The 113204-nt window shown below is 55.1% G+C and carries 116 protein-coding genes and 1 riboswitch (2 of these 117 running past the window's edge); of the genes, 67 read left to right on the forward strand and 49 right to left on the reverse strand.

What is annotated here, in order from left to right:
- The 6 genes from QZQ97_RS03440 to QZQ97_RS03465 all read left to right on the forward strand — a co-directional run.
- Window positions 1-842, forward strand: the 3' portion of a protein-coding gene (locus QZQ97_RS03440; RefSeq protein WP_311992271.1) for an aminotransferase-like domain-containing protein. It extends 577 nt beyond the left edge of the window; only the last 842 of its 1419 coding nucleotides appear in the window; its start codon lies off the left edge, out of view; it ends in the stop codon at window positions 840-842.
- Window positions 843-996: 154 nt separating this feature from the next.
- On the forward strand, window positions 997-2685 hold the full coding sequence (locus tag QZQ97_RS03445) for an ABC transporter substrate-binding protein (RefSeq protein ID WP_311992272.1): 1689 nt from the start codon (window positions 997-999) through the stop codon (window positions 2683-2685).
- Window positions 2686-2733: 48 nt separating this feature from the next.
- Entirely contained in the window at window positions 2734-3690 is a 957-nt protein-coding gene (locus QZQ97_RS03450; RefSeq protein ID WP_122289242.1) for an ABC transporter permease, read from the forward strand.
- 2 nt (window positions 3691-3692) lie between these two features.
- Window positions 3693-4643: an oligopeptide ABC transporter permease gene (gene opp4C / locus QZQ97_RS03455; protein ID WP_311992273.1), complete on the forward strand. Its 951-nt coding sequence runs from the start codon at window positions 3693-3695 to the stop codon at window positions 4641-4643.
- Entirely contained in the window at window positions 4640-5626 is a 987-nt protein-coding gene (locus tag QZQ97_RS03460) for an ABC transporter ATP-binding protein (RefSeq protein WP_311992274.1), read from the forward strand. The genes opp4C and QZQ97_RS03460 overlap by 4 nt, the downstream gene beginning before the upstream one ends.
- Window positions 5616-6584: an ABC transporter ATP-binding protein gene (locus QZQ97_RS03465; protein ID WP_311992275.1), complete on the forward strand. Its 969-nt coding sequence runs from the start codon at window positions 5616-5618 to the stop codon at window positions 6582-6584. Before QZQ97_RS03460 ends, QZQ97_RS03465 begins: the two co-directional genes overlap by 11 nt.
- Here QZQ97_RS03465 and QZQ97_RS03470 read toward each other — a convergent pair.
- The gene (locus QZQ97_RS03470; protein ID WP_311992276.1) at window positions 6581-7555 is read right to left on the reverse strand and encodes an alpha/beta hydrolase; all 975 of its coding nucleotides are present in this window, start codon (window positions 7553-7555) and stop codon (window positions 6581-6583) included. The genes QZQ97_RS03465 and QZQ97_RS03470 overlap by 4 nt on opposite strands.
- Before the next feature lie 661 nt (window positions 7556-8216).
- Between QZQ97_RS03470 and QZQ97_RS03475 the strand changes: the two genes are divergently transcribed.
- The 6 genes from QZQ97_RS03475 (at window position 8217) to ompC (ending at window position 16344) form a co-directional block, all read left to right on the forward strand.
- Window positions 8217-9431 (forward strand): aspartate aminotransferase family protein, encoded by a 1215-nt coding sequence (locus QZQ97_RS03475; protein WP_311992277.1) that lies wholly within the window; start codon window positions 8217-8219, stop codon window positions 9429-9431.
- A gap of 52 nt (window positions 9432-9483) precedes the next feature.
- Window positions 9484-10518, forward strand: a complete 1035-nt coding sequence (astA, locus tag QZQ97_RS03480) for an arginine N-succinyltransferase (protein WP_311992278.1) — start codon at window positions 9484-9486, stop codon at window positions 10516-10518.
- On the forward strand, window positions 10518-12002 hold the full coding sequence (astD, locus tag QZQ97_RS03485) for a succinylglutamate-semialdehyde dehydrogenase (protein ID WP_311992279.1): 1485 nt from the start codon (window positions 10518-10520) through the stop codon (window positions 12000-12002). The genes astA and astD overlap by 1 nt, the downstream gene beginning before the upstream one ends.
- A gap of 272 nt (window positions 12003-12274) precedes the next feature.
- Window positions 12275-13615, forward strand: a complete 1341-nt coding sequence (gene astB / locus QZQ97_RS03490) for an N-succinylarginine dihydrolase (protein ID WP_311992280.1) — start codon at window positions 12275-12277, stop codon at window positions 13613-13615.
- An 11-nt stretch (window positions 13616-13626) separates the two neighbouring features.
- Complete coding sequence (gene astE, locus QZQ97_RS03495) at window positions 13627-14610, forward strand: succinylglutamate desuccinylase (RefSeq protein ID WP_311992281.1); 984 nt, start codon at window positions 13627-13629, stop codon at window positions 14608-14610.
- 651 nt (window positions 14611-15261) lie between these two features.
- Window positions 15262-16344, forward strand: coding sequence for a porin OmpC (ompC, locus tag QZQ97_RS03500; protein WP_311992282.1), 1083 nt, complete (start codon window positions 15262-15264; stop codon window positions 16342-16344).
- A gap of 81 nt (window positions 16345-16425) precedes the next feature.
- Here the strand turns inward: ompC and QZQ97_RS03505 are convergent, their stop codons facing one another.
- Both QZQ97_RS03505 and QZQ97_RS03510 read right to left on the reverse strand, forming a co-directional pair.
- Window positions 16426-16650 (reverse strand): biofilm development regulator YmgB/AriR family protein, encoded by a 225-nt coding sequence (locus tag QZQ97_RS03505; protein WP_006321579.1) that lies wholly within the window; start codon window positions 16648-16650, stop codon window positions 16426-16428.
- 130 nt (window positions 16651-16780) lie between these two features.
- Window positions 16781-16972 (reverse strand): YebW family protein, encoded by a 192-nt coding sequence (locus QZQ97_RS03510; RefSeq protein WP_311992283.1) that lies wholly within the window; start codon window positions 16970-16972, stop codon window positions 16781-16783.
- Between the two features lie 229 nt (window positions 16973-17201).
- On the opposite strand from QZQ97_RS03510, the gene lysM reads away from it, so the two are divergent.
- The 5 genes from lysM to QZQ97_RS03535 all read left to right on the forward strand — a co-directional run bounded on the left by lysM (window position 17202) and on the right by QZQ97_RS03535 (window position 20089).
- Window positions 17202-17648, forward strand: coding sequence for a peptidoglycan-binding protein LysM (lysM, locus tag QZQ97_RS03515; protein ID WP_311992284.1), 447 nt, complete (start codon window positions 17202-17204; stop codon window positions 17646-17648).
- Window positions 17649-17937: 289 nt separating this feature from the next.
- A complete protein-coding gene (locus QZQ97_RS03520) occupies window positions 17938-18078 on the forward strand; it encodes a hypothetical protein (RefSeq protein ID WP_004945701.1) in 141 nt (46 codons plus the stop codon).
- A gap of 23 nt (window positions 18079-18101) precedes the next feature.
- Complete coding sequence (locus tag QZQ97_RS03525; protein ID WP_311992285.1) at window positions 18102-18266, forward strand: hypothetical protein; 165 nt, start codon at window positions 18102-18104, stop codon at window positions 18264-18266.
- A 96-nt stretch (window positions 18267-18362) separates the two neighbouring features.
- Window positions 18363-19304 carry a pirin family protein gene (locus QZQ97_RS03530; protein WP_311992286.1) on the forward strand — a complete coding sequence of 314 codons (942 nt, stop codon included), beginning with the start codon at window positions 18363-18365 and terminating at the stop codon, window positions 19302-19304.
- Window positions 19305-19732: 428 nt separating this feature from the next.
- On the forward strand, window positions 19733-20089 hold the full coding sequence (locus tag QZQ97_RS03535) for a DUF1304 domain-containing protein (RefSeq protein ID WP_442994925.1): 357 nt from the start codon (window positions 19733-19735) through the stop codon (window positions 20087-20089).
- Window positions 20090-20118: 29 nt separating this feature from the next.
- Here QZQ97_RS03535 and QZQ97_RS03540 read toward each other — a convergent pair whose 3' ends face one another.
- On the reverse strand, window positions 20119-20505 hold the full coding sequence (locus tag QZQ97_RS03540) for a helix-turn-helix domain-containing protein (protein ID WP_006321585.1): 387 nt from the start codon (window positions 20503-20505) through the stop codon (window positions 20119-20121).
- Between the two features lie 514 nt (window positions 20506-21019).
- Complete coding sequence (locus tag QZQ97_RS03545) at window positions 21020-21232, reverse strand: YccJ family protein (protein ID WP_006321586.1); 213 nt, start codon at window positions 21230-21232, stop codon at window positions 21020-21022.
- Between the two features lie 200 nt (window positions 21233-21432).
- Between QZQ97_RS03545 and QZQ97_RS03550 the strand changes: the two genes are divergently transcribed.
- Window positions 21433-21672, forward strand: a complete 240-nt coding sequence (locus QZQ97_RS03550) for a DUF2766 family protein (protein WP_311992287.1) — start codon at window positions 21433-21435, stop codon at window positions 21670-21672.
- 40 nt (window positions 21673-21712) lie between these two features.
- On the opposite strand, the gene QZQ97_RS03555 is transcribed toward QZQ97_RS03550, so the two are convergent.
- On the reverse strand, window positions 21713-21946 hold the full coding sequence (locus tag QZQ97_RS03555) for a YobH family protein (protein WP_311992288.1): 234 nt from the start codon (window positions 21944-21946) through the stop codon (window positions 21713-21715).
- Between the two features lie 162 nt (window positions 21947-22108).
- Here QZQ97_RS03555 and QZQ97_RS03560 point away from each other — a divergent pair, with 162 nt between their 5' ends.
- A complete protein-coding gene (locus QZQ97_RS03560; RefSeq protein ID WP_071919913.1) occupies window positions 22109-22267 on the forward strand; it encodes a PhoP/PhoQ regulator MgrB in 159 nt (52 codons plus the stop codon).
- Window positions 22268-22366: 99 nt separating this feature from the next.
- Window positions 22367-22639, forward strand: a complete 273-nt coding sequence (locus tag QZQ97_RS03565; RefSeq protein ID WP_311992289.1) for a YebO family protein — start codon at window positions 22367-22369, stop codon at window positions 22637-22639.
- A 47-nt stretch (window positions 22640-22686) separates the two neighbouring features.
- Here the strand turns inward: QZQ97_RS03565 and fos are convergent, their stop codons facing one another.
- Complete coding sequence (fos, locus tag QZQ97_RS03570; RefSeq protein WP_311992290.1) at window positions 22687-23094, reverse strand: fosfomycin resistance glutathione transferase; 408 nt, start codon at window positions 23092-23094, stop codon at window positions 22687-22689.
- Between the two features lie 170 nt (window positions 23095-23264).
- Between fos and QZQ97_RS03575 the strand changes: the two genes are divergently transcribed.
- The 3 genes from QZQ97_RS03575 to QZQ97_RS03585 all read left to right on the forward strand — a co-directional run bounded on the left by QZQ97_RS03575 (window position 23265) and on the right by QZQ97_RS03585 (window position 25426).
- On the forward strand, window positions 23265-23579 hold the full coding sequence (locus QZQ97_RS03575) for a phage protein NinX family protein (protein ID WP_311992291.1): 315 nt from the start codon (window positions 23265-23267) through the stop codon (window positions 23577-23579).
- 67 nt (window positions 23580-23646) lie between these two features.
- Window positions 23647-23883 carry a DUF4060 family protein gene (locus tag QZQ97_RS03580; RefSeq protein ID WP_006321600.1) on the forward strand — a complete coding sequence of 79 codons (237 nt, stop codon included), beginning with the start codon at window positions 23647-23649 and terminating at the stop codon, window positions 23881-23883.
- 175 nt (window positions 23884-24058) lie between these two features.
- Entirely contained in the window at window positions 24059-25426 is a 1368-nt protein-coding gene (locus QZQ97_RS03585) for an amino acid permease (RefSeq protein ID WP_311992292.1), read from the forward strand.
- Between the two features lie 39 nt (window positions 25427-25465).
- Here the strand turns inward: QZQ97_RS03585 and QZQ97_RS03590 are convergent, their stop codons facing one another.
- The gene (locus QZQ97_RS03590) at window positions 25466-25756 is read right to left on the reverse strand and encodes a hypothetical protein (RefSeq protein WP_311992293.1); all 291 of its coding nucleotides are present in this window, start codon (window positions 25754-25756) and stop codon (window positions 25466-25468) included.
- Window positions 25757-25981: 225 nt separating this feature from the next.
- Between QZQ97_RS03590 and QZQ97_RS03595 the strand changes: the two genes are divergently transcribed.
- The 3 genes from QZQ97_RS03595 to cspE all read left to right on the forward strand — a co-directional run bounded on the left by QZQ97_RS03595 (window position 25982) and on the right by cspE (window position 28217).
- Window positions 25982-26980, forward strand: coding sequence for an MBL fold metallo-hydrolase (locus QZQ97_RS03595; RefSeq protein ID WP_311992294.1), 999 nt, complete (start codon window positions 25982-25984; stop codon window positions 26978-26980).
- Window positions 26981-27849: 869 nt separating this feature from the next.
- A complete protein-coding gene (locus tag QZQ97_RS03600; RefSeq protein ID WP_002211058.1) occupies window positions 27850-27966 on the forward strand; it encodes a DUF2627 domain-containing protein in 117 nt (38 codons plus the stop codon).
- A gap of 41 nt (window positions 27967-28007) precedes the next feature.
- A complete protein-coding gene (cspE, locus tag QZQ97_RS03605) occupies window positions 28008-28217 on the forward strand; it encodes a transcription antiterminator/RNA stability regulator CspE (RefSeq protein ID WP_002221949.1) in 210 nt (69 codons plus the stop codon).
- 55 nt (window positions 28218-28272) lie between these two features.
- On the opposite strand, the gene QZQ97_RS03610 is transcribed toward cspE, so the two are convergent.
- Entirely contained in the window at window positions 28273-28986 is a 714-nt protein-coding gene (locus tag QZQ97_RS03610) for a polyphenol oxidase family protein (protein WP_311992295.1), read from the reverse strand.
- A gap of 132 nt (window positions 28987-29118) precedes the next feature.
- On the opposite strand from QZQ97_RS03610, the gene rlmA reads away from it, so the two are divergent.
- Window positions 29119-29937, forward strand: coding sequence for a 23S rRNA (guanine(745)-N(1))-methyltransferase (rlmA, locus tag QZQ97_RS03615; RefSeq protein WP_311992296.1), 819 nt, complete (start codon window positions 29119-29121; stop codon window positions 29935-29937).
- Here rlmA and QZQ97_RS03620 read toward each other — a convergent pair.
- Window positions 29934-30671: an ArsR/SmtB family transcription factor gene (locus QZQ97_RS03620; protein ID WP_311992297.1), complete on the reverse strand. Its 738-nt coding sequence runs from the start codon at window positions 30669-30671 to the stop codon at window positions 29934-29936. The genes rlmA and QZQ97_RS03620 overlap by 4 nt on opposite strands.
- 129 nt (window positions 30672-30800) lie before the next feature.
- Here QZQ97_RS03620 and QZQ97_RS03625 point away from each other — a divergent pair, with 129 nt between their 5' ends.
- Entirely contained in the window at window positions 30801-32186 is a 1386-nt protein-coding gene (locus QZQ97_RS03625; protein WP_311992298.1) for an MFS transporter, read from the forward strand.
- A gap of 67 nt (window positions 32187-32253) precedes the next feature.
- Here QZQ97_RS03625 and mntP read toward each other — a convergent pair whose 3' ends face one another.
- The 5 genes from mntP to manX all read right to left on the reverse strand — a co-directional run bounded on the left by mntP (window position 32254) and on the right by manX (window position 36437).
- Window positions 32254-32823: a manganese efflux pump MntP gene (gene mntP / locus QZQ97_RS03630; protein ID WP_311992299.1), complete on the reverse strand. Its 570-nt coding sequence runs from the start codon at window positions 32821-32823 to the stop codon at window positions 32254-32256.
- Between the two features lie 11 nt (window positions 32824-32834).
- Window positions 32835-33018: riboswitch (yybP-ykoY riboswitch) on the reverse strand.
- Window positions 33019-33238: 220 nt separating this feature from the next.
- Window positions 33239-33697: a DUF986 family protein gene (locus tag QZQ97_RS03635; RefSeq protein ID WP_311992300.1), complete on the reverse strand. Its 459-nt coding sequence runs from the start codon at window positions 33695-33697 to the stop codon at window positions 33239-33241.
- Between the two features lie 54 nt (window positions 33698-33751).
- The gene (locus tag QZQ97_RS03640; protein ID WP_004945644.1) at window positions 33752-34594 is read right to left on the reverse strand and encodes a PTS mannose transporter subunit IID; all 843 of its coding nucleotides are present in this window, start codon (window positions 34592-34594) and stop codon (window positions 33752-33754) included.
- A gap of 15 nt (window positions 34595-34609) precedes the next feature.
- Window positions 34610-35410 (reverse strand): PTS mannose/fructose/sorbose transporter subunit IIC, encoded by an 801-nt coding sequence (locus QZQ97_RS03645; RefSeq protein ID WP_004945641.1) that lies wholly within the window; start codon window positions 35408-35410, stop codon window positions 34610-34612.
- 55 nt (window positions 35411-35465) lie between these two features.
- Window positions 35466-36437 carry a PTS mannose transporter subunit IIAB gene (manX, locus tag QZQ97_RS03650; protein ID WP_311992301.1) on the reverse strand — a complete coding sequence of 324 codons (972 nt, stop codon included), beginning with the start codon at window positions 36435-36437 and terminating at the stop codon, window positions 35466-35468.
- Window positions 36438-37066: 629 nt separating this feature from the next.
- On the opposite strand from manX, the gene QZQ97_RS03655 reads away from it, so the two are divergent.
- Window positions 37067-38611, forward strand: a complete 1545-nt coding sequence (locus QZQ97_RS03655; RefSeq protein ID WP_311992302.1) for a TerC family protein — start codon at window positions 37067-37069, stop codon at window positions 38609-38611.
- An 18-nt stretch (window positions 38612-38629) separates the two neighbouring features.
- On the opposite strand, the gene QZQ97_RS03660 is transcribed toward QZQ97_RS03655, so the two are convergent.
- From QZQ97_RS03660 to pabB, 4 genes are all read right to left on the reverse strand, one after another.
- The gene (locus QZQ97_RS03660; RefSeq protein ID WP_311992303.1) at window positions 38630-40246 is read right to left on the reverse strand and encodes an EAL domain-containing protein; all 1617 of its coding nucleotides are present in this window, start codon (window positions 40244-40246) and stop codon (window positions 38630-38632) included.
- Between the two features lie 281 nt (window positions 40247-40527).
- Entirely contained in the window at window positions 40528-41892 is a 1365-nt protein-coding gene (sdaA, locus tag QZQ97_RS03665; protein ID WP_311992304.1) for an L-serine ammonia-lyase, read from the reverse strand.
- 446 nt (window positions 41893-42338) lie between these two features.
- The gene (locus QZQ97_RS03670) at window positions 42339-42917 is read right to left on the reverse strand and encodes a CoA pyrophosphatase (protein ID WP_311992305.1); all 579 of its coding nucleotides are present in this window, start codon (window positions 42915-42917) and stop codon (window positions 42339-42341) included.
- Complete coding sequence (gene pabB / locus QZQ97_RS03675; protein WP_311992306.1) at window positions 42914-44287, reverse strand: aminodeoxychorismate synthase component 1; 1374 nt, start codon at window positions 44285-44287, stop codon at window positions 42914-42916. The genes QZQ97_RS03670 and pabB overlap by 4 nt, the downstream gene beginning before the upstream one ends.
- 497 nt (window positions 44288-44784) lie before the next feature.
- Here pabB and QZQ97_RS03680 point away from each other — a divergent pair, with 497 nt between their 5' ends.
- Window positions 44785-45792: a glycosyltransferase gene (locus tag QZQ97_RS03680; RefSeq protein WP_311992307.1), complete on the forward strand. Its 1008-nt coding sequence runs from the start codon at window positions 44785-44787 to the stop codon at window positions 45790-45792.
- Between the two features lie 63 nt (window positions 45793-45855).
- Entirely contained in the window at window positions 45856-46101 is a 246-nt protein-coding gene (locus tag QZQ97_RS03685) for a YoaH family protein (protein WP_311992308.1), read from the forward strand.
- A 32-nt stretch (window positions 46102-46133) separates the two neighbouring features.
- On the opposite strand, the gene purT is transcribed toward QZQ97_RS03685, so the two are convergent.
- Window positions 46134-47312 (reverse strand): formate-dependent phosphoribosylglycinamide formyltransferase, encoded by a 1179-nt coding sequence (gene purT / locus QZQ97_RS03690; protein WP_311992309.1) that lies wholly within the window; start codon window positions 47310-47312, stop codon window positions 46134-46136.
- Window positions 47313-47553: 241 nt separating this feature from the next.
- Here purT and dbpA point away from each other — a divergent pair, with 241 nt between their 5' ends.
- The 4 genes from dbpA to yebF all read left to right on the forward strand — a co-directional run bounded on the left by dbpA (window position 47554) and on the right by yebF (window position 50127).
- Window positions 47554-48936, forward strand: coding sequence for an ATP-dependent RNA helicase DbpA (dbpA, locus tag QZQ97_RS03695; RefSeq protein WP_311992310.1), 1383 nt, complete (start codon window positions 47554-47556; stop codon window positions 48934-48936).
- An 88-nt stretch (window positions 48937-49024) separates the two neighbouring features.
- A complete protein-coding gene (locus QZQ97_RS03700; RefSeq protein WP_311992311.1) occupies window positions 49025-49348 on the forward strand; it encodes a YebG family protein in 324 nt (107 codons plus the stop codon).
- Between the two features lie 39 nt (window positions 49349-49387).
- Complete coding sequence (yqfB, locus tag QZQ97_RS03705; protein WP_013813352.1) at window positions 49388-49696, forward strand: N(4)-acetylcytidine aminohydrolase; 309 nt, start codon at window positions 49388-49390, stop codon at window positions 49694-49696.
- 71 nt (window positions 49697-49767) lie between these two features.
- A complete protein-coding gene (yebF, locus tag QZQ97_RS03710; protein ID WP_311992312.1) occupies window positions 49768-50127 on the forward strand; it encodes a protein YebF in 360 nt (119 codons plus the stop codon).
- 81 nt (window positions 50128-50208) lie between these two features.
- Here yebF and QZQ97_RS03715 read toward each other — a convergent pair whose 3' ends face one another.
- The 5 genes from QZQ97_RS03715 to mdtH form a co-directional block, all read right to left on the reverse strand.
- Window positions 50209-50772: a lipoprotein gene (locus QZQ97_RS03715; protein WP_004945593.1), complete on the reverse strand. Its 564-nt coding sequence runs from the start codon at window positions 50770-50772 to the stop codon at window positions 50209-50211.
- Between the two features lie 153 nt (window positions 50773-50925).
- A complete protein-coding gene (locus QZQ97_RS03720) occupies window positions 50926-52566 on the reverse strand; it encodes an ABC1 kinase family protein (RefSeq protein ID WP_311992313.1) in 1641 nt (546 codons plus the stop codon).
- Between the two features lie 30 nt (window positions 52567-52596).
- Window positions 52597-53244 carry a glutaredoxin 2 gene (gene grxB, locus QZQ97_RS03725; protein ID WP_311992314.1) on the reverse strand — a complete coding sequence of 216 codons (648 nt, stop codon included), beginning with the start codon at window positions 53242-53244 and terminating at the stop codon, window positions 52597-52599.
- A gap of 128 nt (window positions 53245-53372) precedes the next feature.
- Window positions 53373-53621: a hypothetical protein gene (locus QZQ97_RS03730; RefSeq protein WP_311992315.1), complete on the reverse strand. Its 249-nt coding sequence runs from the start codon at window positions 53619-53621 to the stop codon at window positions 53373-53375.
- 84 nt (window positions 53622-53705) lie between these two features.
- Window positions 53706-54911: a multidrug efflux MFS transporter MdtH gene (mdtH, locus tag QZQ97_RS03735; RefSeq protein ID WP_311992316.1), complete on the reverse strand. Its 1206-nt coding sequence runs from the start codon at window positions 54909-54911 to the stop codon at window positions 53706-53708.
- 345 nt (window positions 54912-55256) lie between these two features.
- On the opposite strand from mdtH, the gene rimJ reads away from it, so the two are divergent.
- From rimJ to murJ, 4 genes are all read left to right on the forward strand, one after another.
- Window positions 55257-55841, forward strand: a complete 585-nt coding sequence (gene rimJ / locus QZQ97_RS03740; protein WP_126486396.1) for a ribosomal protein S5-alanine N-acetyltransferase — start codon at window positions 55257-55259, stop codon at window positions 55839-55841.
- A gap of 8 nt (window positions 55842-55849) precedes the next feature.
- The gene (locus QZQ97_RS03745) at window positions 55850-56494 is read left to right on the forward strand and encodes a YceH family protein (protein WP_311992317.1); all 645 of its coding nucleotides are present in this window, start codon (window positions 55850-55852) and stop codon (window positions 56492-56494) included.
- Window positions 56487-57407 carry a Gfo/Idh/MocA family protein gene (locus QZQ97_RS03750; protein ID WP_311992318.1) on the forward strand — a complete coding sequence of 307 codons (921 nt, stop codon included), beginning with the start codon at window positions 56487-56489 and terminating at the stop codon, window positions 57405-57407. The genes QZQ97_RS03745 and QZQ97_RS03750 overlap by 8 nt, the downstream gene beginning before the upstream one ends.
- Before the next feature lie 121 nt (window positions 57408-57528).
- The gene (gene murJ / locus QZQ97_RS03755; RefSeq protein ID WP_311992319.1) at window positions 57529-59064 is read left to right on the forward strand and encodes a murein biosynthesis integral membrane protein MurJ; all 1536 of its coding nucleotides are present in this window, start codon (window positions 57529-57531) and stop codon (window positions 59062-59064) included.
- A gap of 72 nt (window positions 59065-59136) precedes the next feature.
- Here the strand turns inward: murJ and argS are convergent, their stop codons facing one another.
- On the reverse strand, window positions 59137-60867 hold the full coding sequence (argS, locus tag QZQ97_RS03760; RefSeq protein ID WP_311992320.1) for an arginine--tRNA ligase: 1731 nt from the start codon (window positions 60865-60867) through the stop codon (window positions 59137-59139).
- A 920-nt stretch (window positions 60868-61787) separates the two neighbouring features.
- On the opposite strand from argS, the gene QZQ97_RS03765 reads away from it, so the two are divergent.
- Window positions 61788-62351 carry a VOC family protein gene (locus QZQ97_RS03765; protein ID WP_311992321.1) on the forward strand — a complete coding sequence of 188 codons (564 nt, stop codon included), beginning with the start codon at window positions 61788-61790 and terminating at the stop codon, window positions 62349-62351.
- Here the strand turns inward: QZQ97_RS03765 and QZQ97_RS03770 are convergent.
- Complete coding sequence (locus QZQ97_RS03770) at window positions 62348-63499, reverse strand: MalY/PatB family protein (protein ID WP_311992322.1); 1152 nt, start codon at window positions 63497-63499, stop codon at window positions 62348-62350. The genes QZQ97_RS03765 and QZQ97_RS03770 overlap by 4 nt on opposite strands.
- 102 nt (window positions 63500-63601) lie before the next feature.
- On the opposite strand from QZQ97_RS03770, the gene cutC reads away from it, so the two are divergent.
- Entirely contained in the window at window positions 63602-64360 is a 759-nt protein-coding gene (gene cutC / locus QZQ97_RS03775) for a copper homeostasis protein CutC (protein ID WP_311992323.1), read from the forward strand.
- 133 nt (window positions 64361-64493) lie between these two features.
- Here cutC and QZQ97_RS03780 read toward each other — a convergent pair whose 3' ends face one another.
- The 6 genes from QZQ97_RS03780 to QZQ97_RS03805 form a co-directional block, all read right to left on the reverse strand.
- A complete protein-coding gene (locus QZQ97_RS03780; RefSeq protein ID WP_311992324.1) occupies window positions 64494-66311 on the reverse strand; it encodes an exopolysaccharide biosynthesis protein in 1818 nt (605 codons plus the stop codon).
- Between the two features lie 583 nt (window positions 66312-66894).
- Window positions 66895-67866, reverse strand: coding sequence for a tRNA 5-methoxyuridine(34)/uridine 5-oxyacetic acid(34) synthase CmoB (cmoB, locus tag QZQ97_RS03785; RefSeq protein WP_311992325.1), 972 nt, complete (start codon window positions 67864-67866; stop codon window positions 66895-66897).
- Window positions 67863-68606, reverse strand: coding sequence for a carboxy-S-adenosyl-L-methionine synthase CmoA (cmoA, locus tag QZQ97_RS03790; RefSeq protein ID WP_311992326.1), 744 nt, complete (start codon window positions 68604-68606; stop codon window positions 67863-67865). The genes cmoB and cmoA overlap by 4 nt, the downstream gene beginning before the upstream one ends.
- Window positions 68607-68709: 103 nt before the next feature.
- Window positions 68710-69105 carry an MAPEG family protein gene (locus QZQ97_RS03795; protein ID WP_004945554.1) on the reverse strand — a complete coding sequence of 132 codons (396 nt, stop codon included), beginning with the start codon at window positions 69103-69105 and terminating at the stop codon, window positions 68710-68712.
- Window positions 69106-69207: 102 nt separating this feature from the next.
- Entirely contained in the window at window positions 69208-70023 is an 816-nt protein-coding gene (locus QZQ97_RS03800; RefSeq protein WP_311993866.1) for a DUF72 domain-containing protein, read from the reverse strand.
- A gap of 68 nt (window positions 70024-70091) precedes the next feature.
- Window positions 70092-70670, reverse strand: a complete 579-nt coding sequence (locus QZQ97_RS03805; RefSeq protein ID WP_311992327.1) for a hydrolase — start codon at window positions 70668-70670, stop codon at window positions 70092-70094.
- A gap of 241 nt (window positions 70671-70911) precedes the next feature.
- On the opposite strand from QZQ97_RS03805, the gene QZQ97_RS03810 reads away from it, so the two are divergent.
- The 7 genes from QZQ97_RS03810 (at window position 70912) to ruvB (ending at window position 76516) form a co-directional block, all read left to right on the forward strand.
- A complete protein-coding gene (locus QZQ97_RS03810) occupies window positions 70912-71103 on the forward strand; it encodes an FmdB family zinc ribbon protein (protein ID WP_006316937.1) in 192 nt (63 codons plus the stop codon).
- A 73-nt stretch (window positions 71104-71176) separates the two neighbouring features.
- Window positions 71177-72961, forward strand: a complete 1785-nt coding sequence (gene aspS / locus QZQ97_RS03815) for an aspartate--tRNA ligase (RefSeq protein ID WP_311992328.1) — start codon at window positions 71177-71179, stop codon at window positions 72959-72961.
- Window positions 72961-73407, forward strand: coding sequence for a dihydroneopterin triphosphate diphosphatase (gene nudB, locus QZQ97_RS03820; protein WP_311992329.1), 447 nt, complete (start codon window positions 72961-72963; stop codon window positions 73405-73407). The genes aspS and nudB overlap by 1 nt, the downstream gene beginning before the upstream one ends.
- 19 nt (window positions 73408-73426) lie before the next feature.
- Window positions 73427-74170 (forward strand): YebC/PmpR family DNA-binding transcriptional regulator, encoded by a 744-nt coding sequence (locus QZQ97_RS03825; protein WP_182822024.1) that lies wholly within the window; start codon window positions 73427-73429, stop codon window positions 74168-74170.
- Window positions 74171-74243: 73 nt separating this feature from the next.
- On the forward strand, window positions 74244-74765 hold the full coding sequence (gene ruvC, locus QZQ97_RS03830) for a crossover junction endodeoxyribonuclease RuvC (RefSeq protein ID WP_004945529.1): 522 nt from the start codon (window positions 74244-74246) through the stop codon (window positions 74763-74765).
- 112 nt (window positions 74766-74877) lie between these two features.
- Window positions 74878-75492, forward strand: coding sequence for a Holliday junction branch migration protein RuvA (gene ruvA, locus QZQ97_RS03835; RefSeq protein ID WP_006316691.1), 615 nt, complete (start codon window positions 74878-74880; stop codon window positions 75490-75492).
- A 19-nt stretch (window positions 75493-75511) separates the two neighbouring features.
- Window positions 75512-76516, forward strand: coding sequence for a Holliday junction branch migration DNA helicase RuvB (ruvB, locus tag QZQ97_RS03840; protein WP_006316692.1), 1005 nt, complete (start codon window positions 75512-75514; stop codon window positions 76514-76516).
- A 54-nt stretch (window positions 76517-76570) separates the two neighbouring features.
- On the opposite strand, the gene znuB is transcribed toward ruvB, so the two are convergent.
- Together znuB and znuC are read right to left on the reverse strand one after the other, a co-directional pair.
- The gene (znuB, locus tag QZQ97_RS03845) at window positions 76571-77356 is read right to left on the reverse strand and encodes a zinc ABC transporter permease subunit ZnuB (protein WP_311992330.1); all 786 of its coding nucleotides are present in this window, start codon (window positions 77354-77356) and stop codon (window positions 76571-76573) included.
- Window positions 77353-78111, reverse strand: a complete 759-nt coding sequence (gene znuC / locus QZQ97_RS03850) for a zinc ABC transporter ATP-binding protein ZnuC (protein ID WP_004945518.1) — start codon at window positions 78109-78111, stop codon at window positions 77353-77355. Before znuC ends, znuB begins: the two co-directional genes overlap by 4 nt.
- 78 nt (window positions 78112-78189) lie before the next feature.
- On the opposite strand from znuC, the gene znuA reads away from it, so the two are divergent.
- The 3 genes from znuA (at window position 78190) to lpxM (ending at window position 81608) form a co-directional block, all read left to right on the forward strand.
- Window positions 78190-79146, forward strand: a complete 957-nt coding sequence (gene znuA, locus QZQ97_RS03855; protein ID WP_311992331.1) for a zinc ABC transporter substrate-binding protein ZnuA — start codon at window positions 78190-78192, stop codon at window positions 79144-79146.
- A gap of 21 nt (window positions 79147-79167) precedes the next feature.
- Entirely contained in the window at window positions 79168-80490 is a 1323-nt protein-coding gene (gene mepM / locus QZQ97_RS03860; RefSeq protein ID WP_311992332.1) for a murein DD-endopeptidase MepM, read from the forward strand.
- 149 nt (window positions 80491-80639) lie between these two features.
- On the forward strand, window positions 80640-81608 hold the full coding sequence (gene lpxM / locus QZQ97_RS03865) for a lauroyl-Kdo(2)-lipid IV(A) myristoyltransferase (protein WP_311992333.1): 969 nt from the start codon (window positions 80640-80642) through the stop codon (window positions 81606-81608).
- 76 nt (window positions 81609-81684) lie between these two features.
- On the opposite strand, the gene QZQ97_RS03870 is transcribed toward lpxM, so the two are convergent.
- From QZQ97_RS03870 to QZQ97_RS03880, 3 genes are all read right to left on the reverse strand, one after another.
- On the reverse strand, window positions 81685-82569 hold the full coding sequence (locus tag QZQ97_RS03870) for a leucine-rich repeat domain-containing protein (protein WP_311992334.1): 885 nt from the start codon (window positions 82567-82569) through the stop codon (window positions 81685-81687).
- A 113-nt stretch (window positions 82570-82682) separates the two neighbouring features.
- Entirely contained in the window at window positions 82683-84125 is a 1443-nt protein-coding gene (pyk, locus tag QZQ97_RS03875; RefSeq protein WP_065506321.1) for a pyruvate kinase, read from the reverse strand.
- A gap of 181 nt (window positions 84126-84306) precedes the next feature.
- On the reverse strand, window positions 84307-85179 hold the full coding sequence (locus QZQ97_RS03880) for a MurR/RpiR family transcriptional regulator (RefSeq protein ID WP_311992335.1): 873 nt from the start codon (window positions 85177-85179) through the stop codon (window positions 84307-84309).
- 395 nt (window positions 85180-85574) lie between these two features.
- Here QZQ97_RS03880 and zwf point away from each other — a divergent pair, with 395 nt between their 5' ends.
- The 4 genes from zwf (at window position 85575) to mdtI (ending at window position 89082) form a co-directional block, all read left to right on the forward strand.
- A complete protein-coding gene (zwf, locus tag QZQ97_RS03885; RefSeq protein ID WP_065506320.1) occupies window positions 85575-87050 on the forward strand; it encodes a glucose-6-phosphate dehydrogenase in 1476 nt (491 codons plus the stop codon).
- A 154-nt stretch (window positions 87051-87204) separates the two neighbouring features.
- The gene (locus QZQ97_RS03890) at window positions 87205-87846 is read left to right on the forward strand and encodes a bifunctional 4-hydroxy-2-oxoglutarate aldolase/2-dehydro-3-deoxy-phosphogluconate aldolase (protein WP_311992336.1); all 642 of its coding nucleotides are present in this window, start codon (window positions 87205-87207) and stop codon (window positions 87844-87846) included.
- Between the two features lie 551 nt (window positions 87847-88397).
- The gene (mdtJ, locus tag QZQ97_RS03895) at window positions 88398-88766 is read left to right on the forward strand and encodes a multidrug/spermidine efflux SMR transporter subunit MdtJ (RefSeq protein WP_013813319.1); all 369 of its coding nucleotides are present in this window, start codon (window positions 88398-88400) and stop codon (window positions 88764-88766) included.
- Window positions 88753-89082 carry a multidrug/spermidine efflux SMR transporter subunit MdtI gene (gene mdtI, locus QZQ97_RS03900; protein WP_006325862.1) on the forward strand — a complete coding sequence of 110 codons (330 nt, stop codon included), beginning with the start codon at window positions 88753-88755 and terminating at the stop codon, window positions 89080-89082. Before mdtJ ends, mdtI begins: the two co-directional genes overlap by 14 nt.
- 56 nt (window positions 89083-89138) lie before the next feature.
- Here mdtI and QZQ97_RS03905 read toward each other — a convergent pair whose 3' ends face one another.
- Window positions 89139-89483, reverse strand: coding sequence for a RidA family protein (locus QZQ97_RS03905; protein WP_065506316.1), 345 nt, complete (start codon window positions 89481-89483; stop codon window positions 89139-89141).
- Window positions 89484-89616: 133 nt separating this feature from the next.
- On the opposite strand from QZQ97_RS03905, the gene QZQ97_RS03910 reads away from it, so the two are divergent.
- The 5 genes from QZQ97_RS03910 to rnd all read left to right on the forward strand — a co-directional run bounded on the left by QZQ97_RS03910 (window position 89617) and on the right by rnd (window position 96089).
- Window positions 89617-91521 (forward strand): ATP-dependent DNA helicase, encoded by a 1905-nt coding sequence (locus QZQ97_RS03910; protein ID WP_311992337.1) that lies wholly within the window; start codon window positions 89617-89619, stop codon window positions 91519-91521.
- Between the two features lie 66 nt (window positions 91522-91587).
- Window positions 91588-92289 carry a tRNA (adenosine(37)-N6)-threonylcarbamoyltransferase complex dimerization subunit type 1 TsaB gene (gene tsaB / locus QZQ97_RS03915; RefSeq protein ID WP_311992338.1) on the forward strand — a complete coding sequence of 234 codons (702 nt, stop codon included), beginning with the start codon at window positions 91588-91590 and terminating at the stop codon, window positions 92287-92289.
- 101 nt (window positions 92290-92390) lie between these two features.
- Window positions 92391-92981, forward strand: coding sequence for a Slp family lipoprotein (locus QZQ97_RS03920; protein ID WP_311992339.1), 591 nt, complete (start codon window positions 92391-92393; stop codon window positions 92979-92981).
- 208 nt (window positions 92982-93189) lie between these two features.
- Window positions 93190-94878, forward strand: coding sequence for a long-chain-fatty-acid--CoA ligase FadD (gene fadD / locus QZQ97_RS03925; protein WP_311992340.1), 1689 nt, complete (start codon window positions 93190-93192; stop codon window positions 94876-94878).
- 89 nt (window positions 94879-94967) lie between these two features.
- Window positions 94968-96089, forward strand: a complete 1122-nt coding sequence (gene rnd / locus QZQ97_RS03930; protein WP_311992341.1) for a ribonuclease D — start codon at window positions 94968-94970, stop codon at window positions 96087-96089.
- 236 nt (window positions 96090-96325) lie between these two features.
- Here the strand turns inward: rnd and minE are convergent, their stop codons facing one another.
- The 3 genes from minE to minC are packed head-to-tail and all read right to left on the reverse strand — an operon-like array spanning window position 96326 to window position 98138.
- Window positions 96326-96595 carry a cell division topological specificity factor MinE gene (minE, locus tag QZQ97_RS03935; protein WP_004945472.1) on the reverse strand — a complete coding sequence of 90 codons (270 nt, stop codon included), beginning with the start codon at window positions 96593-96595 and terminating at the stop codon, window positions 96326-96328.
- Window positions 96596-96598: 3 nt separating this feature from the next.
- Window positions 96599-97411 (reverse strand): septum site-determining protein MinD, encoded by an 813-nt coding sequence (minD, locus tag QZQ97_RS03940; protein ID WP_013813311.1) that lies wholly within the window; start codon window positions 97409-97411, stop codon window positions 96599-96601.
- Between the two features lie 25 nt (window positions 97412-97436).
- Window positions 97437-98138, reverse strand: a complete 702-nt coding sequence (gene minC / locus QZQ97_RS03945) for a septum site-determining protein MinC (RefSeq protein ID WP_212556303.1) — start codon at window positions 98136-98138, stop codon at window positions 97437-97439.
- Between the two features lie 136 nt (window positions 98139-98274).
- Here minC and QZQ97_RS03950 point away from each other — a divergent pair, with 136 nt between their 5' ends.
- From QZQ97_RS03950 to QZQ97_RS03960, 3 genes are all read left to right on the forward strand, one after another.
- Window positions 98275-98547: a YcgL domain-containing protein gene (locus tag QZQ97_RS03950; RefSeq protein WP_065506311.1), complete on the forward strand. Its 273-nt coding sequence runs from the start codon at window positions 98275-98277 to the stop codon at window positions 98545-98547.
- A gap of 62 nt (window positions 98548-98609) precedes the next feature.
- Complete coding sequence (locus QZQ97_RS03955; RefSeq protein ID WP_311993867.1) at window positions 98610-99662, forward strand: lytic murein transglycosylase; 1053 nt, start codon at window positions 98610-98612, stop codon at window positions 99660-99662.
- An 82-nt stretch (window positions 99663-99744) separates the two neighbouring features.
- On the forward strand, window positions 99745-100401 hold the full coding sequence (locus QZQ97_RS03960) for a fumarylacetoacetate hydrolase family protein (RefSeq protein WP_311992342.1): 657 nt from the start codon (window positions 99745-99747) through the stop codon (window positions 100399-100401).
- Between the two features lie 73 nt (window positions 100402-100474).
- On the opposite strand, the gene QZQ97_RS03965 is transcribed toward QZQ97_RS03960, so the two are convergent.
- The gene (locus QZQ97_RS03965) at window positions 100475-100723 is read right to left on the reverse strand and encodes a CsbD family protein (protein WP_311992343.1); all 249 of its coding nucleotides are present in this window, start codon (window positions 100721-100723) and stop codon (window positions 100475-100477) included.
- A gap of 403 nt (window positions 100724-101126) precedes the next feature.
- Here QZQ97_RS03965 and QZQ97_RS03970 point away from each other — a divergent pair, with 403 nt between their 5' ends.
- Window positions 101127-101573, forward strand: coding sequence for a YcgN family cysteine cluster protein (locus QZQ97_RS03970; protein ID WP_065506309.1), 447 nt, complete (start codon window positions 101127-101129; stop codon window positions 101571-101573).
- Window positions 101574-102086: 513 nt separating this feature from the next.
- Here QZQ97_RS03970 and dsbB read toward each other — a convergent pair.
- Window positions 102087-102617: a disulfide bond formation protein DsbB gene (gene dsbB / locus QZQ97_RS03975; RefSeq protein WP_311992344.1), complete on the reverse strand. Its 531-nt coding sequence runs from the start codon at window positions 102615-102617 to the stop codon at window positions 102087-102089.
- Window positions 102618-102741: 124 nt separating this feature from the next.
- Complete coding sequence (gene nhaB / locus QZQ97_RS03980) at window positions 102742-104313, reverse strand: sodium/proton antiporter NhaB (protein WP_311992345.1); 1572 nt, start codon at window positions 104311-104313, stop codon at window positions 102742-102744.
- Window positions 104314-104556: 243 nt separating this feature from the next.
- Between nhaB and fadR the strand changes: the two genes are divergently transcribed.
- A complete protein-coding gene (fadR, locus tag QZQ97_RS03985) occupies window positions 104557-105276 on the forward strand; it encodes a fatty acid metabolism transcriptional regulator FadR (RefSeq protein WP_311992346.1) in 720 nt (239 codons plus the stop codon).
- An 88-nt stretch (window positions 105277-105364) separates the two neighbouring features.
- Here the strand turns inward: fadR and QZQ97_RS03990 are convergent, their stop codons facing one another.
- Complete coding sequence (locus QZQ97_RS03990; RefSeq protein ID WP_311992347.1) at window positions 105365-106900, reverse strand: SpoVR family protein; 1536 nt, start codon at window positions 106898-106900, stop codon at window positions 105365-105367.
- A 538-nt stretch (window positions 106901-107438) separates the two neighbouring features.
- Between QZQ97_RS03990 and QZQ97_RS03995 the strand changes: the two genes are divergently transcribed.
- Complete coding sequence (locus tag QZQ97_RS03995) at window positions 107439-108743, forward strand: D-amino acid dehydrogenase (RefSeq protein ID WP_311992348.1); 1305 nt, start codon at window positions 107439-107441, stop codon at window positions 108741-108743.
- 72 nt (window positions 108744-108815) lie between these two features.
- Window positions 108816-109889 (forward strand): catabolic alanine racemase DadX, encoded by a 1074-nt coding sequence (gene dadX / locus QZQ97_RS04000; protein WP_311992349.1) that lies wholly within the window; start codon window positions 108816-108818, stop codon window positions 109887-109889.
- Window positions 109890-109892: 3 nt separating this feature from the next.
- Here dadX and QZQ97_RS04005 read toward each other — a convergent pair whose 3' ends face one another.
- The 3 genes from QZQ97_RS04005 to QZQ97_RS04015 all read right to left on the reverse strand — a co-directional run.
- The gene (locus QZQ97_RS04005; protein WP_311992350.1) at window positions 109893-111086 is read right to left on the reverse strand and encodes a multidrug effflux MFS transporter; all 1194 of its coding nucleotides are present in this window, start codon (window positions 111084-111086) and stop codon (window positions 109893-109895) included.
- A 109-nt stretch (window positions 111087-111195) separates the two neighbouring features.
- Window positions 111196-111756, reverse strand: a complete 561-nt coding sequence (locus tag QZQ97_RS04010) for a 3'-5' exonuclease (protein WP_311992351.1) — start codon at window positions 111754-111756, stop codon at window positions 111196-111198.
- Between the two features lie 62 nt (window positions 111757-111818).
- Window positions 111819-113204, reverse strand: the 3' portion of a protein-coding gene (locus tag QZQ97_RS04015) for an ABC transporter permease subunit (protein WP_311992352.1). It continues 318 nt past the right edge of the window; the window shows 1386 of its 1704 coding nt (coding positions 319-1704); its start codon lies off the right edge, out of view — the gene reads right to left on this strand; the stop codon is at window positions 111819-111821.

A 113204-nucleotide genomic window follows, 5' to 3' on the forward strand; every position in this document is an offset into this window, starting at 1 on the left:
ATTACGTGGCGATTGAATCGCCGGCCTTTTACGGCGCGTTGCAGGCGCTCGAACGGCTGCGGCTGAAGGCGGTGGCAATCGCCACCCATCCGCAGGACGGTATCGATCTGGACGCGCTGGAGCAGGCGCTGGAGCAGTATCCGATCAAGGCCTGCTGGCTGATGACCCACTTTCAGAACCCGCTGGGTGCCACCATGCCGGACGAGAACAAGCAGCGGCTGGTGTCCTTGCTGCGCGAACGGCAGATTTCGTTGATTGAGGACGATGTTTACGGTGAGCTGTACTTCAGTGCAGAACGGCCGCTGCCGGCCAAGGCGCTGGACAACGGCGGCCAGATCCTGCACTGCTCGTCGTTTTCCAAATGCCTGGCGCCGGGGTTTCGCGTCGGCTGGGTGGCGGCGGGGCGCTACGCGCAGCAGATCCAGCGGTTGCAGCTGATGAGCACCGTATCGACCAGCGTGCCGACCCAGATGGCGATTGCCGACTACCTGCTGCACGGTGGCTACGATACCCACCTGCGGCGTTTGCGGCGGTTGCTGGCTCAGCGCCAGAGCAGGATGCGCCAGGCGATTGCCCACCATTTTCCGCCCACCGTGAAGGTCAGCCAGCCCGATGGCGGCTACTTTCTGTGGCTTGAGCTGGATCCTGCGCTGTCGTCGATGGAGCTTTACCAGCGTGCGTTGGCGCTGGGGGTGAGCATCGCGCCGGGCAGAATGTTCACCACCGGCAATCATTTCAACCACTGCTTCCGCCTGAACGCCTCTTTTGACTGGAGCGACAAACACGAGGCAGCGATCAAAACCTTAGCAAAACTTATCCGGCAGCTTGAGCCGGCAGGCTGAGTGGCGCCGCGCGGGTAAGCATCGCAATAGAAAAATTCATAATGCTTTATCCGGCAATGGAATGCCGGTTTCGTTGTTAGACAGCCCTACGGCCGCCCATTACTCTGCGATAAATTTTGTCACATTTTATCAACGGGCAGAGAAGGGGCAGTGGGTGAGTGGAATAAAAAACAAGATAAACAAACTGTTGCAAAAACGGTTGACGCCATTGGCGCTGGCCTGTGCCCTGGGCCTGACATTCAGCGCGCAGGCGGAACCCCTGGCGGAAGGCATTACCCCGGCCACCGACGCAAGCCAGGTACCGGCGGCGGCCAAGCTGCGTAAAGACACCGTGGTGGCCGGTATTCTCGAGCCGCAGGGCAATTTTAACCCTTATCTGTTTACCAACGGCTGGGACGAGAACGTTACCGACGTGATCTTCACCCGGCTGATTGGCCTGGACAGCCAGGGCAAACCGGTGGCGAAGCTGGCAGAATCCTGGCAGATCAGCCCGGACAACCTGGTGTATACCCTCAAGCTGCGCCCCAACCTGGTCTACAGCGACGGATCGCCGATAAAAGCGGAAGATATCGCCTTTACCCTGACGCTGCTGCACGATCCGGCCTATGACGGCGACACCGACATTGCCCCGGCGCACATCCAGGGCGGGGCGGAGTATAAAAACGGCACCGCGCCGAGCATCAGCGGGCTGAAGGTTGTCGACGATCGCACTATTCAAATCACCACCACCCAGCCGGGGGCCACTACCTTGCAACTGATCGGCGGGCCGGTGCTGTCGAAAGCCTATTACGGCAAGGATTACCAGCGCGGCAAGCTGGAGAGCGTGCGCGCACTGAACGGCAAGCCGTTGGGCAACGGCCCTTATATTTACGATAAATATGTACCGGGACAGGAGATCCGTTTCCATGCCAACCCGAACTTCTACCTCGGTCCGCCAGCCGTGGCGCGCTTTATTTACCGCGTGACCAACCCGGCCACCAACTTCCAGCTGTTCCAGACCGGCGAAACCGACTACGACGCCTTCACCGCCAAGCCGGACGATATTGAACAGTTGAAGCTGCTCGGCTTTGCCAACATCAATCTGTACAGCTCCAGCGACTACAGCCGTATCGATTTCAACTTTAAGCGGCCGGCGTTGCAGGATGTGCGCGTGCGGCAGGCTTTAATCTATGGGCTGGACCGCCAAAAGCTGATTACCGTGGTGTATCAGGGATACGGCACGGTGGCTAATCAGCCGATCTCTCCCGTTTCCTGGGCTTACGATCCGCAGGGTATCAACGCGTACGCCTACGACGTCAACAAAGCGAAGCAACTGCTGGATCAGGCCGGCTGGACACCGGGCGCGGACGGCATTCGCCAAAAAGACGGCAAAAAACTGGAACTGACGCTGCTGGTGACCAAAAAGTTGCTGAATGACGCGCTGGTGCCGATCGCCAAAGACAACTACCGGCAGATTGGCGTGCTGCTGAAGCCACAGGTACTGGATTTCAACGCCTTATTGGCGCAACGCAAGGCGGGCAATTATGACCTGGCGTCGCTCAGCACCAGTACCCTGAATGATCCGCATGACGGGGTGCGCGATTTTATCAGCCAGGTGAGTGAAACCGGCTATAACAACCCGCAGGTAGACAAACTGATCGGCCAGGCCAACGCTACCCTGGATATCGGGCAGCGCAAACCGCTCTATCACCAGCTGTATCAGGTCTTGGCCGAAGATCCGCCGGTGATCCTGTTGGGCAACCGCAAAATCCTCAGCGCCAGCAGCGCCCGCGTAACCGGTTTTAAACCGGACGTGTACAACGGCCTGACCGGCAGCCTGCCGGACGTAAAACGGGTTCAGTAACGGCAAGATACCGCCGCGCTATCCCGCGCGGCGGTGACGGAAAACACCATGAGAAATTTTATCCTGCGCCGCCTGCTGCAAACCATTCCGATGATGCTGCTGGCGTCATTGCTGATTTTCTTTATCTTCGCGCTGACCCCCGGCGACTTTATCGACGGCAACATCAACCTGACGCCGCAGCGTGCCGCCGAGCTGCGGGCGCTGTATGGGCTGGACCAGCCGTTGCTTATCCGCTATTGGCACTGGCTCGGCCAGTTGCTGCAAGGCAACCTCGGCTTTTCGCTGCAATACCAAATCCCGGTCAGCACGCTGTTGAACCAGTACATCTGGAACTCGTTCCTGCTGGCTTCGGTAGCCCTGGTGCTGTACTGGGGCATCGCGCTGGCGGTGGGTGTGGTTTCGGCGATGAAACCCTATTCGCTGTTCGATCATCTGGTCACCGTCGCGGTGTTCGGCGCCATGTCATTTCCGACCTTTTTCCTCTGCCTGCTGTTGATTAAATGGTTCGCCGTCGATCTGCACTGGTTGCCGGCGGGCGGCATGCTGCGCACCGGCAGCGAGGCGACCGGGCTGGCGTGGGTGTTGGAAGTGGCGGCGCACCTGCTGTTGCCGGTACTGGCTCTGGTGATGCTGCAAGCCGGTACCCTGACGCGCTATTTCCGCGCCAGCATGTTGGACGTTATCCGGATGGACTATATCCGCACCGCGCGCGCCAAAGGGCTTAAAGAAAAAACGGTGATCGTCAAACATGCGCTGCGCAATGCGTTGTTGCCGATCATCACGCTGTTGGGGTTTGAGTTGCCGGCGCTGTTTTCCGGTGCGCTGATCACCGAAAAGATCTTCAACTGGCCGGGGGCGGGACATATCCACATCGACTCGCTGGCCGCGCGCGACTATCCGGTGCTGATGGGCTTTACGCTGTTTCTGGCGGTGCTGACCATTTTGGGCAACCTGCTGGCGGACATTCTGTACGCCTATGCCGACCCACGAATTCGTTTGAGGTAAACATGTTGGCAACGCTGTTTTTTGGTCGCCGTCGCCGCTGGCGGCAGGCGCAACTTCCGGCGCTGGCACAGTTGTCGCCACCGCCGACCGCACAGGCCTGGCAACGCTTGCGGCGCCATCGGTTGGCGATGGCCTCGCTGTTGTTGCTGCTGATACTGGCAGTGCTGTGCATTTTGGGGCCGATGCTGTCGCCGTGGCAGGACGATGCCGGGGATGCGCTGAACATTAATCAGGCACCCAATGCCGCGCACTGGCTGGGTACCGATTTTCTCGGTCGCGATATTTACACCCGCCTGCTGCTGGCGGGGCGCATCTCGCTGACCATCGGCCTGGTGTCGATGCTGCTGTCGGTGACGCTCGGCTACCTGTTGGGGGCGTTATCCGGCTATCTGGGCGGCATCGTGGACAAGCTGATCATGCGCTTTGCCGATCTGCTGATGACCATCCCCAGCCTGCCGCTGCTGATCATTATGGGAGCGATGTTGTCCGAGCTGGACGTCTCGCCGGATTACCGCATTTACATGGTGATGATCATGCTCAGCCTGTTGGGTTGGCCTTCGCTGGCGCGGCTGGTGCGCGGCCAGATCCTGTCGCTGCGCGAGCGCGATTTCATGCTGGCGACCGAAGTGCTGGGGCTGTCCACCCGGCGGCGTATTTTTGGCCATCTGCTGCCGAATACCGTCCCGATCCTGGTGGTGGTGGCAACCATGGGAGTGGCCAATGCCATTCTCAGCGAATCGGCGCTCAGCTATCTGGGGCTGGGTGTGGTACCGCCGACGCCGTCGTGGGGCAATATGATGGATGCCGCCAACAGCCTGATCGATTTTCAGCGCCGCCCCTGGCTGTGGATGCCGCCGGGCCTGGCGATTTTCATCACCGTAGTGGCGATTAACATTCTGGGTGACGGCCTGCGGGACGCGCTCGATCCGAAAATGAACGGGGTAAGACGATGAGCCAACCGCTGGTAGCCTTTAATCAACTGTCGGTGGCCTTCAACGGCGAACAGGGCCGGGTGCGGGCAGTGCAGCAGGTGAGTTTCGAATTGCACGCCGGGCAGACGTTGGGCGTGGTTGGCGAGTCCGGCTGTGGCAAAAGCGTCACCGCTCTGGCGATGATGGGGTTGTTGCCGCAGCCGCTGGCGCAGATCGACGGTGGCGAGATTTATTTTGACGGCCAGGATTTGCTGAAACTGCGGCCACAGCAGATGGCCGATTTGCGCGGCAACCGCTTGGCGATGATCTTCCAGGAACCGATGAGCGCGTTGAACCCGGTGTTGACCATTGGCGAGCAACTGGTTGAGCCGCTGATCCGCCACCGGGGGGCAGCGCCGAAGGCCGCCTGGCGGGAAGCGACGGCATTGATTACGGAAGTGGGATTGGCGCGTGCAGAACAGCTGATGACCAGCTACCCGCACCAGCTTTCCGGCGGCATGTTGCAACGCATCATGATCGCCATGGCCATCAGTTGCCGCCCGGCGTTGCTGATTGCCGACGAGCCGACCACGGCACTCGACGTCACTGTACAGGCGCAAATCCTGGCGCTGCTGCGTGAACAAGCGCAAAGACACAATATGGCGATGATGCTGATCACCCACGATCTTGGGGTCATCGCTCAGATGGCCGATCGGTTGGTGGTGATGTACGCCGGGCGCATTGTCGAGCAGGGTGCCACCCGGGAGGTATTGGCCAATCCGCAGCATCCTTATACCCAGGGGCTGATGGCCTCGCGGCCGGTGGCCGGGCAGCGGCGCCGCCGACTGTATTCAATCCCCGGTCAGGTGCCCGATCTGGCCCGTTTGCCTGACCATTGCGCTTTTGCCGATCGTTGCTCGCAGGTGAGCGCACGCTGTCGTGATGGCATTCCGCCATTGTACGGCCATGGGCAGCGCCAATCCGCCTGCTTTCTGAATGCGGGAGGGCGCATGCATGTCGGCTGAACTCCTGGTTGAAGTGAAAGGGCTGAAGAAATATTTCCCGCTGCGCGATGGCCTGTTCGGCCAAACTACCGGGCAGTTGCGGGCGGTGGATGACGTCAGCTTCAGCATTCGCAGAGGCACCATTTTCGGTTTGGTGGGCGAATCCGGCAGCGGCAAAACCACCGTTGGCCGCACGTTGCTGGGGCTGCATGATAAAACCGCCGGCGAAGTGCTGTTTAACGGGCAGGCGCTGGATGCGCTCAATCCACGCCAACTGCGCGCCATGCGCCCGAAGATGCAACTGGTGTTTCAGGATCCCTACAGTTCACTGAATCCGAGAATGCGCGTTGGCGATGCTATTGGTGAAGCCCTGCTGCAACACGGGTTGGCGACTAAAAGTGAAGTGCGTGACCGGGTGATCGACACGATGGAAATCTGCGGGCTGTCGGCGCAGCATTACGGGCGTTTTCCGCATGAGTTCTCCGGCGGCCAGCGGCAACGCATCGGCATTGCGCGTGCGGTGATCCTGCAGCCGGAATTTATCGTCGCCGATGAGCCGATTTCGGCGCTCGACGTCTCGATTCAGGCGCAGATCATCAACCTGTTTTCCGATCTCCAGGAGCAGCAGGGCGTAACCTTTCTGTTTATTTCGCACGATCTCGGGGTGGTGGAGCATCTGTGTCAGGACGTGGCGGTGATGTATCTCGGCCAGATTGTCGAGAGCGCCGATCGCGACAGCCTGTTTCGCCAGCCGCGCCACCCTTATACTCAGGCGTTATTGGCGTCGGTGCCCAGCCTGGATCCGCTGCGGCAGCCGCAGTCAGTGGCACGGGGGGAACTGCCCAACCCGGCTCAACCGCCGCAGGGCTGCCGTTTTCACCCCCGTTGCCCGCAGGCTACCGTTCAGTGTCGGCAACAGGCCCCCGCGTTACGTACCCTGGCTGCCGGGCACCGGGTGGCCTGCCATTATGTCGATTAAGCCAGATAGTGTTTCAGCGCGCGCCCGGCCTGATGAATGGCCGAGTGCACCGCCGGCACGTGGGCTATCGGGTTCAGCAAACCGTAATCGTGGATCAACCCGTTATAACGGGTAGAGGTCACCTCTACCCCGGCGGCGTTCAGCAGGCGGGCGTAGGCTTCGCCTTCGTCGCGCAGTACGTCCAGCTCTGCGGTCTGCACCAGCGCCGGCGGCAAGCCTTTCAGCTGTTCCAGCGTGGCATTGAGCGGTGAAGCGTAGATCTCTTTGCGCTGTGCCTTGTCGGTGGTGTAGTTGTCCCAGAACCATTTCATCATATTGCGCGTCAGGAAGTGGCCTTCGGCGAATTGGTGATAGGAGTCGGTATCAAAGCTGGCGTGGGTTACTGGCCACAGCAGGATCTGGCTGCGCAGCGCCGGCGTGCCTTTTTCCTTGGCCATCAGGCTGACGACCGCCGCCATATTTCCGCCTACGCTGTTGCCGACTACCGCCAGCCGCGAACCGTCGACGTTGATTTTTTCGCCGTATTCGGCCACCCATTCGGTGGCGGCATAGGCCTGGTTGATGGCGGTGGGGTAATGCGCTTCCGGCGAAGGAGTGTAATTGACAAACACCGCCGCAGCGCCGGAACTGTGCACCAGATCGCGCACCAAACGTTCATGAGTAGGGAAGTCTCCCAACACCCAGCCCCCGCCGTGGAAGAACATGAATACCGGCAGCGCTTCTTTTACTTTGGCCGGCCGTACCAGATGCAGCAGGATGTCCTGCCCCTCAACGTGAATGGTTTTCTCGCTGATTTCGACTTCGTACAGCGGGACTTCAACGCTGTTTTGCGCCCCTTCCAGCACTTTACGCGCCTCCTTTGGCTTCATTTGCTCCATCGGTTTGCCGCCGCCGGCGTTTAACGCGTCCAGAAATACGCGAATATCCTTTTGTGCCGCCGGTTGGGTGGGATCAACAGTTTTTTTAGACATCATGGCTCCTCAAGCGCTGGGTGGTCGAAATCACAGTGTAGTTGCTGCTCAACAAATCGGTGATCCGGCGCGCGAATGCGTCGTCGGGGAAAAGGTTCTCCGCCCGGCAGAGCCTTGACTGATGCGGGATTGCTCGTCTCTGGTGCATTCGCTGCACTCCGGTGGGGCAAAAGTGTGATCGGGCGCAAATCGGGCCAAATTATTTTTGCGAGCGCGATCAGAAATATTGAAGTTTTTTGCAATTGAATAGGATTTCGCGACCAATGATGATTTTTAGCCTTATTTTTTCAATTATTCATTACCAATGCATAATTATTGAATAAGTATGCATTGTAAGCCGTTGTTTTAACGTAAAAAAACGCGTTATTCGCCAAAAATCCCGTTTTGGCACGATAGCTGCTCTACACTCTTTATCAAACGGCATGTATTTTAACTGCTCGTTAACATTTATTCCCCGTTCAGGGACCGGATACGCGGCAGAAATAGTGGAAAACCGATTTTATGTAACAGATTTGTTTCTGAATAGCCGGTAGATGGCAGAGTTATCACCGGGCGAAAAGCGGATTCAACGACGCGGTTTTTTTTGTTTTGTTGCGGAATATCCGGGCAGGAACGGCCCTTACAGTCAAAATTCAGCCTTTGCTGAGGTTATGAGGTCATTATGGAACAGCCAATCGCAGTTACCCGCCAGTCTTTCGACGACTGGATGGTCCCGGTTTATGCCCCCGCTGATTTTATTCTGGTTCGGGGTGAGGGTTCACAGGTCTGGGACCAACAAGGTAAGTCTTACATCGATTTTGCCGGCGGCATCGCGGTTAATGCGTTGGGGCATGCGCATCCGGCGGTGAAAGCGGCGCTGGTGGAACAGGCGGGGAAACTGTGGCATTTGGGCAACGGCTACACCAATGAACCCGTGCTGCAACTGGCGAAACAGCTGATTGACGCCACCTTTGCCGACAAGGTGTTTTTCTGCAACTCCGGGGCGGAAGCCAACGAAGCGGCGTTGAAGCTGGCGCGTAAACGTGCGCTGGACAACGGTAACGCCGGCAAGAACCAGATTGTGGCGTTCAATAACGCTTTCCATGGACGGACGCTGTTCACCGTGTCTGCCGGCGGCCAGCCGAAGTATTCAAAAGATTTCGCGCCGCTGCCGGGCGGTATCAGTCACACGGCGTTTAACGATCTGGCTGCCGCGGCTGAGCTGATCAACGACCAGACCTGCGCGGTGATTGTGGAGCCGATTCAGGGCGAAGGCGGCGTACTGCCGGCCGATGCCGCTTTCCTGCAGGGCTTGCGTGAGCTGTGCGATCGCCATGATGCGTTGCTGATTTTCGACGAAGTGCAAACCGGCGTGGGCCGCACCGGTCATCTGTATGCCTACATGCAATACGGCGTAGTGCCGGACGTGCTGACCACCGCGAAAGCACTGGGTGGCGGCTTCCCGATTGGCGCCATGCTGACCACCGACGCGTTGGCCAAAACCCTGAGCGTAGGCACCCACGGTACCACCTACGGCGGCAACCCGCTGGCGACGGCGGTGGCGGGCGCGGTGTTCTCCATCATCAATACGCCAGAGGTGCTGGAAGGGGTGAAGCAGCGCCACCAGTGGTTTATCGACGGCTTGAACGAGATTAACCGGCAATACCCGATTTTCTCTGAAATCCGCGGGGGCGGCCTGCTGATTGGCTGCCAGTTGAATAAGGATTATGCCGGCAAGGCAAAACAGATTACCCAGTTGGCCAACGACGAGGGCGTGATCGCGCTGATCGCCGGCCCGGATGTGGTGCGCTTTACCCCTTCATTGATCATTCCAGAGCAGGATGTGAAAGAGGGGCTGGCGCGATTCGCGCGTGCCGTGGCGCGGATTTGCAGCTAATACACAGGCTGCGCCTTAACCGGCGCCGCCTGATTCTGACGAGGTTCGCATTATGATGATTATTCGCCCTATAGAGCGTCGCGATTTGGCTGACTTACTGACGCTTGCCGGTAAATCCGGCATCGGTCTCACTTCCCTGCCGCAAGATGAAGATACCTTGTCGGCACGCATTGAGCGGGCGTTAAAAACCTGGCAAGGCGAACTTCCGCGTGGCGAGCAGTGTTATCTGTTTGTGCTGGAGGACAGCGAGCGCCAGCAGGCGGTAGGGGTTTGCGCGATTGAAGTGGCCGTTGGGCTGACTGAACCCTGGTACAGCTTTCGCGTCGGTACCCAGGTGCACGCGTCCAAACAGTTGAACGTCTATAAATCGGTGCCGACGCTGTTTCTCAGCAACGATCACACCGGCCATTCCGAGCTGTGTACGCTGTTCCTCGATCCGGACTACCGTCACGGCGAAAACGGCAAGCTGCTGTCGAAGGTGCGCTTCCTGTTTATCGCCGCTTTCCGTGAGCGTTTTTCCGCGCGGCTGATTGCCGAAATGCGCGGTTTCTCCGATGAAGAGGGCCGTTCGCCGTTCTGGGAGAGCGTCGGAAACCATTTCTTTTCCATCGAGTTCGCCAAGGCGGACTACCTGAGCGGTACCGGACAGAAGGCGTTTATCGCCGAGCTGATGCCGAAACACCCGCTGTATGTCGATTTCCTGGCCGAAGACGCGCAAAAGGTGATTGGCGAAGTGCATCCGCAGACCGTTCCCGCCCGCCGGGTGCTGGAATCTGAGGGCCTGCGCTATCAGGGCTATGTCGATATCTTCGACGGCGGCCCGACGCTGGAGGCGGAAATCGACCATATCCGTGCGGTCAAAGAGAGCCGCGCGGTGAAAGTGGTGCTGGACGAGACGCCAATGCGCGCCGATGCGCCGGCTCTTCTGGTGGCCAACGATCATTATCAGTCCTACCGCGCACTGCTGGTCAATGCCGATCTGTATGACGAGCGTCTGCATCTCAATGCGGAAACCGCTGCGGCGCTGGGCGTTGAGCAAGGCAGCTTGGTGCGGGTCATCCCCCTAATTTCAAAGGAGAAAGCCTAATGTCACATCCTGCACTGTTTATTAACGGCGCCTGGCAACAGGGCCGGGGCGCTGAATTCGGCAAGGCCGATCCGGTCGACAACCAGACGCTGTGGCAGGCCAATGCCGCCGATGGCAGTGATGTCGCCGCCGCTTGCGAGGCTGCTCGCGCCGCGTTCCCGGCCTGGGCCCGTACCCCGTTTGAACAGCGTGAGCAGTTGGTAAAGCGTTTTGCCGCCCTGCTGGAAGAGCATAAACAGGATTTGGCGGCGGTGATCAGCCGTGAAACCAGCAAACCCCGCTGGGAGACGCTGACCGAAGTGCAGGCGATGATCGGCAAAGTGGCGATTTCCTTGCAGGCATACCAGACGCGTACCGGCATCAGCGAAACCGCGATGGCAGACGGCGCTTCGGTGCTGCGCCACCGGCCGCATGGCGTGCTGGCGGTCTTCGGGCCTTACAACTTCCCGGGCCATTTGCCTAACGGCCACATTGTGCCTGCCTTGCTGGCGGGCAATACGGTGGTATTTAAACCCAGCGAGCTGACGCCGCTGACCGCCGAGGAAACGCTGAAGCTATGGCAGCAGGCCGGTTTGCCAAACGGGGTGATCAACCTGGTGCAGGGCGGACGTGAAACCGGCGAGGCGCTGGCCGCCAGCGCGGATATCGACGGTCTGCTGTTTACCGGCAGCGCCGGCACTGGCTATCACCTGCATCGCCAGTTGGCGGGGCAGCCTGAAAAGATGCTGGCGCTGGAAATGGGTGGCAATAATGCGCTGATTGTCGATCAGATCGACGATCGCGATGCGGCGGTCAATCTGGCGATTCAGTCGGCGTTTATCTCCGCCGGCCAACGTTGCACCTGTTCGCGCCGCATTCTGGTGAAACGCGGCAGCGAAGGCGATGCCTTTATCGAGCGTTTGGTTCAGGTGGCGGGCGCTCTGCGCGTCGGTCGCTGGGACGCCGAACCGCAGCCGTTCATGGGCGGGGTGATCTCCTCTGCGGCGGCGGAAAAAATGCTGGCGGCGCAGCATCATCTGTTGTCTTTGGGCGGCAAGGCCTTGCTGACCATGCAGCGGTTGGAAAGCGGCAGCGCGCTGCTGAGCCCAGGCATTATCGATGTGACTGGCGTGCGTGATGTGCCTGACGAAGAATATTTTGGCCCGCTGACCACCGTCATTCGCTATAACGACTTTGACGAGGCGTTACGCATCGCCAACCAGACGCGCTATGGCCTGTCTGTCGGCCTGGTGTCGCCGCAGCGTGAGCGGTTTGACCAACTGCTGTTGGAAGCGCGCGCCGGTATCGTCAACTGGAACAAACCCTTGACCGGTGCCTCCAGTGCTGCGCCGTTCGGCGGCGTGGGTGCCTCGGGCAACCACCGCCCAAGCGCCTACTACGCGGCGGATTACTGCGCCTGGCCAATGGCGTCGCTGGAAAGCGAAAGTTTGACGCTGCCGGCCAGCCTGTCGCCAGGGCTGTCGTTTAATACCGCTACACCCTAAGTTTGAGGCAGACGGGGGGATTACAGGTTAGCCGACCGTTGAGCGCAGAGATGCGCGATACGAGTCCCCGGGGTGGGTTCACGCCGTGTCGGCGCTCTGCATGACTCCCACCTGTAGCACTATCAGGCGCAGCTATTTGGCCGGGGGCCTGGCTATGCTGTACAGGGATGTACAAATGCCGCGAGTGCATGGACGCGCTAGCGCGGCCAACTCGAAATTCATAGGGTAGATTTTTTGAACAGGGCCGAGTCTGCTCGACCCAGGAGAACAACATGTCGGGATATGAAGTCAATTTCGATGGTCTGGTGGGCCTGACGCATCATTACGCCGGATTGTCGTTTGGCAATGAGGCCTCTACGCAGCACCAAAACAGCGTGTCTAACCCGAAACTGGCAGCCAAGCAGGGGTTGCTGAAGATGAAGGCGCTGGCCGATCTCGGCTTTCAGCAGGGCGTTTTGCCGCCGCAGGAGCGGCCGCATGTGCCGATGCTGCGCAAACTGGGCTTCAGCGGCAGCGATGAGGCCGTATTGGCACAGGCGATGCGTCAGTCGCCACGTTTGTTGTCGGCGCTCAGCTCGGCCTCGAGTATGTGGACCGCCAATGCGGCCACGGTTTCGCCTTCGGCGGACAGCAAAGATGGCAAGGTGCATTTCACCGCCGCCAACCTGAACAATAAATTCCACCGCGCCATTGAGGCTGAAACCACCTCCGGCGTGCTGCGCGCGATTTTCAACGATGAACGTCATTTCACCCACCACGAAGCCCTGCCGCAGGTGGCGCTGTTTGGTGACGAAGGCGCGGCCAACCACAATCGGTTGGGTGGCGACTATGGCAAACGCAGCGTGCAGATGTTTGTTTATGGCCGCCAGGAGTTCGGCGGCGAAACCGCACCGACGCGTTACCCGGCACGCCAGACGCGTGAGGCCGGCGAGGCGATTGCCCGGCTGCATCAATTGGATGAGCAGCACACCGTGTTTGTGCAGCAAAACCCGGCAGTGATCGACCAGGGCGTGTTTCATAACGACGTGATTGCGGTCAGTAACCAGAACGTGCTGTTCCATCATCAGCAGGCGTTTCATCAGCAGCAGCAAGCGCTGGACGAGGTGCGCCGCAAGATGGCGACGCTGGACAGCGAACTGACGACGATTGAGGTGCCGACGGCGCAGGTCTCAGTGGCGGATGCGGTATCGACCTATCTGTTCAACAGTCAGATTCTAACCAAACCTGACGGCAAGATGATGATTGTGGTGCCGGAAGAGTCGCGTCAGCATGGCGGCGTGTGGCGCTATCTGAGCGAGATGGTGGCCGGCGGCGGGCCGATCGATGAAATCAAGGTATTCGATCTGCGTGAGAGTATGCGTAACGGTGGCGGACCGGCCTGCCTGAGGCTGCGTGTGGCGCTGAATGAGCAGGAGCTGCGGGCGGTGAATCCGCGCGCGATGATGAACGATACGCTGTTTGTCACGCTGAATGAGTGGGTCGATCGCTATTATCGCGATCGGCTGACGCAAAACGATTTGGCCGATCCGCAATTGTTGCGTGAAGGTCGAGACGCGCTGGACGCTTTGACGTCTATCCTCGGGCTGGGTTCGGTTTATCCTTTCCAACAATAGACGGAGTTGCCATGTTTGATTTGCTGGCCCTGACGCTGGCGGGGCAAGCCCCGGCCAACCACCAGGGGGAAAACCTGAATGTGCACTGGCGCTGGCTGGGGGAAGGCCTGTTGGAAATCACTCCACGCCAGGCTTACCGGCAGGCGGTGGTGCTTTCCGCCGGGATACACGGTAATGAAACGGCACCGATTGAACTGCTGAACCAATTGGTCAATGCGCTGCTGGCGGGCGAAAGGCCGCTGGCGGTGCGGCTGCTGGTGGTGCTGGGTAACCCGGCGGCGATACGTGCAGGTAAACGTTATCTGCACAGTGACATGAACCGCATGTTCGGCGGCCGCTATCGCGAGTTTAACCACAGTGGTGAAACCGCGCGGGCGCAGCAACTGGAGCAGGTGATAACGGCGTTTTTCGACGGGGAAGAGACCGTGCGCTTCCATTATGATCTGCATACGGCGATACGTGAATCGCGGCTGCCGCGTTTTGGCATTTTGCCCTTCCAGACACGCCCCTACAGTGCGGATATGCTGGCCGTGCTGGATGCTGCCGATCTGGACGCGTTGGTGATCCACAGCGCTCCTGGCGGTACCTTCAGCCATTTTTCCAGCGAACACGCCGGCGCTGCAAGCTGCACGCTGGAGCTGGGCAAGGCGAAACCGTTCGGCAGCAACGATCTGCAACAGTTTGCCGCCATTAATCGTGCGTTGCAGGGGGTAGTGAGCGGTGAACCTTTACCTTCGCGACCAGGTGCTGAGCTGCGACTATTCCGCGTCGAGCAGTCGTTGATTAAGCGCAGCGAGGATTTCAGGCTGCACCTTAGCGACGACACCGCCAACTTTACCGAGCTTAAACAGGGTACTTTGTTGTGCGAACAACCGGGTGAGGAGTACCGGGTTCAACATGCCCGCGAGTGGATTTTGTTCCCCAATCCCGGCGTTGCGCTTGGGCTGCGTGCCGGTATGGTGCTGACCGAGGTGCCGCGCAGCACGCTGTATTAATCTGCCAGCCGCCAAGGCGGTTTTTATCTGTAGTGTGCGCCAGGCTGTAGCGTTGTCAGCTGCAGCCTTTAATTAATATGGCGTATTATCCTGTAAAATAAGTTTACTCCCCTCTCTTTATATATCCGCTGTTCACTATTGCCATCTCTTAAATTTAATTTCCCCCGGTATTACTATTTTGGCGCTTTGAATCGTATTGATTATGTGAACCTGTAAAAGATCTGATTAAAACCCGGGTAATGGCCTAAATCAGCGCAGTGACTTTGTTTAGATGAAAATGTGAAATAAGTAACGTTATTAGTAACCACGCTAAGTTTCATGTTATTTCCGTATCGTTTATAAAGTAGGCAAAAATAAAGTAAATTGCACCAATTTAGTGCGATGCACCAATTTGGTTATAAGGTATGTGACAAATATCAATATGAATCAATGATTTGTTGTCATCTTTGTTTGTAATATTTGGTTACACATAAACATGCTTTATCCACGGTATTTTATGAACTTTTTCTTTTGAAGTTTGGATTCATGATGCTAATGTCACATGGCCCCTGATTAGGGGCGCTCATAAAATACTAAATGATAAAGATCACAGCCCAAATCATAAATTGGGCGTGATGGGCAGGTTTTTAATTATAATATCTAGGAAAATAAATGATGAATCGCAGTGTATTAGCCTTAGCTGTTGCCCTTGCGGCAATCACCTCCTTTGCCAACGCGGCTGAAATTTATAATAAGGATGGCAATAAACTTGACCTGTACGGTCGCGTTTCTGCCAAACATGTTTTCAGCGATGACAAATCTGAAGATGGCGACAAGACTTATGTCCGTCTGGGTTTCAAAGGCGAAACGCAAATCAATGACCAACTGACCGGTTACGGCCAGTGGGAATATAACGTCCAGGCCAACCACGACGAAGCGCAGGGCACTACAGGCACCAAAACCCGTCTGGGCTTTGCCGGTCTGAAGTTCGCCAACTACGGTTCATTCGACTACGGCCGCAACTACGGCGTAGTGTACGACGCGGAAGCCTACACCGACATGCTGCCGGAATTCGGCGGCGATTCTTACAGCTACACCGATAACTATATGACCGCGCGTTCCAACGGCTTGGCGACTTACCGTAACCGTGATTTCTTCGGGTTGGTGGAAGGCCTGAACCTGGCGGTACAGTACCAGGGTAAAAACGACGGCGACGGTCGCAGCGTGACCAAGCAAAATGGCGACGGCTACGGTCTGTCATTGGATTACCAGGATATCGGCGGCTCAGGTATCGGCGTGGCGGCGGCGTTCTCTGACTCGAACCGCACCAGCGATCAAAAGAAACTTCAGTACGGCAAAGGCGACAGCGCGACGGCCTGGACCACTGCGGTTAAATACGACGCCAATCAGGTTTACCTGGCGGCTATGTATGCTGAAACCCGTAACATGACGCCAATCAGCGTTAACGGCGTGTCTGGTTTCGCCAACAAAACTCAGAACTTCGAAATGGTCGCTCAATACCAGTTCGAAAACGGTCTGCGTCCGTCTCTGGCCTACGTGCAGTCTAAAGGCAAGGATATCGAAGGGCTTGGCGATGTGGATCTGGTGAAATACGTGGAAGTGGGCGCGACTTACTACTTCAACAAAAACATGTACACCTATGTTGATTACAAAATCAACCAGTTGAATGACGACAACAAGCTGAAACTGAGCACTGACGATATCGTCGCGGTTAACCTGACTTATCGTTTCTAAGTTTCCACGCTATTACCTTCATCCTGTGTCGGGATAACGGTAGAGAAGGCAGAGCGCAAGCTCTGCCTTCTTTTTTTGGCGCTATCCTTTGGGGGCCAGGCCCATCAGTTCAATAGCCGAGCGCAGAGTGGCAGAGCGCTGCTGATTTTTCTCGTGTTCAATCTCGGTGACCAATTGGGCCAGAATATTATTGCCGGAGACTTTCTTATTGAGATTGATCAGTTGGATCACCGCGCCGCCGACGACCAGGCTGACATCGCGCAACAAGGTTTCATAATGTTCGTCTGAGAGAGTAGATACGGGCATGATGCCGTCTCCATATCGTTCGGGTGAAGCAATTTAGCAAAATAGCGGCATAAAACATCGTGGATAAACCTCTTTCCCGATGAATTCAGAAATTCCTCAGAGGTAAACAGCAGAAAAACCGCGTGCTGCCCTACAATGGCGCATATTCACTGGCTGGCAGCCAGAAACCATCGATAAAGTCTTCCACCGGAAAACACCCTGCGTGGCGCAGATTTTGTTCCTTCATGACGACCAGGCACTGGTGTTCGTCGCGCAGCACGTCAACCACGATATCGGCGCAGCCGCCATCCAGATAACATACAAACATAACCAGTGCGTACATAGCGTCTTGCATCCTCGAGCCAAATCTCTCCATACCCTTATTGTAGGTAAAAACGGTGCGTCTTTCAGCGTGGGTATCGGTGCAAAGTGATGGATTGGCGATAAAAGAGGGCACTTTCGGATTACTCCAACGGCTAAATGGCACAGGAGCGATGGAATATCCGTTTTGCAGTGCTAAGCTTAACAAGCCTTAAGTGAACGCAACATTGTAACCATCGAAAGGAGTGAATATGGGATTGTTTAACTTCGTCAAAGAAGCTGGCGAAAAACTGTGGGACACAGTGACCGGCAACGCGACTGCCGAAGATCAAAGCGCCAAACTGAAGGAGCATTTGAATAAAACCGGTCTGCCGGGTACCGATAAGGTCGATGTACAGGTGGTCGATGGTAAAGCCGTGGTGACCGGAGACGCCGTCAGCCAGGAGCTGAAAGAAAAAATCCTGGTGGCGATCGGTAACGTGGCGGGTATCAGCGGTGTGGAAGATAAGGTGTCGGTGGAACAATCTGCAGCAGAGAGCCGTTTCTATACCGTCAAGAAGGGCGACACGCTGAGCGCGGTATCGAAAGAGGTGTACGGTAACGCCAACCTGTACAACAAGATCTTCGAAGCGAACAAGCCCATGCTATCCAGTCCGGACAAAATTTATCCAGGACAGGTTCTGCGTATTCCGCAGTAAAGAAGAAAAGATGTTCAGAAGCCCGATGTGATGTCGGGCTTTTTTATTGCCCTGAATATAAGTTTTGCTAATTATTTTTTTGTTTTAATAAAATTTTCGAATGTTTTATACTCACGCCACCTCTGCTCCCGCGGGGATATTGACCCTGGCGAGGAAAGTTGATAGCGTCTTGCCACTATTGAGGTCTGAATGGCGTTGGACGCAGAATCTAAGAAAACCGCAGTAGCGAGTTTTTTATCGATCATCCCACCACAATAACGTTTACGCGTGATGAGTTAAGATAGATTTTGTGAAAGAACAACGTAATGCCTCACAAGACAAAAACTACCGTGAAACTCTGGGAGATGCGCAGTTTGCCATCATTGTGCTGGCGATAGCGTCTTGCTCCCTGATCATTTTTACGCTGTCAGTCACTTTATGGCTGACATGACGCCGTTCTGAACAGGAGATAAAATGGAGCATAATCTCCACGACGAAACCAAACTGCTGGCGCTTATCGGCCTGTTGGTTTCCGTGTTGTTGGTCGTATCAATACTCTTTGGTGTGACGTATTTCTCCGATCTGAAACATGCACATGACGAAGTTGATGTAAAAGGCTGCTATATCAAGACATCCTGACAGACTCCGCCTCCCTGGTTGCATTTAGGCCGCTTGCCGTGTGATAAGCTGGCTTCGTCATTAATTCAACCTGTGTGCCGTTCTGGAGGCGTTACGATGAGCAACTCCCGTCCAACCCATTCTTCTTCTTCCCGTGATTGCCCAACGGTCGGTGGAGTGCGTCAGATTCAGCGCATCACCGCACGTAATGCCGAAGTCGGCGGTATCCCGATCAACCGTGCCTTACCCACCCGAGAACGTCGTACCGTGGGTGCCTGGTGCTTTCTCGACCACGCCGGGCCTTCGGTCTTCAGCGGCTCTTCTAAAGGTATGGATGTGGGTCCACACCCGCATATTGGCTTGCAAACCTTTACCTGGATGATTGAAGGCGAGGTGCTGCATCGCGACAGTCTGGGCAGCGAGCAGGTGATTCGCCCGGGCCAGGTCAACCTGATGACGGCGGGGCGAGGTATCGCCCATACCGAGCAGTCAACGGGGGAAGAGCGGCGTTTGCATGCTGCGCAGCTGTGGATTGCTTTGCCGGCCGACAATGCCGATATGGCGCCGCGCTTCGATCATTATCCTGATTTGCCGTCCTGGGTACAAAATGGAGTGAGGCATACTTTGTTGGTGGGGGAGTTTGAGCAATACCGTTCTCCGGTGTTTACTCTTTCGCCATTAATCGCCATTGATTTGGAGTGGCAGAGCGACGGCTATTTGCCATTACCGTTGCGGGAAGACTTTGAAATAGGATTTTTGCCCCTTATTGGTGCATTCGAGGTTAATGATGAAAAATTTTCACCTGATGAGTTCGCCTATTTAGGAATGAATATTAACCAGATCGGGTTAAATGCCAAGAAGGGCTGCCGGGCATTATTAATCGGTGGGGCGCCATTAAACGAAGAGATTCTCATTTGGTGGAACTTTGTCGGCCACAGTAAGCAAGATATTACTCGGGCACAACATGACTGGGAGCAGGGGAATAGCCGTTTCCCGGATGTTAGCGGCTATAGTGGCCCGCGCTTGACCGCACCACGCCTGCCCTGGAGCGATGTTTGATGCCCTGCGGCTATAACGACGGGGTGATCTTATTCATTTCTTTCTATTAACGCTGAATTAATGTGATCGAAAGTCCATGTTTGGGATCGAATATAGTTTATCTGGCAAATAGTGATCTGGCGCAAATAATTGGTCGGAGCAGTGGATTAAGATATCTATCAAGAAGTGTTGTTACCTAACCGCTAGTCAGAAGCCTGTGAGGTCATTATGAGCCAAGTACTCTATCGTGCAAGATTATCCCATGTTGTTATTGCAACGGCGGCTTTCTGGATCTCAATCGCAGCTATGCTTGTTGTTGCGCTAAGTTAACCCTGGATGATTAGGTAATAGACCCGCTGCGGCGGGTTTTTTTATGTCTGGCTATTCGCAATTTTCTGAATGTGGTTATACTTATTAAACCTAACCCTTAATTAACCTTACGAAATACAATGATAATACTTTCTAATATTATCGTCTTATTAATAGCCGCGATTCATTTGTATATTCTGATCCTGGAAATGTTCCTTTGGCAGGCACCGACCGGTAGACGCGTATTCGCCACCACGGCGGAATTTGCGGCTGCAACACGCGTGCTGGCGGCTAACCAGGGGCTGTATAACGGTTTTCTGGCGACCGGGCTGGCATGGGGGGTTTGGCGTGCCGATCCGGCGGTGCAACTGTTTTTCCTTGGCTGCGTGCTGGTAGCGGGCGTCTTCGGTGGCCTGACGGCGAGCCGTAAAATTCTTAAGGTCCAGGCGCTACCCGCGTTGATTGCCATATTGGTGGTTATTTTTGCCCATCATTAAGCCCGCCGGCCGGTGCGGCGGGAGAGCGGTCAGGCGGTTTTCTGATGGATGATGTGCAACGGAGGGGCAATGTGCAAATCTACGCTTAAATCCTGACGAAAATCATAAGGCGTGATGTTGAACCGCTTTCTGAACATATAAGTAAAATGTGACTGCGAACCAAAACCAAAATCCAGCGCAATGTCAAAAATAGTAGCGTCGCTGCTGCGTAATTGGTAAACCGCGCCGGCCAGCCGGCGTTCGCGGATATACTTGCCCAGCGAAATCCCGGTCGCTTCTTTGAACAGCTTCTGCATGTGCCACAGGGAGTAGCCGGAGTACTCGGCCAGCTCTTCGAGATGGATCACTCTACCGAGGTGAGTTTCGACCCATTTGCTGAGGGCGCAGACTAATGAGAGGTGATGTTCTTGTATCATCAGTGCGTCTGTGTGAGATCTACATAGCGGTGAAGTATACACAACTTGCCGCCCCGGACAAAAAGCCCGCGGGCACCAGAGCGAAATTATTCGGAAAAACCATCATCAGGTGGCTTGTCAGCCGGAAGGAAAAACGGCTAATCTGAGATTGCCCGCTACCGCTGATACTGAAGTGGTTCAGGCCGCAGGAAACGAACCGCCTAGACAGAGTCAGCCGTGACAACTCAGCGTTGATGGGGTGATCGCATGTTAATGACAGTGATTATTACTCTGGTTGTAATCGTGGGGGTTGCCGCTTTTATGGTGACGCCGGTGATGAGAATGAACAATGCGGAAGGTGTGGGAGGTGAAGAGCCGTGATTTTTGGCCACAATATAACCCGCAGTGGGGTATGACAGACTACCGAAAAAGCCTGGATGCCAATACCCGTCGTGTTTCAAGCTAGCGCATTTTGGGCTGCAACCTGAAATTCACGGGTATCGTTCATCCGGGCTTTTTGTCGATAACTTCCCAATCAGACGTTTTTGCGTTCTACGGTTTCTTCACCCCAGTACAGCTGATCGGCGCTGGTTTTGGCGAAGGCCATTTGCAACGCTTCATCGCTGCCTTCTTCCCAGATTTTTTGCGCCAATATTTCGTCGTTCTTCGCCAGCTCAAAAATTGCCTCGGCAATTTCAACCGACGTTTCACGCACTGTCGCCCAGGATTTCACATTGTGGTTGGCCATCGCACTCTCCCGTTAGGTTAGGGTTTGCAATGCGCTGCCAAGCGCAGCGCTCAAGCCCCAAGTATAGGCCAATTCAGCAGGGCGTTTTGATGGCTAATGCGTATTAGCGCTGAAAATTGAGCGGTAAGCGGCCAGGGGGCGGCAAAGCGGCAGGCGGCATGGTATTCTGTGCGGCGTCTGAACTAAGAAGGAAAGTAACCATGTCCGACATGCTGAGCAACGACCAGGAATTGGCTTCCGATCTGGTCGCCTGCCAACTGGTCATCAAACAAATTCTGGATGTCATTGATGTTATCGCACCAACCGAGGTGCGGGACAAAATGGCAAGTCAGTTGAAAAACATCGATTTTTCCACCCATCCTGCCGGAGCCGACCCGGTGACGCGGCGGGCGATCGAAAAAGCGATCGCGTTGATTGAGATGAAATTTACTCGCAATTGATGCGAAACCGCCGTTTGGCGGCGGTTTCGGACGGTGGTGATCAATCCACCACCGTTTCGACCTTTTTGAACAGCGGGCAGTCGGCAACGCCAATCACGCCGTTGTCACCGTGCAGATACTGCGCAATCACCACATTACGGGCCGTCAGGTATTTACACTGTAACCCCAGCCCTCCGACGTTTTGATTGCTGCCGATCAGCACGCCGTACCCCGAAAACAGAAATACGCCATACATCACCGCCAGCGCTACGATCCACTTAATCAGCTTACCCATAGTGACTCCTTTTATTTATCGCTATAGCGATATAGCCATGAGCCCTGGCAGGGTGCAACGGTAACATTCTGAAAAGTAAACCGAGGTGAGATTTCTAAACGACGGGTTAAACTTCGTTTAACTTGGCTGTGATAGGCTGAACAACCAATTACCAAGATAACAATGAGGCTGCTAAATTTGTTGCGAAAAAAATTCCTCGTGATAATTGCGGCTCTGGCTGCCTGTCTGTTTTTCTACCTGCTGGCGCTGGATAGTTATTGCGATGAGGGGGAAACTTTTGCTTTGGGGATTTGTTCAATCACTCGCTTTGTCCCCTGGTAAGTTGCGCAGCGGGGCGCAACAATTTTCTGCGGAGATGTTCGCGCCCCTGCCCGGAGTGTTAAGATGTCCGCCTGTTTTTAGCAGTAGATAGGGTTGTCCATGTACGATTTAGGTTTTGGTCCAAATGGCCTGGTTTCGCTGGCCATCGCAGCGCTGGCGCTGCTGGTGGGATTATGGGGCTGGTTCCTGGTGAACCGCGCCAGCGTGCGGGCCAATGAACAGATTCGCCTGTTGCAGGAAATCGCCGAGCAGCAGCGCCAACAAACGGCGTTACTCAAGAGCCTGGCGCAAAGCGCCCGCGGCGGCAACGTGGCGGACGATGACGATCTCAGCCCTGCGCTGGATTTCAAAGGTTTTATCCCCGAACGTTAATCAGATGCCTGTCGGGTGGAGCTCCACTCTCTGTGCCACCCGCTTCCTCAGAAAAACGCCATCCCCCGATAAGGCTGAACGCGGCATGCTGCCAGACGGCTAGCCAGATCGCCGCTGTGAATTTCTAACCGGTGCCCATCGGGATCGAGAAAGTACAGTGATTCTCCCTCGCTGCGATTGCTTTTCCACTCTTTTACTCCCGCCTGGCGCAACCGTAATGCCACGGCCGCAAAATTCTCCGCCGCCACGCTGAAGGCGTAATGGGTGTAGTCACCTGGCGTGTCCAGCGCTCGAGAATTGTCCCATGACAGGCACAGCCACAGTTCCCCAAGAGACAGATAAGCACCCTGTTGCCAGCGCGCACGCGGAATGCATCCCAGCAGGTTGGTATAGAAATCGAAACTGCGGCTGACGTCGCTTACCGCGAGCGTCAGGTGGTTGAGGCCGCTCAACATGACGATAATTTCCGTGTAAAGAAACAGCTAAAAAGTGTAATCATCCCACCAGGGAATATAAAGTGGAAAAAACATTAGTATGGATAATATGAAAAGCCGTCGTTTTGTCATAAATCTGTCGTATTGGCATCGTAATGTAGCGCCAACCTTACGAAAGATGGATAAAGCCGATGATTAAATGGTATGAAGAAAGCGACGCCGAGGTGAACCGCAGCATTGCGTTGATCACCGGAGAAAATCCGGACAAGTGGTATCCTTATGGTGGCGTGAAAGGTAAAGACTATTGCAAGAATCCCTCCGATGCCTGGCCGATTATCTGTGCCAATAAAATCAGTTTGAATGCCGACGACCAAAGCGATAACCCGCAGTGGCAGGCGCGAATGATCACCCAGCGTGGTGAGTGGCAAGCGGACAGCAGCAGCCCATTGCGTGCCGCGATGATCTGTTTCCTGCTGAGCCAGCAAACCAGCGAAATGGTACGTTGAACCACCAGAAATACTGATGATTTTTCCCTTTTTATGACAACAGAACTGTCTCTGGCGGAGCCTGTTTATGAAGCGCATTATTAAAGGTGATAAAAACTTGTCTCATCTGGTGATTGCCCACGCGGCAATCGATCGTCACGCAGAAAGCTTTGGGCAGCGCCGACAGGGCTGGCCCTCAACCTACCTGATAAAATATCAAAACGATCGCGTGGCGGTGGAAGTGGTCACGCGCAGCCAGTCCTATGTCGCAACGCTGATGATTGGCGCACGCAATCTGACCAAGCTGTGCGGTCTGCCCAACTGAATCTCAGCCATTCTGGCACCCTTCTTTGCATAAAATAGCTCCCTGGCCTCCGTTGCCGGGGTGCTTCTCCTTGATGCTCCCGGGGTTAAGTGTTAAAAAGCCGCCCGCAGATACATTTATTGATTGGCGAAATCTTGTGCAAAAGCGACGGGGTTCAACGCCATATGAGGATAAGATGGGCGGTCAGCAACAGGATACTCCGCTAAAACGCGGTTTAAAAAACAGACATATACAACTTATCGCCCTTGGGGGCGCCATCGGTACCGGCTTGTTTCTCGGCATCGCGCAGACCATTAAAATGGCCGGCCCTTCCGTACTGCTGGGCTACGCAATCGGTGGCTTTATCGCTTTTCTCATTATGCGCCAACTGGGTGAAATGGTGGTTGAAGAGCCGGTCGCGGGTTCATTCAGCCACTTTGCCTATAAATACTGGGGCGATTTCGCCGGTTTTCTTTCCGGCTGGAATTATTGGGCGATGTTCATTCTGGTCGGCATGGCCGAATTAACTGCCGTAGGGATTTATATTCAATATTGGTGGCCGGACATCCCGACCTGGGTCTCCGCTGCGGTCTTTTTTGTGCTGATCAATCTGATCAACCTGGTCAACGTGCGCCTGTACGGCGAAACGGAGTTCTGGTTCGCCATCATCAAGGTGGTAGCGATTGTCGGCATGATCGTCTTCGGTGCCTGGCTGTTGGCCAGCGGCAACGGCGGCCCGCAAGCCAGCCTCGGTAACCTGTGGGAGCAGGGGGGCTTTATGCCGCACGGCATCGAAGGGTTGGTGATGGCGATGGCGGTGATCATGTTTTCATTCGGTGGGCTGGAGATGGTCGGCATCACTGCGGCGGAAGCCGCCGATCCGCGCCGCAGCATTCCGAAAGCCACCAACCAGGTGGTGTACCGCATCCTGATTTTTTATATCGGTTCGCTGACCGTGCTGCTTTCTCTCTACCCATGGGACAAAGTGGTGGAAGGCGGCAGCCCGTTCGTGATGATTTTCCACGCGCTGAACAGTAGTCTGGTGGCGACCCTTCTTAACGTGGTGGTGCTGACGGCGGCGTTGTCGGTGTATAACAGCGGGGTCTATGCCAACAGCCGCATGCTGTTCGGCCTGGCGACTCAGGGGAATGCGCCGAGGGCATTGACCCGGGTGAATAAGCGCGGCGTGCCGGTGCTGTCCATCGCGCTGTCGGCGTTGGTGACCTCTGTCGGCGTGCTGATCAACTACGTGATGCCTGGCAAGGCGTTTGAGCTGTTGATGGCGTTGGTAGTGTCCACACTGGTGATTAACTGGGTGATGATTTGCCTGGCGCACCTGAAGTTCCGTGCGGCGAAAAACCGCCAGGGGGTGATCCCGAGTTTCAAGGCGCTGTGGTATCCATTTGGCAACTACCTGTGCCTGGTGTTTCTCGGCCTGATTCTGGTGATCATGTATTTCAGCGAGGGGATCCGCATCTCCGTACTGCTGATGCCGATATGGATCCTGCTGCTGTGGGTTGGCTTTATGCTGACGCGCCGTAAAGGCGCCAAAGTGCGGTGTTAATCTACACCGGAGGCGCCTTGCGCGCCTCCGGCTCAGGTTTTAGCTACGCGGCATAAAGGCGTTGCCCTGATTGCCGCGGCCCAGTCCCAAGAGCTTCCTGCACAGCAGGAACAGGGTGGTGACGATATCGATGGCGACTACGCTAAGCATCAACACGCTCAGCATCAAAAAACTCACCAGCGCGCCAAACAACAGCACCAGCGGGGCAGGCACTCTTACTCGCCGGAGTTTCATCGCGGCATACATTTTCCAATACTGCACCTGTGGCCGCATCGCGCTACGGATACGGCCCAGACGAACACGTGATTTGCGTGATGTAGAACGGCTCATAACTTCTCCTTTTCTGAATGTCCTATAAGTGAATCATAAAGATCTTAAGAGATGCTTAACAGGCTCTTTACGGCCCTGGCATGCTCATAGGGACTGTGACACCACAATATTCGAAAAGGTCCCCCCTGAGGTGAGCACGGTTCACAAAGCGCACCAATCGACTATCTTGTTATGTTATCCACTCTGCCCGTGCAGGGTGTTCGCAGTGGTCGGGAGAACCGCAGGATGAAGAGAATCAATCGTTACTATGATGCCGCGAAATCGCACCATACCCCGGAAGGTTTTCGCAATCCGGAGCCGACTCAGCGTCAGGAAGGGGATCTGAGGCGCTGGCAGAATGAACGCAAGCGGCAAGGATTGCCCAAACCGCCGCAATTGGGGTATCAGCAGTTTACCCAGCGCTGGTGGCAGAGCGCCGATCTCAGCGGCAGCGATAACAGCATTTGGTGGTTGGGACACGCTTCGATGCTGTTGCGCCTGGATGGCCGCTATATCCTGATAGACCCTGTGCTTTCGCAACGCGCTTCACCGCTGAGTTTCTATGGCCCCAAACGCAAGACACCGCCGCCGTTGACGGTGCAACAACTGCCGTCGGTGGATGTGGTATTAATTTCCCACAACCATTACGATCACCTCGATCGGCGTACCGTGCGTCAACTGGCGCAACGTTTTCCCAATGCGACCTTTATTGTGCCGCTGGGGTTAAAAAGTTGGTTCCGACGTTATCGCCTCAAGCGAGTGGAAGAACTGGACTGGTGGGATAGTCTGTCATTGGGCGAGTTAACGCTCCACTGCACGCCGGCGCGCCACTGGAGCATGCGCACCCTGTGGGATCGCAATCGCTCTTTATGGTGCGGTTGGGTTATTCATCATCCGGCGCTCCGTTTCTATTTCTCCGGAGACAGCGGTTATTCCGAGCGGTTGGCGGATATTGGCGCGCGTCTGGGGCCGTTTGACGTGGCCGCGTTGCCAATAGGCGCTTATGCTCCGCGTTGGTTCATGCAGGAACAACATATGGATCCGCAGCAGTCGGTGACGCTGTATCAGCAATTAAATTCACCGCGGGTTATTCCGATTCATTGGGGCGTTTTTGAATTGGCCGATGAGTCGCTGGATGAGCCGCCGCAGCAATTAAATCTGGCGTTGAGCTCTGCCGGAATAGATCAGCATCAGTTCTTGCCAATCAAAATTGGCGAGCGCATTACGCTAGAACCTAACTCTTAAGCGTTATAGCATATCCTTTGTGAGCGGTTTATCAGGCTGAATGGCCTGTAAGGCCGCCCGGTCGCGGGCTGCCGCTGTACGGGCCAACGGCGCAGTGCGTTAGCCGGCGCTGAGCTGATAAATGGATGTGAATGGCGAGACGCAAAAAACGAAATAAATAGGCTTGTGAGCTGGCTTTACCGGCAGCGTAAATACCTACTGCCTTTTTAAGATTTAATTCCGCTATACATTCTCACAGACGCCAGGGTTATTGCCGTTATTTAATCCCACCCATGAACAGGGTATTTATCCGCTTATGCACGATGATGGTGCGTAAATTTTCCCCTTTGCATGCCTATGCACCTTAAAGCGGCAATGCCATTTGTTTTTATGCCGGGATGTCGCTGCACAGATTGTGCTCATAATAACGAATATCAATAATTAGTATCAGTATTGTTTTCTGTGACGACGGGAGCGTTATCAGACTGGGGGCGGGGCCGGCGTTGGGCCATCCAGATGGCGGCGTGGTGGTCAGATGAGTTGGCCTGAGAAGACACCCGTTCATCGATATTCAAATGTCGCATAAGAAATTCCATAAAGATTCAAATTTTTTAACGTTCTAAGCGTCCGGCAGCGATTATATGTTGTAACGCGTGAGGGCAATCGGATGAAAGAATTGTTAAAATTCAGTCAGGCTGCGGAGTGTAGCGCAGCCTGACCGGTAAGCAGAAAATAGCTAAGGCTTCAACATCTTTTAGTCTATTTAAGCTTCTATTGCTATCGACCGTTTCAAATATGTGCGACAGGTCCATCAGTGATTAAAAATGGCTTGCCATCGAATACAGAGTATGTGATAACGCATCTGGGTAAAACGAGGTACAGTTCTGTATATGTGTGGCATTTTCAGTAAAGAAGTTCTGAGTAAAGACGTTAGCGTTGAATACCGCTTCTCTGCCGATCCTTATCTTAGTGCCTCAAGCAGTAACGACTCTAGTTTGTCTATGTAACGCCTACGGGCGGTTTAAACAATCCAAAGGAAATACTCAAGATGGCAAAGATCAAAGGTCAAGTTAAGTGGTTCAACGAGTCTAAAGGTTTCGGTTTCATCACCCCAGCTGACGGCAGCAAAGACGTGTTCGTACACTTCTCTGCAATCCAGGGTAACGGCTTCAAAACCCTGGCTGAAGGCCAGAACGTTGAGTTCGAAATCCAAGATGGCCAGAAAGGCCCATCTGCAGTAAACGTTACTGCTATCTAATCAGCGTCAGCTGTACAAAAAGCCCGCCTCCGTGCGGGCTTTTTCGTGTCTGCGCTCAGCCGGCGATAATGATGCCCGCGTACTGATTGCGGCCGGTAATGCCTGGGTGCCCAGGATCTTGCTCGCGTCGGTGGCTGTTGCGGCGGTAGCTGGTGTATTTAAAGCGCTGCGGGTGCAGCGAGTCGGTATTCGGCGTGCAGATGGTGCAACTCCCGGCGCGATCAACGGCGGCAAACCCCAGCTCGCTGAGTTTGTATTCGGCGATGGCGGCCAGATCCAGGTGGCGATAGCTTGGGCTGATCAAGCTGGCAGGCAGCGGCAACTGCTGTTTAAAGCGCGTAACCAGCTCCTCGTTCACTTCATAGCAGCACGGGCCGGCAGCCGGGCCGATGGCGGCCACCCAGTTGGCCGTCGAATCATCGCGGCCGATGCGCGCCGCCAGTTGCTCAAGAATGCCATCCAGCAAGCCGCGCCAACCGGCATGCACGGCCGCAATGGCCGAGCCGTCGTTGCGGCTGAAAATGACCGGCAGGCAGTCTGCCGTCAATACGCTGAGCAGAATGCCGGGTTGGGTAGTGTAAAAACCGTCGGCTTCGCCGCAAATTTGGGCCGCCTGATGAATGTCGACGATACGCGTACCGTGTACCTGCTTTTTTTCCGGCAGCGTGGCACGGTAAGGTTGCAGGTGCCCGGGCAGCAGGGCACTTTTGTTGCCGAATCCGTGCTGAATGGCCGGAATGGCGCTGAGAAGCGGGGAGTAGTCGGTCATTTAACGTCTTTACCTGTGTCAGAAAACATTACGTCAGTGTAGCCAGCTTTTTTATCCGTTGGCCAGGCCTGCCTTGCATCGCGCAGAAGCCTTCTTTAGACTACCCGCGCCGTATCTTTCTGGAATCCAATCATGTCTTATCAGTGCCCTCTGTGCCACCAGCCGCTTCATTTTTCTCACTTGCAATGGCGTTGCGATGCCAACCATCAGTTTGACTGCGCCAAAGAAGGCTACGTCAATCTGCTGCCGGTGCAGCATAAGCGCTCGAAGCAGCCGGGAGACAGCGCGGAAATGATGCAGGCGCGGCGCGCCTTTCTCGACGCCGGGTTTTATCGGCCGTTGCAGCAACGGGTGGCGGAACTGCTGGAACAGGCGCTGGAGGGCAAGGCGCAGGCGCTGCTGGATATTGGCTGCGGCGAAGGCTATTACACCGCCGAAGTCGCTGCACGATTGGCGCCGCGTGACATTACCGTTTATGGGCTGGACGTTGCCAAGGTGGCGATCCGCTATGCGGCCAAGCGCTATCCCGCAGTATCATTCTGCGTGGCGTCCAGCCACCGTTTACCCTTTGCCGACCGTTCTTTGGACGCGATCCTGCGCATTTATGCCCCATGCAAAGCCGAAGAGCTGGCGCGGGTGGTGAAGCCCGGTGGTGTGGTAGTGACGGTATCGCCCGGTCCGCGCCACCTGTATCAATTGAAAGAACAGGTTTATCAGCAGGTGCAGCTGCATGCCGAACCGGATGAACAGTTGACCGGTTTTGACTGTGAGCGGCTTGAGGCGCTGTCGTATCCGATGACGTTGCCGGGCGAGCAGGCGGCCAATTTGCTGCAAATGACGCCGTTTGCCTGGCGGGCCTCTCCAGAGGTGCAACAGCGCCTGGGTGCCAGTGAATCGTTCGCCTGTGAAACGGATTTCGCCATAGGGCTGTACCGTCGCCAATCCGATTAAGCCATCGGATATGCCGCTTCGCCATTGGTTCTATCGTCCTCCAGATCTGCGCGCTCAACGTCGAGGTGCGTTTTCAACGCCGTCCACCCCAGAGGCGTCACTTTGAGCGCCCGGGTTGCCGGCAAGCGCTGCAACCAGCCCCAATGGCAAAAAGCGTCGAGCAGATAAGCCGCCAGCGGCCCCGCGAGGTGATATTGCCGCTCGGTCCAGTCCAGACATTGACGGCCTTTGCCCACCGTCTCTGGTGCAACTGCAGTAGCCTCTGCCCCCAATTCCTGCAGCCAATTAGCCCCGGCCGGCGTCAGCACATATTCGCATGCGCCATTTTCGACGATTAGCCCCCGTTTCAGCAGGCTGCGCGTAACGGCAACGCCAACTTTCCCCGCCAGATGGTCATAACAACAGCGCGCAAAACGCATCTCACGCGCGGAGCGGTTGGGCGTATTGCGCCATGCCGGCGTTACCGGCCCGATCGATGCGAGACTTTCCAACAGGTGCGAGACGTGCGGCCCCGATAATCGGTAGTAGCGATAACGCCCCAGCTGTTCGACGCTGAGCAGGCCACCGTCCAACAGTTTTGCCAGATGCGAGCTGGCGGTTTGCGGGGTGACGCCTGCCGCCTCTGCAAGCGCACTGGCTGATAGCGCGTTGCCGTCGGCCAGGGCGATCAACATCACCGCCCGTACCGGCTCGGCGATCAGATGTGCCACAGATGCAATATTATGTTGGCCCACGAATTTCTCCTTCATCAATAGCAGGCGATGTTTTCATCGCTCAAAGTACACTTCGATATGCCTCGAAGTATTCCGGGTGAATAGCAGCTTATAGTCAATGCCTATTTCATCAGTCTGGGTCTGCAGCCAGTGGCAAGCTTGAATCAACAACAAAAACGGGTACTGATGGCAACCAGCCTCAGCTATGTCATTGTCATCCTGGATACGTCGATCGTTAACGTCGCCTTACCGCCTATCGCGGCCGATCTGGGCACCGGGCTTACCGGCCTGCAGTGGGTGGTGAGCGCCTATACGCTGGCGTTTGCCAGCTTGTTGCTTAGCGGAGGAGCATTGGGTGACAGGTTGGGGGCCAGGCAGGTATACCTTGCCGGGTTGGCGATTTTTGCCTGTGCTTCTGCCCTTTGCGGGCTGGCAGGCGGATTACCCTTACTGGTCGTTGCCAGAGTATTGCAAGGTGTTGGGGCCGCTTTGCTGGTACCCAGTTCCTTAACGTTGATTAACGGCGCTTTCCCCGATGCCAAACAGCGGGCAGGTGCGATTGGCGTATGGGCCGGTTGCGGCGGAGTGGCGATGGCGGCGGGGCCGTTGATTGGCGGCGTGTTGATCCAATTTTGGGGCTGGCGCAGCCTGTTTTGGACCAATATTCCGGTGATTGTGCTGGGAATAGGGCTCACGCAGCGTATTGCAGCCGTTCGTCCGTTAATTTCCTTGCGCCAAATGGACTACGCCGGTCAGGGGGCGGTGATTGCGGCATTAGCCACATCGGTAGCCGTGTTGATTGAGGGCGCACGGCTGGGCTGGCACTCTGGCTGGGTGTTGGGCGGTATCGCCGTGGCCGCCGTAAGTTGGCTGATGTTTGTAATGATAGAGCGACGAGGCAGGCAGCCCATGCTACCGCCGGCACTTTTCCGCAGTGCGGTTTTTTCGGCTTCGGCTTGGGTGTCGTTGGTCTCTGCGTTGGTGTTTTACGGAGCGTTCTTTTTGCTGAGCCTCTATTTTCAAACAGTGCGCGGTTGGTCGCCGCTGCAGTCCGGTCTGGCATTTCTTCCCCTGACTATTATGGTCACCCTCGGCAGCTTTGTTTCTGGCCGTCTGGTTCAGGCGTTCGGCGCGGGGCGGGTGGTTTATGGCAGTTTGTTGCTGTATACGCTGGGTTTTGGTGGTTTGCTGGCGCTGGCCGCAAGCGTGCCTTACTGGCGTATTGCACTGTGCTTCCCTCTGCTTGGCCTGGCGGCCGGCATTATTACGCCTGCGGCCACGGCGGCGTTGTTGAATGAGGTTGCGAGTGAACGGGCGGGCATAGCTGCCGGTGTGCTCAATGCCGGCAGGCAAAGCGGTTCCGCATTTGGCGTGGCGATTTTTGGGGCGCTGATGACGGCATTTCACCCGCTGGAAAACGGGATCCGGATCGCCGTGTACGGCGCGATGGGTCTGTCGTTGCTAACGGCTATTCTATGGGGATTGGCGTTCAGGTTTGCTGTGCGTGCAGGAGCGAGGCAACCGGCAGGGCGATAGCTGGGGCGATGGGTTGCCAGAAACAAAAAGACCTGCCGTGGGCAGGTCTTTTAGCGTTCGGCGACAATCAGGCGAGATAACCCAAATGCTCCAGCAGAATGTTGATGCCGATACCAATCAGCACCACGCCGCCGATGATCTCTGCGCGTTTGCCCAGCAGCGGCCCGATAAAGCGGCCAATCATCATGCCCAGCGTCGCCATGATCATGGTGGCCATACCGATAGCCATGGCGGTGTGCACAATATTGACCTGCAGGAAGGCCAGGCCGACGCCGATGGCCATGGCATCAAGGCTGGTGGCGATAGCGGTGGCCACCAGCAGCCAGAATCCGTGACGCTTCACTTTTTCCACTTCGTCCGGCCGGTTTCTGACGCCTTCGACAATCATGCGCATGCCGAGAATAAACAGCAGCGAGAAGGCTACCCAGTGGTCCCATTCCATGATGTATTGGCTGGCGAACAGGCCAATCGCCCAGCCGATGATCGGCGTAATGGCTTCGACCACGCCGAAGATAAGTCCGGTACGCAGGGCTTCACGAAAACGGGGTTGATGCAGACTGGCACCTTTGCCGATCGACGCGGCGAACGCATCCATAGACATGGCGAAAGCGAGAACGAGTGTAGCGGAAAGATTCATGTTAACTAGCCTCGGCCGGGCGGCTCCATATACACGTAACCCACCCCCAACCATACGACGGAGTTACGTGTCTATGGTCTCGCCAACCTTACCTGGCTGCCCGCACCACGTTTCAGAGAACAAAACGAGTATGTTGATACGGGCGTTTCTGGCGTTTTATTGCCCAGAAACCGGCTACTCCCCAATGACGGCGCAACCATACCATAATATTTCTGACGAGAACAACCTTATTACGTGAGAATATTCTTGTTGAAATTGAGACTTGTTTTCATTAAAGAATTGCAAGAGGGAATATAATGTAGGCTGATGCAACAATGTTGCGTAAATAATAAACGGATAAGCGCTGGGGTTGTTGATTAATTATCCATATACAGCGCGTGTTATCGGAAGAGGTGAAACTTGAGGTGTTGTTTATTTATTGATTTTCAACGAAAAAATGATAAATCCTTTCCAGGTCATCTAATTGTGTAACCTGAATGAGCAACCGTCGCCGCTCCAGATCTATGACCAGGATGCCATCTTCGGATAAATTCATGGCTTTAATGCGGTTATATTCAATGAAGGTATTGGCATAAAAGAAACCCTGCGTTTTAAACAACATCTTTGGCCAGCGAATATAGGAAATGTAGATGGCGATCAGTGCTAAAGAAATAAGCAGGTAGGTGGTTAATATTGCGCCGTTGGTGGTGGCGTTACGGTAAATCAAAATGGCAATCAGGCCGACGAAAATCAGGCAGTCGATCCGGTTACGGCGTTTTAACTGCACCTTAAGCCGCGTTTTGCCCTTCAGCAGGTTCATGCCGAATTCGTCGTAAATCGCATACAGCAGCATCAGCGCGGTAAAAATCAGTAATACGCTATCGGTCAGCGACATCTTTCAACTCCACAAACAAAAAAACCGGGGGTTTCCCCCCGGCCGTGACCCGTTTTACAGGCCCAGCAGGCCAATCCAGTAACCGAAGATACCGATGGCGAAGAAGCCGATGATAATCCACAACGCATTCACTTTTCTGCGCAGCAGCCACATACAGCCGAAGGTCAGCAGCAGCGGCACCAGACCCGGCATCAACTGATCGAGAATGGTTTGCACCGTGGTCACTGTGGTATGCCCGGTCTGATCGGTGATCTTCGACACCACCAGCGGGATATTCACGTGCGTCCACTTGTTAACTAATGCCCCCATCACAAACAGGCCAAGAATGGACGCTCCTTCCGTCAGTTTTTGCAGGAAGCCGCCACCCATGTCATTAACGATATCCACCCCTTTGCGGTAACCGTAGGCCACGCCGTAATAGCGGGTCAGCAGGCGCACCAGGTTGAACAAGACAAAGAACAAAATAGGGCCAAGCAGGCTGCCGCTCATGGCGATGCCGGCACCGAGAGCGGCGAATACCGGCCGCACTGTGCCCCAGAAGATCGGGTCGCCCACGCCGGCCAAAGGCCCCATCAAACCGACCTTGATGCCGTTGATGGCCGCATCGTCGATCGGTGCGCCGTTGGCGCGTTGTTCTTCCATCGCCATGGTAACGCCAAGCACCGGCGCCGCCACGTAAGGGTGGGTGTTGAAGAATTCCAGGTGGCGTTTGATCGCCTGTTTGCGGTCGTCGTTATTTTCCGGGTACAGGCGACGGATCACCGGCACCATAGAGAAGCAAAAACCCAGCGCCTGCATGCGTTCGAAGTTCCATGAGCCCTGGAACAGGTTCGAGCGCAGGAACACACCGCGAATATCGGCCGGCGTGAGTTTCTTTTGAGCTGTTGTATCAACCATTTCTCTCACCTATTCCTAGTCGAGTTCGTTATCGAGATCGTTGGCATTGGCCGGGCCAGCCTGTACAACCTGAGACTTGTTGTATTTCGGACTGAGCTGGATATAAAGCACGGCCATCACCACGCCGATGACGCCGAGCGCCACAAGGTTGAAGTTGGTGAAGGCGGCGGTAACGAAGCCGAGGTAGAAGAAGGGCATCAGGTAACCGGCGCGCATCATATTGATCACCATGGCGTAGCCGACCACCACGATCATCCCGCCGGCGATATTCAGGCCACTGGTGACGACTTCCGGGATCGAGTTAAGCAGAGCGTGAACGCCTGCGGTGCCCACTGAGATAGCCACAATAACCGCCGGGATGGCGATACGCATCGCCTGCAACAGCAGGGCGGAGATGTGGATCCAGGTGATGGCGCGCAAACTGCCGCGTTCTGCCGCGCTGTCGGCCGCGTGCTGGAAGGCCACGGTCAGGGTTCGCACGATGATGGTCAGCACTTGACCGGCCGCCGCCAGCGGTATGGCCAGCGCGATACCGGCACCGACGCTCTGGCCGCCGGCAATAACCAGAATGGTGGAAATGATTGACGCCAATGCTGCATCCGGCGCAACCGCAGCACCGATATTCATCCAGCCCAGGGCAATCATCTCCAGCGTGCCGCCGATAATGATGCCGGTTTTCATATCACCGAGAATAAAGCCAATCAGGGTACAGGCGACCAGCGGACGGTGGAACTGGAACTCGTCGAGGACGGATCCCATCCCGGCGATACAGGCAACGATAAATATCAGCACAATCTGAAGAGTGGTAATCTCCATTGCACTTCTCCTATGACCAAAGAGCTCTGAGTAAAATAATTATTGGCTGTCGCCATTAATTGAGTTTGTTAATCAGGTCCATCATTTTTAACCGGCTGTCGGACGAGACTTTGCGAACTTCCAGTTCAATACCGCGCTCGTTTAATTTCTTAAACGCTTCGATATCCTTTTCGTCGACAGACACGGCGTTGTTGACCTGGGTTTTCCCCTGACGAAACGCCATGCCGCCGATATTCACCGATTTGATATCCACGCCGGCCTCGACCAGGCGCCAAACGTCGGTCGGATTCGTGAACAGCAGCATCACGCGATCACCGGCATATTTCGGGTTGTTCCATACGCGGATGGCTTTCGCCACGTCGACCACGTGCGCGGTAACGCCCGGCGGGGCTACTTGGGTCAGTAAGGTTTTGCGTACGTGATCGGCGGCCACTTCGTCGCTGATAACAATGATGCGACTGACGTTGGTTTCCTTGGTCCAACGGGTGGCAACCTGGCCGTGAATCAGGCGGTCATCGATGCGCGCCAGGCCGATCTTCATATGGTCATTGGGGCCAAGCGGTGCCTGCGGTGCGGCGGGTTTGGCGGCGGGGGAGCTTTGTGGTGCCGCGGGCTTAACACTCTCTTCTTCCGGTTTTTTCAGCGCTTTAACGCCTTCACGGCCGGTTTCCAACGCCAGCGCGACCAATTCGTCGAAGCCAGGGTTATCGTCCCGCGCCATGAACGTTTCCACCAGCATGGGAATGTTAACCCCGGTGACGACCTCATGGTTTTCTTTATCGACGGCAATGCGGCTGGCCGCGTTGAATGGGCTGCCGCCCCAGGTGTCCACCAGGAACAAGACGCCACCGCTGGTGTCTAGCTCGCTGATTTTCAGGTTATATTTATCGATTAACGTTTCGGCATTTTCACCGGGGACGAAGTCTATAAAAGCGACGTTATCTTGTTCGCCCAATAGCATTTCCGCCGTCTTCAGCAATTGTTCCGCTGCGGTCCCGTGTGTGCCGATGATAATAGCTATTGCCACTCGCTACCTCCTCATTAAACTTCATACCCGTCATCTTTCAAGCCGCAGCGTTGTTGGCTGCAACGTAAAAGCTATAGGGTATATGCACGGATTGTGTCGTTCTTGATTTCCTTTCTGGCAGTCACTTTCGCGCTTCAAATACATTATGGTAGAAAATTAAAAACGCGGGCTTAACATTTCTCGCGCAGTTTCAAAAGCCTGTGCGCGTTAATTCACGTTAACGTCATTTATTTTAGTGAGTGAAAAAATAAATTTTGTGACATTGCTCTGTTATTGAGCGCTCGGACAACGCTTAAGGCGGTGTTTGCGGAATTAAACAACAGACCTGTTACAAGACGATGCTGCAGGTAAAAAAGCTTCTTTGCCGTAAAAAAAATTCCTGCTAGAGTATTTCCTCTTTCATATTTAGGAGTGAAGGGCCTCAGCCCACCCTATGGACTGTCACCGAAGTTACTGTTTTTCAAGGTTCCACCCGCCACCTGCTGGCGTAATACAAGTCACACGGCCGTTCGGCCATCCCCCGGTACTGCAATCCCGTTATCTTGCTGTTGTTGTCTGTGTGCACTCTGCGCCGACATCGTCGCGCCTGAGCCTCGCTCGGCAATCCTGTCTTTTTTCCGGAGTCTGATATGGAATTTTTAATGGACCCCTCGATTTGGGCTGGGTTACTTACGCTGGTGGTATTGGAAATTGTACTGGGCATCGACAACCTGGTGTTTATCGCCATTCTGGCCGATAAGCTGCCGCCGAAGCAGCGCGATAAAGCGCGCATATTGGGTCTGTCGTTGGCGCTGTTTATGCGTTTGGGCCTGTTGTCGGTTATTTCCTGGATGGTTACGCTGACTACGCCGCTGTTCAGCGTGGCGGATTTCAACTTCTCCGGACGTGATCTGATCTTGCTGTTCGGCGGTGTCTTCCTGTTGTTCAAAGCCACTATGGAATTGCATGAACGGCTGGAAGGTCAGACGCACCAGGATGGCGCCAACCGCGGCTACGCCAAGTTCTGGGCGGTGGTGGTGCAGATTGTGATCCTTGACGCCGTGTTCTCGCTTGATGCGGTGATTACCGCCGTGGGGATGGTGAACGACCTGCCGGTAATGATGACTGCGGTGGTGATCGCCATGGTGGTGATGTTGGTGGCGTCAAAACCGCTGACTAACTTCGTGAACGCGCACCCTACCATTGTGGTGCTGTGCCTGAGTTTCCTGTTGATGATCGGCCTGAGCCTGATCGCCGAAGGCTTCGGCATGCATATTCCTAAAGGTTACCTGTACGCGGCGATTGGCTTCTCGATCCTGATCGAGTTGTTTAATCAGATTGCTCGTCGCAACTTTATCAAACATCAGGCACATCGCCCGATGCGCGAGCGCACCGCCGAGGCGATTATGCGCCTGATGGGTCAACAGCGTTCACAGCAGACGGATGAGGCCGTACCGCAGCCGGTGAATGAGACCTTTGCGGCGGAAGAACGCTACATGATCAGCGGCGTGTTGACGCTGGCTTCGCGCTCCCTGCGCAGCGTAATGACGCCGCGCACCGAAATTTCGTGGGTGGATTGCGATCGCTCTCGTGAAGAAGTGCGCGAACAACTGCTGGATACGCCGCACAGTCTGTTCCCTGTTTGCCGTGACTCGCTGGACGAGATTATCGGCGTGGTGCGCGCCAAGGATCTGCTGGTGGCGGTGGAACAGGGCGAGAATATCGCCGAGTTTGCCGCACGCACGCCGCCGATAGTGGTACCGGAAACCATGGACGTGATTAACCTGTTGGCGGTATTGCGCCGGGCCAAAGGGCGTCTGGTGGTGGTGACCAATGAATTTGGTGTGGTACAGGGTCTGGTAACGCCGTTGGACGTTCTGGAGGCCATTGCCGGCGAATTCCCGGATGAGGATGAAACGCCGGATATCGTAGTGGAAGACGCGGGCTGGTTGGCGAAGGGCGGAACCGATCTGCACTCGCTGGAGCAGGCGCTGAACTGCGAAGATCTGGTCAGCCCGACGGCAGATTACGCCACATTGGCGGGCTTCCTGCTTTCTCACTACGGCCAGATGCCGGCGGTGGGGGATGTCGTGGAGTTAAACCAGCTGCGCTTCGAAATTATTGACGTGTCGGAGTACCGCATCGAGCTGGTGCGTATCAGTAAAGTGACGCCTCACGACGAGGAACAGCAGTAACATGACGAACCGGGGGCATCACGCCTCCGGTTTGCTTTCCCTCTCTTTTTGGCGCTCTTCGCGCACACTCACCGCTCGCAACCGCGATTCATATTGCTGTAACCACAGCGGAAATACGTTGATTGGCATCGGTTTGGCGAAATAGAAACCCTGCAGCGCGTTCACGTCGTGTGAGCGTAGATAATCCGCCTGCTCAGCGGTTTCCACCCCTTCAGCCACCAGCTTTAGCTTCAGCCTGTGCGCCAATGTAATGATGGTATCGGTGACGGTTGCGTTGATCGCATCGGTACCGATGGCGGCGGTAAAACCACGGTCGATTTTCAACACGTCAGGGCTGAGCTTTTTCAGGTAGCTGAGCGAGCTGTGGCCGGTGCCGAAATCATCGATTGCCAGCATGATCCCCATTTCCTTCAGCGTTTTGATTTGTTCATACTGAATTTCAGACAGAGCGGTGCGTTCGGTAAGCTCCAGCATTAGCGAGGGCATCGGCTGGGCCGGCAGCCAGATACGACGAATATCGTCGATGAGGGTGACCGCATTGAAATGCTCCGCGGCGACATTAATGCTGATATAAAACGAAGGGCGTGGCGGGAACAGCTGCAGGTTTTCCACCACGGTAGTCATCAGGTAGCGGGTCAGGGCGATGATCAACCCATGTTGCTCCGCGAGAGGAATAAATACGTCCGGCGAGATCCAGCCCTGGCGTTTGTTTTTCCAGCGCAGCAGGGTTTCCACCCCGATGCAGCGGCCCGTTTCGGCGTTGATGATCGGCTGGCAGTAAACGCGGAATTCGCGGTGGGTAATGGCATGGCCAATATGATAGGACAGGCTCATGCGATTGGCGGTGAGCAGGTACACGACATAGGCCGCCAGCAGGCTTATCAGCAACGCCAACGGGATATGGCGCGGCAGCGCAGCCAGGGCGAGCAGACTGGCCTGCGGGCCAAACAGCGAGATGGAGAAAGGGTATTGCGCTGATTTTGCGGTATAGAGAAGACCGCTAGTCAGGGAATCGCTGCGCAGGATCTCCCGTCGGCCATATTCCAGGCTGTAGTCGCCGACGTTCAGCACCACCCGCTGTGCGTAAGGTTCCTGCGGTTCCAGCAGGAAATTCGCCAACAGCTCAATATTGAATACGTGCAGCACGCCGTTCAGGTTGTTGTCGGCTGCTCCCGGCGTCCACATGATCAGTGTTGGTACCCCTTTGGCGACAGAAAGAGAAGGGCGCAGCGCCAACTTCGCGCTACCGTCCGCCAGGGTGGGCAAGATAGCGCTGAAAACATAGTTACGCACGCCGAACAGGCTGGAACAGTAAATAACCCCGTCTTTGACCAACAACATGGCCCGCAGCGCCTGATTTTGCGCAGCGCGGAAGCGCAGCGTCGGCATGACGGTCTCGCAGGGTTGCTCCAGCAAGGGCATGGAGCGCACGGCCTGCTGCTCGGCCGGTTCCAGCAGATTGTTGATTTTGGTGACAGTGCGGGTAGCCAGTACCCGTTGGCTTTGCTCAATGGCACCGAGTTCCTGATAGTAGCGGGTGTACAGAGAGAGCAGCAGAATAGCCAACCCAACCGCCCCGGCCAGCAGCCAACGGTAATAGCGGTATTTAGTCACGGCAAGTTGGGTCATCAACATCGGTAAATCCTTGTTCGGTAAGCTAGCCAAGAATCCTCGTCAGGCCAAATTGCCATGGAATGATACTCGGCTAATTCTAGCTTGTCGTTATACAAGAGTGATGGTAACCCAGTAAATTATTTAAATTTGGCGAAACAAAGGGCTAAATTGCCGGTTAACCGGAGGATCGACGCGATATTGTAAAAATATTTTATCGTGACGGCGTCACGTTTTGGCAGGTGGTTTTTTGATTATCAGTAGGTTACACAAGAAAAACCCCGCCAGGAAGGCGGGGTGTGGGATCAATCGCACTGCACTTTTATCGCCAGGCCGCCGCGCGAGGTTTCGCGGTATTTGGCATTCATATCTTTACCGGTTTCATACATGGTCTCGATCACTTTATCCAGAGAAACGCGTGGCTCACTGGTACGGCGCAGCGCCATGCGCGCCGAGTTGATCGCCTTCACGGACGCAATGGCATTACGTTCGATGCAAGGTACCTGAACCTGCCCGGCAACCGGATCGCAGGTCAGACCCAGATTATGTTCCATGCCGATTTCCGCCGCGATACAAACCTGTTCCGGGCTGCCGCCCAGCAGTTCAGCCAGGCCTGCCGCAGCCATAGAGCAGGCGACGCCCACTTCCCCTTGGCAGCCAACTTCGGCGCCAGAAATGGAGGCGTTCATCTTGTACAGGGCACCGACGGCACCTGCTGCCATAAAGTAGCGAATATAAATGTCCGGGCTGACGGATTCGATAAAGTGGTCATAGTAAGCCAACACGGCAGGAACGATACCGCAGGCGCCGTTGGTCGGCGCCGTGACTACGCGGCCACCGGCGGCGTTTTCTTCGTTAACCGCCAGCGCGAACATATTGACCCAGTCAATGACGTTCATCGGGTCGCTGGACAGCTTATCGGAGGAAACCAGCAGGCGGCGCAGCGCGGAAGCGCGACGCGGCACACGCAGCGGCCCAGGCAGTACGCCCTCGGTATTCAGGCCACGATCGATACAGGCGCGCATGGTCTGCCAGATGTTGCCGAAGTAGGTTTCGATTTCCTGTTTGCTGTGCAGTGCCAGCTCGTTCTGCATCACCATGCCCGACAAGGACAGCCCGGTTTCGCGGCAGTGATCGAGCATTTCACGAGCAAAATTGAATGGATAAGGGACGGCCAACTCATGTTCGTCGACTTTGCCGAAGTTCTCTTCATCGACGATAAAACCGCCGCCAATGGAGTAGTAAGTCTTGCTGTAAACTTCTTTATCGCCGGCGAAGGCATGAACCTGCATGCCGTTTTCGTGCAGCGGCAGGTTATCGCTGCGGAAAACCATGCCTCCGTCGCGCGGGAAATCAACCTCATGCAAGCCGCCGGCCAGCATCAGGCGTTGACGTTGTTCTACATCGCGAATAAAACCCGGGATGCTATCGATATCAACGGTATCCGGCATATTACCCGCCAGGCCGAGGATGATAGCGATATCGGTATGGTGACCTTTTCCGGTCAATGAGAGTGAGCCGTAAACATCTACAGCCACACGCGTGATAGAAGGCATCAGGCCTTTACTTACCAGATCGTCGACAAACTGTTTGCCGGCTTTCATCGGTCCAACCGTATGAGAGCTGGACGGGCCGATGCCGATCTTAAACATGTCGAAAACGCTAATCACGCTAAAACTCCTTAGAGGCATATTGTTATGGTTGCATCGGTTAAAAACCGAGCAGGGAACAGCGATATTGTAAAAGGCTCGTACGGGTTCGGTTGCCTTTTTCGCATGAAATAAAATAATCCTTGGTGTTGACTTGCTTATTGATTGCCTCAGGCAGTCGGTCAGCCGTGGAACCTTCCGTTGCCCAAACTCCGTTAATGACAATCGCGCCAGCTTCCGTTGCTGGACGCTGCCGGCTTAATCCCTATTTTGATAGAGGTTTATTCCGGACGGCGGTATTTTACAGGTATTTCGTAAGGTTGAAGAGAGGGTTTACAGTTTTTTTAAAACTCTGATAGCCAGAAAGGTAGTTGAAAAAGCAGATGAATGAAGTGATGACGATCGCTTTACCCGCGGCTGTTATGCAGGTAACCGTTTGGCTTGTGATATTCATCACGAAATAAGCGTTAAATACTTACCTGTTGCGCCAGTCGCCGAATGATGGCGGCGGTCAGCCCCCAGACAAACTGACTCTGATACCAGGAAAGATAAATGCGATGCGAGTGGCCAGCGCGGTGAATATCCAGCGGGTAATAGCGCGACAGCGTCAGCGCTTCATGCAGCGGCATCTCAAAGACGTCGGCCACTTCGTCTTCGTTGGCGCTGAATTGCACATCGGGCGAGATCAGACCGACCACCGGCGTGACCTGAAACCCTGTGCTGCTGTCGAGCGGCGCCAGTTGGCCCAGCACGGTCACCGACTGGGGCGGGATCGCCACTTCTTCCTGCGCTTCACGCAGAGCGGTGATAATCGCCGATCCATCTTCAGCATCGGTTTTGCCGCCCGGGAACGCTACCTGGCCTGCATGTTTACGCAGAGAGTCGGCGCGGCGGGTGAGCAGCAGCGTGGGTTCCGGGCGGCAGATAATAGGGATCAGTACCGCCGCAGGGCGGATATTGTGCGAAATCTGCGACGCCTGCGGCAACTGCAGCTGGAAACGGCTGATAAAGGCGGTAAGCGAGGTCGGGTAGGTTGGTTGGCTCACGAGGCGGTAATCTCCCCCAGCTGCGGCAAGATGCGGCCGACTTTATCAAAGGTTTCCTGATACTCCGCCTGCTCCTGACTGTCGGCTACGATGCCGCCGCCTGCCGAACAGTAAATGCGACCGTTTTCGGTGATTAACGTGCGGATGGTGATATTGGTGTCCATGGTGCCGCAGGCGCTGATATAACCGATGCTGCCGCAGTAGGCGTTGCGCCGCTGGGGCTCAAGTTCCTCGATGATTTCCATCGCCCGCACTTTCGGCGCGCCGGTAATGGACCCCCCCGGAAAGCAAGCGCGCAGCAGATCGGTTGCCGCTGTGCGCTCCGGCAGGATGGCGGTGATGGTGCTTACCAAATGATGCACCGCCGGGAAGGCTTCGACCACGAACAATTCGGGGACGCGCACGCTGCCCGGCTCGGCGACACGGCCGATATCATTACGCAGCAGATCAACAATCATCAGATTCTCCGCACGATCTTTCGCTGAGTTTGCCAAGCGCCGTGCCTGTTGAGCATCCTGATCGGCATCGGCCAGCCTCGGCAAGGTGCCTTTGATCGGGCGGGTTTGAATATGCCGGTTCTCCAGCCACAGGAAACGCTCGGGCGAAACGCTCAGTACGGCGTTGTCCGGCAGGCGCAAAAAGGCGGAGAAGGGCGCGCGGTTGCTGGCGTTCAATTGTTGAAAAGCTTGCCATTCATCGCCCTGATAATCTGCTGAAAAGCGCTGTGCAAGATTAATTTGATAGCAATCACCGCTACGCAGGTAATGCTGAATGCGCTGGAACTTTTCGCCGTACTGTTGGCGCGTCATGTTGGCTTGCCAGCGGCTGGTCAAGGCAAATGCCCGCTGCGGTTCCGGACGTTGTCCGTTGAGCCACTGCCAGCGCTGTTCCGTGTCGCCGTAGCTGAGCAACGTCAACGTCTGCCGATGGTGATCGGCAATCAGCGCCCAGTCATAAATGCCGATCGCCATATCCGGCAGCGCGATATCCGCTTGCGCCCATTGCGGCAGCTTTTCCACTCTGCGCCCCAAGTCGTAACCGAACAACCCGAGTGCGCCGCCCTGAAACGGCAGGTTGGGATCTGCCGCAGGATGCCACGGTTGTCGTTCCAACGCTTCTTGCAGCAGGCTGAACGGATCTTCTTGCGACTGTCGGTAATCCTCACCGCGGCGAACCTCGGTGATTGGCCCTCGTGTGGTAAGGGTTGCGCAGGGGGCCGCGACCAGGATATCGAAACGGTTATGCGAGTGCTCGGCAAACCCGGAGTGCAGCAACATCGCCCACGGCTGCTGCGCAAGCGGAGCAAAGTGCTCCAGTAGGGCGGTACGGGTGTAAGGCAAAGATTTAAGATTCGGTGCGATCGCGCTCATGGGCCTCAATAAACCTGACTGACGGTAACGGCTGTTTCTGGCTGCTATTCTGCCATATTCGACCGGTGGGCGCATGCCCTGGCGTAGGAAGCTAAAGCACACTTCACATAAACGGCGATTAAATGGTTTTTCAATGAAGCATTTTTTGCGCCATTGACTAGAATCTTATGTGTTAGAAAATAATAAATTCTGCCGAGGTTAAATCAATTTGGCCTGCGGGACTGATTGAAAAATAAAACGATGAGTTAATTTTATCTTGTTATTATTTCAGGTTGTCATCAAACATGGTGAGAGCAGAGATGTTTTATTGTCAGCAGCATCACAAGCTGGGTTTCGATTGCTCGCATCCTTGTGGCGTTCACCTTTCCTTGCGGGAAATACAGGTTAAAGAAATTCATTTTAGGACAAGACGCATTCATAAAACTTGTTTGATGATTTAACTCCGTTTTTTTAGAAAAAAGAAATATTTATTCGTTACTTTTTGCGAAGAGCTGCCTATGCCCCTAATATTGAGTGTCATTGTCCCGTTACATAACGCGGGTGAACTGTTCGAGCCTTTTATGGCGTCGCTACTGGCCCAGGAGGAACAAAGGCTGGAGGTGATCATCATCAATGATGGTTCTACCGACGGCTCCGGCGCAGCCGCCCATCGCTATGCCCGGCTGCACCCGCATATTACCGTGATCGACCAGCCTAATTCCGGCGTTTCCTGCGCGCGCAATGCGGGCTTGGCTTTCGCGCGGGGGAAATATGTGGCGTTTCCGGATGCGGATGATGTATTGGCACCTGAATTGTATTCAACGTTAGTGGCGTTGGCCGAAGAAGAACAATTAGATGTCATGCAGTGTAATGGGGAACGTTATTTTAGCAGCAGAGATGAATTGCAATCTATAATTCCTCAAAAGCGACTGGGCGACACCGGCGTTATTAGCGGGGCACAGTGGCTAGAACGTGCGTTGAAAACAAGGAAATTTATTCACGTAGTTTGGTTGGCGGTGTATCGTCTTGATTTCATTAAACAGCATCAGTTGTATTTCGAACCGGGTTTGCATCACCAGGATATTCCCTGGACCACTGAGGTGATGTTTAATGCGCAGCGGGTCAAGTACCTCAGCAAAGCCTTGTATCGGCAACGGGTGCACGATCAATCCATCAGCAATCGCCGCCGCACCGGCAAGGCGAACGTGGAATACCAGCGGCACTATATGAAAATAGTGGAAATGCTGGTGGTGCTTAACCAACGTTATGCCGGCAAAATGGTGATTAAGCCAGCTTTTCACTGGCAGATTGCCCGCGAGGCGTTGGGTATTTGCCACAGTATTCGTCGGGAGCCTGAGCTGGCGGCGCAGTGCCAAATCACCGACGAGTTTTATCAGCGCGGCATTGATCGAACGATGGCGGCTAACGCCCGCGGTCTCAAGCAGGGCTGGCATGTTACGTTGTGGTTGCATCGCCTGAAGCAGTGGCAAGGCGGCGACCATTGCTCGCAGCCCGCCGCCGAATAACAGGCGTTGGGATCCGTCGGTTTAAGGCGTATAATCCCTCTCCATTTTGCCGGAGAGAAACACATGCTTGCAGGTATGCCGTCATTGAGTCACCAAGAGCAGCAGGAAGCTGCGGACCGTATCCATCTATTGATGGAACAAGGCATGAGCAGTGGTGAAGCCATCGCGCGCGTCGCGCAGGAAATCCGCGAAAAACACCAGGGCGACCAGGTTACCGTTCTGTTTGATGACGAAGACGAAGACGAAGATTATCAGGAAAGGCCGGACGAGCAGGCTGACGACGATTCGGAAGAAGACGAAAACTATTGATGTAGCAGGGGCCGGCAAGCCGGCCCCGACGTTTACCCCTCGATCACTACCGCGGCGGCAGCCTGCTTGGCTAACGCCACCGCATGCTCTACATTTTCTGCCGTTGCCAATGCCACACCCATCCTGCGTTGCCCGTTAATTTCCGGTTTGCCGAACAAACGCAGCTGATTGTGGCCGCTCAGTGCGCGATCCAAACCGCTGAAACGCAGATCGCTGCTGGTCATCTGCGGCAGGATCACCGCCGAGGCCGAAGGGCCGAACTGGCGAATCGCGCCAATGGGCAGACCAAGGAAGGCGCGAACATGCAGGGCGAATTCGGACAGGTCCTGCGAGATCAACGTCACCATGCCGGTATCGTGCGGGCGCGGCGACACCTCGCTGAAGATCACCTCATCGCCGCAGACGAACAATTCAACGCCGAACAGGCCGAATCCGCCTAACGCCTGCACCACGTTTTGCGCAATTTCCTGCGCACGGTTCAATGCCAGCTCGCTCATCCGTTGCGGTTGCCACGATTCACGATAATCCCCGTCTTCCTGGCGGTGGCCTATGGGTGCACAGAAATGGACACCGTCGATCGCACTGATGGTCAACAGGGTAATTTCAAAATCAAACTTCACCAGACCTTCGACAATCACTCGCCCGCCGCCGGCGCGGCCGCCCTGTTGGGCATAATCCCAGGCGGTTTTAAGCTGATCCGGGCTGCGGATCAGGCTCTGGCCTTTACCGGAGGAACTCATGACCGGTTTGATAATGCACGGATAGCCAATGTCGGCGACGGCCTGCCGGAAGGCTTCTTCGCCGTCGGCAAAGCGGTAGCTGGAGGTTGGCAAGCCCAGGGTTTCAGCGGCCAAACGGCGGATACCTTCACGGTTCATGGTCAGGCGAGTCGCCTCGGCACAGGGCACTACGCGGTGCCCTTGCTGCTCGAGCTCAACCAGCATGCTGGTGGCGATGGCTTCGATCTCCGGCACGATATAATCGGGACGTTCCTGTTCAATCAGGGCTTTCAGCGCGTTGCCGTCCAGCATATTGATGACGTGGCTGCGGTGCGCCACATGCATGGCCGGCGCGTCCGCATAGCGGTCTACGGCAACCACTTCCAGTCCTAAACGCTGGCATTCGATGGCAACTTCTTTACCCAACTCGCCGGAGCCGAGCAGCATGACGCGGGTGGCGGACGGGCGCAGGGCGGTTCCAATAGTTAACATAGTCTCGTACCTGGATCTGTGGATTTAACGCGGTCTGATAATGGATGTGCAGTATATACGAAAACGTTTGCGCATGCAGGCGGGGAGATGGAGGGCGATGTTATTGCCAAAAAAGCCTATCCGGCGGCTTTTTTTATGCATGAAATCCGTAAACCCTACTATCTCTGTTATCATCTGCGGCTGATTCGGCGCCAACCCGTGGGCGCGCCGCCATTCCATTTGCCATATAAGAGTTATCGCCGTGAGCACAGTATCTTTTTCTTCCCTGCCGCTGCCAGCCGAACAGTTGGCCAACCTCAACGAACTGGGGTACGCCGAAATGACGCCGGTGCAGGCCGCCGCGTTGCCCGCCATCCTGAAAGGGCAGGACGTACGTGCCAAAGCAAAAACCGGCAGCGGTAAAACGGCGGCGTTCGGCATCGGCCTGCTGGACAAAATCAATGTTTCCCAGGTAGCGGCACAAGCGTTGATCTTGTGTCCGACACGCGAACTGGCTGACCAGGTAAGCAAAGAGTTGCGTCGGCTGGCGCGTTTCACCCAGAACATCAAAATCCTTACCCTGTGCGGCGGCCAACCGATGGGACCACAGCTCGATTCGCTAGTGCACGCGCCGCATATCGTGGTGGGCACGCCGGGGCGTATTCAGGAGCATTTGCGCAAGAAAACGCTAGTGTTGGATGAATTGAAAGTGCTGGTGCTGGACGAAGCCGATCGCATGCTGGACATGGGCTTTGCCGATGACATCGACGACGTGATCAGTTACACCCCGCCACAGCGCCAGACTCTGTTGTTCTCGGCAACCTACCCGAGCGGCATTGAGCGCATCAGCGCCCGCGTGCAGCGTGAGCCGTTGAATGTGGAAGTGGACGATGGCGACGATCAGACCTCCATTGAACAACGCTTCTACGAGACTACCCGCGATCAGCGCCCGGCGGTGCTGGTGTCCGCCATTCGTCATTATCAGCCTTCTTCCTGCGTGGTGTTTTGCAACACCAAGCGCGATTGCCAGAGCGTATATGAAGCGCTGGAAGCCCGTGGTATCAGCGTATCGGCTCTGCATGGCGATTTGGAACAGCGCGATCGCGATCAGGTGTTGGTGCGTTTTGCCAACCGCAGCTGCCGGGTGCTGGTAGCGACCGACGTAGCCGCTCGCGGGCTGGATATCAAAGAGCTGGAGCTGGTGGTCAACTATGAGCTGGCGTTTGATCCGGAAGTACACGTACACCGTATTGGCCGTACTGGCCGCGCGGGCCTGAACGGCCTGGCGATCAGCCTGTGTACGCCGCAGGAGATGGAGCGTGCGCATGCGGTCGAGGAGTACCAGCGCAAGGCGGTCAACTGGGCGCCGGTGTCTGAACTGAGCGGTGCTTCGAACACCACGCTGGAGGCCGAAATGGTCACCCTGTGCATCGACGGCGGGCGAAAAGCCAAAATTCGCCCTGGCGACATTCTCGGTGCCTTGACCGGCGACGCCGGGTTGACGGCCGCTGAAGTGGGCAAAATCGACATGTTCCCGGTACACGCCTATGTGGCGATCCGCAAGGCCAGCGCTCGCAAGGCGCTGCAACAGCTTCAGCAGGGCAAAATCAAAGGCAAGAACTGCAAGGTGCGGTTGTTGAAATAATCCGCGTCAGGGATGCGCTTGCATCCCTGCGTAAAATCACCTTATACTGTATATAAATACAGTATTCTAACCTTTGAGGAATGCACACATGGCCGTTGAAGTAAAATATGTGGTGGTGAGAAACGGTGAGGAAAAGATGACTTTCGCGACCAAGAAAGAAGCCGATGCTTACGACAAAATGCTGGACCTGGCGGACAGTCTCGGTGAATGGCTGCAGCAGGCGCCTCTGAACCTGGATGACGAGCAGCGTGAAGGGCTGAGCTTCTTCCTGGCGGAGCATAAAGACGTGCTGGGGCAGATTCTGCGTGGTGCCGCGCCGGCGGAAGCACCGAAGAAACCGACCAAAGTGAAAACGGAAAAATCCGTCGCTACCTCAAAAGAGGGGTCTGCGTCAGAAAAGCAGGCAGCATAATGACTTATGTTGCGGCAATGTGATGAAAAAGGATCTAGAATGACCCGTGGAATAACTTTCTTCAGTCGCTTTGAGCAAGACATTCTGGCCGGGCTCAAGACCATTACTCTCCGGGACGCCAGTGAGTCCCACTTTCAGCCCGGTGAGGTATTGCGCGTTAGCCGTAATGAAGACGACGTATTTTTCTGCTTTATTGAAGTGCTGTCAGTCACACCGGTTCACCTGGATGCGCTAACCGAACAGCATGCCAAACAAGAAAATATGTCGCTCAGCGAGCTGAAGCAGGTGATCAAGGAAATCTATCCGGGGTTGGATGAGCTGTTTGTCATCAGCTTTGTCAAACGCTGATCCTTTGCCAGACCTGTTGTGAGCCAGGAGGCAAATGCCCATGGACAGTGTCAATCACAACTGGAGGGCATATGAAAAGAACGGGACTGAGTGTGGCCGTAGCGCTGTTGGCCATGGTGGGTTTGACGACGGCGGTACAGGCACAAGAGCAACGCACGGCCAAAGTGGCGCAATGCACCGGCCTGCAACCGACAGACGTCGCCGCTCAGGTAAAACGCGATTATCTGCAGAACCGCATCACGCGCTGGGCATCGGATAAAAAGTTGCTGGGTACGGCCACCCCGATAGCCTGGATCAGCCCGGAAGCCATTACCGGCAAGGACGCGATCTGGCAGGTGCCGTTGACGGTACGGGGCACCAAGCAGGATAAAACCTATAACGTTACCCTTGACTGCAACACGGGTGAAATCACCTACAGCGAACCGCAGTAACGCCGCTGTTTTCAGGTTATCGCCTGCCTGAAAATAATAAACCCGCCTTATCAGCGGGTTTTTTGGTTTTAGCGGTTTGCCTTAGTCAGTGAATGGAATAACCAGTTCACCGGGCTTCACTTCCAGTCCTTTTGCCAGCTTTTTCGCCAGCGCTTCGGTCTTGCTGTTATCCGGGTTTAACACGTAGGCCGGTTTTTGATCGAAGTAGGATTTCAGCGACTGATTCAGGTAAGGAGTCAGCGCTTTCATCACCGTCTGCATTTTTTCCGGTTGCACGCTATAGTCGGTCAGCTCCATATCTTTCAGGAATACCGCGCCTTGCTCGCGATCGTAGACCGGTTGCGCCTTCAACGTCAGTTTCAGATCTGCCGTCTGCGGGCCGAGGATCGAGCTGATATTCACCTTGGCATCGCCGGAAAGGGTGACCTTGCCGGGCTCACTGCGGCCAATCTGGCTTTTTAACTGAGTCAGCACAATATTGGCGTCCAGCAGCCCCGGCACGCCGATTTGCTTCTGATAATCGTTGTGCTTTTGCAGGTAATCATTCACTTCCTGTTCACTGAGTGTGTATTGAGTGAGTTGATTACAACCGGCCAATACGCCGGCGAACAGCAGGGCGGCCGCGCCCATCAGAATCTTCTTCATTTGTGCCTCGTTGCTACTGCCAACAAAATGCTGCAGATAATTGATTTGTCATTATAAACGGTCACCGCCTGCGAGGGAAATCCCTGGCGGTGGCAAGCAGAATGATAGTGCGCGTGAAAGAGGGCATCACCTATCGGATAACGCTGAAACTGCTCAGCGCCGCAGACGCAACGCCAACAACAGTACGCCGCCCAAACAGGCCAGCCCACCCAACGCGGGAAACAGCGGAATGCCCCATAGCCGCAGCGAAGCGTGCATCAGGTAGGGCGCAAGCCCCAGCGCGAAGGCTGCGGTGACAATGGCGATAGCCAGCGTGACGGCCGCACGTTCCAGAGCCTTGCTCAACTGATCGATATTCTTGACGTTGATGTCGGCGCCGATTTGCCCCCGCTTTAAACGACGTATCAGCAGTCGCAGGGTTTGCGGGAGTTCTTCACCGGCATCCAGCGCTTCTGCACCCAACGCCAGCATGCGTCGCTGCACCGCGTCGGGGGAGTAACGCTGCAACATCACTTGCTGCAGCATGGGTTTCAACGTGGCGATAATATCAAAGTTGGGATCGAGCCGGTGCAGCACGCCGTCTGCGGTGATCAACGCCTTGAACAGCAACACCAGGTCCGGCGGCATCGCCAGTTGGTGCTCACGTGCCATTACCAGCAGATCGGTCAACGCCTTGCCTAATGTCAGGGTGGCGGAGGCTTGCTTATCGAGGAAGTTTTGCGCCGCCAGTTCCAGATCCAACAGATCCAGCGGATCGCTGTCCGACCAGGCAATCAGGGTATTAACGATGCCAGCGGACTCGCGTTCGGCGATGGATTGCAACAGAAGTAACAGTTGATTGCGACGCCGCTCGGAAAGCTGCCCCACCATGCCGAAATCGATAAAACCGACGCGGTTACCCGCTAACGCCATGACGTTGCCGGGATGAGGGTCGGCGTGGTAAAGGCGATGTTCCAGCACCATTTTCATAAAAGCTTGTGCGCCGCGTTGCGCCAGTAACGGGCCGTCAAACCCGGCCGCCGCTAACTGCTGCGGGTTCTCCGGTGCGGTACCGGGCAAGAATTCCTGAACCAGCAGCCGTTTTGACGACCATTGCCAGTAAATCTTCGGGATTGCGACCTCAGGTTGCTGAGTAAAGCATTCAGCAATACGTTCGCAGTTATTGCCTTCGTGGGTCAAGTCCAGTTCGTGATTGAGTGCGGTCGCCAGTGCTCGCACCATCTGGCGTGGGCGGTAACGGGCCAGCGCCGGGCTTTGCTGTTCAACGGTTTCCGCCAGGTAAGTCAGCAGGCGTAAATCGGCGTGAATGGTTTTCGCCAGGCCCGGTCGCAGCACCTTGATCACCACCGCTTCCCCGCTGTGCAGGCGTGCGCGGTAAATTTGCGCCATCGAGGCCGCGGCCAGCGGCGTGCTGTCAAACTCGGCAAACAGGTTGTGCGGGTCGGTGCCAAGATCGGCCGTGATTTGCGCTGCCAGCTCGCTCCATGGGAGGGTCGACGCCTGACTGTGCAAGCGATCAAGCTCGTCGGTCCAACTTGAGTCAAGCAGGTCCGAACGGGTTGCCAGAATCTGTCCGAATTTGACGAAGGTAGGCCCCAGGGCCTCCAGCGCGGCGCGCAAACGCTGCGGCAAGGTTTGGTTGTCTTGTTGATCTCCGCCGTTATCGGCCCCGCTAAGCAGGGAGCTCAAGCCCAGCAGGCGAATGATATCCTGCAATCCGTAGCGGATTAACACCGAGGAAATCTCTTTCAGTCGCGCCCGGTCGCGGGCGGTGACCAACACCATTTTCAGCATATGCGCGCTATGTCCTTATTGCGAAAGGGGTCACTGTTCCATATCGAGCAGCAACGGGACATCACTGAGTTGCGCCATACGGTTGCGGTAGGTCTCCACGTTATCCGGCATCGTAACCCCGGCGACGATCGACAGAGAACGCAGCAGCGGAAACAGCTGAATGTCATCTTCCGACAACGTGCCATTCACCGCATCAGAGGCGACAATCAGGCCGGAAAGCGCCTGGAGATCGATCTCCAGTTCAGCAATGAGATCGGCGCTGTTGGCCAGGTGTTCGGCAAAATCACCGATCGAGGCCTGTTTCTTGTGGGCAAAGTATTGGCGTGCGCTGTCAGTGGCGAACTCTTCGAAATCGGCATTGGCAATGCGCGGCAGCAGTAATTTTGCGGAGTAAGCACCGACCCGTTGCAGCCAGTCGGCGATGGCCGGGTTGGTTTTGCCTGTCAGTAGCGGCCGGCCGTCGAGGTTATCGACGTAGCGCACGATATCCATGCTTTCCGGCAGGTAACTGCCATCGTCTTTTTGCAGAATGGGCGCCATTTTCTTGCCAATCATGCTGATGGGCGTGGCTTCATCATCGTTCAACAAGGTGACGAGGCGGACAGGCAGATTCTTCAGGCCGAAAATCATGCGGGCTTTAACGCAGAATGGGCAATGATCGTAGATAAACAGTTTCATGCTTGCTCCGGTTGTCAGGTTTGAACAGCAATAGTTATCACAGCATACTGAGGCTGTCGCGAAGAGTTGTGTTGGAAGGTGCGTTATTGTGGCGTGGCCCGCGCATTACGCGCAGGCCATGGCAGAGATTATTTTTTGGTCTGCACTGAATTGATGACGTCTATCAGGTGTGTGCGCGCCTCTTCCAAATCGATTTTATCGCGATCGTTGGCTGCGTTGACTATCTGCAACTGCTTGATGATGTCACTCTTCAGAGTGGCATTTTCAGCAATGATATGAGCCAGGGCTTTTTCTACCAACGTTGAGCGCGCGTAGATCATGCGCAGGTTAAGTACCATGTGTTCCAGCAGTTGCGGTAATTTTTCTTGATCTGTCATTGCCAACTTCTCCTGTTCCCGTTTTTACTATCAGGATAGCAGCTCTGGGAAATTCGGCTGATTTTCTGGCAACTTAGAGAAAAATCAGCCGCCACGCAGGATCGCCGGTGCGGCAGTGCGCGGATTGAACTGCCAGTACAGAGCTAACAGTGTGATAAAACCCACGATACCCAGCAGGATCCACGGCAGTTCGGGCATATTCATCGTCCGACCGGTGTCGTACATCCAACCGCCGCCGGTGTAGCCGATCGCGCCGCCCAAAGCCAGTCCGAGACGGCTGAATCCCATATAGCTACCGCGTGCGCGCGGATCCGCCAGTGAGGCGCTGAGGGTTTCCCGCGCCGGTTCGGCGATGATGGAACCGAGGTAGAAACAGCAGATCAGGATGAAGACGCCCTGCAGGCTGGTCGCCAGGCCGACGGGCAGCAGGCTGAGGGTCATCAGCAGCAGGCCTGCCATCAACCGTTGTTCCAGGCGAAAACGCTTTTCGCTCCAGCGTGCCAGCGGGTAGAGCAGCGACAGCGACAGCGCGGCCTCAATGGCATACATCCATTTTACCGCCGCCGGCGAACCGGCGATTTCATTGACCACGATAGGCAACATCAGCATCACCTGAACCGATAGCATGTAGTACCCGGTCAGCGTCAGCACATAAGTCAGGAAACGGCGGTCGCGCAGCACGCGCATCATGCCTTCTTTCATCGGGGCGCGCACGGTGGAAATGCGGTAAGCCGGCAGCAGCCAGGCGTTCCAACCTGCCGCCAGCACGAAAATGGCCGCGCCAACCCAGCAAACAAAGTGGAAATCATATTGCAGCAGCCAACTGCCGATCAGGGCGCCAATCACCGCGCCGGCGCTATCTTGCATCATCAACAGAGAATAAAAGCGACCGCGTTCATGCGGGCGGGTGAGCTTAATCACCAGCGCGGTACGCGGTGGATCAAACAGCGTGCCGCCGAGTGCGGAAAGGGCGCAAGAGAACCACAGCAGCCAGGGTTCATCGGCCATCGCCATGGTGGCGAAGCCTGCCGCGCGCATCAGCATGCCGGTGACGATCATCGGTTTGGCGCCGAACCGGTCGGCTATCGCACCGCCGAAGATCCCCAACCCTTGCTGAATCAACTGCCGCAAACCCAGGGCGACGCCAACCACCACCGCTGCCCAGCCGAGTTGATCGACAAAGCGAATTGAAATAAGCGGAAAGACCACAAAAAAACCCAAAACCACTAACAGATTATCGAGTAACAGGAAATATTTACCCAAGCTCCGAGCTTGCGATACCAGAGACATGCTTCACCACGAGCAATTAAGAGGGAGAGGAGAGCGACCCGTCTAGTTTGTACCCAATGCCCGGAGGCCGATAGGGGGCAGGTAGATAATATTTTTTTATCGTCAATACGTTACCCGTACGGCAAAACAGCACGAAAATAGCCGTAAAATGATTAATCGCTTATTTACTGAGCTGTCGGGGTTTTACCTCCAGGGCAGGCTACGGTTATATTAAATGAGGGGAAGTGCGGTTCTGCGCCGGTCGTTGAAAAATAATGGCTCAGGATATGATCGTTACGGGATTATTATCCGGTCGCGCACCCAATAAATACTTCTTATCGAACCGTTCTGACCGCGGGGGAAATGATGTTTGGCTACCGCTCTGCATCACCAAAAGTACGTCTCATCACCGACCGACAGGTCGTGCGTTTGGTTCATGAACGCGATGCTTACCGTCTGGCGGAATACTATGCCGAGAACCGGGCTTTCCTGAAGCCCTGGGAGCCGGTCCGGGATGAAAGCCATTGTTATCCTTCCGGCTGGCAGGCGCGGCTGGGGATGATCACTGAAATGCAAAAGCAGGGCAGCGCTTACTATTTTATCCTGCTCGATCCGGAAGAAAATGAAGTGCGGGGCGTGGCGAACTTCAGCAACGTACTGCGCGGATCGTTTCATGCCTGTTTTCTCGGCTATTCGTTGGCTGAAAAGTGGCAAGGGCAGGGCTTGATGTATGAAGCCCTGCAGTCTGCGATCCGCTATATGCTGCGTCAACAACGCATGCACCGCATTATGGCCAACTATATGCCGCACAATCAGCGCAGTGGCGCGCTGCTCACTCGTCTGGGATTTGAACGTGAAGGTTATGCCAAGGATTATCTGCTGATCGACGGGCAGTGGCAGGATCACGTCCTGACGGCATTCACCAATAAAGAATGGCTACCGCCACGCTGAGACCAAAAATGAAATACGAATTAAGCGCTAAAGAAGCCAGAGTGATTGGCTGCCTGCTGGAAAAACAGGTAACCACGCCGGACCAGTATCCTCTCTCCCTGAATGGGATCACCCTCGCGTGCAACCAGAAAACCAACCGCGAACCGGTGATGGATCTGACGGAAAGCGAAGTGCAGCAAGTTCTCGACCTGCTGTTAAAAAAACATTTTTTGCGAACGCTGAGCGGCTTCGGTAACCGGGTAGTCAAGTATGAACACCGTTTTTGCAACTCGGAATTCGGCCAACTGAAACTGTCTGCCGCCGAACTGGCGGTGATAGCCACCCTGTTGCTGCGCGGCGCGCAAACTCCCGGTGAATTGCGTACCCGTACCAACCGCATGCATGAATTCAGTGATGTTTCTGAAGTGGAACTGGTGCTGCAGCAGTTGAGTGTCCGTGAGGATGGGCCGTTTGTCGTGCGTTTGGCCCGGGAGCCGGGCAAGCGCGAAAGCCGCTTTATGCATCTGTTCAGTGGGCCGATTGATGAGGCGGCGGCGGAGGCTGTGGCGACCGGTGACGCTGAATTGAGTGAGCGCGTCAGCGTGCTGGAAAACGAAGTCGCAGAATTGAAACAGCAGTTGCAGGCGTTACTGGCTCGGGGGCAGCATGACTAAATTACGCGTTGGCGTGGTGGGGCTGGGTGGCATCGCGCAAAAAGCCTATCTGCCGATCCTCTCACAGGCAGCGGATTGGACGCTGGTTGGCGGGTTTTCCCCTAATCAGCAAAAAGCACAGCCGATATGCGACAGCTACCGAATGGCCTGTTTTTCCAGTCTGGATAGCCTGGCGCAGCAGTGTGACGCGGTGTTTGTTCACAGCAGCACCGCCAGCCATTTTCAGGTGATAAGCGAACTGCTGCGTCATGGCGTGCATGTTTACGTCGATAAACCGCTGGCGGAGACCGTGGAACAGGGCGAACAGCTACTGGCCCTGGCTGAAAAACAGGGCAAGGCGCTGATGGTTGGCTTTAACCGTCGCTTTGCACCGCTGTACCGTCAGTTGAAGCAGGATATGAACCAACCGGCGTCGATTCGTATGGATAAACATCGTGCCGACAGCGTCGGACCCAACGATACGCGTTTTACCCTGCTGGACGATTACCTGCACGTGGTGGACACCGCACTGTGGTTGGGTGGTGACGCTGGGCAACGGCTTAGCGGTAGTCTGCGCATTAACGATGCCGGTGAGTTGGTTTATGCCGAACACCATTTTGAATGCGGAGAAACGCTGGTGACCACCAGTATGCATCGTCGGGCCGGCAGCCAGCGCGAAAGCGTACAGGCGGTAGCGGACGGCGCAATCTATCAAGTCAACGATATGCGTCAGTGGCTGCGGGAAGATTCACAAGGCGTGCTGGAACAGCCGGCACCCGGCTGGCAAACTACGCTGGCGCAGCGCGGTTTTGACGGCGCGATCCGTCATTTCCTGGACTCCGTCAGTAACCAAACACTGCCGGAAACTGCCGGAGAGCAGGCGATCGCTGCCCAGCGGGTGATTGAACGCCTGTTGCGAGACGCCAATTTGTAACATAACTCCATGTAACATATGAGAGTAGCTATTCTGCGACGTACGGGTAAACTTAGCCGCTAGTTTTACTGACGCCTGCTGATGCAGGCGTCGACATTTACGGGACACATCAGACAACCACATGAACCTACTCAAATCACTGGCCGCCGTGAGCTCTATGACGATGTTTTCACGGGTGCTGGGCTTTGCCCGTGACGCCATAGTGGCGCGCGTGTTTGGTGCCGGTATGGCGACGGATGCCTTCTTCGTGGCGTTCAAACTGCCCAACCTGCTGCGCCGCATTTTTGCCGAAGGCGCATTTTCTCAGGCCTTTGTGCCGATCCTGGCCGAATATAAAACCCAGCAGGGTGAGGAGGCGACTCGGACCTTCATCGCCTACGTTTCCGGCTTGCTCACGCTGGTACTGGCGGTGGTCACCGTATTGGGGATGCTGGCTGCCCCTTGGGTGATCTACATTACCGCGCCGGGCTTCGTTGATTCGCCGGACAAGTTCGCGCTGACGTCGTCGCTGTTGCGCATCACTTTCCCCTATATTCTGCTGATTTCACTGGCTTCGCTGGTGGGTTCGATCCTCAATACCTGGAACCGTTTTTCGATCCCGGCCTTTGCGCCGACGTTGTTGAACGTCAGCATGATCGGCTTTGCGCTGTTTGCCGCACCTTATTTCAACCCACCGGTGCTGGCGTTGGCCTGGGCGGTGGTGGTGGGGGGCGTGCTGCAACTGGGCTACCAGCTTCCGCACCTGAAAAAAATCGGCATGCTGGTATTGCCGCGCCTCAAGCTGGGCGATGCCGGCGTATGGCGAGTGATGCGCCAAATGGGGCCGGCGATCTTTGGCGTTTCGGTAAGCCAGATCTCGCTGATTATCAATACCATTTTCGCCTCGTTTCTGGTCTCGGGCTCGGTATCCTGGATGTACTATGCCGATCGTCTGATGGAGTTTCCTTCCGGCGTGCTGGGCGTGGCGTTGGGTACTATCCTGCTGCCGTCGCTGGCCAGGAGTTTTTCCAGCGGTAACCACGATGAGTATTCGCGCCTGATGGACTGGGGGTTGCGCCTGTGCTTCCTGCTGGCGCTGCCGAGCGCTATTGCCCTGGGGATATTGGCCAAACCCTTGACCGTATCGCTGTTCCAGTACGGCAAGTTCAGCGCCTTTGACGCAGCCATGACCCAGCGTGCGCTGGTGGCGTACTCGATAGGCTTGATGGGATTGATCGTGGTGAAGGTATTGGCGCCGGGCTTCTATTCGCGGCAGGACATCAAAACGCCGGTGAAAATCGCCATTATCACACTGATCATGACGCAGGTGATGAATCTGATGTTTATCGGCCCGCTAAAGCATGCCGGCCTTTCGTTGTCGATTGGGTTGGGAGCTTGTCTTAACGCTTCGCTGCTGTACTGGCAGTTGCGTAAGCAAAAAATTTTCCACCCGCAGCCGGGCTGGGCAACATTCCTCACCAAACTGGTGATTGCGGTGATCGTGATGTCAGTGGTGTTGGTGGGTGTGATGTGGCTGATGCCGGCCTGGGATCAGGGCAACATGCTGGAGCGTCTGCTGCGGTTGGCGGTGGTGGTGGTGGCCGGCGTGGTCGCCTATTTTGGCGTGTTGGCCGGTTTGGGCTTCCGCCCGCGGGACTTCGCGCGCCGGGTGGCATAAACGGGATCCCCGGTAGCCATTGCGCAAAAAAAGGGTCGCCTCGGCGACCCTTTCTCGTTTTCAAACGTTGCCTTACATGCGTTCGACGGTGTCGATACCCAGAGTATCCAGACCGGTTTTCAGCGTCCTGGCGGTCAACAATGCCAGTTTCAGGCGGCTTTGACGCGCTTCTTCACTGTCTGCATTCAGGATTTGGCAATGTTCGTAGAAGCCAGAGAACAGGCCTGCCAGGTCATACAGGTACGTACACATCACGTGCGGCGTGCCATCGCGTGCCACCGTGGTGATAACTTCTTCAAATTGCAGCAGACGGGTCGCCAGCGCAATCTCACGCTCTTCGCTCATCACCAGCGGCAGCGTCAGGTTGCTCTCATCGAGACCGGCACGTTTGAATACCGAGGCCACGCGGGTATAGGCATATTGCATGTAAGGGGCGGTGTTGCCCTCAAACGCCAGCATATTGTCCCAGTCGAAGATGTAGTCGGTCGTACGGCTTTTTGACAGATCGGCGTATTTAACTGCGCCGATACCGACCACGTTCGCCAGGTGTTGCATTTCTTCTGCCGGCATATCCGGGTTTTTCTCGGCAATCAGTTTGCCGGCGCGATCGATAGCTTCATCCAGCAGATCGGACAGCCTCACCGTACCGCCTGCACGGGTTTTGAACGGCTTGCCGTCTTTGCCCAACATCATGCCGAACATATGGTGTTCCAACGAGAGGGAATCCGGGATGTAACCGGCTTTACGCACGATGGTCCATGCCTGCATCAGATGCTGGTGCTGGCGGGAGTCGATGTAGTACAGCACGCGATCTGCGCCCAGCGTTTCATAGCGGTACTTGGCGCAGGCGATATCGGTGGTGGTGTACAGGTAGCCGCCATCCTTCTTCTGGATGATGACACCCATAGGTTCGCCGTCTTTATTCTGGTATTCGTCGAGAAATACCACGGTGGCACCTTCGCTTTCCACCGCCAGTCCCTTGGCTTTCAGATCGGCGACGATACCCGGCAGCATCGCGTTATACAGGCTCTCGCCCATGACGTCGTCTTCGGTCAGGGTGACATTCAGGCGGTTATAGGTTAGCTGGTTTTGCGCCATGGTGATGTCGACCAGCTTACGCCACATTTTCAGGCAGTATTGATCGCCGCCCTGCAATTTCACCACGTAGGCGCGGGCGCGTTCGGCGAAATCAGCATCTTCGTCGTAGTGTTTCTTCGCTTCACGATAGAATTGCTCCAGATCGGACAGGCCCATGTCGCTGGCATTTTCATTCTGCATTTTTTCCAGGTAGGCAATCAGCATGCCGAACTGGGTGCCCCAATCGCCGACGTGGTTGGCGCGGATCACTTTATGGCCCAGGAATTCCTGAGTGCGTGCGGCGGCGTCGCCGATAATGGTCGAACGCAAGTGACCGACGTGCATCTCTTTCGCCACGTTGGGCGCGGAGTAGTCGATGACAATGGTTTGTTGTTTAACCGGTGCAATGCCAAGCTTTGGCGCACTCAGTACTTGATCGACCTGCTGCGCAACCCATTCGCCGTTCAGGAAGATATTAATAAAGCCGGGGCCGGCAATTTCTACTTTGCTGGCGATGTCGCCGAGATCAAGCAGCTGTACCACTTTTTCCGCCAACTGGCGTGGTGGCATGCCGAGTTTCTTGGCTACGGACATCACGCCGTTGGCCTGATAGTCGCCAAATTGTGCTTTTGCTGACTGACGGACCTGCGCTTCGCAATCGGCGGGCGCGCCTGCGGCAATCAACGCCTGGCTGACTTTATCTGAAAGAAGAACCTGAATATTCACCGGGTTACCTTAATGACGAACGAGGGGCCGTATGCCATGCCCCTTCGGGATTCAAAGGTGGTTTTCTGGCTGCGCGTCGAGACGGCGGCCCACCACAAAACAGCCTGTAATTGTAACCGATCTGATGTGTTACGTCAGCAGTTGGCGCGGGAGAGAAGGCGAAAGTGCAGGTTTGAAAATGCCCGCCCAACAAAGCGAGTGTGTTTTAAAGGGGGGTGTGCACAGTGCAGAAGGTCAAGATGAGCGAAAAAGAATAGGTGAGAAGGAAACGAAATAAGCAGCTCTAATGCTTTTTGTTATGACGTCGGGAGTCCAGAGTGTTAATGCGACGTGATTTGATATGGCGGTATATCGCGTATGCGGCAATAACGATCAACAGCAAAGACGTGATTAAAAGTAACATAGGTTTTATCTCAAGTTTTGATTTTGACCAAAGTAGCTTAATTGGTTTTTATAAGCAATTATTAACGCGCCATTTAAGATAAGTCTCAGCGTGTCGTGGGGTAAAAATCAATAAAAACAATAATGTGGCATTCCGTCATTCACTGTAATCTTATTGTATTGCATTGTTAATACTGTGGTTTTAAAGTCGTGTTATCGAGAGTGAATGATCCGCTTTGGGATTCGATATGACTTGTTAAGTTAATAGTTTCTGAAATGTTTCCGTCATAAGAAAAAGCTATATCTTGTTGCGAATATTCTGAGTTTTAATTAATCGCATCGAGGGTTTAAAAGTGTCATTAATAAATCCACTAACGCTGATTCTTTTGTGCTCTTTATCGACATTAGCCGAAATATTATACGCAACGGTAATGCAGGGGACATAAATGTTACATCTTGTCAGGGCAAAACGTGGATAGCTGCGCCCCAGCCGTGTAAATTACCCCCCTGAATTTGCTTTCCGTTGTTTCGAGGACCTTATGACGACCTTCACGGCCATTGCCGAGCTTAATGATTTAGCGCTGGATCTGCCGCGTTTCGAACTCGCGCTGAGCCAGTTTGCGGAAAAACTGCATCTGGATTTGTCGCAGTTCAGTGCGGATCACATTTCGGTGCGTTGCCACCAGAACACTACCGCTGAACGCTGGCGACAGGGGTTGCTGCAGTGTGGCTCGTTGTTGTCTGAAGCGACGATCAACGGCCGCCCGATTTGCCTGTTTGATCTACAGCGGCCGTTGCAGGTAGGGCCGTGGTTAATTGATTGCGTGGAACTGCCTTACCCGGGTGACAAGCGCTATCCGCACGAAGGATGGGAACATGTGGAACTGGTCCTTAGCGGCGATCCTGCATCGCTGTATGCACGCGCTCTGAGCCATTTGCCCGACGAGGCACTGTTGGCGCCGGGGATCAAGTTGAAACAGAGTTCACCGCGGGGCGAGAGTGAACGGCTGCCGAACCCAACGCTGGCGATCACTGACGGTAGCGTGACGATCAAGTTTCACCCTTATTCCATCCGGGAAATCGTCGCCAGCGAGCAAGCTTAACCGCGCATCAGCGCTTGGGTGGCCAGCATCATGCGATCCAGAGCCTGCTCAAGCAGCTCGCGTCGGCAGCCGAAATTCAGGCGTACAAAACGGCGGTTACCGAAATCCAGGCCCGCACTTAAGCCCACCCCGGCCCGTTCAAAGAAAGCGTGTGGATTGTCGGTCGCCAGTTGGCTGCAATCGATCCAGGCCAGATAGGTGGCTTCGATCGGATGCAACAACAGGCCGGGCATGGCGTTGATGCGCTCGGTCACCAAATTGCGGTTGGCACGCAGATAAACCAACAGGGCGTCCAGCCACTCTTGCCCGTCCTGGTAGGCAGCCTGCGCGGCAACCAGTGCCAGAACGTCAACTTCCGGGACTATGCCGCTGCGCGCCCGGGCCAGCTTTTGACGAAGACCGGCGTTGGGGATCACCGCCATTGATGCACCCAGTCCGGCAATATTGAAGGTTTTCGATGGCGACATCAGCGTAATGCTACGTTGGGCGGCGTCTTCATTGAGCATGGCAAAGGGGATGTGTTCGCGGCCCGGTTCAAGCAGCAGGTCACAATGAATTTCATCAGAGCAGACGATCAAATCATGGTTACGGGCGAATTCATGCTGTTGCAACAACTCCTCTCGCCGGTAGACGGTACCGCCCGGATTTTGCGGGTTGCACAGCAACAGCAATTTTTCGTTGCCGCCGAGCTGACCCGCTATCGCGTCGAAATCCAGCAACCAGCGCCCATCGTGCAGCGTGAGCGGTACTGGCAGATGCGGGCGGCCGGCGAATTTCGCCGCCTTGCGAAACGGCGGGTAGATGGGCGACGGCGCCAGAGTGCCTTCGCCCTCAGCGGTGAAGGCGCGGACGCACAGATTGAGCCCACAAACCAGACCGGGCAGGAAAATCAGCCATTCGGGCTTGATGTGCCAGCCATAGCGCTCTACCATGCGGCGGGTAAAAACCTCAATAAGTTCAGGGGATGGATGGCCGTAGCCGAACACGCCATGCGCTACGCGCCGGTGCAATGCGTCGATGATCGCGGGCGGTGAGACGAAGTCGGTGTCGGCGACCCAGAGTGGAATAATGTCGCGGTCGCGATATTTATCCCACTTAACGCTGCCACTGTGACTACGGTCTACCCATTGATCAAAATTGAATGCCATAGTTATTACCCTGAACCGGTTCATGTCTATCAATGAGCCTACGCGAGAAATTCTGAAGTTAACAAACTGCCGTCACATTTTGGCCGTCATCTGGGGGTGACAATGATTAAACTGGAAGTTTGCTGCTATAGCGTCGATTGCGCGCTGACGGCTGAGCGGGCAGGCGCTGACCGCATAGAATTGTGCGCCAGCCAAAGTGAGGGCGGTTTGACGCCCAGCTACGGCTCTTTGCGTCTGGCGCGCGACAGGGTATCCGTCCCGGTGCATCCGATAGTACGCCCGCGCGGCGGGGATTTCTGCTACGGCGCGGTGGATTTCGACGTGATCAAGCAGGATATCGTGCAGATCCGCGACATGGGTTTTGCCGGCGTGGTTGTTGGCATGCTGGATGAAGAAGGGCACATCGACCTGCCGCGCATGCGCGAAGTCATGCGGTTGAGCGGTAATATGGCGGTCACCTTCCATCGCGCTTTCGACATGTGCCAGAACCCGATGGTAGCACTCGATCAACTGACGCAACTGGGTGTGGCGCGGATTCTGACCTCCGGCCAACAGCAAAACGCCGAGCTTGGGTTGCCGTTACTGCGCGATCTGGTGCAGGCCAGCCAGGGGCCAGTGATTATGGCCGGTGCCGGAGTAAGGCTCAGTAATCTGCACAAGTTTGTGGATATCGGCATTCAGGAGGTGCACAGCTCTTCGGGCCACGCGGTACCTTCGACCATGCGCTACCGCAAAGCCGGTGTGACCATGTGTTCAGACAATGAGTTTGATGAATTTAGCCATTATTGCGTGGATGGCGAAATGGTGGAGGCGATGAAAAACGCGCTGGCCTTGGTTGATCCTTTGGCGCAAAGCGCATAAACACGCAGCTAACCGCGTTCTGATAACCGGTTTCCGGGCCGCAAGACCCTTTAGCGTGTTGCCGAGTTTTCGGCGATTACGCGTGTACCAAGCCCCGACGCTTTGTCGGGGCTTTTTTTATGCAAGGAAAGGACTATTGCAGAGAGGAGGATGAAAAATCAAAAGCATCTCCAGGACTGATACCGCAGGCAAGAATGCGCACCACGTTGTCTTTATCTCCAGGGTTAATAAGAATGTCATGAATGGTTCTATTATTATCCATATAATGCCGAGCATAATACAGATTGCCAATCCTTACCCATGGGATAGTACCGCTTTCGACGATGTCGGTGTAATTATCATTATATGATCTGGCCCAAATACCCGTTGAAGCGGGTGGTGTAGGTTGATTACCGATATATGAAGCAACGGCCCAAAATGTCCGTGGTCCCATAGCCTTGAAAATACGTTGCCCTAACCCTTTATATGCGGGATTCCCCCCCGTCGACGTGAGGATGTTTCCATTCACTGTCAGGTTACCGTCAATAAACCATCCGGTCGGTTGTTGGTTGGCGTCTACCGTTATCATATTGTTGTTATTTAGATAGTTGAGTGACTTGGTTTGCAACTCGAAGTTACGTATGCCGATACTCAGACTGCCTCTGAGAATATTGTACCCTGCCTCATTATTGAGTGAGCCGTTTGTCCACAAAGGCATACTGGCATTGCTGAATGACAGCTGATAGCCAGAGTCCGTTTCAAAACGGATAGCCTGCGGAGATAATGTGCTTTTTGGACCATTGGCCGTGGCAAAGGCGACGTTGCTAACCTGAACAGGTGTGACATTCACTTTGCTGCTGGACTTTCTTAATACCAAAAATCCTCCGATAGGGTCGCCGTAATCATTGATATAAGAACCGTTGGCTATTTGGATGTTTGCCGCGGAGTCAGAGTCAATATCAATGCATGTGCCATTTCGGTCGGCCATGAAATTACTTAAACTGACACCGCCTAAATAACTGGTGCCTTGAGTAGTGGTTTTAATGAAGGTTTTTTTGCCGTAGGAAAAAACGTTAACCATAAAGGTATTGTCATGACGGTCAAGGTGGAATGCGCAAGAGCCTTCGACGGCAATAGATGCGGTAACCGCATCTTCGGTCGGCCGTACGACGTTGGCGTTAACGTGTACGTTAGTGAACCTGTTAATCTCACGGCTTTGAAAAATCCGGTAATCACAGCGGACCGCCCAGCCATAAATATTGTTGAAGTTATTGGCCTCGCCACTGGCCTCAACGAAGTTATAGGCTCCAACGTAACGGCAGTTGGCTACGGAGAGTGCACCGGTTGCGGTGATGGTCGTACCGTACTGGATAAATTTATCTGGTTCGCTAATGGCATATTGCTGGTTAGGGTATAAGAAGGACCAGCCGTCAAAAACAACGTCTCTGCCACAGTTAAAGCAAATAACGCCAGCGGGTTTTTTGATGATGAATGCGCTGTCGTCTGATCGCCCGGCTCGGCCGGGGCCGTTGGCTGTATTACTGGAGGGGCCTTGCGCCATGGCACTGCGGGTGCCTTTAAGTGTCACGCCTGAGGCGACCTGGATTGACGTCACCGCATTCAACAAATACTGGCCATGCTCCGAGGCGTATACAACCTTATTTTTTTGGGTTGAAACATAATTAATTGCTGCCATTACAGCGATGTCTGAAGCCGTTGACCCCGTGGGATCTGCGCCGAAATGGTCAAAGGTAATTTTATCGCTAAGTCTTTTCCATCTTGCGCCTCCCGCAGTGACAATAGTGGTACCGTTATTGTCAGCGGTGGTTGAATCACCATTAGCATAGTAAAATTCCCCCCCACCGGCATAGAGTCCTGCGGTGTGTGAAACCAGAAAAACCACCTGATCATCAGCCGTAGGCACCAAATTCCGCAATTCATTGACATTGTTAACGCTGAGTAAGTTATTCATTGCTGCTCTCCTCTTGTTTGGAATAAATATTATCTTGGTTACTGGCAGAGTAGGAAAGCGCAGGGATCCCTTTGAACAATGGCACAACAAATCAGAAAGTTCATGGCTAATATATATTATGAATGATTTTATTTTCTGTTATTCATGTCTGTTGTTTCTAGAATTACGATGAGTTGGAGATGTATTGGTTATATTATTCTTGTTTTATGGATTTCCTGAATTTGTATTATCGTTAACTGTTTTTACGGCTTTGGTTGGGAGTGGATTTTGAAATAACATATAAAATCTGATTTATGAGTCGGATTTCCTAGAGTATATCTAAGAATGATTTCGGTTATCGACGGTGTAACCAAGGATTTTATGTATTTGCAGGCGAAATGAACTTATCGTTTTGGGAGAAGGTGAACTAAAAACGGAGAGTGATGTGATAAATCATAACGTAATCTTCAGGGGGCTATTTTTTATGCCGTTATTGATGGCCAGTATCAATAACAACATGAACTTGAGGCAATGCGCTGCGGGTAGTGGATACCGATAAGGGATAATGGGGGGCCTGGTCTCCCAGGTCCCCGTATGGCAAGAATTAAGGTTTTTTTGCCACCAACACCGCACGCAACGGGGCCGGGTAACCTTCGATCGTCTTGCTGCTGTCCTTGGGATCAAGGAATTCAGCCAGTGATTCGCTGGTCATCCAATCGGTGCGGCGCTGCTCTTCGGTGCTGGTTACGCACATGTCGGCAATCTTGACGTCGACAAAACCGCATTTCTCCAACCAGCATTTCAACGCTTCGGCCGAAGGAATGAAGTAAACGTTGCGCATCTGGGCATAACGATCGCCCGGCACCAGCACCTGGTTGCGATCGCCTTCCACCACCAGGGTTTCCAATACCAACTCGCCTTCGGAAACCAACTGGTTTTTCAGTTGATAGAGATGATCCAATGGCGAACGGCGGTGGTACAGCACGCCCATGGAAAATACCGTATCAAAGGCGGCCAACTCGGGCAGTTGCTCAATACCCAGCGGCAGCAGATGAGCGCGTTGATCGCCACCCAGCAGTTTGCGAACCGCTTCGAACTGGCACAAGAACAGCTGCATCGGATCAATACCCACTGCCATCTGTGCGCCGGCACCCACCATACGCCACAGGTGATAGCCGCTACCGCAACCGACGTCCAGAATGGTGCGGCCGGCCAGCGGTGAAATGTGCGGCAGAACGCGATCCCATTTCCAGTCGGAGTGCCATTCGGTGTCAATGTCGATGCCGTACAGCGAGAATGGGCCTTTACGCCATGGCATCAGGGTCCGCAGCATCTTTTCGATGCCTTCCAACTGGCCCGGCGACAGCGGTGCCTCCATTTCGGCCCGTACGCCGTGCAGCAAATCGAGACGGGTGGGCGTCAGTTCCGGCAAGTGTTCAACCGAATTAAACCACTGTTTGAACTTGCCGTGCAGCGACTCGCGCTGCCAGGCGCTGAGCTGCGCGGGCAGGGTATCCAGCCAGTGGCTGAGGTTGCCTTTAGCGATGCGCTGATAGAAATCACCAAACTCAATCATTGCCCAGCTCCCGCTTTCAACGCGATCAGTGAACCGAAGTTAAAACACTGGAACCACACTTCGGCATGTTTAAAACCGGCCTGCTTCAGGCGGGCTTTGTGGGCCTCTACCGAGTCGGTCAGCATGACGTGTTCCAGCATGCTGCGCTTTTGGCTGATCTCCAGCTCGCTGTAGCCGTTGGCACGTTTGAAATCGTGGTGCATGTTGAACAACAGTTCGCCGACGTCAGCATCTTCAAAACTGAATTTCTCCGACAGCACCAGCGCACCGCCTGGGCGCAGGCCGCGATAAACCTGCTCCAGCAGGCGAAGACGGTCGGCCGGCTCGAGGAATTGCAGGGTAAAATTCAGTACCACCATGGAGGCATTTTCGATCTTGATATCGAGGATATCGGCTTCGATAACCTCTACCGGGGTGTCGGCGCGAAAGGCGTCGATATGGCGGCGGCAGCGTTCGACCATCGCCGGAGAGTTGTCGACGGCAATGATGTTGCAACCCGCCACCTTGATATTCCGACGCATCGACAGCGTTGCCGCGCCCAGCGAACATCCCAGGTCATACACCTGGCTGTCGGGCTGCACGAAGCGTTCGGCCAGCATGCCAATCATCGAAATGATGTTGGAATAGCCGGGAACGGAACGCTGGATCATGTCCGGAAACACTTCAGCGACGCGTTCGTCGAAGGTCCAGTCGCCCAATTTGGCGATCGGGGCAGAAAAAAGAGTATCGCGGTTTGGCATAGCGGGAAGTCAGTTCAGAATTCGAAGGCGCGTATTCTAACAGATAACGGCAAAAAAGCGGAGCGGAAGCAGGCGGCGTGGCCGCCTGATGACGAACAAGAGATCAATACAGGCTGAAAATAAGATCCCAGGGCAGATAGAAAATGTTGGCCAACACCATCAAGACCAACGAAATATAGGTTGCCGCCATACCTGAACGGCGCCAACGGACTTCACGGTTACGCAAACCGTAGTAGTGCACCAAGCGCCCGGTCATCAACATCAGGCCGCAAATATGGATCATCCATATTCCTGCGCCGTTCATTTCCATGATCACCAGCAGTACGGCGGCGATAGGAATATATTCTACGGCATTGCCGTGAACGCGGATGGCGGTTTGCAGTTCATAGAAGCCGCCGTCTCCGTAAGCGACACGGTATTGCATCCTTAACTTAACCACGTCATAAGAGAGTTTGATCAACAACAATGCGCCGAGCACGACATAAAGCGCGCTTACCATTTTTAACTCCATTCCCTAACCAAAACTGGCAGCGAGCATCATAGCGGCCATTGCAATCACTGTCGCGAGGAAAAATCTGATGTAATCGGTCAGATTAATCGGTCAAAACAGTGCATCCTGCTCCGGCCAGTCCGGCGGCGGGGGCAAATTAGGAATAGCCTGATGAAGCTGCTGCCAGATTTTTTGCGCCTGTTGCGGGGAATCGCCATTATCCGGCGTATGAATAAACAGGAAGGGGCTGTATTGCTGTTGCCAGGTGGGCAGTTTCTGCTGCCAGGCATCAAACCAACGGAGATTGTCTTGCAACACGTCACCGCCGATAAAACGGACCAGCGGGTTGTGGGCGGTGACCAGCGCATGTACCGGCAGCTTGGGTTTCTTTTGCTGAGCATCACGCACCGCCGCGCTGTCAGGGGCGGCATGATGCACTGGCCGGCTATCGAGGATCACCCGGTTGATACCGCGCTGATGCAACCCCTGATTCAACAGTCGCTCTTCCTCGCCCTTGGCGAAGAACGCAGGGTGACGTACTTCTACCCCGTAGGTGAACTCTTTCGGCAACCCGTCAAAGAACTGCCACATTCGCGGCAACTCATCCGGCCCAAATGCCGAGGGTAACTGCAACCAAAGCTGCCCGATACGCTGATGGACCGGGCTCAGGCAGTGATAAAATGCCTGCAGCTCGGCATCGCAGTTACGCAGTGCTGCCTTGTGGCTGATATCTGAGGGGAATTTGAAACAAAACCGAAAATCATCGGTGGTCATGTCGCGCCAGCGCTGAACGATCTCCAGCTTGGGTAACGCGTAGAAAGTCGTATTGCCTTCCACGCAGTTAAAATAGCGGCTGTAATCCGCCAGATCGCGCAGCCCGATGCGATTCCAGGCTGTGTGCTGCCACTGTGGTAGTCCGATGTAGATCAACGCGCCATCTTCCTTAATGTCCCTGTGAGATAAACGTAGGCGCAGCCTGCGGCGCCCTGCAATTGTTACTCGCCGAGTGCGGCAAGAATTTCGCCGGTGCTGCGCACGCGAGCCAGGCGCGGGAAGATATTCTCGACGGCAAATCGGTGCATCTCGGCATTTTGCGCGCTGCACAGGTCTTCGGCGATCACTAACTCGTAACCCTGTTCCCAGCCGGCGCGGGCGGTGGATTCAACGCCGATATTGGTGGAGATCCCGCCCAACACAATGGTTTTAATGCCGCGGCGGCGCAATTGCAAATCAAGATCGGTACCGTAAAACGCGCCCCATTGACGTTTGATCACCAGAATATCGCCATCGCTGACCGCCAGGGGCTCCGGGAATTCCCACCAGTTTTCCGGTAATCCACCCACCGGTGACGGAGCGGGCTTGTCTACCGGTTGTTTCAGTGCATCGGCAAATGTATCGGACCAGCCAACGCGCACCAGGATCACCGGCGCGCCGAGCGAGCGAAAACGCGCCGCCAGTTGCGCGCCGTGGGCTACCACGCTTTCGGCGCTGTGCGGCCCACCGGCGTAGGGCAGGATGCCGTTTTGCAAATCAATCAACACCAGCGCTGTGGTTTGAGCATCAAGTTTCAACATAGTGGCTTCCGTTACTGAGTGGATAAAATATGTGCAGCCAGAACGGCGCACTAAAACAAGGTTGAATTCAGGCTACGTGAAAAAAGGGTCACCGGTTAATGAGAAATTTGTTAATCAATGTGTTACTTCGAACAAAAACACGCCATTTAGTGCTGCAACAAAGCTGTGTTCGCACTTATCTGGAGCATGAATTTCCTTTATAATGATCGCCTTTTTTCAACACACTTTATTCCAACGACTTATGCCGATTTATGAATATGCATGTGGTGCTTGCAGCCTTCGGTTAGAGAAATTGCAAAAATTTTCCGATACGCCACTGACTGACTGTCCGGCGTGTGGGCAGCCCGCGTTAACCAAGTTGATTTCTTCCACGGGTTTCCAGTTAAAGGGCACCGGTTGGTATGCAACAGACTTCAAACCGGGTAATAAATAGAGTTCATCAGTTAACAGCCGCGTGGCCGGCGCAAAAGCCCGCGCGGAATCGGCTTAAGCCAAAAGGATAGCGTATGCGTACTGAATATTGCGGGCAATTGAATCTGTCCCACGTGGGCCAGGAAGTCACTTTGTGTGGTTGGGTCAACCGTCGTCGCGATCTGGGCGGCCTGATCTTTATTGATATGCGCGACCGTGAAGGCATCGTGCAGGTGTTCTTCGATCCAGACCAGAAAGCCGCGTTTGACAAGGCGTACGACCTGCGCAACGAGTTCTGCATTCAGATTGTCGGCACCGTGCGTGCACGCCCTGACAGCCAAATCAATAAAGATATGTCCACCGGCGAAGTGGAAGTGTTCGCTCATGCTCTGGAGATCATCAACCGCTCCGAGCCGTTGCCGCTGGACTCCAACCAGGTCAACACTGAAGAAGCGCGTCTGAAATACCGCTACCTGGATCTGCGTCGCCCGGACATGGCCGATCGTCTGAAGACCCGCGCGAAAATCACCAGCTTCGTGCGTCGCTTTATGGACAGCAATGGCTTCCTCGACATCGAAACCCCCATGTTGACCAAAGCCACGCCGGAAGGCGCGCGTGACTACCTGGTGCCGAGCCGCGTGCACAAAGGTAAGTTTTATGCGTTGCCGCAGTCGCCACAGCTGTTCAAACAGCTGCTGATGATGTCGGGCTTTGATCGTTACTACCAAATCGTCAAATGCTTCCGCGATGAAGATCTGCGTGCTGACCGTCAGCCTGAATTTACCCAAATCGACGTTGAAACCTCTTTCATGACCGCCGATCAAGTGCGTGAAGTGATGGAAAAGTTGGCGCGTGACCTGTGGCTGGATGTGAAGGGCGTAGATCTGGGCGATTTCCCGGTCATGACCTTCGCCGAAGCGATGCGTCGCTATGGCTCCGACAAACCGGATCTGCGTAACCCGCTGGAGCTGGTGGACGTTGCCGATCTGGTGAAAGACGTAGAGTTCAAAGTATTCTCCGGCCCGGCTAACGACGCCAAAGGCCGCGTAGCCGCTATCTGCGTTCCGGGCGGCGCACAGCTGACTCGTAAGCTGATCGATGAGTACGGCACCTTCGTTAACATCTATGGCGCCAAAGGCCTGGCCTGGCTGAAGGTCAACGACCGTGCCGCCGGCATGGAAGGCGTACAAAGCCCGATCGCCAAATTCCTCAGCGCGGAAGTGCTGGAGGCGATCCTGGCGCGTACCAACGCGCAGACCGGCGACATCCTGTTCTTCGGCGCAGACAGCGTCAAGATTGTGACCGATGCGATGGGCGCGCTGCGTCTGAAGCTGGGTCGTGACCTGCAACTGACCAAGCTGGACAGCTGGGCGCCGCTGTGGGTGGTGGATTTCCCAATGTTCGAAGAAGACGGTGAAGGTGGCCTGGCGGCGATGCACCATCCGTTCACCGCACCGCGCGACATGAGCCCGGAAGAACTGAATGCGGCGCCAACCACGGCCATTGCCAATGCCTATGACATGGTGATTAACGGCTACGAAGTAGGCGGTGGTTCAGTGCGTATTCACCGTAGCGAAATGCAGCAGACGGTCTTCAGCATTCTGGGCATTGACGAACACGAACAGCGCGAGAAATTCGGCTTCCTGCTGGATGCATTGAAGTACGGCGCACCACCGCACGCCGGCCTGGCCTTCGGCCTGGACCGACTGGTGATGCTGTTGACCGGTACCGACAACATTCGTGACGTCATTGCCTTCCCGAAAACTACCGCAGCCGCCTGTCTGATGACCGAAGCGCCAAGCTTCGCCAATCCGGCGTCGTTGCAGGAATTGGGGATTTGCGTGGTCAAGAAAGCCGCGTTACCGGAAGAGAACGAGTGATGAGCTACAAGCGGCCCGAGTCCATTTTGGTCGTGATTTACGCCAAATCCAGTGGACGGGTGCTGATGTTACAGCGGCGCGACGATACCGAGTTCTGGCAGTCGGTTACCGGCAGCCTGGAGGAAGGTGAGTCGCCGCCGCATGCCGCACGGCGTGAGGTCATGGAAGAAGTCGGCATCGATATCGAAGCAGAGAATCTGCCGTTGTTCGATTGCCAGCGCTGTGTGGAGTTTGAACTCTTTGTCCATTTGCGACATCGCTATGCCCCGGGAACCACGCGCAATAAAGAGCACTGGTTCTGTCTGGCGTTGCCTGAAGAGCGCGATCCGGTGATTACCGAGCATCACGCTTACCGCTGGCTTGAGGCGGCGCAAGCCGTGAAGTTGACCAAGTCCTGGAGCAATCAGCAGGCGATTGAAGAGTTTGTGATTAATTCAGTCCAGTAATTTTTTTCGGAGATTTTTTATGGCAGGTCATAGTAAGTGGGCCAACACAAAGCACCGTAAAGCTGCGCAGGATTCCAAGCGCGGTAAAATTTTCACCAAAATTATTCGCGAGCTGGTGACCGCCGCGAAACTGGGCGGTGGCGATCCGGGGGCTAACCCACGTCTGCGTGCGGCGATCGACAAGGCGCTGTCCAACAACATGACGCGTGACACCCTGAACCGCGCCATTGCGCGTGGTGTGGGCGGTGATGATGATACCAACATGGAAACCATCATTTACGAAGGTTACGGCCCGGGCGGTACCGCCGTCATGATCGAATGCCTGAGCGACAACCGCAACCGTACCGTAGCCGAAGTGCGTCACGCCTTCACCAAGTGCGGTGGAAACCTGGGCACCGACGGTTCCGTGGCTTATCTGTTCACCAAGAAGGGCGTGATCACTTACGCACCGGGACTGGATGAAGACGTGGTGATGGAAGCGGCGCTGGAAGCCGGCGCTGAAGACATCGTCAGCTACGACGACGGTGCTATCGACGTGTTTACCGCCTGGGAAAACCTCGGTGAGGTGAAAGATGCGCTGACTGCGGCCGGTTTCACCGCCGACTCGGCGGAAGTTTCCATGATCCCATCGACCAAGGCCGATATGGATGAAGAAACTGCGCCGAAGCTGCTGCGTTTGATCGACATGCTGGAAGACTGTGACGACGTGCAGGAGGTTTACCACAACGGCGAGATCTCCGACGAGGTTGCGGCGACGCTGTAATGAAGTTGAAGTACGGCGCTGCTCTGTGGCAGCGCCTGGCGATGTTAATGCTTAACGCAAGGTGGGTGTAGGGATGACGATCATACTGGGTATCGATCCCGGATCGCGCGTCACCGGTTATGGCCTCATTCGCCAGCAGGGCCGCCAGCTGAGCTATATCGCCAGTGGCTGCATTCGCACCGTGGTGGATGACATGCCGACGCGGCTGAAATTGATCTACGCAGGCGTCAGCGAAATCATCACCCAGTTTAAACCGGATTTTTTCGCTATCGAACAGGTGTTTATGGCGAAGAACCCGGATTCTGCGCTCAAACTCGGGCAGGCGCGCGGCGTGGCGATTGTTGCTGCCGTGAACCAGGATCTGGAAGTGTTTGAATATGCGGCGCGTCAGGTGAAGCAAACGGTGGTCGGCACCGGCGCGGCAGAGAAGGCACAGGTGCAGCACATGGTACGCTCGCTGCTTAAACTGTCGGCCAATCCTCAGGCGGACGCCGCCGATGCGCTGGCTATCGCCATCACCCACTGCCATCTCAGCCAAAACGTGCTGCGAATGAGCGAAGGGCGGTTAAACCTGGCTCGTGGCCGTTTAAAGTAGCGCTGAATCAGTGACAACTCAGGCTGGATATTCATCCAGCCTTTTTTATGTTATAAGCTTTACCAGCACGGCATGACAGTCGGTCATGCTCAAGAATTCTGCAGGAGGGTAAATGATAGGTCGTCTCAGAGGATATATTCTGGAAAAGCAGCCGCCGCTGGTGTTACTGGAGGCAAACGGCGTGGGTTATGAAGTGCATATGCCCATGACCTGCTTTTATGAGCTGCCGGATCTGGGGCAAGAAGCTATCGTATTTACCCAATTCGTGGTGCGCGAAGACGCGCAGCTATTGTACGGTTTCAACGACAAACAAGAGCGCGCGCTGTTTCGCGAGTTGATTAAAGTGAACGGCGTGGGGCCAAAACTGGCGCTGGCGATCCTGTCCGGGATGTCCGCACAGCAGTTTGTCAGCGCGGTAGAACGCGAAGAGATCACCTCGCTGGTGAAATTGCCGGGGGTTGGCAAGAAAACCGCTGAGCGCCTGGTGGTCGAAATGAAAGACCGCTTTAAGGGGCTTAATGGCGATCTGTTCAATAACAGCAGCGAAATCACGCTCCCCGCTACGGCAACGCAGGCGGCCGAGATGGATGCGGAAGCAGAAGCCGCTTCTGCGCTGGTGGCATTGGGCTATAAACCGCAAGAAGCCAGCCGCATGGTCAGCAAAATCGCCAAGCCGGGCGCCGATTGCGAAACCCTGATCCGCGACGCGCTGCGCGCCGCCCTGTAAGGTTGATAAGGGATAGAGAATGATTGAAGCCGATCGCCTGATTTCTGCTGAGCCGATCAACGAAGAAGAAATTCTCGATCGCGCCATTCGGCCAAAGTTGCTGACGGAATATGTCGGCCAGCCGCACGTGCGTGAGCAGATGGAGATTTTTATTCAGGCGGCAAAGCAGCGTGGCGACGCACTGGACCATTTGCTGATCTTCGGCCCGCCTGGGCTGGGTAAAACCACGCTGGCGAATATCGTCGCCAATGAGATGGGCGTTAACCTGCGCACCACCTCCGGCCCGGTGCTGGAGAAAGCGGGCGATCTGGCGGCAATGCTGACCAACCTCGAACCGCACGACGTCTTGTTTATCGATGAGATCCATCGTTTGTCGCCGGTGGTCGAAGAAGTGCTGTACCCGGCAATGGAAGATTACCAGCTGGATATCATGATCGGCGAAGGCCCGGCAGCGCGCTCGATCAAACTCGATTTGCCGCCCTTTACGCTGGTGGGTGCTACCACCCGTGCCGGTTCTCTGACCTCACCGTTGCGCGATCGCTTCGGCATTGTGCAGCGCCTGGAGTTCTATCAGGTCGCCGATTTGCAGCATATCGTTTCACGCAGCGCCAACTGCCTTGGGCTGGATCTCTCGGAAGAGGGCGCTCACCAGGTGGCGCGCCGGGCGCGCGGAACGCCGCGTATCGCTAACCGCCTGCTGCGCAGGGTGCGCGATTTTGCCGAAGTCCGCGCCAACGGCGTGATTAATGGCGAAGTCGCGATGCAGGCGCTGGACATGCTGAACGTTGACGCCGAAGGTTTCGACTATATGGACCGCAAGCTGTTGCTGGCGATAATCGACAAGTTCATGGGCGGGCCGGTGGGCCTGGATAACCTGGCGGCGGCGATTGGCGAGGAGCGGGAAACCATCGAAGACGTGATTGAACCCTTCCTGATCCAGCAAGGCTTTATCCAGCGTACGCCGCGTGGACGTATGGCGACCAATCATGCCTATAAACACTTTGGCATCGAACGCGAAGAGTAAGCATTAAAAAGGGCCGCTGTTGCGGCCCTTGTCACCTCTGTCGGCAGCCCGGAATCAGGCTTGCTGCTTCCTGAATAAACTCAGCACAAACAGCACCGCAGCGCTCAGCACCACAGATGGGCCGGCCGGGGTATCGTAAAATGCCGAGAAGGCCAGCCCGCCAGTGACGGCAAGCATGCCTGCCAGCACCGCATAACCGGCCATTTGCTCAGGCGTACGGGCGAAACGACGTGCCGTAGCCGCCGGAATAATCAGCAAAGAAGTGATGATTAGCGCGCCGACGAACTTCATCGCCAGACCAATAGTCAAAGCGGTGACCAGCATCAGCACGGTGCGCGCACGAACCAGATTAACGCCGTCAACATGCGCCAGCTCAGGGCTGATGGTCATCGACAGCAGGTTGCGCCACTGCCACCACAGGATCAGCAGCACGATGCTGACGCCGATGCCAATCATCCAGATATCGCTAAAGGTGACAGACAACAGATCGCCAAACAGATAGGCCATCAGGTCGACCCGCACGTTGGACATTAGCGCTACTACCACCAAACCCAGCGACAGCGCGCTGTGCGCCATAATGCCGAGCAGGGTATCAACGGAAAGTTGCGGTCGACGCTCCAGCCACACCAGTACCAGAGCCAGTACCAGCGTTACGGCAATCACCGCATAAAAAGGATTCACATCCAACAGCAAGCCGAAGGCCACACCAAGCAGCGAGGCGTGCGCCAAGGTATCGCCAAAGTAGGACATTCGGCGCCAGACAACAAATGAGCCTAGTGGACCGGCGGCCCCAGCCAGCAGTACCCCGGCCAGCCAGCCGGGTAATAACAGTTCGATCATGCCTCACGGCCCCCGGTTTTCTTCAACACGATTCGTCCTTGCAGGTCGTGACGGTGGTTATGGTGGTGGCGATAAACCGCCAGTTGTTCCGCTCCCCGATTACCAAACATGGCAATAAATTCAGGGTGCATGGATACCACTTCCGGTGCGCCGGAACAGCAGATGTGTTGGTTGAGACACAGCACTTCATCGGTTTTCGCCATCACCAGATGCAGGTCATGGGAAACCATCAATACCGCACAGCCCAACTCTTTACGCAGTTGATCGATCAGATCGTACAGCGCCAGTTGGCCATTAACGTCGACTCCCTGCGTTGGCTCATCCAGCACCAGCAACTGCGGTTTATTCAACAGCGCACGTGCCAGCAGAACCCGCTGGTTTTCACCGCCGGAGAGTTTTTGCATCGGTTGATCGAGCAGATGGGCTGCCTGCACGCGTTTCAGCGCAGGCAGGATATCCGCCTTTTTTACACCGGGTTTCAGGCGCATAAAACGGCTGACGGTGAGCGGCAGGGTGGCGTCGAGGTGCAGTTTTTGCGGCACATAACCGATGCGCAGGCCAGGCTCGCGCTCAATCGTGCCTTCGGTTGGCGCAATTAGCCCCAGCACCACCCGCACCAGCGTAGATTTACCCGCGCCATTGGGGCCGAGCAGCGTCAGAATACGGCCCGGTTGGAGGCTGAGCGAAATATTCGACAGGACCTTACGGCTACCAAAAGAGACGGTGATATTTTTTAGCGTTGTCAGTGTAGACATCTCGTGATTACATTTTGCAGAACTAACCGAATGTTATAATATCACGCCTCGCTGATGAAAACGACGGGATTACTGAGAATGGCACAGAAAAATAAATGGCTGCAACGTACGCTGCTGGCCAGCACATTGATGATGGTCGGGCCGCTGAACAGCGCTTATGCCGCGGTAGTGACTTCCATTCGTCCGCTCGGGTTTATCGCCTCTGCGATAGCCGACGGCGTGACACCCACCGAGGTGCTGTTGCCGGATGGTGCTTCGCCGCATGATTTTGCTCTGCGGCCTTCCGATATTCAACGCCTGCGAGCCGCCGATCTGGTGGTATGGGTGGGGCCGGACATGGAGGCTTTTCTGACCAAGTCGCTAACTCCGGTGTCGGCCAATCGGCAGTTGGCTATCAGCGAACTGAGCGGGATCAAACCGCTGTTGATGAAAGGCGATGATGATCACGATCATGGCAATGATCATGCAGCTGATGCGCATAATCATGCGGACCATGAAGAAGAGGCCGGCCATCATCACGGCGAATATAATATGCACGTTTGGTTGTCCCCGGAAGTGGCAAAAGTGACCGCGATCGCGATTCACGACAGGTTATTGGAACTTATGCCGCAAAATAAGGACAAATTAGACGCAAACCTGCGCCAGTTCGAGAATCTGCTGACGCAAACTGACAAAAATGTTGGTAACATGCTTAGGCCTGTGCAAGGTAAGGGATATTTTGTTTTTCATGACGCTTACGGCTACTTTGAAAAACACTTCGGCTTGAGCCCACTGGGCCATTTTACCGTTAATCCCGAAATACAGCCTGGAGCACAGCGCTTACACCAAATTCGAACACAGCTGGTTGAGCAGAAAGCAGTCTGCGTTTTTGCTGAACCACAATTCAGGCCGGCCGTAATCAATGCCGTTGCCAAGGGGACCACAGTGCGTTCTGGAACGCTGGACCCGCTGGGCATCGGCATCGCACTGGGGAAAGACAGCTACGGGAACTTCCTGACTCAGCTGTCAAACCAGTACGTGAGCTGCCTGAAGTAAAGATTATGAGGATAATATCGAGTGCAGCAGATAGTCCGAACTATCGCTCTGGCGTATAACAATCTGCCACGGCCCCATCGCGTCATGCTGGGGTCGTTGACAGTGGTTACACTGGCCGTTGCCGTTTGGCGGCCTTTTGTTTATCACCCAGAACATAACCCCATCGTTAAGAACATCGAGTTAGAATCCAGCCAGTTACGATCCTTACTGCCAGAAGCCAGTGAGCCGATCGATCTTGACCAAGCCACTCCCGATGATGACATCCCACAGGATGAGCTGGACCAGAAGGTCGCCGGCGAAGATGGCGTGCATGAATATGTAGTTTCTACCGGCGATACGCTGGGCAGCATTCTGACCCAGTACGGCATAGATATGTCAGACGTATCTCTGCTCGCATCGCAAAATCGCGACCTGCGTAATTTGAAGATCGGTCAGCAACTGTCGTGGACGGTAAACGATGCCGGCGATCTGCAACGTTTGACCTGGGAGGTTTCCCGGCGTGAGACCCGTACCTACGATCGTGTAGGCAACAGTTTTAAGGAAACTCAGGAAGCCCAGCAGGGCGAGTGGCGTAATAACGTGATCAGCGGCCGTCTCAATGGCAGCTTCGTCAGCAGTGCCAGTGATGCCGGCCTGAGCCGCGCCGAAATCAATGCGGTGATCAAAGCGCTGCAGTGGCAGTTGGATTTCCGCAAACTGCGCAAAGGCGACCAATTCTCGGTATTGATGTCCCGCGAACATTTTGACGGCAAGAGCGCGCAAAGCCAGTTGCTGGGCGTGCGCATGCGTTCCGGCGGCAAAGATTATTACGCCATCCGCGCTGAAGACGGCAAATTCTACGATCGTCAAGGCTCCGGCCTGGCGCGTGGCTTTATGCGTTTCCCAACCATGAAGCAGTTCCGCATTTCTTCAAACTTCAACCCGCGCCGGGTGAATCCGGTGACCGGGCGCATTGCGCCGCACAAAGGTGTCGACTTTGCGATGCCGGTCGGCACTCCGGTGCTGGCGGTGGGGGACGGTGAAGTATTGATCGCCAAACGCAGCGGCGCCGCGGGCAACTATGTGGCGATCCGTCATGGCCGTCAGTACACCACACGTTATATGCACCTGAAAAAACTGTTGGTTAAGCCGGGGCAGAAGGTGAAACGTGGCGACCGTATCGCGTTATCGGGCAACACCGGTCGTTCTACCGGGCCGCACCTGCATTTCGAAATGTGGACCAACCAACAGGCGGTCAACCCATTGACGGCGAAACTGCCGCGTTCTGAAGGGCTGAGCGGTAAAGATCGCAGCGATTATCTGGCGCAGGTGAAGGAAGTGGTTCCTCAACTGCAGCTGGATTAATCCTACTGTTCGGGCGCGCTGCCGCGCCAGTGATTCCATCGGCCTGATTGCGGGCCGATGCTGTTTTATATTGGCGCTTCGTCGTTGTTAATTGCAAAATCAACCTTTGCAATTATGATTAGCCGAACCGCTAAGTTAAGAGCTTGTGCATGCAAAACGAGAAAAAATCGAACGTAGAGTTCATTCCGCAATTTCAAAAAGCCTTTTACCATCCGCGCTACTGGGGTGTTTGGTTGGGTACCGGGCTGATGGCCGGCATTTCACTGATCCCTGCGCGCCTGCGCGATCCGGTACTCGGAGCCATTGGCAAGCTGGTCGGCAAAGTGGCCAAAAGTGCGCGCCGCCGTGCACGTATCAACTTGCTGTATTGCCTGCCGGAAGTGCCGGAAAACGAACGCGAGCATATTATTGACGAGATGTTCGCCACTGCACCGCAATCGATGATTCTGATGGCGGAACTGGCCTGCACCAAACCGGAGAAAGTGCTGAAGCGTGTGCGTTGGCACGGTGAAGAGGTACTGGATAAGATCCGCGCGGAAGGCCGAAACGTGATTTTCCTGGTGCCGCATGGTTGGGCAGTGGATGTACCCGCAATGCTGATGGCAGCGCGTGGTCAGCCGATGGCGGCGATGTTCCACAACCAAAGCAATCCTTTGGTGGATTATCTGTGGAATGCGGTGCGCCGTAAGTTTGGTGGCCGGATGCACGCGCGCAATGACGGTATCAAGCCGTTTATCAGCTCAGTGCGTCAGGGGTATTGGGGCTATTATCTGCCCGATCAGGATCACGGCGCCGAACACAGCGAGTTCGTCGACTTTTTCGCTACCTATAAAGCGACGTTGCCGGCGGTAGGCCGTCTAATGAAGGTGTGCCGTGCGGCAATAGTGCCTTTGTTCCCGGTGTATGACGGCAAAACCAGCATGTTGGATATCTATATTCGCCCGCCGATGGATGATTTGGCCGTTGCTGATGACCCCTATATTGCGCGCCGCATGAATGAAGAAGTTGAGAATTTGGTGGGGCCGAATCCAGAGCAGTACACCTGGATCCTAAAACTACTGAAAACGCGTAAAGAAGGGGAAACTGAGCCCTATTCGCGCGACGATTTATACCGCTAAGCGGAATGGTCGCTTAAGATCGCAAGGGCCAGTCATCGAAAGGTGGCTGGCCTTTTGTTGTTGCAGCGCTTATAGCTTATATATGTACCAGGCAGCCCTGCGCAATCAAGGGCTCCAGCACCGCTGGCATCTGGGTGAAATTGTTCCAGCGCAAATCCAATCGCCGCAGGCGAGTCAATGCCGCCATGCTGTCCGGCAGCTCACTCAACCGGTTGGCGCGCAGATCAAGCGTGGTGAGCGCCGTTAGCCGACCAAATTCGCCGGGTAGCTCCCGTAGCCGATTAGCGCGCAGATTAAGGTCGGTCAGGCTGGCTAAGTGGCAGAATGCCGCAGGCAGCTTGCTGATGGCGTTATTTTCGATGTCCAGTACCGCCAGTTCAAGCCATTGCGAGATTTCTTCCGGCAGCGTTTCCAGACGATTGTTCATCAGATGCAGTTCCCGCAGCGCGGTCAACTGGCCGAGGGTAGCCGGCAGCGCGGTAATCTGGTTGTTATATAGCCTCAGTTCCTGCAAACCACCCAGTTGAACAATGGCAGCAGGCAGTTCGCTCAGTCGGTTGTCGGTCACGTTCAAATAACGCAATTTATGCAGGCGCCCCAGTTCGATGGGCAGCGTGCTGAAGGCATTGTCGCTCAGATAAAGATAAGTCAGTTCACTGAGTTGGCCGATACCGGCAGGTACCCGCTCGGCTTTGTTGTGGCCGCAATCCAGCATCGCCAGCTTTTGCAATTGGCCGAGCTCTTCCGGCAGTTCACTGAGTTGGTTACAGGAGATATTCAGTACCTGCAGCGCGCGATGCTGAAAAATTTGCGCCGGGAACTGGCGGAGGCGATTGCCGTACAGGCTGATTTTCAGCAATGCGTTGCCCTGCAGGCAGGCTTCGTCCAGGCTTTCCAGCCCCTGGCCGTCAAGATCCAGTGCAAGCGAGTTGCAGTTTTGCGGTGGGTGTTGATGAAGCATCTTGGCTCTCCGTTTGCCGTGGTGGCGACTGGAGACGAGTTTATCAGGCGAAAAGGGCGGTGCGGGAAAAAATGCCGGCCGTGTTAACGGCCGGCGGCAAGCGGCAAGCGGGATTACTCGACGCGCAGGATACGGCTGGTGTTGGTGGTGCCAACGGTTTCCATCACGTCGCCCTGCGTCACGATCACCAGGTCGCCTGAAACCAGGAAGCCTTTGTCGCGCAGGCGATTCACCGCATCGTTGGCCGCGACGACGCCGTCGTTATGGCTGTCGAAGTAAACCGGCGTAACGCCGCGATAGAGCGCGGTCAGGTTCAGGGTGTGCTCATGACGCGACATGGCGAAGATCGGCAACCCGGAACTGATGCGGGACATCATCAGCGCAGTACGGCCTGATTCTGTCATGGCGATCAGTGCAGTCACGCCTTTCAGGTGGTTGGCGGCGTACATTGAAGACATGGCAATGGCTTCTTCGATATTGTCGAACTGCACGTCCAAACGGTGTTTGGAGACGTTGATGCTTGGGATCTTTTCAGCGCCCAAACAAACACGTGCCATTGCCGCCACGGTTTCGGCCGGATACTGGCCCGCTGCGGTTTCGGCAGACAGCATTACGGCGTCGGTACCATCCAGCACGGCGTTCGCCACGTCCATGACTTCGGCGCGGGTTGGCATCGGATTGGTGATCATCGATTCCATCATCTGGGTCGCGGTAATGACGGCGCGGTTCAGCGTGCGGGCACGACGGATCAGTTTTTTCTGGATGCCGACCAGTTCAGGATCGCCGATTTCGACGCCCAGGTCGCCACGGGCAACCATTACCACGTCGGAAGCCAGGATGATGTCGTCCATTGCTTCGTCGCTGCATACGGCTTCGGCACGTTCAACTTTAGAAACGATCTTGGCGTTGCAGCCTGCATCGCGCGCAAGACGGCGTGCGTAGTTCAGGTCTTCGCCGGTACGCGGGAAGGATACCGCCAGATAGTCGACGCCGATCTTCGCCGCGGTGATGATATCGGCTTTATCTTTCTCGGTCAGCGCTTCGGCGGACAGGCCACCGCCCAGCTTGTTGATACCTTTGTTGTTGGACAGTGGGCCGCCAACGGTCACTTCGGTAAACACTTTCATGCCCTGAACTTCAAGCACTTTCAGCTGTACGCGGCCGTCGTCCAGCAGCAGTACGTCACCCGGCACCACGTCGGCTGGCAGGCCTTTATAGTCGATACCGACTTTTTCTTTATCGCCTTCACCTTTTGACATGTTGGCATCGAGCAGGAATTTGTCACCAATATTGAGGAAGATTTTGCCTTCCTTAAAGGTGGAAACGCGGATTTTCGGCCCTTGCAGGTCGCCCAGAATAGCGACGTGACGCCCCAGTTTGGCAGCGATTTCGCGCACTTTATCCGCACGAGCCTGATGGTCTTCCGCGCTGCCGTGAGAAAAGTTGAGCCGAACCACGTTAGCGCCGGCGGCAATGATCTTTTCCAGATTATTGTCGCGGTCAGTAGCCGGGCCAAGGGTGGTAACAATTTTGGTTCTTCTGAGCCGTCTGGACATGTATTACTCCGTTGACTGGTGAAGCAAAGTATTGGTGTTGCGATAACGTCGGATAACGAAACCAGGAGTGAAATGTAATTTTACTACACTGATGTTTCACCCGGGTTACCCGCATGAGCGTTTTACAGGTACTGCCTCTAATACTGCCGTTCAAATTTTCCCGGCAGGTTTTTTACATCGGTTACGAGTCGAAATTATTCGGGATAACCGCACCCTTATCAAAGCGCGATTCTTTTAACGCTTCCTTGACCCGCTTCAAGTTATCTCTGAATTTAGCCCCTCTGCGCAAGGTAAATCCGGTGGCCAGAACGTCGATGAGCGTTAATTGCGCAATTCGGGACACCATCGGCATATAAACGTCTGTATCCTCCGGCACATCAAGCAGCAGAGACAGCGTCGCCGCATGGGCGAGAGGGGTATCTCGTGAGGTGATGGCGATCACCGTGGCGTCGTTTTCACGCGCCAGTTGCGCCATCTCAACCAGGTTTTTGGTGCGGCCGGTGTGGGAAATCAACACCACCACGTCGCCTTCGCTGGAGTTCATGCATCCCATGCGCTGCATGACGATGTCATCGAAATAGACCACCGGGATATTAAAACGGAAAAATTTGTTCATCGCGTCGTGGGCGACCGCCGCCGATGCGCCTAAACCAAAGAAAGAGATCTTTTTTGCCTGCGTAAGCAGGTCAACCGCACGATTGATTGCGGCAATATCTAAATTTGCCTTTACTGTATCCAGACAGGCCATCACCGATTCAAATATTTTACCGGTGTAGGAATCGACGCTGTCATCTTCCTCCACGTTACGATTTACGTAAGGAGTGCCGTTGGCCAGGCTTTGCGCCAGATGCAGCTTAAAATCGGGGAAACCCTTGGTATCGAGACGGCGACAAAAACGATTGACGGTAGGTTCGCTGACGTCCGCCATTTTGGCCAGCGTGGCGATACTGGAGTGAATGGCGGTTTGTGGGGAGGCCAGGATCACCTCGGCGACTTTCCTTTCAGATTTGCTCAGAAGCTCCAGATGGCTCTGGATTTTGTCCAGCGTATTCATATAACGAGAGTCACTCATGGTTTTGTACCCGCAATCTTTCAAGTTTCCACTTGAAATCCATCGGATATGTCGATTTCAATCAAAGGAGAAATCAATGCCGGTTTAATGAAAATATACTACGTGCCGGTAACCGTTGGCAGTCTCGACACAGGGTATGCAGACTTTTTTCATCAGAACATGACCTGTGTCTAACTTTCATAATGGTAAAAGAGCGTCAAAAAAGACAGAAAATTACAGTTTTTAGTTTCGTCGGCGGCGTTTAGGCCCGATCGCGCTTAACACTGGAGTTTCTGGGGCTTTTTTTCTGCTTTTGATCCGGGTTTACTGGCCGTAGTCAAAGAGAGTACATTAGTAATGTAAGAAAATTACAAATATCCTGCAACGAGGAGATGAACATGGCGGTAACCTCTACAGCCCAGGCGTGTGACCTGGTTATTTTCGGCGCGAAGGGCGATTTGGCGCGTCGTAAGCTGCTGCCTTCCCTGTACCAGTTAGAAAAAGCCGGTCATATCCACCCGGAAACCCGGATTATCGGCGTTGGTCGTGCCGAGTGGGATAAAGAAGCCTATATCAAGGTGGTCAAGGAAGCACTTGGCACCTTTATGAAAGAAAAGCTGGATGATGAACTCTGGGCCACGCTGAGCGCACGCCTGGATTTCTGCAACCTGGATGTGAACGACAGCAAAAACTTTACCAAACTGGGTAAAATGCTGGACCAGAAGCATCGCACCACCATCAACTATTTCGCCATGCCGCCAAGCACCTTCGGCGCGATCTGCAAAGGGTTGGGCGAGGCAAAACTGAATCACGACCCGGCGCGCGTCGTGATGGAAAAACCGTTGGGCACCGATCTGGCATCCTCCCGCGTGATCAACGATCAGGTGGCGGAATACTTCAACGAGTCCCAGGTTTACCGTATTGACCACTACCTCGGTAAAGAAACGGTACTGAACCTGCTGGCATTGCGTTTCGCCAACTCGCTGTTTGCTTCCAACTGGGACAACCGTACTATCGATTCCGTACAGATCACCGTGGCGGAAGAGGTGGGCATCGAAGGGCGCTGGGGTTACTTTGATCAGGCCGGCCAGATGCGCGACATGATCCAGAACCACCTGTTGCAGATTCTGACCATGATTGCCATGTCGCCGCCGGCGGATTTGACCACCGATCGCATTCGTGACGAAAAAGTGAAGGTGCTGCGCTCGCTGCGCCGCATCAATCAGAGCAATGTGCGTGAAACCACGGTGCGTGGCCAATACACCGCCGGTTTTGTGCAGGGCAAAAAAGTGCCGGGCTATCTGGAAGAGGAAGGGGCGAACAAAAGCAGCAACACCGAAACCTTCGTCTCTATTCGCGTGGACATCGACAACTGGCAGTGGGCCGGCGTGCCGTTCTATTTGCGTACTGGCAAACGCCTGCCGACCAAATGTTCTGAAGTAGTGGTCTATTTCAAGAACCCGCCGTTGAACCTGTTCAGCGACTCTTACCAACAACTGCCGCAGAACAAATTGACCATTCGTCTGCAGCCGGATGAAGGTATCGAGATTCAGGTGCTGAACAAGGTGCCGGGCTTGGATCACAAGCACCGCCTGCAAACCACCAAGCTGGATTTGAGCTTCTCGGAAACCTTCAACCAGGAGCACGTGGCAGACGCCTACGAGCGTTTGTTGCTGGAGACCATGCGCGGTATTCAGGCGCTGTTCGTGCGCCGTGACGAGGTGGAAGAAGCCTGGAAATGGGTGGACTCCATCATGGACGCCTGGAAAGCGGACAACGAAGCGCCGAAGCCGTATCAGTCCGGAACCTGGGGCCCGGTAGCCTCGGTCGCGATGATCACCCGCGATGGCCGTTCCTGGAACGAGTTCGAGTAACGCGTCGCCGGCAGTTTATCTGCCGGCTTTTTTTTGCCCGTAGAACGCGGGATAGCAACCTTGCTTAGGGTACGGCCGGACGCCCGCATGAACTTGCGGAGCCCTGTGGCAGGGGCGTGCCATTTATAAACCGTAAGTAGTGGAGAAGGTATTAATGAAAAACTGGAAAACCAGCGCAGAACAAATCCTGACGGCAGGTCCGGTGGTTCCGGTCATTGTGATCAATAAACTGGAGCATGCGGTGCCGTTGGCCAGGGCGCTGGTCGCCGGTGGCGTTCGCGTGCTGGAAGTGACATTACGTACCGCCTGCGCCATGGAGGCGATCCGTGCCATCGCCAAAGAAGTGCCGGAGGCGATTATCGGTGCAGGTACGGTGATTAATCCCCAGCAGTTGCAAGACGTGACCGAGGCCGGTGCGCAATTCGCTATCAGCCCAGGCCTGACCGAGGCGCTGCTGAAAGCCGCTACCGCAGGAACCATTCCGTTGATTCCGGGCATCAGCACCGTTTCAGAGCTGATGTTGGGCATGGATCACGGGCTGCGCGAGTTCAAATTCTTCCCTGCAGAAGCCAATGGCGGCGTCAAAGCGTTGCAGGCTATCGGCGGCCCATTCCCACAGGTGCGTTTTTGTCCGACCGGTGGTATCACGCCGAATAACTACCGAGATTACCTGGCACTGAAAAGCGTGCTGTGCATCGGTGGATCCTGGCTTGTGCCGGCCGACGCGTTGGAGAGCGGCGACTACGATCGCATCAGCGAACTGGCGCGCAGCGCCGTCAAGGGCGCTGCGTTGTAACCCGCGTCGCGCTTGGGTTTGGCGATTGTTTGCCCACCCCTGAGGTCATCAAGGTTCAACGGCTCGTTGAACCTTTTTTTATTTTTAAAATGCTTAACTTTCTTATTTTTAACCCGTTTTTTTCTCGTTTTTGTGAAAACGGCAGTTTGCTTTCTTATTTTGGCTATGGTACAAATATCGCAGTTGAAAATTTTACTTTTATGAGGATATTGGGCAAATCGCACGGTGTGCGGCTGAGAATAGAGAATAATTATGATGAAACTTAACGGAACTACCCTCAGAACTTCTACTTGCCAGCTTTTCCTGTCTGCCATCCTTGCCAGTGAGCATCACTGGTGCAGCGAGCTATAGCGTCTTTCTCCCTTAACCGGTGCTGGTGACAGGCTTAGTCCTTCGTCATTGCGCGTAGCCGGGCAAACATTTTTATTACGTTTGGGTCAGTTTATCCCCAGGGATCTCTGCGTCGTCAGCGCCTTATTGCGCCTGTCCGACGAGATAAATCGGGATAAATACGCCTTAGCGTGCGTTATTCGCCGTTTGGGAGAAAAATTATGATTTATTGGATCTTTTTGGGTTTGGCTATCGTGGCCGAAATTATCGGCACTCTGTCAATGAAATACGCCAGCATCAGCGGCGGTATGACCGGGCATATTGTGATGTATGTGATGATCACCGCCTCTTACGTAATGCTGTCGCTGGCGATAAAACGCGTCGCCCTTGGCGTGGCTTATGCGCTGTGGGAAGGTATCGGTATCCTGTTTATTACGCTGTTCAGCGTGTTGTGGTTTGATGAGCCGATCTCTGCGTTGAAAGTGTTGGGTCTGGTGACGCTGATTGCCGGTATCCTGCTGGTGAAATCCGGTACCCGTAAGGGGCGAAAACAGGTCAGTCCGCGAGGTAACAACCATGCAACAGCTTGAGTTGTACCACATCGGGTTTCTGGCACTGGCGATAGTCCTGGAAATTGTCGCCAACATCTTTCTAAAAATGTCGGACGGCTTCCGTAAAGTATGGATGGGTCTGTTGTCTCTGCTGTCGGTGCTGGGCGCGTTCAGTGCGCTGGCGCAGGCGGTGAAGGGGATTGATCTGTCGGTGGCCTATGCGCTCTGGGGCGGTTTTGGTATTGCCGCGACCATCGCCGCCGGTTGGATCCTGTTCGGCCAGCGACTGAATGCCAAGGGCTGGATCGGCCTGGTGCTGCTGTTGGCGGGTATGGTGATTATCAAACTGGCTTAAGCAGCGCGCAGAATGACAAAATAAAAACCGCAGGGTCGCTCCCTGCGGTTTTTTGTTTACAGCGCGGCGATAATCTTGATTTCAACCTTGTATTTCGGGTTCATTAATTTGGCCTGCACGGTGCAGCGTACCGGTGCGCTGCCGGCAACCACCCAGGCATCCCAGGCGGCGTTCATCGCGGCGAAATCTGCGGCGTCTGCCAGGAAAATAGTGGCGTCCAACACTCGGCTTTTGTCGGAGCCAACGCGGGCCAGCAGCACGTCAATGGCTGCCAGGGTGTTGGCCGTCTGTGCTGTGGCATCGTCATCCAGATTTTCCGGCACGCTGGTGTAATAGACGGTGTCGTTGTGTACCACGGCTTCGGACCAGCGCTGGTCGGGATCAATGCGTTCGATATTCATTCAGTTATCTCCATATCATCATCACCTTAAGGGTAACACAGCAACCGATAGAAATGCGTGGCGATAAAGTCGGTGGTAGCCGTGCGGCAGGATTGGCATAATCACCGCTGAATTACACTGGCAGAGAGATAGCGTGACGGACGATTTCGCAACAGACGGCGCACTGGCGCAGGCAATCAAGGGTTTCAAACCGCGCGAACCTCAGCGGCAGATGGCGGAAGCCGTAACCGAGGCCATTAATTTCAAACAGGAGCTGGTGGTCGAAGCGGGTACCGGCACCGGTAAAACCTTCGCTTATTTGGCACCGGCGCTACGTGCCGATCGCAAAGTGATTATTTCCACCGGATCAAAGGCCCTGCAGGACCAGCTTTACGCGCGCGATCTGCCTACCGTCGCCAAAGCGCTCAAGTACAAAGGCAAGATGGCGCTGCTGAAGGGGCGCTCCAACTATCTGTGCCTGGAACGCCTGGAGCAACAATCGATGGCCGGCGGTGAGTTGGCCGGGCAGACGCTGATCGATCTGGTTCATCTGCGTAAATGGTCGTCATTGACCAAAGAAGGCGACATCAGCAGTTGCAGCGACGTGGCGGAAGACAGCTTTATCTGGCCGCTGGTGACCAGCACCAACGACAACTGCCTGGGCAGCGACTGCCCGCTGTATAAAGATTGCTTTGTGGTCAAAGCTCGCCGTCGGGCCATGGATGCTGACGTTATCGTGGTGAACCATCATCTGTTTCTGGCGGATATGGTGGTGAAAGAGGGCGGGTTTGCCGAGTTAATTCCTGAAGCCGACGTGATGATTTTCGACGAAGCCCATCAGATCCCGGATATTGCCAGTCAGTATTTTGGCAAGCAGCTGACCAGCCGCCAACTGTTGGATCTGGCTAAAGATATTACCATTGCCTACCGTACCGAAGTCCGTGACGCCGCGCAGTTGCAAAAAAGCGCCGATCGCCTCAGCCAGAGCACCCAGGATTTCCGTTTGATGTTGGGAGAGCCGGGGTTTCGCGGTAACCTGCGCGATGTGCTCAGTCAACCGAACGTGCAGCGCGCCCTGCTGCTGCTCGATGACGCGCTGGAGCTGTGCTACGACGTTGTTAAACTGTCCCTTGGCCGCTCGGCCTTGCTGGATGCCGCTTTCGAGCGCGCCACGCTGTATCGCGCACGCCTCAAGCGACTGAAAGAGGTCAACGAGCCGGGCTTCAGTTACTGGTATGAATGCAATTCACGCCATTTCGTGCTGGCGCTGACGCCGCTGACGGTGGCCGATCGCTTCCGTGAGCTGTTGGATGAAAAACCGGGCAGTTGGATTTTCACCTCGGCAACGCTGTCGGTTAATGAACAAATGGGGCACTTTACCGAGCGGTTGGGTCTGACCAAAGCCAAAACCTTGCTGCTGGCCAGCCCGTTCGACTACGCCAAACAGGCATTGCTGTGCGTACCGCGTTTTCTGCCTTCTCCGAATCAACCCGGCGGTGCGCGCCAGCTGGCGCGCATGCTGCGACCCTTGATTGAAGCCAATAACGGGCGCTGTTTCTTCCTTTGCACCTCGCACCAGATGATGCGCGAACTGGCGGAGGAATTTCGCGCCACCATGACGCTGCCGGTACTGTTGCAGGGGGAAACCAGCAAAGGCCAACTGTTGGCGCAGTTTGTCGAAGCCGGCAACGCGTTGTTGGTGGCGACCAGCAGTTTCTGGGAAGGGGTGGACGTGCGCGGTGACGCGCTGTCTTGCGTGATCATCGACAAACTGCCGTTTACCTCGCCCGACGATCCGCTGTTGAAGGCGCGAATTGAAGACTGCCGGCTGCGTGGCGGCGATCCGTTCAACGACGTGCAATTGCCGGATGCGGTCATTACCCTGAAGCAGGGCGTCGGGCGTCTGATCCGCGATACTGACGACCGTGGCGTGCTGGTGATCTGCGATAACCGCCTGGTGATGCGGCCTTATGGCGAGGTATTCCTCAATAGTCTGCCACCGACGCCGCGCACCCGGGATATCGCACAGGCGATTGCCTTCCTGCAGGCTGAACGCTAGCGGATAGGCGCGGACACGGGGCTATGCTACAATGCGCGCCCTGTTTTTTTCCCGCCAGAGGTTGGTATGTCCACGCGAATTTTAGCGATCGATACGGCGACGGAAGCCTGTTCCGTTGCCATCTGGAATCAAGGCGAAGTCCACGCCCTGTTTGAGCTGTGCCCACGTGAGCATACGCAACGCATTTTACCGATGGTGCAGCAAGTGCTGGCGGAATCCGGTTTAACCCTTAATCAACTCGACGCACTGGCTTTTGGCCGTGGGCCCGGCAGCTTTACCGGCGTGCGTATCGGTATCGGCATCGCGCAAGGGCTGGCGCTGGGAGCCGGGTTGCCAATGCTGGGCATTTCAACGTTGCAAACCATGGCGCAAGGTGCCTGGCGAGTTACCGGCGCCGACCGAGTGCTGGCGGCGATTGATGCACGGATGGGGGAAGTCTACTGGGGCCAGTTTGAGCGTCAGGGAGACGGCAGTTGGCTGGAAAGCGAAGGTGAAGCGGTGCTTTCACCACAGCAAGCGTTGGAACGTGCGCAAGGCCTGCAAGGCAACTGGGCGCATGTGGGTACCGGTTGGCAAACTTACCCGGACTTGATTGCCGGCGCTTTCCTGGGCCTGCGCGACGGGCAAATGCTCCTGCCGCAAGCGGAAGATATGCTGCCGCTTGCGCTGCTTGCCTGGCAGCAAGGATTGGCGGTGGCGGTAGAAAATGCCGAACCGACTTACTTGCGTAACGAAGTCACCTGGAAAAAACTGCCCGGTCGCGAATAACGGCGCCCTATTGTGCTGCGGTTGAATCCGGGCTATGAATGATCTGCAACTTGCTCAGCGATTTGCTGTCAAAGTTACAATCATTTCAGGAGATTGCGACGATGTTAACCCGCACTGTAAGTAACAACATGTCGCTGCTGGCCATGGCCTGCGGCGCGCTGGCATTGTCAGGTTGCGTAACCGTACCGGATGCGATTAAAGGCAGTACGGCAACGCCGGTGCAGCAACTATCTTCGGTGCAGAATGCGCCCAATCTGTTTGCCGGAGCTGAAGCCCGATTTGGCGGCACCGTAGTAAACGTCGCTAACGAGCAGGGGCACACGGTACTGGAGATCGCGGCGGTGCCGCTCGATTCAGGTGCCCGGCCGATTTTGGGCGAGCCGTCGCGGGGCCGTTTGCTGGCCACGGTTAACGGTTTTCTGGAGCCAGTCGATTTTAAGGGGCAGCTGGTTACCGTTGTCGGACCAATCACCGGCGTGAAAGAAGGCAAGATCGGCACGACGCAGTACAAGTTCGTTACGATGAACGCTACCGGTTACAAGCGCTGGCGCTTGACCCAGCAGGTGATGATGCCACCGGCCCCGATGGGACCATGGGGCTGGCGTAGCGGTACCTGGGGCCCGGGTTGGGGGGTAGGATACGGCTGGTACAATCCTGGTCCGGCGCAGGTGCAAACCATCGTTACCGAGTAGGCTTTTACTTCAGGTCAACAAATTTTAATAGGGCGGCTCCGGCCGCCTTTTCTTTTGGCACAGGGAAATACCGCCAATTAGTGATGTATATCGCAACCTGAATAATGTTTAAAACTCAAACTGGTCTGCTGAGTTAAAATATTGTTATGGTTTGGCTGCGTTTTTGGGGGCTGCGATGATAATGAGCAATGATTTCAGGAGTAATACCTTGGATAAGGTCTGGTTAAAACGTTACCCGGCAGATGTTCCGGCAGAGATCGACGCCGATCGTTATTCATCTTTGGTCGAAATGTTTGAAAATGCGGTTCAGCGCTATGCCGATCAACCGGCTTTCATTAACATGGGCGAGATGATGACCTTCCGTAAGCTGGAAGAACGCAGTCGGGCCTTCGCCGCTTACCTGCAAAATGAGCTGGGCTTGCAGAAGGGCGATCGCGTTGCACTGATGATGCCAAACCTGTTGCAGTATCCGATCGCGCTATTCGGCATTTTGCGCGCCGGCATGGTGGTGGTAAACGTTAACCCGCTGTATACGCCGCGCGAGCTGGAACACCAACTGAATGACAGTGGCGCCAGCGCCATCGTAATCGTCTCCAACTTTGCTCACACGTTGGAAAAAGTGGTGTTCAATACCCAGGTAAAACACGTGATCCTGACGCGTATGGGCGATCAGCTCTCCACCGCCAAAGGCACGTTGGTTAACTTCGTGGTGAAATACATTAAACGACTGGTGCCGAAATACCATCTGCCTGCCGCGATTTCTTTCCGCAGCGCTTTGCAGCGTGGACGCCGCTTGCAGTATGTCAAACCTGGCATCATCAATTCCGATCTGGCGTTCCTGCAATATACCGGCGGTACCACCGGCGTGGCGAAAGGCGCGATGCTGACGCACCGCAACATGCAGGCCAATTTGGCGCAGTGCAACGCCGCCTACGGGCCGCTGTTCCGCGATGGCCAGGAGTTGATAGTCACTGCACTGCCGCTGTACCATATTTTTGCGCTGACGGTGAATTGCCTGCTGTTTCTCGAGTTGGGCGGGCGCAATTTGCTGATTACCAACCCGCGCGATATTCCGGGGTTGGTGAAAGAGCTGGCCAAATATCCCTTCACCGCTATCAGCGGCGTCAATACGCTGTTTAATGCGCTGCTCAATAATGAAGAGTTCCACAAGCTGGATTTTTCGACTTTGCGTTTCTCGGTCGGCGGCGGGATGTCGGTACAAAAGGCGGTTGCGGACAAATGGGAGAAGGTCACCGGTCGACATTTGCTTGAGGGTTACGGCCTGACGGAATGTGCGCCGCTGGTCACCTGTAACCCGCACGATCTGACGCACTACAGCGGCAGCATCGGCCTGCCGGTATCTTCCACCGATATTCGGCTGGTGGATGATAATGGGCACGATGTGCCGGTGGGGGAACCGGGTGAACTGTGGGTTAAAGGACCGCAAGTTATGTTAGGCTACTGGCAGCGACCGGACGCCACTGATGAAGTGTTAAAAGAGGGCTGGCTCGCAACCGGCGATATCGTTACAGTGGACGAGTCGGGCTTTGTACGCGTGGTCGACCGCAAGAAAGACATGATTCTGGTTTCCGGTTTTAACGTTTACCCGAATGAGATCGAAGATGTGGTCAGCCAGCATCCGAAGGTGCTGGAATCCGCGGCAATTGGCGTGCCGAATGACGTCTCCGGTGAAACGGTCAAGATTTGCGTGGTGAAGAAAGACGCCTCTCTGACCAAGGAAGAGCTGTTGACCCATTGCCGCCGCTACCTGACCGGGTATAAAGTGCCTAAAATTGTTGAGTTCCGCGACGAGCTGCCGAAATCTAACGTCGGTAAAATTTTGCGGCGAGAACTGCGTGATGAACAGAAAAAACCGCCTGCGGCCGATGCTGCCTAGGTTATCATCCACGCCTTACAGATCAACAACGCCGGTGAATGCCGGCGTTGTTGTGTTTGAATCACGAAAGCGACCAAGAGAATGACGTTTTGAACTATCAGTTGATCACTACCGATGCCGGATTGCAGCAGGTCTGCGAGCAGGCGAGAAACCATGCCCAGATTGCGTTGGACACCGAATTTGTCAGAACGCGCACCTACTATCCGCAGTTAGGCCTGATTCAGTTATACGACGGTGAACAACTCTCCCTGATCGATCCCTTGCCGATCAAGCAATGGCAGCCGTTTATCGATCTGCTGAGCGATACCCAAATTGTGAAATTCCTGCATGCCGGCAGTGAAGACCTCGAGGTGTTCCTGAATGCGTTCAAAACACTACCGACTCCAATGGTCGACACCCAGATACTGGCAGCCTTCACCGGCCGACCGCTGTCTTGTGGTTTTGCGACCCTGGTGACGGAGTATATGCAGGTAGATCTGGATAAAAGCGAATCCCGCACCGATTGGCTGGCGCGCCCGCTGACGGAAAAACAGTGCGTATACGCCGCTGCCGATGTGTTCTATCTGCTGCCGATGGCCAAGCAACTGGTGCAGGAAACCGAAGACGCCGGTTGGACTGCCGCCGCGGCCAATGAGTGTCTGCTGCTCTGTCAGCGCCGCAGCGAGTCGCTGGCACCGGAATTGGCCTACCGTGAAATCACCAACGCCTGGCAGTTGCGTCCGCGCCAACTGGGCTGTTTGCAGAAGCTGGCGGAATGGCGGCTGCGCCAGGCGCGTGAGCGTGATTTGGCGGTCAACTTCGTGGTACGCGAGGAAAATCTCTGGCAGGTGGCGCGCCATATGCCAACTTCGCTGGGGGAATTGGATTCGCTTGGCCTGAGCGGCCCGGAAATTCGTTATCACGGCAAGACGTTGTTGGCGTTGGTGGCCGAAGCCAGCGAGCTGGACGAAACGGCACTGCCGGCACCGTTGTCCAACCTGATCGACCAACCGGGTTATAAGAAAGTGTTCAAAGATATCAAAGCGGCGATCGTTATTGTCAGTGAACAAAGCGGGTTAAGCAGTGAGTTGCTGGCATCGCGCAGGCAGATTAACCAACTGCTGAACTGGCACTGGAAATTGAAAAGCGGCGATAGCCTGCCGGAATTAGTCAGCGGTTGGCGCGGTGATTTATTAGCGTCACCACTTCAGGACATTCTGAAAAATTATTAATCGGTAGGTAGAAAAATCGGGGCAGGGTAAGGAAACGCTGCTCTGGTTATTCGTGATAAATAATCGAAGAAAATATTTTTCGGCAGGATTTACTTTAAACAACCGTGGCGCAACATTAATTGAGATTAATCCCAAAGGCGAAAAAACGATTAATGGGTGTTTTTTATCTCAATAACTGGATGTGCATACAGTTACCCCCTGTAAAAAATATACAGGGGGTAATTAATGCGTCGCAATCATTTAGCTGCTTCTTCCGATTCCGGTAATGTCACGTTGAGTTCAAGTACCGAAATATCATCCCCTTTCTGCTCAAACTGAACGTGCAGCATTTCGGGGTCGATTTGAATGTATTTGCAAATTACCGCCAGAATATCGCGTTTTAAATCAGGCAGATAATGGGGCTCACTGTCCCCACGACGACGCTCTGCGACGATAATTTGCAGCCGTTCCTTGGCTATATTGGCTGTCGGTTTTTTGCGGGACAGAAAGAAGTCTAGTAATGCCATGGTTTATCCCCCAAAAAGGCGTTTCAGGAAGCCCTTCTTCTCTTCTTCAATGAAGCGGAAGGGGCGTTCTTCTCCTAACAAGCGGCTAACGGTATCGTCATAGGCCTTACCGGCATCTGACTCGATATCAAGAATAACAGGCTCACCCTGGTTAGATGCGCGCAGCACGGACTGGTCTTCCGGGATAACACCGACCAATGGAATGCGCAGAATTTCCAGCACGTCCTCCATGCTTAGCATATCGCCACGGCTGACGCGGCCCGGGTTGTAACGGGTCAACAGCAGGTGCTCCTTGATAGGAGCTTCGCCTTTCTCAGCGCGACGGGATTTAGAAGACAGGATACCCAGGATACGGTCAGAGTCACGTACCGAGGAGACTTCCGGGTTAGTGGTGATCACCGCTTCATCGGCGAAATACAACGCCATCAGCGCACCGGTTTCGATGCCGGCTGGAGAGTCGCAGACCACGAAATCAAAATTCATCTCGCCCAGATCGTTGAGGATTTTCTCAACGCCTTCACGGGTCAGTGCGTCTTTGTCGCGGGTTTGCGAAGCCGGCAGGATATAAAGGTTATCAGTGCGTTTGTCTTTGATTAACGCCTGATTCAGCGTGGCGTCACCCTGAATCACGTTGACGAAATCGTACACCACCCGGCGTTCACAGCCCATGATCAGGTCAAGGTTCCGCAGACCGATATCGAAATCGATCACGACGGTTTTCTTGCCTTTTTGGGCTAAGCCGGTAGCGATGGCCGCGCTTGAAGTGGTCTTGCCAACGCCCCCTTTACCCGATGTAACAACAATAATGCGTGCCATGAAATGGATTCCTTGTCAAAAGGGCTTAATTTAAAGGTTGTATGGTTAAAGCGTTATCCAACAGGCTGAGCCGTGCTGCCTGCCCGAGATAATCGGACGGGATTTGGTCGCTCAACCAGTATTGCCCTGCGATAGAGACTAGCTCAGCACCCAGGTGCGTGCAAAAAATCTGGCACTGCGTATCCCCTGAAGCGCCGGCCAGCGCACGACCGCGCATCATGCCGTAAATGTGAATATTGCCGTCGGCAATTAATTCGGCCCCGGCACTGACGCTGCTGGTCACGATCAGATCGCAGTTGCGGGCATAAATTTGTTGGCCAGAACGAACAGGGGCACTGATGATTCGCGTCTTGGCAGGGGCGTTGATATCCACCACCGGGGCAGGCGCAGGGGCCGGTTCCGGGGCGGCCATTTTCTGGCCTTTGCCTTCGTTCAGTAACGGCAGCCCGGCACGGGTTATAGCGCGTTTCTGACGCTCATCTCTGCAACCGCTGATGCCAACAACGCGCAGACCCGCAGCCGTGACAGCCTGTTGAAGTTCTTTCCAGTTTGCATCGCCGTTCAGCGTTGCAACGTTGATAACAACAGGGGCGTTTTTCAAAAAAGCGGGCGCTTGCTCCACTTTTTCCAGTAACGCCTGACGAATTACCTCGGGTTCCGAATTATGCAAATGAACAACCGATAGGGTAAAACTGCTGCCTTTTAGCTCAATTGGCGATTGTGACATCTATCCTGACTCAGTCTCAGCAACTTTAAATCCCCGGAATACCAATCGGGGTGCGATATTCCGATGTACTATAAGCATGTTATAGTCAGAGTTATATCCAGGCAAGACGCTGCCCCAATTAAATAGAGTTAAAAAAATGCTTTGTGTGATCTATAGAAGCCCAAAACGGGATCAAACTTATCTTTATGTCGAAAAAAAAGACGATTTCTCCCGAGTGCCGGAAGATCTGATGAAAAGTTTCGGCACGCCGCAATTGGCGATGGTACTTTCCCTCGAAGGACGGGAAAAGTTAGCCTCGGCGGATATTGAGAAAGTGAAAGAAGCCTTGAAAGAAGAAGGGTTTTATCTGCAATTCCCGCCGCCAGTGGAAAATTTATTGAACCGGCATTTGTCAGAGGATAAAAAATAATCACCGCTGGCGCGCAGGGGCCTGGCTGAGTCAGCCCCCTAAAACGGCTAAGGAGCCCTGTGATGAAATTGTCGGCGATAGTAGCGGCATCAACCCTGCTGGCGCTGGGATGCGGCGTCTGTCAACAGACGGCGGCTCAGGTTGCTCCGTCGGGCGCGCCTGCGCCGACAACTGCGGTTGCGGGCACATTGGCTGAAATCGGCCGCGATCCGGCGCAATTTCCGGCCTATGTAGAGCAGTTGAAAGGTCAGGCGTTGGCACAGGGAATTAGTCAGAAAACCATCGACAGCGCTTTCGCCAACGTGCATTTTGTCGACCGTGTAATCAAGGCCGATCGCAATCAACCGGAAAAGAAAATCACGCTGGATGATTACCTTAAACGCGTATTGCCTCCCGCCAAAATCGAGCAAGGCCGAACTCTGTCCCGGCAATATCGACCGCAACTAAGACGCGTCACCGCGCACTACGGCGTCCCTGGGCGTTATATCGTGGCGCTGTGGGGAATGGAAAGCGCTTTCGGCAAGATTCAGGGCCATGAAGATGTCATTTCAGCTCTGGCCACACTGGCGTTTGAAGGCCGGCGTGAAACCTTCTTTACCCAACAGTTGATGGCGGCGCTGCAGATCGTGGAGCAGGGCCATGCCAGCAGTACCCAGCTAAAAGGGTCCTGGGCCGGTGCCATGGGCCAATGTCAGTTTATGCCGACTTCGTTCCTGAACTATGCGGCGGACGGCGACGGCGATGGCCGCATTGATATCTGGAACAATCCTGACGACGTGTTCGCTTCTACCGCCAACTATTTGGCGAGCGAGGGCTGGCAACGCGGCATTGGCTGGGGCAGGGAAGTGATGTTGCCGGCCGGTTTCGGCGTCGATAGCCTGGGGTTGAAAGATCGTCAGGCTCGTAGCGTGAACGAATGGCAAAAACGCGGCGTGCGGCGGCCTGACGGTTCAGCGCTTCCGCACTCAACCCTGCGAAGTTGGGTTATCACACCGGATGACATGCAGGGCCGCGCATTTCTGGTTTATGATAATTTCCGGACCATCATGCACTGGAATCGCTCTTACTATTTTGCGATTGCTGTGGGTATGATGGCTGACGGTATCGGGCAATAGGTTAGCGCTACGGTACCCCACCAGAGGGTGGAATAACGGGCTTAGCATGCTAAGCCCCTACATGATTGTAGGGAGAGGCGGTATGTATCAACATAGAGACTGGCAGGGTTCACTACTTGATTTCCCGGTTAATAAGGTGGTCTGCGTCGGCAGTAACTACGCCGATCATATTAAGGAAATGGGCAGTGCGGCCTCGGCAGAGCCGGTAGTGTTTATCAAACCTGAAACAGCGTTGTGCGACATTCGCCAGCCGGTGGCGATCCCTAAAGAGTTTGGGTCGGTGCACCATGAGGTGGAGCTGGCCGTGCTTATCGGTACGCCGTTAAAGCAAGCGAATGAAGATCGCGTAGCTCGCGCTATCGCCGGTTATGGTGTGGCGCTCGATCTGACGCTGCGCGAATTGCAGGCGGGTTTCAAGAAGGCTGGGCAACCCTGGGAAAAAGCCAAGGGTTTTGACGGCTCTTGCCCGATCTCCGGTTTCATTCCGGTGGCGGAGTTTGGCGACCCGCAAAATGCCGAACTGTCGCTGACGGTAAATGACCAATTGCGTCAGCAGGGCAACACTCGCGATATGATTACCCCAATATTGCCGCTGATCAGCTATATGAGCCGTTTCTTCACGCTGCGCGCGGGCGATATCATTCTTACCGGCACGCCGCAGGGCGTCGGCCCGATGAGTTCTGGCGACATGTTGAAAGTTACGCTTAACGGCAAATCACTGAGCACCCGCGTGATTTAAAATCGTGACTAACGAAAACGAAAAAGGCCCTTAAAGGGCCTTTTGTTTGTCGGTATTTGGATCGGTTACCTGATTACTTACGGCCCAACAAGAAACCGAAAACGATACCGACAGCGGCGGCGATGGCGACGCCGGCAAGCGGGTTGGACTCAACCTGAGTCCGCACGGTGTCTGCCGCGTCACGAGCCGCATAACTGGCCTGAGAGGCGTATTTGCGGGCTGCACCTTTGGCCTGGTGTTCCGGCGAATCTGTCGCCTCACCGAAGGCTTCCTGAACAGCGCCAGCAGCTTCATTGACCTTATCTTCTGCTTTTCCAAACATGTTTAGCTCCTTATCTCTGTTCTAAAGGCGAACATTAAACATAGCAGCATTATGGCGAGTCGGGAGGCATAACATGCTATATGAGAAGAATCCGAGCATTGCCTCAGGGGAGGCTGGCGGTGTCAAACGGCAGAAACCAAAAGGTGATGGGTCTGTAATTTGTACGTATAATTGAGGGATGGGAGCGGTTTTCCCGTTAGACAAAGCCGGCAACGCCTTGATATTCCGGTTGCCCAATGTTGGACGTCATTGTTTTAAATAGCGTTTTTTTTAAGCTAAACTTTCGTTATCATTATGATTATATTGTGTTTTTAGTCTTTCCATTCGACTGAAATATCTATATAGTGCACCCTCAAAACCTGTGCGCAGGTTATCTATTCATTTACCTATACCGGACGCGAATATGTCACAAACCCCTTTTTGGCAACAAAAAACGCTGGCGGAAATGTCAGAGCAAGAGTGGGAGTCGCTGTGCGACGGTTGTGGGCAATGCTGTCTGAATAAGCTGATCGACGAAGATACCGACGAGATTTATTTCACCAACGTAGCCTGCAATCAGTTGAATATTAAGTCGTGTCAGTGCCGCAACTATGAGCGCCGCTTCGAACTGGAAGAAGATTGCATCAAACTGACGCGCGAAAATCTGACCACCTTTGACTGGTTACCACCTACCTGTGCGTATCGCCTGATTGGCGAAGGCAAACCGCTGTTTTCATGGCACCCGCTGGTTAGCGGCTCCAAGGCAGCTATGCACGGTGAGCGTATTACGGTGCGGCATATTGCGGTGCGTGAGAGTGAAGTGGTGGACTGGCAGGATCATATCTTGAACAAGCCGAGCTGGGCGAGATAAAGAAAAAAGCCCCTGCAAAGAGAGAGGGGCAAGACACACAACAACACCAGGGAAATCGGTGATACAACATGCGGTTACTATAAGGATTTTTTGGCTTAAGTTCATCAGAATATTGATGCAATAATGCATCACTATGATGAGTTTTTTTGTATGAGCGTGATGAGTACAAAACATCCCCCGCAGTGTCTCGGTGCCCGGAGGCGATTGGGCAATGTATTGCCTCTGCGATTAACGCGCTATGCCCTTCAAACTTAATGTTATGTAAATTACCCGCCAAATCTCGCCTGAACGCTTCTTTATCGTTGTGATATTAGGTAGCTTGACCGCTCTCACGCCAAGTTCCGAGAGTACAATAATGAAAATGATACGACTGTTTGCCGTAGCTGGGGCACTGATAGTGCTCGTTTATTACCTTACGCATACTTGACGTCGGGTTACCTCTGAAAATCACAAGCAATCCCATGTAAAACGGCGCCCTGAGGCGCCGTTTTCATTAATACCGCAATGCCGCATTTAGCGGCCGAACAGGTCACGGCGACGCGGTCGGACAAACTGCGCGATCAGCACGACGATGGCGATTAGCAAATAGGCCGCGAAGATACCCACCAGCCACTGCGGCATTTCCAGCGACAGGAACTGCCATTGGCGCACCGAACAGTCACCGGAAGCGTGGAACACTGCCGGCAGCCATTTATCCAGCGGCAGCCAGGACGGGAAACTGACGAAGAAATCACAGGTATTGAACGGTGAAGGATGCAGTTGGATCATGGTGTGTTTCCATGCCAGCTGCACGCCTTCCCAGGCGCTGTAAATCCACAGCAGGATAGCGACATAGCGCAGCGGCGTTTTCGGCGCGATGGCACCGATCAACGAAGCGCCGAGAATGCCAAACAGCGCACAGCGTTCATAAATGCACATCACACAGGGTTGCAGCAGCATTACGTGCTGAAAGTAGAGTGCGACTAATTCCAGCACCAGCGCAGTCAGGGCCATTAGCAGCCAAGCACCGCGCCCCTGCGAGCAACGGTTAAAGAATTGCAACATATATTTATTCTTCCATGCAGTAAGCAATTGAACTGGCAGTGTAAACCAATTCACTCCCGCTGCCAGCCACCTGGGCCGGATTCAGCACAAAAATAGTCGCTGGCAACAGAGTGGGTTAGCACGGTTAATGCACTGCGGCTTCGATCGAAGGCAACGTCAGCCAATGCCACTGGGTCAGCAGGTCGGTCATTGGCGCCAGAGTAAACTGAACGCACAGCAGCCCAACGAGGGTTAATACCACAGTATAGGGCAAAGCCATCCACACCATTCGCCCATAGGACAAGCGCACCAGCGGCGCCAATGCGGACGTCAGCAGGAACAAGAATGCAGCCTGGCCATTCGGCGTGGCGACCGAGGGCAGGTTGGTACCGGTGTTAATGGCGACTGCCAGCATCTCGAATTGCTTCAGAGAGATTGTTCCGCTGTTGAACGCGGCGCGCGCCTCATTGATGTAAACCGTCCCGACGAACACGTTATCGGAGACCGACGACAGCAGGCCGTTAAACAGATAAAACAACGCCAACTGCGAAGAGGGTTCCGCCTGCAGGACATACTGGATGATTGGGCTGAACAGATGTTGCTCGATAATCACCGCGACCACGGTGAAAAATACCGTCAGCAGGGCAGTAAAGGGCAGCGCTTCCTGGAATGCCTTGCCGATAGCGTGCTCGTCGGTTACGCCACACAGGGAGGTGGCGAGAATGATCACCGACAGGCCTATCAGACCAACCTCCGCCAGATGAAAGGCCAGCGCTATGACCAGCCAAATGCCGATAAGCGCCTGGACCACCAACTTGAGCTGCTCCTGTTTGCTGCGTCCTGCGGTGGCCTGGCGGTCAAACTCTTTCAGCACTTCACGCACGCGTTCCGGCAGTTTGGCACCGTAACCGAAAATGCCAAAGCGTTCGAGCAGCAGGCAGAGCAGCAGACCGCAAACCATCACCGGCAGGGTAACCGGCGCCATCCGCAGGAAGAAATCGGTAAATCCCCAGCCGGCGCTTTTGGCGATAATCAGATTCTGCGGTTCCCCCACCATGGTCATTACGCCGCCCAGCGCGGTACCGACGCCGGCATGCATCAGCAAGCTGCGCAAGAAGGCGCGGAACTGCTCCAACGTTTGCTTGTGCTCGTCACTTGCCAGTTCACTGTCGTCACCGACATCGCTATGACCGTCTGACCGGTTAGACGCCACGTTGTGGTAGATCGAGTAAAAACCTGTGGCGACGCTGATCACCACAGCGACCACCGTCAATGCATCCAGGAAGGCGGACAGCAGCGCTGCGGCCAGGCAGAACGCCAGCGAAAGCAGCATTTTCGAGCGGATATTGAGGAGCAGCTTGGTAAACACGAACAGCAGCAACTGCTTCATAAAGTAGATGCCTGCCACCATAAAGATCAGCAGCAGCAGCACATCCAGATTATGGGCAATTTCTTCGCTCACGCGAGCGGGGCTGGTCATGCCAATCAGCACCGCTTCAATCGCCAGCAGGCCACCCGGCAACAGTGGATAGCACTTCAGTGCCATCGCCAGGGTAAAGATAAACTCGATAACCAACAGCCAACCGGCGATAAAAGGATCGACCAGGAAGAAAACCAGCGGATTGACCAATAAGAAAACGATGATGGCCAATTTATAGCCGTTAGGTGAATGTCCGAGAAAGTTCTTCACCAGGGCACTGCGTAAGGTTGTTTCCATTTTGCGTTACATGTCCTGAAAATACGTTGTTGCATATTACCCTAACAATGCCGCCGGGGCGGAGGCAATAGGGCCTTGCTTTACGAAGAGAAGTTTCCACTAAGCGGTGTTTTTGCACAATTTTTGCCACTTTATGCACACTTTCGTTTAATGTTTTTCGCTCACGCTATGTCATGCTGGAGCGATCTGGTATGATCAGCCGATTACTATTACTGATTATCGTCGCAACGGAACGTCAAAAACATGGTCATAAAGGCGCAGAGTCCTGCCGGTTTCGCGGAAGAATACATTATCGAGAGTATCTGGAATAATCGCTTCCCCCCTGGCTCTATTTTGCCCGCGGAGCGTGAGCTTTCAGAACTGATTGGTGTCACGCGCACCACGTTACGTGAAGTTTTACAACGTCTGGCCCGCGATGGCTGGCTGACCATTCAGCATGGCAAACCGACCAAAGTAAACAATTTCTGGGAAACTTCCGGCCTCAATATTCTTGAGACTCTGGCGCGTCTCGATCATAAAAGCGTCCCGCAACTGATCGACAATCTGTTGTCCGTGCGTACCAATATCGCCTCAATCTTTATTCGCGCCGCGGTGCGCAATCATCCTGAGCAGGCTCAGGAAGTGCTGGCGAAAGCCACCCAAGTGGAAGATCAGGCGGATGCCTTCAACCTGCTGGATTACGAGATTTTCCGCGGTCTGGCGTTTGCTTCCGGCAACCCGATTTACGGTTTGATCTTCAACGGACTGAAAGGCTTGTATACGCGCGTTGGCCGTTACTACTTCTCCAACCCGGAATCACGCAAGCTGGCGTTGGCCTTCTACAGCAAGCTGTCGACTCTGTGCCATGAGAAATCCTACGATCAGGTTATGGACTGCGTGCGTAACTACGGTAAAGACAGCGGTGCCATTTGGCACAGTATGCAAGGCACCATGCCGAGCGATCTGACCGAAGCCCGCCGTTAATTCATCACGTTTTCTGCATGAAGCAAAAGGGGGGCCACGTGAAAGTGGCGCCCCTTTGTTATTATGGAAGCTGAGTTATTAAGCAAACTTACAGTGGTGCAGGGCGTGGCGGGCAACGATCCAACAACTCGACGCTACCGTCTTCGTTCTGCTGTTCCAGAATAATGTCGAAGCCCCACAGGCGATGCAGATGCTTCATCACCTCTCGGCGGCTCTTGTCGAGCGGTGCGCGATCTTGCGGGATGTAGCGCAGCGTCAAGGAACGGTCGCCGCGTAAATCCACATTCCAAATCTGAATGTTCGGCTCATGGTTGCTCAGGTTATATTGCGCGGACAGCTCTTGGCGAATCGCCCGGTAACCGGCCTCATCATGAATAGCCGCAATTTCCAGATAATTATTGCGATCGTCGTCCAGCACGGTGAACAGCCGAAAATCACGCATGATCTTGGGTGACAGGAACTGGCTGATAAAGCTTTCATCCTTGAAGTCGCGCATGGCGAAATGCAAGGTTTCCAGCCAGTCTTTACCGGCGATGTCCGGGAACCAGTAACGATCTTCTTCCGTCGGCGATTGGCAAATGCGCTTGATGTCCTGGAACATGGCAAAGCCCAATGCGTACGGGTTGATGCCGTTGTAATATGGGCTGTTGTACGGTGGTTGGTACACCACGTTAGTGTGGCTGTGCAAGAACTCCAGCATGAAACGCTCGGTGACCCGACCTTCGTCGTACAGGTGATTGAGAATGGTATAGTGCCAGAATGTCGCCCAACCTTCGTTCATCACCTGCGTTTGTTTCTGCGGATAAAAATACTGGCTCACTTTGCGCACGATGCGCAGAACCTCACGTTGCCAGGGCTCAAGCAGTGGCGCATTTTTTTCCATAAAATAGAGAATGTTTTCCTGAGGTTCGCTCGGATAGCGGCGGGCCTGTTCAGGCGCCTCTTCGCGTTCGACCCGTGGCAGGGTTTTCCACAGCGTATTGACCTGGCTTTGCAGGTACTCCTCACGGCTTTTCTGTCGCGCCTTTTCTTCGACCAGCGAAATTTTCTGCGGCCGTTTGTAACGATCCACACCGTAACTCATCAGCGCATGGCAGGAGTCGAGCAGTTTTTCTACTTCCTCAACGCCGTAACGCTCTTCGCACTGGCTGATGTAATGGCGGGCGAACAGCAGGTAGTCGACGATCGAACTGGCGTCTGTCCAACTGCGGAACAGGTAATTATTTTTGAAGAAAGAGTTGTGCCCATAGCAGGCGTGAGCCATCACCAGGGCCTGCATGGTGATGGTATTTTCTTCCATCAGATAGGCGATGCAGGGGTTGGAGTTGATAACGATTTCATAAGCCAGACCCTGTTGCCCATGCTTGTAACGCTGCTCGGTTTCGATGAACTTTTTCCCAAATGACCAGTGGGTATAGTTAATCGGCATGCCGACGCTCGAATAGGCGTCCATCATCTGCTCTGAGGTGATGACCTCGATCTGATGTGGGTAGGTGTCGAGCCTGTAATGTTTGGCTACGCGATCGATGTGCTCCAGATACACCTGCAGCAGCTCGAACGTCCAGTCCGGTCCATCGCTCAGACGCTTATCTTCCTTGACCTTATCATGTGTTGAAGTAGTCATCAGCGCACCCTCGTTATTACGGACCTTGCTCGAACGGCAGACCCTTGTATCAATCGTAGCTCAAACTGCGCATAGGGAATAATGATATAAAGCGTAAAAATTCAACGATCTGCCCGCAACCTCTCCACGACGGGGAGCCGAGGGGATTTTGCCCTGAGTTTTTTCTGCTATGGCAGACCCAACTCTCGGTAAAAGGTTATAGCGATAAAGGGATGTTTTATTGGTTTTTTATTCTGATTAATGATGCTTATTTTACTTTTATATTCTGTTAAAAGCTTGTTGCACGCCGTGGATTTTTTTGATGATATCAATGCTGTCATTGATAGCATATCAACGGTTGTTGCCCTCTAAAAGCGGCCTTCTACGACATCTTATCGCTATTTATAGGTAGGTATTGCAAAAGACGCGGCCATGAACGATAAATTAATTGTGAATATGGTCACGTTTGATGACGAAGATGTTGGACGGATTTTTCCACTGAGTTAATTTCCTGTGAGCAGAAGATTATGCTTTGTGAAGCCTTGAGCTGGAGTCAGCGATGCGAGTGGTAATTTTAGGTAGTGGGGTGGTGGGTGTTGCCAGTGCCTGGTATTTGGCGAAAGCCGGGCACGAGGTGACGGTAATCGATCGCCAACCTGGCCCGGCAATGGAAACCAGCGCGGCGAATGCAGGCCAGATCTCACCGGGCTATGCGGCTCCGTGGGCTGCGCCGGGCGTGCCGCTGAAAGCCATCAAATGGATGTTCCAGCGGCATGCACCGCTGGCGGTGCGTCTGGATGGCAGCAGTTTCCAGTTGAGCTGGATGTGGCAAATGCTGAAAAACTGCGACACCTCGCACTACATGACCAATAAAGGGCGCATGGTGCGGCTGGCGGAATACAGCCGTGACTGCATCAAGGCGCTGCGACAGGAAACCGGCATTCAGTACGAAGGGCGTCAGGGCGGCACACTGCAGCTGTTTCGCACCCAGCAGCAGTTTGAAAATGCGGCGAAAGACATTGCCGTGCTGGAAGATGCGGGCGTGCCGTATAAACTACTGGAAGCTCACCAACTGGCAACGGTTGAACCTGCTCTGGCGCAGGTAGCGTACAAGCTGACCGGCGGTCTGCAATTGCCCAATGATGAAACCGGTGACTGCCAGCTGTTTACTCAGCAACTGGCCAAGCTGGCGCAGCAGGCGGGCGTCACCTTCTTGTATAACCGCACTGTTGATCGTCTGCTGGTGGACGGCGATCAAATCAGCGGCGTGCAGTGCGGCGCAGAGGTGTTCAAGGCCGACAGCTACGTAGTGGCTTTCGGCTCTTACTCCACCGCGCTGTTGCGCGATCTGGTCTCGATCCCCGTATACCCGCTAAAAGGGTATTCGCTGACCATTCCTATCGCGGATGAAGCTGCGGCGCCGTTCTCGACCGTTCTGGATGAAACCTACAAAATCGCCATTACCCGTTTCGACCAACGTATTCGTGTCGGCGGCATGGCGGAAATTGTCGGCTTCAATACCCAGTTGGAGCAGAAACGTCGGGAAACGCTGGAAATGGTAGTACGTGATCTCTACCCCAACGGCGGGCGGGTTGAAGAGGCTACTTTCTGGACCGGTCTGCGTCCTATGACGCCGGACGGCACACCGATCGTCGGCAAGACCTCGCTGAAAAACCTGTTCCTCAATACCGGGCACGGTACTTTGGGCTGGACCATGGCGTGCGGCTCCGGCCAATTGCTTGCCGATCTGATTTCAGGTACCACGCCGGCTATCCCTTCAGACGATCTGGCGGTGGCGCGATACAGTGCCAGCTTTCGCAACGAGCACCTCACGCCCTTGAACGATGTGCATCCAGCGCGTTAATCCTCTTAATTTATAATGCTGTAGTCACGGGCGTCGGCCCGTGACCTCAACCGCCAGTACGCAGGAGAAATCATGCCTCGCCCGATTACCGCCACGCTGCATCTTTCGGCTTTTGAAAATAATCTGCAGGTGGTTCGCCGTTTTGCCCCCAGCGCTAAAATTTGGTCAGTAGTAAAAGCCAATGCTTATGGCCACGGAATCAAGCATGTCTGGCGCAGCCTGGCGCAGACCGACGGTTTCGCCTTGCTGGATCTCGCCGAAGCCATTTTATTGCGCGAGTCCGGCTGGCAAGGGCCGATTTTGCTGTTGGAAGGTTTTTTCAAGCCACAGGATTTGGCCCTGCTCGATCGTTATCGTTTAACCACCTCGGTGCACAGCGACTGGCAACTGGCGGCGATAGCCGAGGCCAAATTGTCCGCGCCGCTGGATGTTTATCTGAAAGTGAACAGCGGGATGAATCGCCTGGGTTTTGCCCCTGATCGTTTGCATAGCCTTTGGCTGCAAGCGAGGGAGATGGGCAATATCGCCAGTCTGACGCTGATGAGCCACTTTGCCACCGCCGACGGCCCGCAAGGCGTGGCAGAGCAGATGACGATCATTGAGGGCGCGGCGGCGGGAATACCCCTGCCGCGTTGCCTGGCGAACTCCGCCGCCACATTGTGGCATCCGCAAACCCACGGCAACTGGGTGCGGCCAGGCATCGTATTGTATGGCGCATCGCCAAGCGGCAAGTGGCGCGATATCGCCGACAGCGGCCTGCGGCCAACCATGACGCTCAGCAGTGAAATCATTGGTATTCAGGCGCTGAAAAGCGGCGATCGCGTGGGTTACGGCTGGTGTTACAGCGCCAATACCGCGCAGCGTATCGGTGTGGTAGCCTGCGGTTATGCGGATGGTTATCCTCGTCATGCGCCGAGCGGCACGCCGGTCTGGGTGGATGGCGTATTGACGCGTACCCTAGGCACGGTCTCCATGGATATGCTGGCAGTCGATCTGACGCCCTGTCCAAGCGCTGACATTGGCACGGCAGTAGAACTGTGGGGGCGACACCTGCCGGTTGACGATGTCGCCGCCGCGGCAGGCACGCTGGGTTATGAGCTGCTGACGGCGCTGGCTGCGAGAGTGCCGGTCACCGTCGAGGCGTAAGCCTCAGGCAACTTTCTTCAACTGACCTTTTATTTGCTTGCTGCGCTGCCGTGCGTGCAGCGCCAGCAGGCAACCCGCCAGCATCACCAATGCAAGCGACAGTTTCGGTTGCAACGGCATTGCCATTGCCAACAGGCCCAATGCTGCTCCGCCGGCCATCTGCACGAAGCCCACCAACGCAGAAGCGACGCCGGCTTCATTGGAGTACGGCTCCAGCGCATAGCTGGTTGCCGGGCCCATCACAAACGCCAGACCTGCACAGGCGAAGGCCACCGGCAGCATATACGCCAGCCAATGAGTTTGCGCCGAGCCGGAAAGCAGGCTAACGCCCAGTAACAGCCCAATACAACCGATCCCCATCAATACCCCGCCGGTCGCCAGGCAAATCGGTCGGCCGACTTTGTGAATAATGCGGTTGGCGAAAAAACTGACCAGCATGATCCAAAAGCCGTTGGCGCCGAATACCAGCGAGAACTGCAGCGGCGTCAGTCCGGCAGTGCCCATCAGCACGTTCGGGGCCAGCGAAACATAGGTTAACGCCATCCCCATTGCCCCGGAGTTCACTACTGCGAAGGACAGGAAATTGCGATCGCTGAGGATGCGCGCATATTGCCGCATCGGCAATCCTTTGACCCTAAGGGTGTCCGCCGGCCGGGTTTCCGGCAGGCGCAGGGCGATCAGCACCAGCACGGCGAGGGCATAGCAAACCAGGAACCAGAATGGGGCGCGCCAGCCGAAAGCTTCCGCCAGCAGCCCACCGAGCAGCGGCGCCAGCGCAGGAATAATATTCAGCGTGCCGTTGAGAAAACCGTAGGCACGTGCGGCGTCGTCGCCATTCAGGCGGTCACGTACGCCGCTGAATGCCACTACCGCCGTACAGCACACTGCCACGCCCTGCAGCAGGCGTGAGGCAACAAACACCGTTGGCGAGGTCGCCAGCGCCGCCATTGCCGCGCCGATCATGTAGATAACAATACCGGCCAGCGCGACCGGCTTGCGCCCGTAGTTATCCACCAGCGGGCCGGCGATAACCTGCCCAAGACCCAATACCAGGATGAACAGTGAAATGGTGGACTGAATCAGCGCTTCGCTGCTGTTAAGGCCCAGTGCGATAGCGGGAATGGTCGGCAGATAGAGATCGATGCCCAGCGGGCCGAGAAGCACCAGGCTAAGAAGCAGAAACAGAAATTTTTGCATAACAAAAACAGCACGTCCTAGTGACAAAGAGGGGTAGAGTAGAGATTCTGGCGTCAAATGGAAAGAGGCAAAGCACAAGCGGTCGTCAGGTGAATTTTGCCGGCCTGAATTACACGGCGGAGGCCTGGCGATAATAAAGTGCGGAAACCGTATCCGCTACATAGCGTGCCTGGTGTTTGGCGTCGTCCAGCGCACGATGCGGTGTACCTTCGAAGGGCCGTTCCTTTTTCGGGTTGAAGCCGTGCAGTTCGGCCAGGGTGATTACCGTACGCACGTCCTGCGTGTCCCAAAACTTCCACGGACAGGGCATTTCAAACTGCTGGAAAGCATGCTCGAGGATCGTACAGTCGAACTCCTTACCGTTCCCCCAGACTTTCACTCTGTCAGTACTGTTCATATGGATAAAACGGCTCAGGCTGGTCAGTACGCGCTTCAGGCTTTCCGTTCCGCCAAAGGCCAACTTGCGTGCTTCGTCAGATTGCTTTGCCCACCAGGCCACGGTATCCAGACTGATGGTTCTGCCAGGCTGATCTTTTTGGCTGCTGACGGCGTTTTCGAATTCCGCGCCGAGCTGGCCGGTCTTGGGGTCAAAAAATACGGCGGCAATCACCAGGATCACCGCACTGGGTTTTATGTCCAGAGTTTCAATGTCTAGCATCAGATGGTGCATTGGCGGTCTCCGCTGGTTGAATCATCGTAGTATGTTACTACAAACCGGGCGAGGATGCGCAGTCAGCCACGGCGCTGGCCTGCGGCATTCGCCAGAGTGACCGCCAGCACCGCCAGCAGCACCAGGGCGGCCACTGGTGTCACAACGCCCCAGGGCGCTCGTTCGATATAAGGCATGCCTTCGGCCAGCACCAATCCCCATTCTGCGCTGGGCGGTTGAGGCCCGAGCCCGAGGAAACCCAGCGCCGCCAGCGCCAACGCAATCCCCGGCAGGCGCAGCATGGCGTGACGAAGCAGCGGCCCCACTAACGCCGGCAGCAGGTAGTGCGTCAGCGTGCGCAGGCGGCCTATTCCCAATACGGGCAGCATGCGGATATAGGGCTGCGTGCGCGCCTCCGTCAATAGCGAGGCGCAGTGTGCCGCCAGCGGTGCCCAACTGACCAGCATTACCGCGCAGGCGGCACCGTAGGCTGAGGGGCCGATAATGGCGATCACCAACAGGCCCGCCACGACGGGCGGTGTGGCGTTGGCCAGTTCAATCACCCCGCACATCAGACGCGGCATCAGGCCAAACAGCATTCCGAGGAGCAGCGAAGCGAAGCTGACGCCCAGCGCCAGCAGGCTGGTATTCACCGCACCCTGGGCGACCCGCGCCAGAATGTCCCTGCCGGTGGCGTCGGCGCCAAAGGGCAGTGCCAGGCTCGGCGGTTGCAGGCGAATATGCAGGGACGAGAACGGATCGCGCATGATCCCGCTCAGCACCAGCAGACACAGCAATAACACGGCGATTGCGGCGACAAGATAACTGCCTTTGGCGCTGTGCTGGGGTTGCGGCGCATTAGGCAGGGACGCGGCGATACGGCCCAGCAGCAGATAATGCGCTCCCTGCGCCAGGAAACCGGCGCTGAAGGCGATCATCAGCAAAATCAGGATACCGCACTGCAGCGCAGGCAGATCCTGCGCGATGGCGGCACCCAAGGTCGCCCGACCAAGACCGGGTATGGCAAACACTTTCTCGACGGCAATGGCACCGCCGGTAAGCCCTACCAGCACCAGACCAATTTGTGGCAGCAGGGCGGGCAATGTGCGGCGCAATACCGCCAAGAGACGTTGCCTCCGGGAGATACCGGCAAGACTCCAGGTAATCAACCAGCGTTCAGAGAAGGTTGCGGTCAGTCCGTCACTGAACAACAGGCCCAGCAGTCCTCCTGCGGGCAGGCCCAGCGCCAGCGCAGGCAGAACAACGTGTTGGAGGCTTTGCCAGCCGTAGGGCGGGAACCAGCGCAACCAGACGGCACCGACAATCAGCAACAGCGCCGCCAGCAAAAATTCCGGCAGGGAGGTCAGTGCTACGGCCAGTACGCCGGCAGGGCGCCGACTGTTGCCGCGCAGGCCACGCCACAGGCTTGGCAACGCCAACAGCAGTGCTACCGACAGCGCTACCGTGAG

This window comes from Serratia sp. root2 (assembly GCF_031931805.1).
Lineage (GTDB): Bacteria > Pseudomonadota > Gammaproteobacteria > Enterobacterales > Enterobacteriaceae > Serratia > Serratia inhibens.

Coding starts and splice junctions, on each gene's coding strand:
- QZQ97_RS03990 (WP_311992347.1), bottom strand. CDS start 106,900: ATGACTACTTCAACACATGATAAGGTCAAGGAAGATAAGCGTCTGAGC.
- QZQ97_RS03645 (WP_004945641.1), bottom strand. CDS start 35,410: ATGGAGATTACCACTCTTCAGATTGTGCTGATATTTATCGTTGCCTGT.
- ruvC (WP_004945529.1), top strand. CDS start 74,244: ATGACGATCATACTGGGTATCGATCCCGGATCGCGCGTCACCGGTTAT.
- QZQ97_RS03505 (WP_006321579.1), bottom strand. CDS start 16,650: ATGCCCGTATCTACTCTCTCAGACGAACATTATGAAACCTTGTTGCGC.
- QZQ97_RS03530 (WP_311992286.1), top strand. CDS start 18,363: ATGAGCAACTCCCGTCCAACCCATTCTTCTTCTTCCCGTGATTGCCCA.
- QZQ97_RS03460 (WP_311992274.1), top strand. CDS start 4,640: ATGAGCCAACCGCTGGTAGCCTTTAATCAACTGTCGGTGGCCTTCAAC.
- QZQ97_RS03510 (WP_311992283.1), bottom strand. CDS start 16,972: ATGTACGCACTGGTTATGTTTGTATGTTATCTGGATGGCGGCTGCGCC.
- QZQ97_RS03890 (WP_311992336.1), top strand. CDS start 87,205: ATGAAAAACTGGAAAACCAGCGCAGAACAAATCCTGACGGCAGGTCCG.
- QZQ97_RS03870 (WP_311992334.1), bottom strand. CDS start 82,569: ATGCTTCATCAACACCCACCGCAAAACTGCAACTCGCTTGCACTGGAT.
- tsaB (WP_311992338.1), top strand. CDS start 91,588: ATGTCCACGCGAATTTTAGCGATCGATACGGCGACGGAAGCCTGTTCC.
- astB (WP_311992280.1), top strand. CDS start 12,275: ATGTCGGGATATGAAGTCAATTTCGATGGTCTGGTGGGCCTGACGCAT.
- lpxM (WP_311992333.1), top strand. CDS start 80,640: ATGCAAAACGAGAAAAAATCGAACGTAGAGTTCATTCCGCAATTTCAA.
- QZQ97_RS03545 (WP_006321586.1), bottom strand. CDS start 21,232: ATGGCCAACCACAATGTGAAATCCTGGGCGACAGTGCGTGAAACGTCG.
- QZQ97_RS03950 (WP_065506311.1), top strand. CDS start 98,275: ATGCTTTGTGTGATCTATAGAAGCCCAAAACGGGATCAAACTTATCTT.
- QZQ97_RS03700 (WP_311992311.1), top strand. CDS start 49,025: ATGGCCGTTGAAGTAAAATATGTGGTGGTGAGAAACGGTGAGGAAAAG.
- mdtJ (WP_013813319.1), top strand. CDS start 88,398: ATGATTTATTGGATCTTTTTGGGTTTGGCTATCGTGGCCGAAATTATC.
- QZQ97_RS03450 (WP_122289242.1), top strand. CDS start 2,734: ATGAGAAATTTTATCCTGCGCCGCCTGCTGCAAACCATTCCGATGATG.
- QZQ97_RS03960 (WP_311992342.1), top strand. CDS start 99,745: ATGTATCAACATAGAGACTGGCAGGGTTCACTACTTGATTTCCCGGTT.
- lysM (WP_311992284.1), top strand. CDS start 17,202: ATGGGATTGTTTAACTTCGTCAAAGAAGCTGGCGAAAAACTGTGGGAC.
- mdtI (WP_006325862.1), top strand. CDS start 88,753: ATGCAACAGCTTGAGTTGTACCACATCGGGTTTCTGGCACTGGCGATA.
- astE (WP_311992281.1), top strand. CDS start 13,627: ATGTTTGATTTGCTGGCCCTGACGCTGGCGGGGCAAGCCCCGGCCAAC.
- QZQ97_RS03770 (WP_311992322.1), bottom strand. CDS start 63,499: ATGGCATTCAATTTTGATCAATGGGTAGACCGTAGTCACAGTGGCAGC.
- dsbB (WP_311992344.1), bottom strand. CDS start 102,617: ATGTTGCAATTCTTTAACCGTTGCTCGCAGGGGCGCGGTGCTTGGCTG.
- QZQ97_RS04010 (WP_311992351.1), bottom strand. CDS start 111,756: ATGCACCATCTGATGCTAGACATTGAAACTCTGGACATAAAACCCAGT.
- cspE (WP_002221949.1), top strand. CDS start 28,008: ATGGCAAAGATCAAAGGTCAAGTTAAGTGGTTCAACGAGTCTAAAGGT.
- dadX (WP_311992349.1), top strand. CDS start 108,816: ATGCCTCGCCCGATTACCGCCACGCTGCATCTTTCGGCTTTTGAAAAT.
- ruvB (WP_006316692.1), top strand. CDS start 75,512: ATGATTGAAGCCGATCGCCTGATTTCTGCTGAGCCGATCAACGAAGAA.
- minC (WP_212556303.1), bottom strand. CDS start 98,138: ATGTCACAATCGCCAATTGAGCTAAAAGGCAGCAGTTTTACCCTATCG.
- QZQ97_RS03475 (WP_311992277.1), top strand. CDS start 8,217: ATGGAACAGCCAATCGCAGTTACCCGCCAGTCTTTCGACGACTGGATG.
- QZQ97_RS03880 (WP_311992335.1), bottom strand. CDS start 85,179: ATGAATACGCTGGACAAAATCCAGAGCCATCTGGAGCTTCTGAGCAAA.
- nudB (WP_311992329.1), top strand. CDS start 72,961: ATGAGCTACAAGCGGCCCGAGTCCATTTTGGTCGTGATTTACGCCAAA.
- QZQ97_RS03750 (WP_311992318.1), top strand. CDS start 56,487: ATGACTAAATTACGCGTTGGCGTGGTGGGGCTGGGTGGCATCGCGCAA.
- astD (WP_311992279.1), top strand. CDS start 10,518: ATGTCACATCCTGCACTGTTTATTAACGGCGCCTGGCAACAGGGCCGG.
- znuB (WP_311992330.1), bottom strand. CDS start 77,356: ATGATCGAACTGTTATTACCCGGCTGGCTGGCCGGGGTACTGCTGGCT.
- QZQ97_RS03640 (WP_004945644.1), bottom strand. CDS start 34,594: ATGGTTGATACAACAGCTCAAAAGAAACTCACGCCGGCCGATATTCGC.
- QZQ97_RS03995 (WP_311992348.1), top strand. CDS start 107,439: ATGCGAGTGGTAATTTTAGGTAGTGGGGTGGTGGGTGTTGCCAGTGCC.
- pabB (WP_311992306.1), bottom strand. CDS start 44,287: ATGAGCGCGATCGCACCGAATCTTAAATCTTTGCCTTACACCCGTACC.
- QZQ97_RS04005 (WP_311992350.1), bottom strand. CDS start 111,086: ATGCAAAAATTTCTGTTTCTGCTTCTTAGCCTGGTGCTTCTCGGCCCG.
- murJ (WP_311992319.1), top strand. CDS start 57,529: ATGAACCTACTCAAATCACTGGCCGCCGTGAGCTCTATGACGATGTTT.
- QZQ97_RS03660 (WP_311992303.1), bottom strand. CDS start 40,246: ATGTTGATGACCCAACTTGCCGTGACTAAATACCGCTATTACCGTTGG.
- QZQ97_RS03810 (WP_006316937.1), top strand. CDS start 70,912: ATGCCGATTTATGAATATGCATGTGGTGCTTGCAGCCTTCGGTTAGAG.
- QZQ97_RS03715 (WP_004945593.1), bottom strand. CDS start 50,772: ATGAAGAAGATTCTGATGGGCGCGGCCGCCCTGCTGTTCGCCGGCGTA.
- QZQ97_RS03680 (WP_311992307.1), top strand. CDS start 44,785: ATGCCCCTAATATTGAGTGTCATTGTCCCGTTACATAACGCGGGTGAA.
- QZQ97_RS03575 (WP_311992291.1), top strand. CDS start 23,265: ATGATTAAATGGTATGAAGAAAGCGACGCCGAGGTGAACCGCAGCATT.
- purT (WP_311992309.1), bottom strand. CDS start 47,312: ATGTTAACTATTGGAACCGCCCTGCGCCCGTCCGCCACCCGCGTCATG.
- cmoB (WP_311992325.1), bottom strand. CDS start 67,866: ATGATTGAGTTTGGTGATTTCTATCAGCGCATCGCTAAAGGCAACCTC.
- znuC (WP_004945518.1), bottom strand. CDS start 78,111: ATGTCTACACTGACAACGCTAAAAAATATCACCGTCTCTTTTGGTAGC.
- QZQ97_RS03590 (WP_311992293.1), bottom strand. CDS start 25,756: ATGAGCCGTTCTACATCACGCAAATCACGTGTTCGTCTGGGCCGTATC.
- QZQ97_RS03635 (WP_311992300.1), bottom strand. CDS start 33,697: ATGTCGCTGACCGATAGCGTATTACTGATTTTTACCGCGCTGATGCTG.
- nhaB (WP_311992345.1), bottom strand. CDS start 104,313: ATGGAAACAACCTTACGCAGTGCCCTGGTGAAGAACTTTCTCGGACAT.
- rimJ (WP_126486396.1), top strand. CDS start 55,257: ATGTTTGGCTACCGCTCTGCATCACCAAAAGTACGTCTCATCACCGAC.
- yebF (WP_311992312.1), top strand. CDS start 49,768: ATGAAAAGAACGGGACTGAGTGTGGCCGTAGCGCTGTTGGCCATGGTG.
- rlmA (WP_311992296.1), top strand. CDS start 29,119: ATGTCTTATCAGTGCCCTCTGTGCCACCAGCCGCTTCATTTTTCTCAC.
- fadR (WP_311992346.1), top strand. CDS start 104,557: ATGGTCATAAAGGCGCAGAGTCCTGCCGGTTTCGCGGAAGAATACATT.
- yqfB (WP_013813352.1), top strand. CDS start 49,388: ATGACCCGTGGAATAACTTTCTTCAGTCGCTTTGAGCAAGACATTCTG.
- QZQ97_RS03920 (WP_311992339.1), top strand. CDS start 92,391: ATGTTAACCCGCACTGTAAGTAACAACATGTCGCTGCTGGCCATGGCC.
- QZQ97_RS03550 (WP_311992287.1), top strand. CDS start 21,433: ATGTCCGACATGCTGAGCAACGACCAGGAATTGGCTTCCGATCTGGTC.
- opp4C (WP_311992273.1), top strand. CDS start 3,693: ATGTTGGCAACGCTGTTTTTTGGTCGCCGTCGCCGCTGGCGGCAGGCG.
- QZQ97_RS03970 (WP_065506309.1), top strand. CDS start 101,127: ATGTCACAAACCCCTTTTTGGCAACAAAAAACGCTGGCGGAAATGTCA.
- QZQ97_RS03795 (WP_004945554.1), bottom strand. CDS start 69,105: ATGGTAAGCGCGCTTTATGTCGTGCTCGGCGCATTGTTGTTGATCAAA.
- QZQ97_RS03565 (WP_311992289.1), top strand. CDS start 22,367: ATGTACGATTTAGGTTTTGGTCCAAATGGCCTGGTTTCGCTGGCCATC.
- mdtH (WP_311992316.1), bottom strand. CDS start 54,911: ATGTCTCTGGTATCGCAAGCTCGGAGCTTGGGTAAATATTTCCTGTTA.
- QZQ97_RS03470 (WP_311992276.1), bottom strand. CDS start 7,555: ATGTCTAAAAAAACTGTTGATCCCACCCAACCGGCGGCACAAAAGGAT.
- cutC (WP_311992323.1), top strand. CDS start 63,602: ATGATTAAACTGGAAGTTTGCTGCTATAGCGTCGATTGCGCGCTGACG.
- QZQ97_RS03580 (WP_006321600.1), top strand. CDS start 23,647: ATGAAGCGCATTATTAAAGGTGATAAAAACTTGTCTCATCTGGTGATT.
- QZQ97_RS03595 (WP_311992294.1), top strand. CDS start 25,982: ATGAAGAGAATCAATCGTTACTATGATGCCGCGAAATCGCACCATACC.
- aspS (WP_311992328.1), top strand. CDS start 71,177: ATGCGTACTGAATATTGCGGGCAATTGAATCTGTCCCACGTGGGCCAG.
- QZQ97_RS03825 (WP_182822024.1), top strand. CDS start 73,427: ATGGCAGGTCATAGTAAGTGGGCCAACACAAAGCACCGTAAAGCTGCG.
- minD (WP_013813311.1), bottom strand. CDS start 97,411: ATGGCACGCATTATTGTTGTTACATCGGGTAAAGGGGGCGTTGGCAAG.
- cmoA (WP_311992326.1), bottom strand. CDS start 68,606: ATGCCAAACCGCGATACTCTTTTTTCTGCCCCGATCGCCAAATTGGGC.
- astA (WP_311992278.1), top strand. CDS start 9,484: ATGATGATTATTCGCCCTATAGAGCGTCGCGATTTGGCTGACTTACTG.
- QZQ97_RS03965 (WP_311992343.1), bottom strand. CDS start 100,723: ATGTTTGGAAAAGCAGAAGATAAGGTCAATGAAGCTGCTGGCGCTGTT.
- QZQ97_RS03535 (WP_442994925.1), top strand. CDS start 19,733: ATGATAATACTTTCTAATATTATCGTCTTATTAATAGCCGCGATTCAT.
- QZQ97_RS03585 (WP_311992292.1), top strand. CDS start 24,059: ATGGGCGGTCAGCAACAGGATACTCCGCTAAAACGCGGTTTAAAAAAC.
- QZQ97_RS03655 (WP_311992302.1), top strand. CDS start 37,067: ATGGAATTTTTAATGGACCCCTCGATTTGGGCTGGGTTACTTACGCTG.
- QZQ97_RS03720 (WP_311992313.1), bottom strand. CDS start 52,566: ATGCTGAAAATGGTGTTGGTCACCGCCCGCGACCGGGCGCGACTGAAA.
- zwf (WP_065506320.1), top strand. CDS start 85,575: ATGGCGGTAACCTCTACAGCCCAGGCGTGTGACCTGGTTATTTTCGGC.
- pyk (WP_065506321.1), bottom strand. CDS start 84,125: ATGTCCAGACGGCTCAGAAGAACCAAAATTGTTACCACCCTTGGCCCG.
- QZQ97_RS03730 (WP_311992315.1), bottom strand. CDS start 53,621: ATGACAGATCAAGAAAAATTACCGCAACTGCTGGAACACATGGTACTT.
- znuA (WP_311992331.1), top strand. CDS start 78,190: ATGGCACAGAAAAATAAATGGCTGCAACGTACGCTGCTGGCCAGCACA.
- QZQ97_RS03955 (WP_311993867.1), top strand. CDS start 98,610: ATGAAATTGTCGGCGATAGTAGCGGCATCAACCCTGCTGGCGCTGGGA.
- QZQ97_RS03525 (WP_311992285.1), top strand. CDS start 18,102: ATGGAGCATAATCTCCACGACGAAACCAAACTGCTGGCGCTTATCGGC.
- ompC (WP_311992282.1), top strand. CDS start 15,262: ATGATGAATCGCAGTGTATTAGCCTTAGCTGTTGCCCTTGCGGCAATC.
- QZQ97_RS03765 (WP_311992321.1), top strand. CDS start 61,788: ATGACGACCTTCACGGCCATTGCCGAGCTTAATGATTTAGCGCTGGAT.
- mntP (WP_311992299.1), bottom strand. CDS start 32,823: ATGAATCTTTCCGCTACACTCGTTCTCGCTTTCGCCATGTCTATGGAT.
- QZQ97_RS03905 (WP_065506316.1), bottom strand. CDS start 89,483: ATGAATATCGAACGCATTGATCCCGACCAGCGCTGGTCCGAAGCCGTG.
- QZQ97_RS03560 (WP_071919913.1), top strand. CDS start 22,109: ATGAGGCTGCTAAATTTGTTGCGAAAAAAATTCCTCGTGATAATTGCG.
- QZQ97_RS03805 (WP_311992327.1), bottom strand. CDS start 70,670: ATGTTGAAACTTGATGCTCAAACCACAGCGCTGGTGTTGATTGATTTG.
- QZQ97_RS03600 (WP_002211058.1), top strand. CDS start 27,850: ATGTGTGGCATTTTCAGTAAAGAAGTTCTGAGTAAAGACGTTAGCGTT.
- minE (WP_004945472.1), bottom strand. CDS start 96,595: ATGGCATTACTAGACTTCTTTCTGTCCCGCAAAAAACCGACAGCCAAT.
- grxB (WP_311992314.1), bottom strand. CDS start 53,244: ATGAAACTGTTTATCTACGATCATTGCCCATTCTGCGTTAAAGCCCGC.
- QZQ97_RS03465 (WP_311992275.1), top strand. CDS start 5,616: ATGTCGGCTGAACTCCTGGTTGAAGTGAAAGGGCTGAAGAAATATTTC.
- ruvA (WP_006316691.1), top strand. CDS start 74,878: ATGATAGGTCGTCTCAGAGGATATATTCTGGAAAAGCAGCCGCCGCTG.
- QZQ97_RS03540 (WP_006321585.1), bottom strand. CDS start 20,505: ATGATACAAGAACATCACCTCTCATTAGTCTGCGCCCTCAGCAAATGG.
- QZQ97_RS03610 (WP_311992295.1), bottom strand. CDS start 28,986: ATGACCGACTACTCCCCGCTTCTCAGCGCCATTCCGGCCATTCAGCAC.
- QZQ97_RS03685 (WP_311992308.1), top strand. CDS start 45,856: ATGCTTGCAGGTATGCCGTCATTGAGTCACCAAGAGCAGCAGGAAGCT.
- fos (WP_311992290.1), bottom strand. CDS start 23,094: ATGTTGAGCGGCCTCAACCACCTGACGCTCGCGGTAAGCGACGTCAGC.
- QZQ97_RS03555 (WP_311992288.1), bottom strand. CDS start 21,946: ATGGGTAAGCTGATTAAGTGGATCGTAGCGCTGGCGGTGATGTATGGC.
- QZQ97_RS03780 (WP_311992324.1), bottom strand. CDS start 66,311: ATGAATAACTTACTCAGCGTTAACAATGTCAATGAATTGCGGAATTTG.
- QZQ97_RS03745 (WP_311992317.1), top strand. CDS start 55,850: ATGAAATACGAATTAAGCGCTAAAGAAGCCAGAGTGATTGGCTGCCTG.